General features: G+C 58.4%; 120 protein-coding genes and 2 tRNA genes (1 of these 122 cut by a window edge). 37 read left to right on the forward strand and 85 right to left on the reverse strand.

Translation table 11 applies throughout. From position 1 onward, the window contains the following. Positions 1 to 1,026: the 5' portion of a pyridoxal-phosphate-dependent aminotransferase family protein gene (locus EK369_RS17415; RefSeq protein WP_127115553.1), read on the reverse strand. 168 nt of this gene lie to the left of the window's left edge; only the first 1,026 of its 1,194 coding nucleotides appear in the window; it begins with the start codon at positions 1,024 to 1,026; its stop codon lies beyond the left edge, outside the window. Between the two features lie 201 nt (positions 1,027 to 1,227). Between EK369_RS17415 and EK369_RS17420 the strand changes: the two genes are divergently transcribed. Next, complete coding sequence (locus EK369_RS17420) at positions 1,228 to 3,102, forward strand: ABC transporter ATP-binding protein (RefSeq protein WP_306461220.1); 1,875 nt, start codon at positions 1,228 to 1,230, stop codon at positions 3,100 to 3,102. A gap of 3 nt (positions 3,103 to 3,105) precedes the next feature. On the opposite strand, the gene EK369_RS17425 is transcribed toward EK369_RS17420, so the two are convergent. After that, the gene (locus EK369_RS17425) at positions 3,106 to 3,786 is read right to left on the reverse strand and encodes a TIGR04283 family arsenosugar biosynthesis glycosyltransferase (RefSeq protein WP_127115555.1); all 681 of its coding nucleotides are present in this window, start codon (positions 3,784 to 3,786) and stop codon (positions 3,106 to 3,108) included. Positions 3,787 to 3,857: 71 nt separating this feature from the next. On the opposite strand from EK369_RS17425, the gene ygfZ reads away from it, so the two are divergent. Both ygfZ and EK369_RS17435 read left to right on the forward strand, forming a co-directional pair. Further along, positions 3,858 to 4,598: a CAF17-like 4Fe-4S cluster assembly/insertion protein YgfZ gene (gene ygfZ / locus EK369_RS17430; protein ID WP_127115556.1), complete on the forward strand. Its 741-nt coding sequence runs from the start codon at positions 3,858 to 3,860 to the stop codon at positions 4,596 to 4,598. Then, positions 4,586 to 5,401, forward strand: a complete 816-nt coding sequence (locus EK369_RS17435; protein ID WP_306461221.1) for a fructosamine kinase family protein — start codon at positions 4,586 to 4,588, stop codon at positions 5,399 to 5,401. Before ygfZ ends, EK369_RS17435 begins: the two co-directional genes overlap by 13 nt. Before the next feature lie 80 nt (positions 5,402 to 5,481). Here the strand turns inward: EK369_RS17435 and efp are convergent, their stop codons facing one another. Further along, positions 5,482 to 6,045: an elongation factor P gene (efp, locus tag EK369_RS17440; RefSeq protein ID WP_127115557.1), complete on the reverse strand. Its 564-nt coding sequence runs from the start codon at positions 6,043 to 6,045 to the stop codon at positions 5,482 to 5,484. A 217-nt stretch (positions 6,046 to 6,262) separates the two neighbouring features. On the opposite strand from efp, the gene EK369_RS17445 reads away from it, so the two are divergent. Beyond that, a complete protein-coding gene (locus tag EK369_RS17445) occupies positions 6,263 to 6,583 on the forward strand; it encodes a DUF6280 family protein (protein WP_127115558.1) in 321 nt (106 codons plus the stop codon). Between the two features lie 96 nt (positions 6,584 to 6,679). On the opposite strand, the gene EK369_RS17450 is transcribed toward EK369_RS17445, so the two are convergent. The 3 genes from EK369_RS17450 to EK369_RS17460 form a co-directional block, all read right to left on the reverse strand. Next, positions 6,680 to 7,789, reverse strand: coding sequence for a hypothetical protein (locus EK369_RS17450; RefSeq protein WP_127115559.1), 1,110 nt, complete (start codon positions 7,787 to 7,789; stop codon positions 6,680 to 6,682). Positions 7,790 to 7,862: 73 nt separating this feature from the next. Further along, positions 7,863 to 9,272 carry a TolC family outer membrane protein gene (locus EK369_RS17455; RefSeq protein ID WP_127115560.1) on the reverse strand — a complete coding sequence of 470 codons (1,410 nt, stop codon included), beginning with the start codon at positions 9,270 to 9,272 and terminating at the stop codon, positions 7,863 to 7,865. Positions 9,273 to 9,320: 48 nt separating this feature from the next. Next, positions 9,321 to 9,974 carry a protein-L-isoaspartate O-methyltransferase family protein gene (locus EK369_RS17460; RefSeq protein ID WP_127115561.1) on the reverse strand — a complete coding sequence of 218 codons (654 nt, stop codon included), beginning with the start codon at positions 9,972 to 9,974 and terminating at the stop codon, positions 9,321 to 9,323. 145 nt (positions 9,975 to 10,119) lie between these two features. On the opposite strand from EK369_RS17460, the gene EK369_RS17465 reads away from it, so the two are divergent. Next, a tRNA-Cys gene (locus tag EK369_RS17465) sits at positions 10,120 to 10,193 on the forward strand. A gap of 68 nt (positions 10,194 to 10,261) precedes the next feature. Here EK369_RS17465 and EK369_RS22185 read toward each other — a convergent pair. Genes EK369_RS22185 through EK369_RS17480 form a run of 4 tightly spaced genes read right to left on the reverse strand, consistent with a single transcriptional unit; the run spans position 10,262 to position 11,699 of the window. Continuing rightward, a complete protein-coding gene (locus tag EK369_RS22185; protein WP_268920621.1) occupies positions 10,262 to 10,765 on the reverse strand; it encodes a tyrosine-type recombinase/integrase in 504 nt (167 codons plus the stop codon). 30 nt (positions 10,766 to 10,795) lie between these two features. Beyond that, a complete protein-coding gene (locus EK369_RS22190; RefSeq protein ID WP_235871466.1) occupies positions 10,796 to 11,293 on the reverse strand; it encodes a hypothetical protein in 498 nt (165 codons plus the stop codon). Beyond that, positions 11,290 to 11,481 carry a hypothetical protein gene (locus EK369_RS17475; RefSeq protein ID WP_027259529.1) on the reverse strand — a complete coding sequence of 64 codons (192 nt, stop codon included), beginning with the start codon at positions 11,479 to 11,481 and terminating at the stop codon, positions 11,290 to 11,292. Before EK369_RS17475 ends, EK369_RS22190 begins: the two co-directional genes overlap by 4 nt. 23 nt (positions 11,482 to 11,504) lie before the next feature. Beyond that, positions 11,505 to 11,699 carry an Arc family DNA-binding protein gene (locus EK369_RS17480; protein WP_127115562.1) on the reverse strand — a complete coding sequence of 65 codons (195 nt, stop codon included), beginning with the start codon at positions 11,697 to 11,699 and terminating at the stop codon, positions 11,505 to 11,507. Positions 11,700 to 11,783: 84 nt separating this feature from the next. On the opposite strand from EK369_RS17480, the gene EK369_RS17485 reads away from it, so the two are divergent. After that, positions 11,784 to 12,098, forward strand: a complete 315-nt coding sequence (locus tag EK369_RS17485) for an Arc family DNA-binding protein (protein WP_040103946.1) — start codon at positions 11,784 to 11,786, stop codon at positions 12,096 to 12,098. A gap of 2 nt (positions 12,099 to 12,100) precedes the next feature. On the opposite strand, the gene EK369_RS22355 is transcribed toward EK369_RS17485, so the two are convergent. Continuing rightward, positions 12,101 to 12,517, reverse strand: coding sequence for a hypothetical protein (locus EK369_RS22355; protein ID WP_306461222.1), 417 nt, complete (start codon positions 12,515 to 12,517; stop codon positions 12,101 to 12,103). Positions 12,518 to 12,900: 383 nt separating this feature from the next. Between EK369_RS22355 and EK369_RS17495 the strand changes: the two genes are divergently transcribed. Together EK369_RS17495 and EK369_RS17500 are read left to right on the forward strand one after the other, a co-directional pair. Continuing rightward, entirely contained in the window at positions 12,901 to 13,113 is a 213-nt protein-coding gene (locus EK369_RS17495) for a helix-turn-helix domain-containing protein (protein ID WP_127115564.1), read from the forward strand. Positions 13,114 to 13,115: 2 nt separating this feature from the next. After that, positions 13,116 to 13,316 carry a hypothetical protein gene (locus tag EK369_RS17500; RefSeq protein ID WP_127115565.1) on the forward strand — a complete coding sequence of 67 codons (201 nt, stop codon included), beginning with the start codon at positions 13,116 to 13,118 and terminating at the stop codon, positions 13,314 to 13,316. A 179-nt stretch (positions 13,317 to 13,495) separates the two neighbouring features. Here the strand turns inward: EK369_RS17500 and betI are convergent, their stop codons facing one another. Further along, positions 13,496 to 14,146, reverse strand: coding sequence for a transcriptional regulator BetI (gene betI / locus EK369_RS17505; RefSeq protein WP_127115659.1), 651 nt, complete (start codon positions 14,144 to 14,146; stop codon positions 13,496 to 13,498). A 114-nt stretch (positions 14,147 to 14,260) separates the two neighbouring features. Between betI and choX the strand changes: the two genes are divergently transcribed. The 4 genes from choX to choV are packed head-to-tail and all read left to right on the forward strand — an operon-like array spanning position 14,261 to position 18,018. After that, entirely contained in the window at positions 14,261 to 15,187 is a 927-nt protein-coding gene (gene choX, locus EK369_RS17510; RefSeq protein ID WP_127115566.1) for a choline ABC transporter substrate-binding protein, read from the forward strand. Positions 15,188 to 15,211: 24 nt separating this feature from the next. Continuing rightward, the gene (locus EK369_RS17515) at positions 15,212 to 16,099 is read left to right on the forward strand and encodes an alpha/beta fold hydrolase (protein ID WP_164727035.1); all 888 of its coding nucleotides are present in this window, start codon (positions 15,212 to 15,214) and stop codon (positions 16,097 to 16,099) included. Between the two features lie 37 nt (positions 16,100 to 16,136). After that, on the forward strand, positions 16,137 to 16,970 hold the full coding sequence (gene choW / locus EK369_RS17520; protein WP_127115568.1) for a choline ABC transporter permease subunit: 834 nt from the start codon (positions 16,137 to 16,139) through the stop codon (positions 16,968 to 16,970). Position 16,971: 1 nt separating this feature from the next. Continuing rightward, a complete protein-coding gene (gene choV / locus EK369_RS17525) occupies positions 16,972 to 18,018 on the forward strand; it encodes a choline ABC transporter ATP-binding protein (RefSeq protein ID WP_127115569.1) in 1,047 nt (348 codons plus the stop codon). A 99-nt stretch (positions 18,019 to 18,117) separates the two neighbouring features. Here the strand turns inward: choV and EK369_RS17530 are convergent, their stop codons facing one another. The 3 genes from EK369_RS17530 to EK369_RS17540 form a co-directional block, all read right to left on the reverse strand. Next, positions 18,118 to 19,452 (reverse strand): ferredoxin reductase family protein, encoded by a 1,335-nt coding sequence (locus tag EK369_RS17530; protein ID WP_127115570.1) that lies wholly within the window; start codon positions 19,450 to 19,452, stop codon positions 18,118 to 18,120. Between the two features lie 120 nt (positions 19,453 to 19,572). Beyond that, entirely contained in the window at positions 19,573 to 20,187 is a 615-nt protein-coding gene (locus EK369_RS17535) for an NAD(P)H-dependent oxidoreductase (protein ID WP_127115571.1), read from the reverse strand. Positions 20,188 to 20,257: 70 nt separating this feature from the next. After that, positions 20,258 to 20,803: a Crp/Fnr family transcriptional regulator gene (locus EK369_RS17540; protein WP_127115572.1), complete on the reverse strand. Its 546-nt coding sequence runs from the start codon at positions 20,801 to 20,803 to the stop codon at positions 20,258 to 20,260. A gap of 172 nt (positions 20,804 to 20,975) precedes the next feature. Here EK369_RS17540 and EK369_RS17545 point away from each other — a divergent pair, with 172 nt between their 5' ends. After that, complete coding sequence (locus tag EK369_RS17545; protein ID WP_164727036.1) at positions 20,976 to 22,091, forward strand: efflux RND transporter periplasmic adaptor subunit; 1,116 nt, start codon at positions 20,976 to 20,978, stop codon at positions 22,089 to 22,091. A 1-nt stretch (position 22,092) separates the two neighbouring features. Then, on the forward strand, positions 22,093 to 25,131 hold the full coding sequence (locus EK369_RS17550) for an efflux RND transporter permease subunit (protein ID WP_127115574.1): 3,039 nt from the start codon (positions 22,093 to 22,095) through the stop codon (positions 25,129 to 25,131). 442 nt (positions 25,132 to 25,573) lie between these two features. On the opposite strand, the gene EK369_RS17555 is transcribed toward EK369_RS17550, so the two are convergent. The 7 genes from EK369_RS17555 to EK369_RS17585 form a co-directional block, all read right to left on the reverse strand. After that, the gene (locus EK369_RS17555) at positions 25,574 to 26,614 is read right to left on the reverse strand and encodes an IS110 family RNA-guided transposase (protein WP_127115660.1); all 1,041 of its coding nucleotides are present in this window, start codon (positions 26,612 to 26,614) and stop codon (positions 25,574 to 25,576) included. 228 nt (positions 26,615 to 26,842) lie between these two features. Beyond that, the gene (locus EK369_RS17560) at positions 26,843 to 27,040 is read right to left on the reverse strand and encodes a hypothetical protein (RefSeq protein WP_127115575.1); all 198 of its coding nucleotides are present in this window, start codon (positions 27,038 to 27,040) and stop codon (positions 26,843 to 26,845) included. A 321-nt stretch (positions 27,041 to 27,361) separates the two neighbouring features. Next, positions 27,362 to 28,654, reverse strand: coding sequence for a type II toxin-antitoxin system HipA family toxin (locus EK369_RS17565; protein WP_127115576.1), 1,293 nt, complete (start codon positions 28,652 to 28,654; stop codon positions 27,362 to 27,364). Continuing rightward, a complete protein-coding gene (locus EK369_RS17570; RefSeq protein WP_025059995.1) occupies positions 28,654 to 28,899 on the reverse strand; it encodes a helix-turn-helix domain-containing protein in 246 nt (81 codons plus the stop codon). The genes EK369_RS17565 and EK369_RS17570 overlap by 1 nt, the downstream gene beginning before the upstream one ends. Before the next feature lie 97 nt (positions 28,900 to 28,996). Then, complete coding sequence (locus EK369_RS17575) at positions 28,997 to 29,860, reverse strand: hypothetical protein (protein WP_127115577.1); 864 nt, start codon at positions 29,858 to 29,860, stop codon at positions 28,997 to 28,999. A gap of 518 nt (positions 29,861 to 30,378) precedes the next feature. After that, positions 30,379 to 31,725, reverse strand: coding sequence for a cytochrome-c peroxidase (locus tag EK369_RS17580; protein ID WP_127115578.1), 1,347 nt, complete (start codon positions 31,723 to 31,725; stop codon positions 30,379 to 30,381). A 54-nt stretch (positions 31,726 to 31,779) separates the two neighbouring features. Continuing rightward, entirely contained in the window at positions 31,780 to 32,331 is a 552-nt protein-coding gene (locus tag EK369_RS17585; RefSeq protein ID WP_127115579.1) for a DUF4142 domain-containing protein, read from the reverse strand. A 128-nt stretch (positions 32,332 to 32,459) separates the two neighbouring features. On the opposite strand from EK369_RS17585, the gene EK369_RS17590 reads away from it, so the two are divergent. After that, entirely contained in the window at positions 32,460 to 33,380 is a 921-nt protein-coding gene (locus tag EK369_RS17590; RefSeq protein WP_127115580.1) for a LysR family transcriptional regulator, read from the forward strand. A gap of 43 nt (positions 33,381 to 33,423) precedes the next feature. On the opposite strand, the gene EK369_RS17595 is transcribed toward EK369_RS17590, so the two are convergent. From EK369_RS17595 to EK369_RS17610, 4 genes are read right to left on the reverse strand one after another with little or no spacing between them, the layout of a single operon-like run. Further along, a complete protein-coding gene (locus EK369_RS17595) occupies positions 33,424 to 34,737 on the reverse strand; it encodes an aspartate aminotransferase family protein (protein WP_127115581.1) in 1,314 nt (437 codons plus the stop codon). Then, positions 34,734 to 37,127 carry a GcvT family protein gene (locus tag EK369_RS17600; protein ID WP_127115582.1) on the reverse strand — a complete coding sequence of 798 codons (2,394 nt, stop codon included), beginning with the start codon at positions 37,125 to 37,127 and terminating at the stop codon, positions 34,734 to 34,736. The genes EK369_RS17595 and EK369_RS17600 overlap by 4 nt, the downstream gene beginning before the upstream one ends. Then, entirely contained in the window at positions 37,124 to 39,511 is a 2,388-nt protein-coding gene (locus tag EK369_RS17605; protein ID WP_127115583.1) for a GcvT family protein, read from the reverse strand. Before EK369_RS17605 ends, EK369_RS17600 begins: the two co-directional genes overlap by 4 nt. After that, positions 39,511 to 41,040 (reverse strand): trimethylamine methyltransferase family protein, encoded by a 1,530-nt coding sequence (locus EK369_RS17610; protein WP_127115584.1) that lies wholly within the window; start codon positions 41,038 to 41,040, stop codon positions 39,511 to 39,513. Before EK369_RS17610 ends, EK369_RS17605 begins: the two co-directional genes overlap by 1 nt. An 85-nt stretch (positions 41,041 to 41,125) precedes the next feature. Between EK369_RS17610 and EK369_RS17615 the strand changes: the two genes are divergently transcribed. Continuing rightward, on the forward strand, positions 41,126 to 42,091 hold the full coding sequence (locus EK369_RS17615) for a LysR family transcriptional regulator (RefSeq protein ID WP_127115585.1): 966 nt from the start codon (positions 41,126 to 41,128) through the stop codon (positions 42,089 to 42,091). A gap of 9 nt (positions 42,092 to 42,100) precedes the next feature. Here the strand turns inward: EK369_RS17615 and mhpA are convergent, their stop codons facing one another. From mhpA to EK369_RS17645, 6 genes are all read right to left on the reverse strand, one after another. After that, complete coding sequence (mhpA, locus tag EK369_RS17620; RefSeq protein ID WP_127115586.1) at positions 42,101 to 43,573, reverse strand: bifunctional 3-(3-hydroxy-phenyl)propionate/3-hydroxycinnamic acid hydroxylase MhpA; 1,473 nt, start codon at positions 43,571 to 43,573, stop codon at positions 42,101 to 42,103. Continuing rightward, a complete protein-coding gene (locus tag EK369_RS17625; RefSeq protein ID WP_164727037.1) occupies positions 43,566 to 44,537 on the reverse strand; it encodes a VOC family protein in 972 nt (323 codons plus the stop codon). Before EK369_RS17625 ends, mhpA begins: the two co-directional genes overlap by 8 nt. A gap of 162 nt (positions 44,538 to 44,699) precedes the next feature. Then, a tRNA-Arg gene (locus EK369_RS17630) sits at positions 44,700 to 44,776 on the reverse strand. A gap of 60 nt (positions 44,777 to 44,836) precedes the next feature. Further along, positions 44,837 to 46,225 (reverse strand): sensor histidine kinase, encoded by a 1,389-nt coding sequence (locus tag EK369_RS17635; protein ID WP_127115588.1) that lies wholly within the window; start codon positions 46,223 to 46,225, stop codon positions 44,837 to 44,839. 21 nt (positions 46,226 to 46,246) lie between these two features. After that, a complete protein-coding gene (locus EK369_RS17640) occupies positions 46,247 to 47,665 on the reverse strand; it encodes a dihydrolipoyl dehydrogenase family protein (protein ID WP_127115589.1) in 1,419 nt (472 codons plus the stop codon). Further along, positions 47,665 to 48,396, reverse strand: coding sequence for a TVP38/TMEM64 family protein (locus EK369_RS17645; RefSeq protein WP_127115590.1), 732 nt, complete (start codon positions 48,394 to 48,396; stop codon positions 47,665 to 47,667). Before EK369_RS17645 ends, EK369_RS17640 begins: the two co-directional genes overlap by 1 nt. Before the next feature lie 290 nt (positions 48,397 to 48,686). Here EK369_RS17645 and rpmH point away from each other — a divergent pair, with 290 nt between their 5' ends. From rpmH to yihA, 9 genes are all read left to right on the forward strand, one after another. Next, positions 48,687 to 48,821, forward strand: coding sequence for a 50S ribosomal protein L34 (gene rpmH / locus EK369_RS17650; RefSeq protein ID WP_048599009.1), 135 nt, complete (start codon positions 48,687 to 48,689; stop codon positions 48,819 to 48,821). 25 nt (positions 48,822 to 48,846) lie between these two features. Next, on the forward strand, positions 48,847 to 49,269 hold the full coding sequence (gene rnpA, locus EK369_RS17655) for a ribonuclease P protein component (protein ID WP_127115591.1): 423 nt from the start codon (positions 48,847 to 48,849) through the stop codon (positions 49,267 to 49,269). Between the two features lie 63 nt (positions 49,270 to 49,332). Then, entirely contained in the window at positions 49,333 to 49,587 is a 255-nt protein-coding gene (yidD, locus tag EK369_RS17660; RefSeq protein WP_127115592.1) for a membrane protein insertion efficiency factor YidD, read from the forward strand. A 108-nt stretch (positions 49,588 to 49,695) separates the two neighbouring features. After that, entirely contained in the window at positions 49,696 to 50,205 is a 510-nt protein-coding gene (locus EK369_RS17665) for a hypothetical protein (RefSeq protein ID WP_127115593.1), read from the forward strand. Between the two features lie 90 nt (positions 50,206 to 50,295). Next, entirely contained in the window at positions 50,296 to 51,165 is an 870-nt protein-coding gene (ttcA, locus tag EK369_RS17670) for a tRNA 2-thiocytidine(32) synthetase TtcA (RefSeq protein ID WP_127115594.1), read from the forward strand. 39 nt (positions 51,166 to 51,204) lie between these two features. Then, positions 51,205 to 52,758, forward strand: coding sequence for a putative bifunctional diguanylate cyclase/phosphodiesterase (locus EK369_RS17675; RefSeq protein ID WP_127115595.1), 1,554 nt, complete (start codon positions 51,205 to 51,207; stop codon positions 52,756 to 52,758). 120 nt (positions 52,759 to 52,878) lie between these two features. Next, on the forward strand, positions 52,879 to 54,690 hold the full coding sequence (yidC, locus tag EK369_RS17680; RefSeq protein ID WP_127115596.1) for a membrane protein insertase YidC: 1,812 nt from the start codon (positions 52,879 to 52,881) through the stop codon (positions 54,688 to 54,690). Continuing rightward, the gene (locus EK369_RS17685) at positions 54,690 to 55,433 is read left to right on the forward strand and encodes an MOSC domain-containing protein (protein ID WP_127115597.1); all 744 of its coding nucleotides are present in this window, start codon (positions 54,690 to 54,692) and stop codon (positions 55,431 to 55,433) included. Before yidC ends, EK369_RS17685 begins: the two co-directional genes overlap by 1 nt. Continuing rightward, complete coding sequence (gene yihA, locus EK369_RS17690; protein WP_127115598.1) at positions 55,433 to 56,086, forward strand: ribosome biogenesis GTP-binding protein YihA/YsxC; 654 nt, start codon at positions 55,433 to 55,435, stop codon at positions 56,084 to 56,086. The genes EK369_RS17685 and yihA overlap by 1 nt, the downstream gene beginning before the upstream one ends. A 159-nt stretch (positions 56,087 to 56,245) precedes the next feature. On the opposite strand, the gene EK369_RS17695 is transcribed toward yihA, so the two are convergent. Continuing rightward, positions 56,246 to 56,977, reverse strand: coding sequence for an SDR family NAD(P)-dependent oxidoreductase (locus EK369_RS17695; protein WP_127115599.1), 732 nt, complete (start codon positions 56,975 to 56,977; stop codon positions 56,246 to 56,248). Positions 56,978 to 57,090: 113 nt separating this feature from the next. Between EK369_RS17695 and argB the strand changes: the two genes are divergently transcribed. The 4 genes from argB (at position 57,091) to EK369_RS17715 (ending at position 59,961) form a co-directional block, all read left to right on the forward strand. Further along, positions 57,091 to 57,954, forward strand: a complete 864-nt coding sequence (gene argB / locus EK369_RS17700) for an acetylglutamate kinase (protein WP_127115600.1) — start codon at positions 57,091 to 57,093, stop codon at positions 57,952 to 57,954. Positions 57,955 to 58,023: 69 nt separating this feature from the next. Then, complete coding sequence (locus tag EK369_RS17705) at positions 58,024 to 58,818, forward strand: sterol desaturase family protein (protein ID WP_127115601.1); 795 nt, start codon at positions 58,024 to 58,026, stop codon at positions 58,816 to 58,818. Beyond that, a complete protein-coding gene (locus tag EK369_RS17710; RefSeq protein ID WP_127115602.1) occupies positions 58,818 to 59,474 on the forward strand; it encodes a ferredoxin in 657 nt (218 codons plus the stop codon). The genes EK369_RS17705 and EK369_RS17710 overlap by 1 nt, the downstream gene beginning before the upstream one ends. Continuing rightward, positions 59,464 to 59,961 carry a SixA phosphatase family protein gene (locus tag EK369_RS17715; protein WP_127115603.1) on the forward strand — a complete coding sequence of 166 codons (498 nt, stop codon included), beginning with the start codon at positions 59,464 to 59,466 and terminating at the stop codon, positions 59,959 to 59,961. The genes EK369_RS17710 and EK369_RS17715 overlap by 11 nt, the downstream gene beginning before the upstream one ends. A gap of 49 nt (positions 59,962 to 60,010) precedes the next feature. On the opposite strand, the gene EK369_RS17720 is transcribed toward EK369_RS17715, so the two are convergent. The 19 genes from EK369_RS17720 to rplO all read right to left on the reverse strand — a co-directional run bounded on the left by EK369_RS17720 (position 60,011) and on the right by rplO (position 77,665). Continuing rightward, a complete protein-coding gene (locus EK369_RS17720) occupies positions 60,011 to 60,802 on the reverse strand; it encodes an amino acid ABC transporter ATP-binding protein (protein WP_127115604.1) in 792 nt (263 codons plus the stop codon). A gap of 12 nt (positions 60,803 to 60,814) precedes the next feature. After that, complete coding sequence (locus tag EK369_RS17725) at positions 60,815 to 62,302, reverse strand: amino acid ABC transporter permease (protein WP_127115605.1); 1,488 nt, start codon at positions 62,300 to 62,302, stop codon at positions 60,815 to 60,817. Position 62,303: 1 nt separating this feature from the next. Continuing rightward, positions 62,304 to 63,560: an amino acid ABC transporter permease gene (locus tag EK369_RS17730; RefSeq protein WP_127115606.1), complete on the reverse strand. Its 1,257-nt coding sequence runs from the start codon at positions 63,558 to 63,560 to the stop codon at positions 62,304 to 62,306. Between the two features lie 129 nt (positions 63,561 to 63,689). After that, entirely contained in the window at positions 63,690 to 64,706 is a 1,017-nt protein-coding gene (locus EK369_RS17735; protein ID WP_127115607.1) for an amino acid ABC transporter substrate-binding protein, read from the reverse strand. A 215-nt stretch (positions 64,707 to 64,921) separates the two neighbouring features. Further along, the gene (locus tag EK369_RS17740) at positions 64,922 to 65,632 is read right to left on the reverse strand and encodes an ATP12 family chaperone protein (RefSeq protein WP_127115608.1); all 711 of its coding nucleotides are present in this window, start codon (positions 65,630 to 65,632) and stop codon (positions 64,922 to 64,924) included. A gap of 3 nt (positions 65,633 to 65,635) precedes the next feature. Continuing rightward, positions 65,636 to 66,310, reverse strand: coding sequence for an HAD-IA family hydrolase (locus tag EK369_RS17745; protein WP_127115609.1), 675 nt, complete (start codon positions 66,308 to 66,310; stop codon positions 65,636 to 65,638). Then, entirely contained in the window at positions 66,307 to 67,350 is a 1,044-nt protein-coding gene (locus tag EK369_RS17750; RefSeq protein ID WP_127115610.1) for an RluA family pseudouridine synthase, read from the reverse strand. Before EK369_RS17750 ends, EK369_RS17745 begins: the two co-directional genes overlap by 4 nt. Beyond that, positions 67,347 to 67,724, reverse strand: a complete 378-nt coding sequence (crcB, locus tag EK369_RS17755) for a fluoride efflux transporter CrcB (RefSeq protein WP_127115611.1) — start codon at positions 67,722 to 67,724, stop codon at positions 67,347 to 67,349. Before crcB ends, EK369_RS17750 begins: the two co-directional genes overlap by 4 nt. A gap of 113 nt (positions 67,725 to 67,837) precedes the next feature. Next, a complete protein-coding gene (locus EK369_RS17760; RefSeq protein WP_127115612.1) occupies positions 67,838 to 69,148 on the reverse strand; it encodes a replication-associated recombination protein A in 1,311 nt (436 codons plus the stop codon). Continuing rightward, a complete protein-coding gene (locus EK369_RS17765) occupies positions 69,148 to 70,530 on the reverse strand; it encodes a trypsin-like peptidase domain-containing protein (RefSeq protein WP_127115613.1) in 1,383 nt (460 codons plus the stop codon). Before EK369_RS17765 ends, EK369_RS17760 begins: the two co-directional genes overlap by 1 nt. A gap of 63 nt (positions 70,531 to 70,593) precedes the next feature. Further along, positions 70,594 to 71,649: a TauD/TfdA family dioxygenase gene (locus EK369_RS17770; protein ID WP_206198111.1), complete on the reverse strand. Its 1,056-nt coding sequence runs from the start codon at positions 71,647 to 71,649 to the stop codon at positions 70,594 to 70,596. A gap of 152 nt (positions 71,650 to 71,801) precedes the next feature. Further along, positions 71,802 to 72,227: a 50S ribosomal protein L17 gene (gene rplQ, locus EK369_RS17775; protein ID WP_127115614.1), complete on the reverse strand. Its 426-nt coding sequence runs from the start codon at positions 72,225 to 72,227 to the stop codon at positions 71,802 to 71,804. A 203-nt stretch (positions 72,228 to 72,430) separates the two neighbouring features. Further along, positions 72,431 to 73,447: a DNA-directed RNA polymerase subunit alpha gene (locus tag EK369_RS17780; RefSeq protein ID WP_127115615.1), complete on the reverse strand. Its 1,017-nt coding sequence runs from the start codon at positions 73,445 to 73,447 to the stop codon at positions 72,431 to 72,433. A 115-nt stretch (positions 73,448 to 73,562) separates the two neighbouring features. After that, positions 73,563 to 73,952 carry a 30S ribosomal protein S11 gene (rpsK, locus tag EK369_RS17785; protein ID WP_127115616.1) on the reverse strand — a complete coding sequence of 130 codons (390 nt, stop codon included), beginning with the start codon at positions 73,950 to 73,952 and terminating at the stop codon, positions 73,563 to 73,565. Between the two features lie 17 nt (positions 73,953 to 73,969). Then, positions 73,970 to 74,338, reverse strand: coding sequence for a 30S ribosomal protein S13 (gene rpsM / locus EK369_RS17790; protein WP_127115617.1), 369 nt, complete (start codon positions 74,336 to 74,338; stop codon positions 73,970 to 73,972). 193 nt (positions 74,339 to 74,531) lie between these two features. After that, positions 74,532 to 74,735, reverse strand: a complete 204-nt coding sequence (locus tag EK369_RS17795; RefSeq protein WP_127115618.1) for a hypothetical protein — start codon at positions 74,733 to 74,735, stop codon at positions 74,532 to 74,534. Positions 74,736 to 75,085: 350 nt separating this feature from the next. Next, on the reverse strand, positions 75,086 to 75,727 hold the full coding sequence (locus EK369_RS17800; RefSeq protein ID WP_127115619.1) for an adenylate kinase: 642 nt from the start codon (positions 75,725 to 75,727) through the stop codon (positions 75,086 to 75,088). Then, positions 75,724 to 77,085, reverse strand: a complete 1,362-nt coding sequence (gene secY / locus EK369_RS17805; protein ID WP_127115620.1) for a preprotein translocase subunit SecY — start codon at positions 77,083 to 77,085, stop codon at positions 75,724 to 75,726. Before secY ends, EK369_RS17800 begins: the two co-directional genes overlap by 4 nt. A 106-nt stretch (positions 77,086 to 77,191) precedes the next feature. Further along, complete coding sequence (gene rplO / locus EK369_RS17810; RefSeq protein ID WP_127115621.1) at positions 77,192 to 77,665, reverse strand: 50S ribosomal protein L15; 474 nt, start codon at positions 77,663 to 77,665, stop codon at positions 77,192 to 77,194. 185 nt (positions 77,666 to 77,850) lie between these two features. On the opposite strand from rplO, the gene EK369_RS17815 reads away from it, so the two are divergent. Next, on the forward strand, positions 77,851 to 78,990 hold the full coding sequence (locus tag EK369_RS17815) for an adenylate/guanylate cyclase domain-containing protein (protein ID WP_127115622.1): 1,140 nt from the start codon (positions 77,851 to 77,853) through the stop codon (positions 78,988 to 78,990). Positions 78,991 to 79,060: 70 nt separating this feature from the next. Here the strand turns inward: EK369_RS17815 and EK369_RS22325 are convergent, their stop codons facing one another. From EK369_RS22325 to EK369_RS17900, 18 genes are all read right to left on the reverse strand, one after another. Further along, entirely contained in the window at positions 79,061 to 79,192 is a 132-nt protein-coding gene (locus tag EK369_RS22325; protein WP_268920620.1) for a hypothetical protein, read from the reverse strand. A 188-nt stretch (positions 79,193 to 79,380) separates the two neighbouring features. Continuing rightward, positions 79,381 to 79,590, reverse strand: coding sequence for a DUF1127 domain-containing protein (locus tag EK369_RS17820; RefSeq protein WP_127115623.1), 210 nt, complete (start codon positions 79,588 to 79,590; stop codon positions 79,381 to 79,383). Positions 79,591 to 79,882: 292 nt separating this feature from the next. Then, positions 79,883 to 80,092, reverse strand: coding sequence for a DUF1127 domain-containing protein (locus EK369_RS17825; protein WP_127115624.1), 210 nt, complete (start codon positions 80,090 to 80,092; stop codon positions 79,883 to 79,885). Between the two features lie 227 nt (positions 80,093 to 80,319). Continuing rightward, on the reverse strand, positions 80,320 to 80,508 hold the full coding sequence (rpmD, locus tag EK369_RS17830; protein WP_127115625.1) for a 50S ribosomal protein L30: 189 nt from the start codon (positions 80,506 to 80,508) through the stop codon (positions 80,320 to 80,322). 12 nt (positions 80,509 to 80,520) lie between these two features. Then, on the reverse strand, positions 80,521 to 81,090 hold the full coding sequence (gene rpsE, locus EK369_RS17835) for a 30S ribosomal protein S5 (RefSeq protein ID WP_127115626.1): 570 nt from the start codon (positions 81,088 to 81,090) through the stop codon (positions 80,521 to 80,523). A gap of 109 nt (positions 81,091 to 81,199) precedes the next feature. After that, positions 81,200 to 81,559: a 50S ribosomal protein L18 gene (rplR, locus tag EK369_RS17840; protein ID WP_127115627.1), complete on the reverse strand. Its 360-nt coding sequence runs from the start codon at positions 81,557 to 81,559 to the stop codon at positions 81,200 to 81,202. Between the two features lie 11 nt (positions 81,560 to 81,570). Further along, positions 81,571 to 82,104: a 50S ribosomal protein L6 gene (rplF, locus tag EK369_RS17845; RefSeq protein WP_127115628.1), complete on the reverse strand. Its 534-nt coding sequence runs from the start codon at positions 82,102 to 82,104 to the stop codon at positions 81,571 to 81,573. Between the two features lie 10 nt (positions 82,105 to 82,114). Further along, positions 82,115 to 82,504 (reverse strand): 30S ribosomal protein S8, encoded by a 390-nt coding sequence (rpsH, locus tag EK369_RS17850; protein WP_127115629.1) that lies wholly within the window; start codon positions 82,502 to 82,504, stop codon positions 82,115 to 82,117. A 12-nt stretch (positions 82,505 to 82,516) separates the two neighbouring features. Further along, positions 82,517 to 82,822: a 30S ribosomal protein S14 gene (gene rpsN / locus EK369_RS17855; RefSeq protein WP_127115630.1), complete on the reverse strand. Its 306-nt coding sequence runs from the start codon at positions 82,820 to 82,822 to the stop codon at positions 82,517 to 82,519. Positions 82,823 to 82,839: 17 nt separating this feature from the next. After that, positions 82,840 to 83,400 carry a 50S ribosomal protein L5 gene (rplE, locus tag EK369_RS17860; protein WP_127115631.1) on the reverse strand — a complete coding sequence of 187 codons (561 nt, stop codon included), beginning with the start codon at positions 83,398 to 83,400 and terminating at the stop codon, positions 82,840 to 82,842. Next, complete coding sequence (gene rplX, locus EK369_RS17865) at positions 83,393 to 83,704, reverse strand: 50S ribosomal protein L24 (RefSeq protein ID WP_127115632.1); 312 nt, start codon at positions 83,702 to 83,704, stop codon at positions 83,393 to 83,395. The genes rplE and rplX overlap by 8 nt, the downstream gene beginning before the upstream one ends. A 1-nt stretch (position 83,705) precedes the next feature. Beyond that, the gene (gene rplN / locus EK369_RS17870; protein ID WP_005849814.1) at positions 83,706 to 84,074 is read right to left on the reverse strand and encodes a 50S ribosomal protein L14; all 369 of its coding nucleotides are present in this window, start codon (positions 84,072 to 84,074) and stop codon (positions 83,706 to 83,708) included. A gap of 100 nt (positions 84,075 to 84,174) precedes the next feature. Continuing rightward, positions 84,175 to 84,405: a 30S ribosomal protein S17 gene (gene rpsQ / locus EK369_RS17875; protein WP_058238287.1), complete on the reverse strand. Its 231-nt coding sequence runs from the start codon at positions 84,403 to 84,405 to the stop codon at positions 84,175 to 84,177. Positions 84,406 to 84,419: 14 nt separating this feature from the next. Further along, positions 84,420 to 84,620: a 50S ribosomal protein L29 gene (gene rpmC / locus EK369_RS17880; protein WP_127115633.1), complete on the reverse strand. Its 201-nt coding sequence runs from the start codon at positions 84,618 to 84,620 to the stop codon at positions 84,420 to 84,422. A gap of 418 nt (positions 84,621 to 85,038) precedes the next feature. After that, positions 85,039 to 85,872, reverse strand: coding sequence for a helix-turn-helix transcriptional regulator (locus EK369_RS17885; protein ID WP_127115634.1), 834 nt, complete (start codon positions 85,870 to 85,872; stop codon positions 85,039 to 85,041). A gap of 240 nt (positions 85,873 to 86,112) precedes the next feature. Continuing rightward, positions 86,113 to 86,319 (reverse strand): cold-shock protein, encoded by a 207-nt coding sequence (locus tag EK369_RS17890; RefSeq protein ID WP_127115635.1) that lies wholly within the window; start codon positions 86,317 to 86,319, stop codon positions 86,113 to 86,115. Between the two features lie 449 nt (positions 86,320 to 86,768). Continuing rightward, positions 86,769 to 87,518 (reverse strand): helix-turn-helix transcriptional regulator, encoded by a 750-nt coding sequence (locus EK369_RS17895; protein WP_127115636.1) that lies wholly within the window; start codon positions 87,516 to 87,518, stop codon positions 86,769 to 86,771. Positions 87,519 to 87,859: 341 nt separating this feature from the next. Beyond that, positions 87,860 to 88,480 (reverse strand): 2OG-Fe(II) oxygenase family protein, encoded by a 621-nt coding sequence (locus tag EK369_RS17900; RefSeq protein WP_127115637.1) that lies wholly within the window; start codon positions 88,478 to 88,480, stop codon positions 87,860 to 87,862. 126 nt (positions 88,481 to 88,606) lie between these two features. Between EK369_RS17900 and EK369_RS17905 the strand changes: the two genes are divergently transcribed. Next, the gene (locus tag EK369_RS17905; protein WP_127115638.1) at positions 88,607 to 89,074 is read left to right on the forward strand and encodes a DM13 domain-containing protein; all 468 of its coding nucleotides are present in this window, start codon (positions 88,607 to 88,609) and stop codon (positions 89,072 to 89,074) included. A 93-nt stretch (positions 89,075 to 89,167) separates the two neighbouring features. Then, entirely contained in the window at positions 89,168 to 89,677 is a 510-nt protein-coding gene (locus EK369_RS17910; RefSeq protein ID WP_127115639.1) for a hypothetical protein, read from the forward strand. 6 nt (positions 89,678 to 89,683) lie between these two features. Here EK369_RS17910 and EK369_RS17915 read toward each other — a convergent pair whose 3' ends face one another. From EK369_RS17915 to EK369_RS17945, 7 genes are all read right to left on the reverse strand, one after another. Then, the gene (locus EK369_RS17915; protein ID WP_127115640.1) at positions 89,684 to 90,214 is read right to left on the reverse strand and encodes a hypothetical protein; all 531 of its coding nucleotides are present in this window, start codon (positions 90,212 to 90,214) and stop codon (positions 89,684 to 89,686) included. A gap of 178 nt (positions 90,215 to 90,392) precedes the next feature. Next, positions 90,393 to 90,806 (reverse strand): 50S ribosomal protein L16, encoded by a 414-nt coding sequence (gene rplP / locus EK369_RS17920; RefSeq protein WP_127115641.1) that lies wholly within the window; start codon positions 90,804 to 90,806, stop codon positions 90,393 to 90,395. Positions 90,807 to 90,818: 12 nt separating this feature from the next. After that, positions 90,819 to 91,526 (reverse strand): 30S ribosomal protein S3, encoded by a 708-nt coding sequence (gene rpsC, locus EK369_RS17925; protein WP_127115642.1) that lies wholly within the window; start codon positions 91,524 to 91,526, stop codon positions 90,819 to 90,821. Next, on the reverse strand, positions 91,526 to 91,906 hold the full coding sequence (gene rplV, locus EK369_RS17930) for a 50S ribosomal protein L22 (RefSeq protein ID WP_127115643.1): 381 nt from the start codon (positions 91,904 to 91,906) through the stop codon (positions 91,526 to 91,528). The genes rpsC and rplV overlap by 1 nt, the downstream gene beginning before the upstream one ends. Before the next feature lie 3 nt (positions 91,907 to 91,909). After that, complete coding sequence (rpsS, locus tag EK369_RS17935; RefSeq protein ID WP_005980699.1) at positions 91,910 to 92,188, reverse strand: 30S ribosomal protein S19; 279 nt, start codon at positions 92,186 to 92,188, stop codon at positions 91,910 to 91,912. Between the two features lie 3 nt (positions 92,189 to 92,191). Beyond that, on the reverse strand, positions 92,192 to 93,034 hold the full coding sequence (gene rplB, locus EK369_RS17940; protein WP_127115644.1) for a 50S ribosomal protein L2: 843 nt from the start codon (positions 93,032 to 93,034) through the stop codon (positions 92,192 to 92,194). Between the two features lie 226 nt (positions 93,035 to 93,260). Further along, positions 93,261 to 94,169 carry a LysR family transcriptional regulator gene (locus EK369_RS17945; protein WP_127115645.1) on the reverse strand — a complete coding sequence of 303 codons (909 nt, stop codon included), beginning with the start codon at positions 94,167 to 94,169 and terminating at the stop codon, positions 93,261 to 93,263. Positions 94,170 to 94,287: 118 nt separating this feature from the next. Between EK369_RS17945 and EK369_RS17950 the strand changes: the two genes are divergently transcribed. Beyond that, the gene (locus EK369_RS17950) at positions 94,288 to 95,067 is read left to right on the forward strand and encodes a HalD/BesD family halogenase (protein ID WP_206198112.1); all 780 of its coding nucleotides are present in this window, start codon (positions 94,288 to 94,290) and stop codon (positions 95,065 to 95,067) included. A gap of 4 nt (positions 95,068 to 95,071) precedes the next feature. On the opposite strand, the gene EK369_RS17955 is transcribed toward EK369_RS17950, so the two are convergent. Continuing rightward, positions 95,072 to 95,407, reverse strand: a complete 336-nt coding sequence (locus EK369_RS17955; protein WP_127115646.1) for a zinc ribbon domain-containing protein YjdM — start codon at positions 95,405 to 95,407, stop codon at positions 95,072 to 95,074. Positions 95,408 to 95,560: 153 nt separating this feature from the next. On the opposite strand from EK369_RS17955, the gene EK369_RS17960 reads away from it, so the two are divergent. The 3 genes from EK369_RS17960 (at position 95,561) to EK369_RS17970 (ending at position 97,086) form a co-directional block, all read left to right on the forward strand. Next, a complete protein-coding gene (locus EK369_RS17960) occupies positions 95,561 to 95,878 on the forward strand; it encodes a phasin family protein (RefSeq protein WP_127115647.1) in 318 nt (105 codons plus the stop codon). Between the two features lie 307 nt (positions 95,879 to 96,185). Continuing rightward, on the forward strand, positions 96,186 to 96,641 hold the full coding sequence (locus tag EK369_RS17965) for a hypothetical protein (protein WP_127115648.1): 456 nt from the start codon (positions 96,186 to 96,188) through the stop codon (positions 96,639 to 96,641). A gap of 1 nt (position 96,642) precedes the next feature. Then, positions 96,643 to 97,086: a hypothetical protein gene (locus EK369_RS17970; protein ID WP_127115649.1), complete on the forward strand. Its 444-nt coding sequence runs from the start codon at positions 96,643 to 96,645 to the stop codon at positions 97,084 to 97,086. A 73-nt stretch (positions 97,087 to 97,159) separates the two neighbouring features. On the opposite strand, the gene EK369_RS17975 is transcribed toward EK369_RS17970, so the two are convergent. The 5 genes from EK369_RS17975 to EK369_RS17995 all read right to left on the reverse strand — a co-directional run bounded on the left by EK369_RS17975 (position 97,160) and on the right by EK369_RS17995 (position 99,852). Further along, the gene (locus tag EK369_RS17975; RefSeq protein ID WP_093094486.1) at positions 97,160 to 97,456 is read right to left on the reverse strand and encodes a 50S ribosomal protein L23; all 297 of its coding nucleotides are present in this window, start codon (positions 97,454 to 97,456) and stop codon (positions 97,160 to 97,162) included. Next, complete coding sequence (gene rplD, locus EK369_RS17980) at positions 97,453 to 98,070, reverse strand: 50S ribosomal protein L4 (RefSeq protein WP_127115650.1); 618 nt, start codon at positions 98,068 to 98,070, stop codon at positions 97,453 to 97,455. Before rplD ends, EK369_RS17975 begins: the two co-directional genes overlap by 4 nt. Further along, positions 98,067 to 98,792 (reverse strand): 50S ribosomal protein L3, encoded by a 726-nt coding sequence (rplC, locus tag EK369_RS17985; RefSeq protein WP_127115651.1) that lies wholly within the window; start codon positions 98,790 to 98,792, stop codon positions 98,067 to 98,069. Before rplC ends, rplD begins: the two co-directional genes overlap by 4 nt. A 14-nt stretch (positions 98,793 to 98,806) precedes the next feature. Beyond that, positions 98,807 to 99,115, reverse strand: coding sequence for a 30S ribosomal protein S10 (rpsJ, locus tag EK369_RS17990; protein ID WP_044028221.1), 309 nt, complete (start codon positions 99,113 to 99,115; stop codon positions 98,807 to 98,809). A gap of 167 nt (positions 99,116 to 99,282) precedes the next feature. Further along, positions 99,283 to 99,852 carry a hypothetical protein gene (locus EK369_RS17995; RefSeq protein ID WP_127115652.1) on the reverse strand — a complete coding sequence of 190 codons (570 nt, stop codon included), beginning with the start codon at positions 99,850 to 99,852 and terminating at the stop codon, positions 99,283 to 99,285. Positions 99,853 to 100,044: 192 nt separating this feature from the next. On the opposite strand from EK369_RS17995, the gene EK369_RS18000 reads away from it, so the two are divergent. Further along, complete coding sequence (locus EK369_RS18000) at positions 100,045 to 101,580, forward strand: glutamate synthase-related protein (RefSeq protein WP_127115653.1); 1,536 nt, start codon at positions 100,045 to 100,047, stop codon at positions 101,578 to 101,580. Between the two features lie 24 nt (positions 101,581 to 101,604). On the opposite strand, the gene EK369_RS18005 is transcribed toward EK369_RS18000, so the two are convergent. Continuing rightward, positions 101,605 to 102,654, reverse strand: coding sequence for a hypothetical protein (locus EK369_RS18005; RefSeq protein ID WP_127115654.1), 1,050 nt, complete (start codon positions 102,652 to 102,654; stop codon positions 101,605 to 101,607). Positions 102,655 to 102,902: 248 nt separating this feature from the next. Next, on the reverse strand, positions 102,903 to 103,136 hold a 234-nt coding region (locus tag EK369_RS18010), incomplete at its 5' end, for an EF-Tu C-terminal domain-related protein (protein ID WP_497707112.1).

Consider the following 103,136-nt stretch of genomic DNA (forward strand, 5'->3'; position numbering starts at 1 on the left):
CGTTGCCATGCCAAGCCCGATACCCAGCGTCAGCCCGGCCTGATCCTGTGTCCAACGGCGCAGGTTGGTGCCATGCGGCGCGCCGATACTGAGCGCGGTGACCGCGTGGCTGCGATGCGCCGGATCCGCCATGTTGAGGCGGATCGGACCGCCCTGCCCCCAGGTCTCGACAGCCGCCCAAATGGCGCGGGCCAGCTTTGCGTGGCGGGCCCAGACGTGGTCCAGCCCTTCGTCCAAGATCATGTCGAGCGCAACACGCAGGCCATAAAGGTGATGGGTTGGCGCGGTGCCACAGAAGTGCTGGTAATAAAGGTCAGGATCGGTGCGCGACTGCCAGTCCCAATACCGGCTGACCCGCTCCATTCTGGCCCGTACCGCCTGTGCACGGTCGTTGAAAAAGACAAACGCAAGCCCGGGTGGCACCATCAGCCCCTTTTGCGAGGCGGACACCATGACATCGACACCCCAGGCATCCATCTCAAAGCGGTCACACCCCAGCGAGGCAATGCAATCCACCATCAGAAGAGCCGGGTGGCCAGCTGCGTCCAACGCGGCCCGCACCCCGGCAATATCCGATTTGGCCGAGGTCGATGTGTCCACGTGCACGGCCAGAACGGCTTTGATCTTGTGCTCGGTATCCGCGCGCAGGGCCGCTTCGATCCGCGCGGGGTCCATCGGGCTTTGCCGCCCAAAGTCGAGGGTCTGCACGTCGGCCCCCAGGCCCGAAGCGATTTCCCCCCATCCGATACCAAAAAGACCCGTTGCGGGCACCAGAACCGTGTCGCCCGGCCCGACCACATTGGCGAGAGCAGCCTCCCACCCCGCATGGCCATTGCCGATATAGATTGTGGCCACATGGCTGGTTCCCGCGACCCGTTTCAGATCGGGGAACAGACCCGCTGTCATCTCGATCAGCTCACCTTCGTAGATATTCGGCGCACCGCGGTGCATGGCACGCAGAACCGCGTCGGGCATCACCGACGGACCGGGAATGGCAAGATAAGAGCGGCCTTGGGAAAGGGACATGAAACACCTCGTTCAGAACAGGCAAACACTAGCTGCAATTGGCGGAGCGTCAATTGCCTGCGTGACGTCACAAGAGCACTGCGGTGATATGGACATCTCTGCCCGATCAGGCATAAAGTGCCCGCTACCGGCGGCGACCTGCCTGCCCTTTCAGATCACAACATCCGGCCCTCCGGACCCAGAGGCAAGGTGCCCGTGACAGTGAGCAAGACATCTGCAAAACCCGAGCGGGAAAATCGCTATTTGTTCCTGTGGCTTTGGCGCAATTTTCTGAGCAAGTACAAATGGTATCTGTTTCTCTCGATCATCTTTATGGCGATCGAAGGCTCGATGCTGGGCGCGATCAGCTACATGATGCAGCCGATGTTCGACAACGTCTTTGCCGCTGCGAATCCTGTCGCTTTGTGGGGAGTCGGACTGACCATTCTGGCGATTTTTATCACGCGGGGCGTGACCGGTCTGATCCAGAAGGTGACTTTGACCTATATCCAGCAAAACTCGGCCGCTGATTTGCGCATGCGCATGCTGGACCGGTTGATGGAGCAGGACAGCGCCTATCACCAGACCCACCCGCCCGGATACCTGATCCAGCGGGTGCAGACCGATGTGCAGTCGATCAACGGCATGTGGACGGCGATGATCACCGGGGCGGGGCGAGATACCTTTGCACTGATTGCGTTGTTGGCCGTGGCGATCAACGTGGATTGGAAATGGACGCTGATTGCGTTTGCGGGCATTCCCGTGTTGGTCTTGCCTTCGCTGGTGGCCCAACGCTTTGTACGCCGCCGCGCCCGCGAGGCGCGCGACATCGGCGCGGGCGTATCCACCCAACTGGACGAAGTGTTTCACGGCATCATTCCGGTAAAACTGAACCGTCTTGAGGATTATCAGGCCAGCCGTTTCCGGGACCTGGCACGCCGCCTGGTGCGCACCGAAGTGCGTGTGCGGATTGGCGCCGCGTCGCTGACCGGGCTGGTCGACATCATGGCAGGCCTTGGGTTCCTCGCCGTGCTTGTCTTTGGCGGTGGCGAGATCATCTCGGGCGAGAAGACCGTTGGCGAATTCATGAGCTTCTTCACGGCGCTGTCAATCGCCTTTGAACCGCTGCGCCGCCTGGGCAACCTAAGTGGTGTCTGGCAGGTCGCGGCCTCGGCCATCGAACGCTTGCAGGAAATTGTCGAGGCAGAGCCGACGCTGGTTTCGCCACCGAACCCCAAGGCCGCCCCCACCGGCGTGCCCGAAGTGAGGTTGCAGGACGTGCAATTGGCCTATGGCGAGGCAAAAGTGCTAAGGGGGGCAAGCTTTACCGCCGAGGCAGGCAAGACCACCGCAATTGTGGGCGCTTCGGGTGCAGGCAAATCCACCGTTTTCAACATTCTGACACGGCTGGTCGACCCTCAGAGCGGCAAGGCCAAGGTGCAGGATGTGCCTGTGGATGCGCTGGACCTCGGCGAATTGCGGGACTTGTTCTCGGTTGTCTCACAGGAAGCGTTGCTGTTTGACGAAACCCTGCGTGAGAACATTCTGTTGGGTCGGACCGACGTCTCCAAAGCGCGCCTGAAAGAGGTCCTTGATGCGGCACATGTTTCGGATTTCCTGAAGAAATTGCCAGACGGCCTCGACACCCCGGTGGGTCCGCGCGGCACCAATTTGTCTGGTGGCCAGCGCCAGCGGGTGGTGATCGCCCGCGCGCTGTTGCGGGACAAGCCGATCCTGTTGCTGGACGAAGCCACCAGCGCGTTGGATGCGCAATCTGAAACCGTAGTGCAGAAAGCACTGGAGCGGCTGTCCAAGGGGCGCACGACACTGGTCATCGCGCACCGGCTGAGCACGGTACGTGATGCGGACAAGATCGTGGTGATGGACAAAGGGCGAGTCGTTGACGAAGGCCGCCACGAAGACCTGCTGAAGCGGGGCGGGATTTACGCTGACCTGCACCAGTTGCAGTTCACGACCGATGGCGAAACCGCCGAGTCGCGCGCATTGCAAGCCAATGTGGTCAAACGGACCGGCAAGAAAGAAAAACCCAAGCGCACGGTTATGGGGCGGCTTTTGAAGCTGTTGCCACGTCTATAACGCTCAGCTCTTGCGATAGACCTGCGCCAACTTGTCCGGCGAGGCCCCCAGAAAATACCGCAGCTGCAGGCTAAGGTTCCGCGTCCCGCGCCGGAGCCAGCCCTGCTGGCGGTATTTTTCTGCGCTGGTCGTGAGCACCGACCCAAGCGCCACAGGCTTGCGGTCCAACATGCGCACAAGGGCGACATCCTCCATCAGGGGAATATCGCTGTAACCGCCTGCTGCGTCATAAACCGTCCTGGGAAGCAGCAGCCCCTGATCGCCAAAGGGCATTCCAAAGAGGGCCGCCCGCAGATTGGCCCAGCCCGCCACGATGTGGGCCATAAGGCCGGGCGCATCGAAACGCAGCCGAAAATACCCGGCCCGTCGTGTCGCCAGATGCGCCGTGACAGCGTCGGTCCAGCCGGGCGTCAGCGATGTGTCTGCATGCAGCACCAACAACCAGTCGCCCCGTGCTTTGGCACAGCCGGCACGCAACTGGCCGCCACGCGACGGGGGCGCAGTCAAAACCTCGGCCCCGGCCTCGGTCGCGAGCGGTACAGTGCCATCATCAGAGCCGCCATCCACCACGATCACCTCGCGGATCAGGCTGGCCTGCACCCCTTCGAACAGCGTTGCGAGGCACCCCGCGAGGGCGTCTTCTGCGTTCAGCGTCGGGATCACCACAGAGATCGGAGCACGCATTTCTCACCTTGGACCTGTTGCAGTCATGGTTTCTCTCTATATGAGAGAGAGAGACAGGAACAGGACCCGAGATGACCGAGACACGCGCGCTTTTTGAAATATCCGGCACGGATGCCGACCATTTTCTGCAAGGGCTGGCGACCAATGATGTCGCCCGGTTGGCAGATGGTTTGGTCTATTCGGCCATCCTGACCCCTCAGGGCAAGTACCTCGCGGATTTTTTCCTTGCCCGCCGGGGAGATGGGATCATTCTGGATGTGGCCGAAGAGATCGCACAATCCCTGGCGATGCGGCTGAACATGTACAAGCTGCGCGCGGACGTGAAGATTACCCCGCTGGCCCTGCATGTGCATCGCGGTACGGGAGAAGTACCCGAAGATGGCTTTGCCGATCCGCGCGATCCTTCGCTGGGATGGCGGGCCTATCGGGACACTCCGCAAGAGGATGCGGGTATCGATTGGGACGCCTTGCGCGTGGCGGCCTGCGTGCCGGAAACCGGGATTGAGTTGACCTCGGACAGCTACATCCTTGAGGCTGGGTTCGAACGGTTGCATGGCGTTGATTTCCGCAAAGGCTGCTACGTGGGTCAGGAAGTCACTGCGCGGATGAAGCACAAGACCGAGCTGCGCAAAGGCTTGGCTAAGGTCAAGGTCGAGGGCGCGGCCCCCGTCGGCACCGAGATCACCCGCGATGGTCGCGTGGTGGGCACGCTGTTCACGCAATCGGGCGGTGCAGGCATCGCCTATTTGCGCTTTGACCGGACGGGTGTGGACATGGTTGCGGGCGATGCCAAGGTCTCTTGGGCGCCCTGAGTAGCGCACTGGACAGGGCCACTCGGGCCTGTCTTGGCGCGTCGATCGCGCAGCAAAGACGCCTGCATGGCGGTGATCTCTCGGATGTCTACCATCTGACGCTGCGGGATGGGCGGCAGGTGGTGGCAAAGCATGGCCCGCTCGTCACAATCGAAGCTCAAATGCTCGGGGCAATTCGCACCGCCGGGGCCCCTGCCCCCGAGGTCCTGGGCGTCAGGACACAGGTCATGCTGATAGAGGCCCTGCCCGAAACCCCGGCCACGGCCCAGAGCTGGGAGGCATTGGGGGATGGGCTGCGCCAGTTACACGAGACGGTGGGACCACACTATGGCTGGGACACCGACTATGCCTTTGGTCCTGTGACCATTCCCAATGCGCCAAAGGTAGATTGGTGCGACTTCTGGTTGGAAAACCGGCTGCTTGCGAACCCTGCGGCCCTGCCGAATGACATTGTGCGCCGCCTGGAGACCCTTGGGCGGCGTCTACCAGATCTGATGCCCGTGACCCCTCCGGCAGCCTTGCTGCATGGTGACATCTGGACCGGAAACGCGCTGTTCACGGGCAAGCGCGCCTATCTGATCGATCCGGCCTGCTACCATGGCCACAGCGAAGTCGACCTCGCCATGCTTTGCCTCTTTGGCATGCCGCCCGAGGCCTTTTGGTCGGGCTATGGCGTCACCGATCCGGGGCTTGACGCGCGCCGCCCCCTCTATCAGCTCTGGCCCGCACTCGTGCACCTGCGCCTCTTTGGGGACAGCTACCGGGCAATGGTGGATACCCGCCTTGCAGCCCTTGGAGTATGAGTTCTTCTTACTGGATTCAGAGACCCAAACGAAAAAGGCCCGCCACACGGCAGGCCCCTAGGGATCTTTTGTAGGATCGCTTATGCGCGTTCGGCATATTCCATGGTTTCGGTGTTGACGATGATATCCTCGTCCTGACCTACAAAAGGCGGCACCATCACGCGCACGCCATTGTCCAGAAGCGCGGGCTTGAACGAATTCGCGGCGGTCTGACCTTTGACCACGGGCTCGGTCTCGACGATCTTGCAGGTGACTTTCTGTGGCACGGTCGCGTTCAGCGCCTCTTCTTCGTAGAACTCCACGACGATGGTCATGCCGTCCTGCAGGAAGGGGCGGCGGTCACCCAGGAGATCGGCAGGAAGCTGGATCTGTTCGTAGGTCTCGGTGTCCATGAAAATCAGCATGCCGTCATCTTCGTAGAGGAACTGCTGATCCTTCTGCTCAAGGCGCACACGCTCGACCTTGTCGGCGCTGCGAAAGCGCTCGTTCAGTTTCGAGCCGTTGCGCAGGTTGCGCATTTCGACCTGGGCAAAGGCGCCGCCCTTGCCGGGCTTGACGTGGTCGACTTTGACCGCAGCCCAGAGGCCGTCGTTATGTTCCAGCACGTTGCCGGGGCGAATTTCGTTTCCGTTGATCTTGGGCATGTGACAAAACCATGAATGCAAGGTTGATATGAAGCTGCTCAACCCTATATCTGGCGGACTGGCAGGTGACAAGGTGGCCAATCTCGTGCTGCACGTGCAGAAAGCCATGCGCATTTCGCATAGATGCTATGCATTTACGCCCTATCCGAATCACAAAATAGGCGTCATAAGGGGCGCCACGCCGAAAACGCAAGAGCAATAATACAAGGACGACGAGATGCGAGATTTCGTTGATGGAACGGCTTTTAACAATGAACAGGGCAACCGCGCGCGCAAACTGTTTGCCGCCGTGGTCCTGGCCGCTCTGGATGACGCCATTGCCGACGACAAGAAGTACGGCAACGGTCCTGAACAAATCGCCCGCTGGGCACGGTCGCGCGATGGCCGCGAAGTGCTGAGCTGTGCCGGAATCGACCCCAACGAACGCGTTGTTTCGGGTCTGATGGAATTTGTCGGCAAAGGTGTCCGCACCTCGGTCGCGCTGTCGCGCGAAGAGAGCGAACGTCGCAACGCCGCGCAGCAGGCCGAAGCCGCCTGATTTTCGGCCAACGCCGAACTGCAAAAAACAAAAGCGTGCCGGCTGGCACGCTTTTTCTTTTGCGGTTTCGTTATGACGTTAGGTCAAGTGGTCGGATCACTCCAGGTCGTGCGCGGCAAGTGCTCGGTGAATCTCGCGGCGTACCAGTTTGCGCACGTTGCGCGTGATGCGTTCGCCCAAGGCACCTTGGAGTTCCTGACGCACGATGTCGCTGACAAGTTCGCGCAGCATCGTTTCGTCCAGCATGACCGTATCATCGCTGTCAAAGTCTTCGAGCTCGGGCGCGATGGATTCTTCCACGACCTCTTCGACATAAGCTGACGCCTCGGCCTCGATCTGGCTGGCCATCATCTCGATAGGGTCCAAGGCCTGCTCTTCGAAGTCGGGATCAGCGTCAGGCTCTGTCTCAGAGGCATCCACAATCTCCGCGTCGTCTGCGATATCTTCAGCCTCGGGCATTTCCACGGCCCGGGACCGCAGGAAGGCGGGCATTTCGAACCCGTCCGCTACCGGCGCTTCGACTTCGACGTCTTCCGCAAAGCTGGCCTCGTCCAGATCAGCCACTTCGTTTTGCATGTCCACGGGGGACTCAGCGGTATCAATCCAGCTCAACCCGCGCACGTCCGTGCCAGCGTAGTCGTTGTCACCGGGGCTGTCCGGCTCAAGCACATCTGACGAATCGTCGGGGTTCAGGTTCTCCCAGCGCACGATGCGCGATTCCATCGCTTGGGCATCAGACAGGGCGATACCTTCGTCCGGATCGTACTCGGGCGAAAGGTCAAGGTCCTGTTCCAGAGCGCGAGCACCTTCAACCGCATCCAGCGCAGCGACGTCTTCCTCATCCAGGTATTCGTCATTCCCGGCATTAATGGGGTGCAGCAGCAATTCCGGGCCATCCGCCTCAGAATCTCCCAGTGCAGGAGCCGTGCCTGACATCTCTTCAAAAGCCTCATCCGCGTCCGCAGTGGATGAGGTGTCAGCAGGTTCTGGAATGCGCTGTGCCGGGGTCAATACAAGGCGGTCCAGCGAGGCGTCGCGCCCGGCAAGCTCAGCCTGCTGGGCCGGAGCCACAATCGGAGCCGCCACGTTAGGCAGGTCCGCACGCTGGTTCCGCATCGCACCCGACGGGCGTCCGCCTTCGGACACCAGCCGACGAATCGACGTCAGAACATCTTCGATTTCCACATTTGCTACGGGGTCAGACATACCAAAACACTACTCGAGCCTCCGGCAGAGTCTACCCGTTCAGGCATTTTCGCACAACAGATAGGGAAAATTGTCACTCTTTGCCGAGTGCGCGCAAAACCTTGTCCAGTTGCTTGCCCCGTTCGCTGCGTACGGCAGGCGCGTCCTTGACCAGCTCGTAGTAGGCCTCGGGATCATAGCGCTCGACGTTGAGATTCAGGTGTTCCGTGGTCAAAAGTCCCATCGAAGACAGCAATGCAAATGTCGCCGTAATCTGGTTTGTCTGCGCTGTGATGCGCGACGCTTCGGCGTCCAGCAATTGCTGCTCTGAAATCAGAACATCCAACGTGGTTCGCGCACCGAGCTTGGATTCTTCGCGAATGCCCTCAAACGCGATTCGGGCCGCTTCGACCTGACGTGCGGTGGCAGACAGCTGCGCCTTGGCCGAGATCAGAGACGCCCAGGCATTGCCCGCGTTCTGCCGCGTTGTGTGACGTACCACATGCAGGTTGCCCCGTTCAGCATCGCGCAGAGCCATGGCTTGACGTACCAAAGATGACAGCGCGCCACCCTGATAGATCGGCCCACCAAGGGTCAATCCAACAGTTCCGACGCGGGTGTAGTCGGTGTCCTCAAAGTCTTCTTCGATCGAAATGGAGCTGTCAAAGGTGACACGCGGCCCCATGGCCGCTTCTGCCGCGTCAACCTGGTACTCGGCAGCCGAAATCGACAACTGCGATTGCAACATGCTGGGGTGGCTGCGAATGGCGACCGACTTGGCCTGCTCCATTGTGGCCGGAACCTGTGGCAGGTTGCGTGGCGACACCAGAACGCCGGGGCGATGGCCAATGGCCGCCGAATAGAATTCTTGCGATTGCATCAGGTCGCCCTGTGCCGCAGCAAGCTGCGCGCGCCCACCAGCCAGGCTCGACTCGGCCTGGGCCACGTCCGTACGCGTCACTTCACCAACCTCAAACCGGTCTTGTGCGGCCTGAAGTTCGCGCTGTACCAGTTTCAGGTTGTTTTGGCGCAGCTCCACGATCTGTGTGTCGCGGATCACCGACATATAGGCCGTCACCGCGTCCAACAGCACGCGTTGCTCAACATTGATCAGCGCCTGACGAGTGGCCAGCACTGTTTCCTTTGCCGCCTCGAGCGAGGCACGCGTGGCGCCGTTGTCGTAAATCAGGATTTGCAGCGAAAGACCGATGCTGGGGTGAAAGGCATCCAGCTCTTGACCAATGGAACTGACCTGCGCCGTTCCCGTAGTGTATTCGATCGACCCAAACCAGTTGATGATTGGCTGCAGCCGGGCATAGGTCTGGGCAACGTTTTCATCCGCCGACCGCAAAAGGGCCCGGTTCTGTTGCAGAAGACCGCTGTGGCTGTAGGCGCTGGCCATAGCGTCGGCAAGCGTTTCAGAGACCGCTGCCACGGGTGCAACAACAGCCATCGCCAACGCCACGGACCCGGCCCGTATTGAGTTCAGAAAAGTCCGCCCCATGGTGCCCCCTTCAGGAAACGCGCGCCTCGCAAATCGGGCGCGGGTAATTCACAATGTAAATGCGCTGTGCTTTTCAAAGCCCGGCAGAACCGGTGCGCTTGCATTAAAGGCAAACCGCCAATTCAATTCGCCGTTCAGCAAATAGCCGATCCGAACAGTGCCAAGCGCGCCGTCTTGTTCAAGAGATACGATTCGACCGCCCTCTTTCAACTGTGCCGTCAGGGAATCAGGTAAGATTTCCACCGCCCCTTGCAGAACAATCACATCATAGGGCCCATGATCAGCCGCCCCCTCGGTCAGGGGGCCTTCGTGCATGATCACGTTGTCGACGCCGTGCTCGGCCAGGGTGGTCTGTGCGTCTTCGACGCGAGCAGCGTCATCTTCAACCGCCACAACGGCCTCGGCCATGCGGGCGATTACGGCGGAAGAATAGCCAAGCCCAGCACCGATATCGAGCACCAGCTCGTCGTTTTGGATATCGGCGGCATCCAGCATCTTGGCCAGAACCCTTGGGTCCAGCACCACGCGGCCTGCATCCAGAGACACATGTTCGCCAATATACGCGGCATCACGCTTGTCACGCGGAACAAAGGCTTCGCGCGGGATGGAGAGCATGGCTTCGATCACGGTGAACTTGGTGACATCCGAGGGACGCACCTGGGTGTCGACCATTGTGGTGCGGAGGGCGGTGTAGTCGGTCATAACTAAACTCATTCGTTCAGACTCGGGGTTGTGGACTGTCTTGCCACAGATGTCAGGGATCATCAACGGCCCGTGCATTGATTTCCGTCGCATACCCTCTTGCAGCCCTGCGGCAGATCAGCTAAGCCCGCCTCACACCACGGATGGCGAGTTGGCGGAGTGGTGACGCAGCGGATTGCAAATCCGTGTACACCGGTTCGATTCCGGTACTCGCCTCCAATAAAATCAATGACTTGCGTCATTCCCTCTCTCCTTCACTGCCATTTTTGAAACAACCGTTGAAACTTTCACGTTTCGGTCTTGTTTCGTTCCATTTGATTTCTTGCCTCTTGAGCCCGCTTTGCGAGCTCTCTTTGCCGGATCGGTCCACCGTACTTTTTCAGCATCTCAACGCCTGAGTGACCGGTGACGGCTTTGACCATCTCGTCATCACATCCAGCCAGATACAGCTCAATCGTCGCATTTTTTCTGAGCCCGTGCGTTTTGTAGTAGCTCGCCTTCTCGTGCTTCATCTTCTTTTTGATGGCACGCATTTCCTCCGCAACGATCCGGTAGCTCACCGGTCGACCCTTGGCGTCGGTCACAACGGTGCCGTCCGTTCGTGCGAGCCCGTCGAGATGGGTTTTCAGGCGGTCTGTAAGCGGGATCCACAGCGGCTTGTCGGTCTTACCCTGCGTGAAATCGAAACCTTCATCGGAAAAGTGCGCCCACTTCATCTTCACGACATCGCCGATCCGCTGGCCAGTTCCAACGCAAAGTTCATAGACCAGCCGAGCACGCTTTGAAGCCAGCGCTTCGAACTCGGCACGAACGTCATCGGGTCAAGGTTCCCAGCCATCGCTTTGCTGCTTGAAGAGTGGAATGCCCTTCGCTGGATTGCCGTGCTCTTTCTTGATGAAGCCGATCAACCGGGCGTGATTCATCAGGACGACCATGACCAGGACAAGATAGTTGGCTTGCCGCCAATGATCCGCATTGGCGCGATGCAATTCATAAATGTGATGGGTTTCGATCCTGGCCGGGTCCTTCTCGGCCCAGATCTCACGAATATGGCTGATGTACCGCCGATAGTCGGATCTCGTCCGTGGCTTCAGCTTCTTGTAGGCGTCGCTCTCGTAATAACTCAGGATCAGCGCCCCAAAATTGCGTTTCACCGGCGCAGGCGCTGGTTTTCCTTTCAGCAGGCGATTGTAATGATCCCAAAATTCTGGCGTGCCCGCTTCCTCGTGCAACATGACCGAGATACCGCGCGAACGCCGGATGAACCGGAGATACCCTCGGTCATTGTAGACGTATTTGGGCAAGCTCTTGCGAGTCATTCGCCCATTCTCAGGTCACTGTTGAGAAAGTCGTCTGCCGCCTCTGGCGCGACCATGTTGGCATCGACGATGACACTGCCATCAGGCTTGATCTCAAATTTTGCCCGCTGCCAACCTGCCTCCCGCGCCTCGCGGATGAAGGCGGAGGCTGCCTGTCTCGCCTTTGTTTGCACACTTGCTTTGGTCATCTGATCGACACCTCTCTAGATCGTTAACAACGCACACTATCACCCTGATCCATATTGATATTTCCAACTGATCCGAGTGTGGACCGCCTGTCTTTCGCCGCGCGAATGGCGCGGATCACTTCTGAATTCTGGGAGTTTCCATTGCGATCTGACTCCGCTTTGATCCACTCTTTGAGCTCTTGCGGAAGCCGAAGCTGCATTGGTTTACGACTTTTCATGAAACGCCTCCAGGTTGAAACCACACCCCGTTAGTGGCACTTAGCCACTATTGCGTCAATTGCTTTTTATGGCACAGTGCCACTATGCCAGAACAAAGCTCTCAAAATCAGGATAAATTCATCGTGCGTCTGCCAGACGGCCTGCGCGATCGAATACGCCTCGCGGCTGAGGCCAACCACCGCAGCATGAATGCTGAGGTCGTTGCCCTCCTCGAAGAAAACTACCCAGCTCCTGTGCCAGAAAAACTGGATGACCCCGCCGCGAGGTTGCTCTTCTGGCTCGCCAAACGCATCCGTCGAAGAAACCCAAAGCCTGGGACGCCAAGGGACAAACAAGCCGCCCTGTATGAGCGCATTGCGGGCGATATCGCGGAACGCATGAAGGACATCGGCGAATAGCCCTAATAGGCCACCCACTCATATCCGTGGTTACCTTCGTGATCTTCCCATTCAACGCCAACCCCGCATCGCCAATTTGATGACGAACATCGCCGTGACGGCAGAACCCACTGCGGGGCAGCCGCTGGTGTAGTGCGTTGCCAGCCGAATTCGCCCTGCATGCCGTAGGTTCCCAGGCGCATGTTGTAACTCTCGGAACAATCATCGTCGCGCCCGCCTTTGCGGTGGCTGTAGTGCCGAACATCCCAGACGCGGATCGAGCGCACGAAATCGAATTCCAGACCGCTGATGTCAATATCGGCACCGTCTTCGACCACCTGTGCCAGAATCACTTGGCCAAGAGTCTGACCTGATTGGATATTGGCTGCCCAGATTTCTGGGGCCGTGCTTTGCAATGGCGCGCGCTCAGAAACACCCATAGGACAACGCCAGATTTGCAACGGCGGCTCGATCGGCCAAGGCGTAATCCGCCTAATGAAAACCGCACGAGCATGGGCACATTCTGCTGAAGCTGGCCACCCGCCAGCCAGGCAAAGCAGAATGGCGCAATCAACTTGGTAGGCTTTTGCTGCCTGCGGAGCCAAGCTAGAAACGACACTTATGGCGACCCCGCCAAGCAAATTTCGGATGGATTTGAGCCACATATCAATAAGCGCCTTTCGACTTCATTACTATAATATTGATGGTTGTTGCCCAACTTCGCCCCGCACACCATATGCGAGCAAGTGATTAGATCCACTCGCGCGCATTTTGTGGAATATATTCCGTAGCTCAATTCTTGTGATCTGGCCGAATACAGGCCATGAAATTACGGGAACAAGTAGGGTTAAATATCCGGAATCTAATAAATTCCAGAGGGTCGAGCCAAGAACAATTAGCATTAGCTGCCGACCTGGATCGTAGCTACATCAGCGAGATCGAACTCGCGAAATTCTCAGCATCGATCGATGTTCTGGAGCGGATTGCCCATGCTCTCGACATCGCTCCCAAGGAATTGTTTAACGAGAGGGGCTAGTGTTGCCCGAATTTGAGAGTGGTCGCACAACAGCCGAAGCCATCGGCCGCATTACGTGCATCAAAACAGGCGTCGAAATCGGCCTACTTTATCTGTGGGATAACGGCGACACGCAGGCCGCGTTGCACGATGACGGCCAGCTTCGATCGACAATCTGCCCAGAGCAACAGGCAGGACCGGACCTTGGTGTAAATCGCGGCTAAGAGCCGGAATGAGCCCAATTTACCGAGTGGGCAGTTGCAGCAATTTGCAGCCGCAGTGAAATCGCACAAGAAATATCGGCCTTTCCCGGTCATTCCCAGTCGACAACGTGAATGTCCGTTTTGGGCGCGCGCGAGAAAAGAGGATTTCCAAGCAAGTTGTGTGTCGCTGCAACATCCCGTTACGCAGCATTCAAGGTCAGAGCCTGAGCCAATGCACTCATCTTGGCCTTCGCCGCTTGACGTTCGGCCAGATCCCCAAAAAGCTTGTTGACCACCGCTTCGATATGGGCTGCGGCATCTTCTCGGTTCAGGCCACCAATTTGCAGACCGCACCGTAACCAGATGCCGTCAATCAGCAAGCTGACCGCATTTGCACCATGCTCAGCTTCCGCTTCCGTCATCCCAGTGTCTTTCAACGCTGACACCAGATTGCTGTGAAGCCGGCGATAGATGACAGTTTGGATCCTCTGGAATTGCGGGTTGTGCGGCACCTCTGCGCACATCGAAATCCAACCATGGGCAACTTCAGGCCGAAATGTTGTTGGCGAGAAGTTGGCTTCGAGAATCCCATAGAACCTTTCCCATGGAGTTGAGGCCAGGTTCATCAGGGCAACCGCTTCTTTTCTGAGCGTGGCATTCGCTTGCCGAAGGGCGGTTTCGATCAGGGTTTGTTTGTTCGAGAAGTAATGCAACACGCTGGCTTTCGAGGCCCCGGTGTGATCGGCCACCCGCTGCAATGTGGTGCCTTGCATCCCGTGAACCGAGAGAACTTCGAAGGCGGCGGTGGCAAATTCCTCGCGCCTGATATCCGCAATGCTTTTCCGGCCCATGATCGCCACCTCCTAAGCCAGGAGTATAATTTATTGACTAATGGGTCAATCTATCCTATTGGTCCATTTACTGACCCACGGGTTAATCAATTGACTGACGGGAGGAAAAGTCAAATGAAACGGAAATTCTTCGGCGCAACGGCAACCGCAGCGCTTACACTTTTTGCCCAACACGCGGCCGCGAATTGCGACACGGTCCGAATGGCGGAGCCGGGGTGGTCCGATCTGGCACTGACGACGGGTGTGGCCAGCACAATTCTCGAAGGGCTGGGCTATTCGGCAGAAAGCAACGTTTTGGGGATTCCGGTGATCTACGAATCCATGGTCGCCAAAGACCTGGATGTCTTTCTTGGCTATTGGGATCCGGCGATGGAGACCTACTATCAAGCCTATCGCGACACGGGTGAGATCGAGACAGTTCACCAAAATCTCGAAGGGGCCAAATTCACCTTCGCCGTCCCGAAGTATGTCTATGACGCAGGCGTCACTGATTTTGCCCATTTGGCTGAACATGCCGACAAATTCGACAGCCAGCTTTATGGCATTGAACCCGGCTCCAATGAAATCATGCTGGATGTGGTTGGCAAAAATGCCTTTGGCCTTGGTAATTGGAAGGTTATCGAAAGCTCTGAGCAAGGAATGCTGGCGCAGGTGAAACGGAGTGCTCGGAAAGAAGACTGGATGGTATTTCTGGCCTGGGCACCACATCCCATGAATACAGAGTTCGAGATTGAATACCTTAGCGGCGGCGACGATTTTTATGGTCCGAATTTCGGTGGTGCCACTGTGCATACCCAAGTGCGCAAGGGGTATCTGGATGAATGCCCGAATGTCGGAAAACTCCTGACACAAATGACATTTGACGTGTCGATGGAAAGCGAAGGCATGGATTATATTCTGGCAGACGGCGAGGACCCCAATGATGCTGGCGCACGCCTTTTGAAGGCCCATCCGAAGTATCTTGAGATCTGGCTTCAGGGTGTGACTGCCAAGGGTGGTGGTGATGGTTTGGCGGCCGTTCGGACCCATCTTGGGCTTTGAGGAACAGGGACCGGATCTGTGAGTATGCGTAGAACCATTCCGGGTCCGTGCCCCATTTATGTGGAAGTGCGTGGGCGTGACACTGCGCCCTGCATTGTTCTTTTGCTTGGGCTTGGGATGCAATTGGGCGAATGGCCGAAGGATTTCCTTGACGAACTTGCACGTGACTTTCGGGTGATCTGTATCGAAAATCGCGACATGGGGCGATCTGGTCGATGTGGCTCGGATGAGGAGCCGCTTGACGAACGCTACGATGGAAATGCACCGCGACTGCCATACACATTGTTCGACATGCGCGATGATGTGATGCGGGTTTTGCAGGAACTGGATGTGTGCCGCTTTGCTGTCGTCGGGTTTTCCATGGGAGGGATGATTGCCCAACTTGTCGCAGGACAGGCGGGTGGCAGGCTGACCGCCTTTGTGCAGATTTGCAGCTCGGCTGGAGAAGCAGATGCCCCCATCCCCCCGCCCGCCCTGAAGCGCTTCAAGCGCATCTCGCGTGGGTTTGAAACAGAGGCTGAAATGCTGGAGTGGTTCGAGGAGGACCTGATCTGGTGTGCAGCCCCGTCAAAGATGACCCGGGCCGAGGCCGTGGAGGTGGCTGAGGCGATGCAAATCTCGGGGTTCACGACTGGTGGCTACACCAGACAACTGGCTGCGATCAGGTTTTCTGGCGATCGCACCGATTACCTGAGAAGGATCGCGGCTCCTTCCCTTGTCATCGGAGCAGATCAGGATCGTTGCCTTGCTTCTGAAAGTTCACGCCGAGCCCATGCTCTGATCCCGGGATCAAAGCTCAGGATGTTCGACGGCGTGGGCCACAGCCTTGACGAAAAAATGTTGGGGCATCTGACGAACTGGCTTTTTGCGACCATCCCGGGCGCTCTGCCGACGACGCAGGCAACATACTAACTGGACCGGCACATTCGTGCGAGGGGAGACAAATACAATGGAATGGTTGGAAGATAACAAGATCCCGCTTGGGAAAGCCGTTCAGCGATTCATCGAATGGCTGACCGATGGGTTTTACTGGGTATTTGATGCTATATCGGCTGCACTTGAGGCGGTCATCCTTGCGCTTCTGTGGCTGCTTCAGGCCCCCCACGCTTTTGTTGTGATCACAGTGATTACCGCACTATCCTGGTTCGCGCGCCGTTCCGCCGGCTTTTCACTGTTTACGGCCTTCGGGCTGCTGTTGATCATCAACCAGGGCTATTGGGTTGAAACAACCGAGACGCTGGCATTGGTGCTGGCATCAGCCGTGGTGTGCATGGGGGTTGGCGTTCCGCTGGGAATTGCTGCTGCGCGCAAGCCATGGCTGCATCGGGTGATGGAGCCGATCCTTGATCTGATGCAAACCATTCCAACCTTCGTGTATCTGATCCCGGCGCTCATCCTGTTTGGGCTGGGCATGGTGCCGGGGCTGATTGCGACCGTGATCTTCGCCATTCCGGCCCCGATCCGCCTGACCCATCTTGGGATCACGTCGACGCCGACATCGCTGCTGGAGGCGGGCAAAGCCTTTGGATCCACGCCCCTGCAGATGATGTGGAAGATCGAGTTGCCTTACGCGATGCCGCAAATCATGGCCGGGTTGACCCAGACCATCATGCTGTCGCTTTCGATGGTGGTGATTGCAGCACTTGTTGGGGCCGACGGGTTGGGGGTGCCAACACTGCGGGCGTTGAATTCGGTGAATGTCGCCAAGGGATTTGAAGTTGGGATCGCCATTGTCCTTGTTGCGATCATTTTCGACCGAATGTTCAAGCGGAAAGGAGCCTAAAATGACTGATACGATGGTGAAATTCGACAACGTCAATATCGTCTTCGGGGACCGCCCGGATAGTGCGTTGCCTTTGATGGACAAGGGGCTTTCGCGCGCTGAGGTTCAGGAACAATCTGGCCAGGTGCTGGGGGTGCACAATTGCTCTATCGACGTCAAGAACGGCGAGATTCTGGTTCTGATGGGCCTGTCCGGCTCGGGCAAATCGACTCTTTTGCGGGCGGTGAACGGCCTAAACCCCGTGGTGCGCGGCAAGGTTGAAGTCAATACCGGTCAGGGATTGATTGACGTGGTTGGGGCCCCTGAGCGAGAACTGCGAAAAATCCGAACCGATCGCGTGGCGATGGTGTTTCAGCAGTTTGGTTTACTACCTTGGCGCAGCGTGATCGACAATGTCGCCTATGGTCTGGAAGTCTCTGGTATGCCCCGTGAAGATCGCTATGCCCGCGCCCGTGAGCAACTTGAACTGGTGCATCTGGAAGATTGGGCAGATCGCAGAGTTCAGGAGCTGTCCGGTGGGATGCAACAACGTGTCGGTCTGGCCCGTGCCTTTGCGACAGACGCACCGATCCTGCTGATGGATGAGCCCTTCTCTGCTTTGGACCCGTTGATCCGCAACAAACTGCAGGATGAACTTCTGGAGTTTCAACAAAAGCTTGGCCGCACGATTATCTTTGTCAGTCACGACCTCGATGAAGCGCTTAAGATCGGGTCGCGCATCGCGATTATGGAGGGTGGGCGGATTGTCCAATGTGCCGAGCCGCAGGAAATCGTATTGAACCCCGCGACCCCCTATGTTGCGGAATTCGTGGCTCATATGAACCCGTTGAATGTGCTCAGGGCGGCGGAAATTATGACCGCAGCCAGTACCGCCCCATCGAAAGACATGCGGACCATTTCCACTGCCACGCCTCTGAAACAGGTCATTTCCATGTTGGTTGAAGATCCCAGCGACATCGTTGTGATGGGGGAGGCTGGCCCGCTTGGGGTGATAGACACCCAAACTGCGCTTTCCAGTTTGCTTCGGACACAGGCGCTGGTTCCATAAGCGGGGGTGGATCCGAACTGTTCGGTGCTGGGTTGCAAATGACAAACAGAAAGGTCTGTCACTAAAGTCCCGGACATTTTTTCACCACATCACCCCATCCTACCGCATGTTAAACAGCTCCTGGTGAAAATCACCGGCTGGCAGACCATTCGATACCAAATCAGAGCGGATTGCCTTGCCGAATGGGCCTGGCCCGCAGAACCAGACGCTGGCTGATTTCCAATCGGGAACCTCATGGCGCAAAAGCTGTGGACTGATCCGTTCACCTTGGTCCGCGACGAAAAGGTGAAGGTTGACGTTTGCTGCTTTTGCGTCCTTGATCAGGAGCTCAACCACCTCAGCCTGAATGTTCGGAATGGCATAGAACAGGTCAATTTCTTGATCACTGGGAGTCATCTCCCTTTGTTTCATCCTGGCAATAAAGGGGGTGATCCCGATCCCGCCGGCAACCCAGATCTGGCGCGGTTTGTCATCATCAAAGGTGAAGCAGCCATACGGGCCCTCGACAAGCGCCTGGCCTCCCTCTTTCAGGCTTTCAGGGAGTAGCTCGGTGTAGTCACCAAGCCCACGGGTCACGATCATGATGTTGCGTATGGATGGGTCCCAGGCTGACGCGATGGTGAAGGGATGCTTGCCTTCCTTGCGATCGAAAGTAACGAACGCAAACTGCCCCGCCTTGTGGCCCTTCCAACGCCTATCCAATTTGATATGCGACGAGATCGCCCGAATGTCTGGAAAAGGCCGGACAAAGCCGATTACGCCGCTGGTCCGGTTGCGTCGGCCGATCTGGCGTGTCAGCGCAAGCACTGCGGAAACGACGCCGCCAAGGGAAAGAACAGCGACGGCGATGCCAACGGGGTGTTGCCAGGCCCAGAAATCCATCAGCACAACCGAATGGAATGCCGCCAATAGATAGGTAGCGGCAAGCAGCGTGTGAGTTGAGGCAAAATACTTGTAGGGGACCCATTTGATCAGCGCAGCGGTGACCAGAAAGATCGACGGATAAAACGCGAAATTGGCCATGGTGCCAGCAACGTCATGCAGGCCGCTAAACAGTGTCTCAATCGTGCCTGCGGGTATTTCGGCCGTCGCCAACAGGCTTTCTCCGACCTTTTCCTCGGTCATTCCCATTCTACCTGCAACACGAAGCGTCAGCCAATGGGCCAGCATCAGGATCAGCGCCGAAATGCCAAGCCATTTGTGCAGCCTGTAGGCTTTGTCGAGACCGTTCAGCCGCTGTTCCAGCCACGTCGAACGGGTCGCCAGAATGATCGTCACACTCATGACCACGATCGCAAGCACTCCGGAAAAGCGCAAGAGGAGCTTGAAAGTGACAAGCGTGTCGGACCAGTCCGCCAGGCCAGAGAAGGAAAAGAGCCACAGAAGGGATGGCCCTAACAGAATGCCCCAGAAGGCGATCTTGATGTTTTTCATGTCGAACCTGCGCGCTGAATTCGGGCGAGGCCAAGCCAAGCCCAAAAGCAATGGTGAGTATGTTTTTAGGAATTATGTGCGACGCGGATTTAGGGCGGGGGCCCCCACAAGCGCATACCGTCAGGCAAGCTGGTGCATCTCGGTCTCGACCTGGGCCAGCCATTCCTCGCGCTGCTCAGGTTTGACGAATTTCACTGAGTTGAAGCTGATCCAGCGGCGCTTCTTGATACCAATTTTCCAGAACGTGCCCAAAAGAAGCGCCTTCTTGATCGCGTTGCCAAAAAGGAGGCGATAGATCAGCCCAGGCGTATTCATCGTGGTGATCATCGTCACCCCCTTCAGGCGCTCCATGCGCAGTGTCATACCCTTGTTGCTCGGAGTATAGTCATAGACGAAGCCGGGAAAGATCAGCTTGTCGATGAAACCCTTCATCAGGGCAGGCATGAGCTCCCACCAGATAGGAAAGATGAACAGAATATGGTCGGCCTGCTCGATGCGCGCCATGTAGTCCCTGAGCTGTGGATCCAGTAGTTCGGTTGCCCCTGTGCGGTTGCTTTGCGCGGTGACAAAGGCCTTCAGGTCCTTGGCCCGCATGACGGGGTCGAACCCATCGTTATCCAAGGGGATAAGATCGGTTTCGTGACCTGCCGCATGAAGGCCGGACAGGGTCGATTGCAGCAGGGCATTGCAGAAACTTCCCTCGTAAGGGTGATTGAAAACGACAAGAACGCGCATGGCTGGTATCCTCGATTAACTGGTTGAGGAGACCTTATTGTTGTCGCCGCCACAGGCGCATTATCGTTTGTTAACGAACCTCGATTTTGTTGCGGATCCGGCTGAGCGACACCGGGGTAATACCAAGGAACGAGGCCAGATAATGCTGCGGGACCGTCTCGCACAGAATTGGCTGGTGTTTCAGCAGATCGCGGTAGCGTTGTTCCGGGCTTTCCATGATGCGATTCAGGAACAGGCCCTGATAATCCGCCATTCGCGCGACCAGCATGTCAAACAGCAGGTCCTTGAAGCCCACATCGTGCGCCATATGATCCTGAAACTGTTCCCTGGTGACCGTATGCACCACCGAAGGCAGGATTGCCTCAATGCCAAAGCGGCTTGGCTTGCCATGAAAAAAGCTTTCCAACGACGCCACCGTATCTCCGGGCAGAAAGAACTGCACCGTGATGTCATTGCCGTCATCATTATACCAAAGTCGCAGGCATCCGCTTTCGACGAAATGGGCGTGGGTACTGACGTCGCCCTGATGCAGCAGAGGCTGACGCTTGGCGTACTCCTCGCGCCGCGCCGCGAGGCGAATAGCATCCAGCAACTTCTCACGAGCTTTCATCGACATGCGCACTTTTAGTTTCAGGCGGTCTGCTGCACGTTTCGGCCCGACCCTCACCAAACTTGAATTCTATTAACAAACGATAATGCGCCTATGCTTGTCGGTCCATATCCATCGTGCCGAGCAACGGATTTATGGCGCCCAGTTTGCGGGCGCAAAGGGCTGCAAGGACTGGACCATGGCACGAATTGTGATGACATCTCTTCCCCTCGTGATGCTGCTGGCGGGGTGTTGGGGCGAAGAACTCGAACCGCCAAAAGAGATCATTCGCGGATTGAAAACCCATATTGTGACGGAAACTGAGGTCTCGATGGTCCGTCGGTTTCCAAGCGTGTTGCAGCCTTCCGACTTGACCACCTTGTCCTTCGAGGTGCCCGGGTCGTTGCAGCAGGTCAATCTGTCGATTGGTCAAGTCGTATCCGAAGGGGATGTACTGGCCCAGTTGGATCCAACCAGCCTTGAAATCCAGCTGGAAAATACCCTCGCCGTGGTCAATCAGGCCAAAGCGGAGCATGAAAATGCGACCAATACATTGGAACGCCGACGCACATTGCTTGAACGTGGGGCGGTCACCCAAGTCGCGGTGGACAATGCCAAAACAGAGTTTCTCGCCTCGCAGGCTGCGCTTAATCAGGCGCAACAGATGGCCGAAGCCGCACGAACGGATCTTACCAAAACAACGTTGCACGCGCCGTTTGCAGGGGTGGTGAATTCAGTCAGCGCCAATTCCTATGCAACCGTTGGGGCGGGTGTGCCGATTGCCACCCTTTACGCGCCGGATCAGTTCGAGGCGAGCTTCTCGGTCAATTTCGAAACCGCTGGGCAAATGGTTGTTGGCACGCCGGCAAGGTTGCGCCTCGCAGATGTTCCCACCACTCGTGTCGAAGGGGTGGTGACAGAACTGGGGCAGCGGGCGGATGCGGTGTCGGCCTATCCTGTTGTGGTGTCGTTGACCGATGCAGACCCATTGCTCAAAGCTGGGATGGCGGTTGAAGTTGAACTGGAGTTTCCCCTGCCGCAAACCGAAGGCTTCCTGTTGCCCATGAGCACGATCAGCCCCGACCTCAGCACGGTCGAGGACCCGGCAAAAAATCGCGACGAAGATTTTGTCGTCTATGTATTTGACCCCACCTCTGGCACTGTCAACCAGCGCAAGATCGAGGTCTCGGGGGTGCGGGGCAATTCCCTGATCGTGACGGATGGGTTAAGCGCTGGCGAACATGTCGCCTCTGCGGGCGTGTCCTTCCTACGCCATGGACAGAAGGTTCGTCTGTTGAAAGCGGAGGGCGAATAAGATGAACAGCCTGACCAGCTTTGGCATCCGCAAATCCCGCCTGACCATCATGATCATGGTCGGTCTGATTTTCCTTGGGGTCCAGACCTATCTTGGTCTGCCCAAACGCGAAGACCCCGCGATCACCATCCGTGATGCAATTGTTGTCGCCCAGTTCCCAGGGATGACCCCTGAACGCGCCGAGGAGTTGATTGCCGTGCCGTTGGAACGCACGGCGCGCGAAATTTCCGAAATCGACAAGATTTCAACTTTGGTCACCACCGGTCAGGTCGAACTATCATTGCGGGTGCATGACTCTGTTGGTGCCGACAAGCTGGAACCCACCTTTCAGGACCTGCGCAACCGGATGGCGGATATGCAGGGACAACTGCCCGAAGGCACCATCGGCCCGATCGTAAACACTGATTTCGGCGATGTGACGATCGCCACCATCGCGGTCACCGGCGAAGGGTTTTCGCCTGCCGAACTGTGGGATGCAGCCGAGGATCTTCAGGCACAGCTTTATCGCCTGAGCGGCATCACCAAGGTTACCCTTGAGGGCCGACAAGAAGAACGCATCTGGCTGGAACTTGACGCGCGCAAGCTCGCCGCTGTTGGGCTTCAGCTGGAGCAGGTTCTGCAAGATCTCCGTGCGCAGAACGTGATCCTGCCCGCGGGGCAGATGGATGTCGACGGGGTGACCATCCTGCTTGAAGCCAATGGAGAGCTAGAGACGGTCGAGGAGGTCGAGGGTGTGTTTACCCAGGTGCCGGGACTCAGCGGACTTGTGCGCTTGCGTGACTTGCTTACCGTTCGACGCGGCTATGCCGATCCGCCCGAGGCGCCCATCTTTTTCAACGGGGAACCTGCTCTGATTCTGGGCGTTGAGATGGCCGAGGATCGCGACATTCAAGACATCGGGCGTGACTTGCACCGGCAGTTGCCCCTGTTCGAGCAGGACCAGCCGATCGGTATCAGTTACTCGCTGTCGACGTTTCAGGAAGCCAATGTCACCCAGGCCATTAACGCAGCCCTGGTGAATGTCGGACAGACATTTCTGGTTGTGGCAGGCGCGCTGGCCCTGTTTCTTGGGCTGCGGCCTGCGCTGGTGATCGCCTGTATCGTGCCCTTCACGGTGATGTTTGCGCTGATCGCGATGGCGCAACTGGGGATCGACCTGCAACAGATTTCGATTGCAGCGGTCATTGTCTCGCTTGGCCTGCTTGTCGACAATGGGCTGGTTGTCGTCGAGGAAATCCAAAAGCGGCTCAGCAACGGCGCTACGCCGCACGAGGCCGCTGAAGGGTCAGGCAGACAGTTTTTCCTGCCTCTGGCCGTGGCCTCGGCGACGACTGTATCAGCCTTCATTCCGATGCTGGTGCTGGAAGGAACCGAGGGCGAATACGCCTATTCGCTGGGCGCGGTCGTGGCCGTCATGCTGCTGGGTTCGTGGATCACCGCGCTCTACATCCTTCCCTTCGTGGCAGTGCATGTGCTGAGACGTCCGTGCAAGGACGCCCAGAACGATGGCTGGCTGGTGCGCGGCTATGGCAATGTGCTGCGCCGTGTTATGCGCTGGGGGGTAGGGATCGCAGTTGTCTGCTATGCCATTGTCGTCTGGGCGGCCACGCTATTTGGATCGCTTGATGGCGAGATGTTCCCGCTGTCTGAGCGTGCGGAGTACCTGATCTATCTGGAAATGCCGCGCGGCACGGCTGTCGACGCCACAATGGATGAAGCGCTCGCAGTTGATGCATGGCTGAAGGATAAGGCCATCAATCCGGACGTGACCGATGTCACTCTCTTTGTTGCCAGCGGTGGCCCGCGCTTCTATCTGACGCTGGACCCGGCCGAGGGAGACCCGGCCAATGCCTTCTTTGTGGTCAATACGACCGACCATGAGGCCGCTGCCATTGCCGCCGAACGCGCGCAGAGCTATCTGCTGACCGAACGCGCCGCCGCGCGATATCGTGTGACCCGTTTGGCCATCGGGGCCGAAGAGCCGGGCCGCGTGGACGTCAAGCTGCGCGGGCCGGATGCAGATACGCTCTTGAAACTCGCGCGTCAGGTCGAGGCTGCCTTTGCAGAGACGCCGGGCAATATTCTTGCCCAGAATAACTGGGGCAACAAAAGCCTGAGGGTGACCGTCGATATTGCTCAGGACAAAGCGCGCGAGTTCGGCGTCACTTCAAGCGATATCTCGGATGCGATGGACTTGTTCTTTTCGGGCATTCCCTATTCAACCTTCCGCGAGGGTGATGATCTGATCCCGATGATCGTGCGCGCCCAGACAGCGTTTCGCGACAGTTTCGAAGACCTTGAAAACCTGACGATCCCGGTGGGCAGCGGATTTATCGCTCTGGATCAGGTTGCCAGGTTCCAACCCCATTTCGAGCTGTCACAGATCCGTCGTGAGAACCAGGTCCGACAGGTCACCGTGTCGGGAAAAAGCATCGGTATGACGGCGGGCGCCCTGCAAGCCAACATGGGTAAAGCACTTGCCGATCTGCCGCTGCCGCGGGGGTATAGTCTTTCCCTTGGTGGTGAAACGGAACAAAGCGCCGAGGTGAACGGCAAACTGATGGCTGGTATCCCGATTGCCCTGATCGTCATGCTTGCCGCCCTGATGTATCAGTTCAATTCCGCCCGCCGCGTTTCGCTGACATTTCTGACCATCCCGCTGGTTCTGATTGGCGCGCCTATCGGGTTGCTCCTGACCTCCCAACCCCTGTCGTTCTTCGCCATCCTCGGGCTGATTTCCCTGATGGGTATCATCATCAATAACGCCATCGTGTTGATCGACCAGATCGACATCGAGCGTAGGACACGCGAACTGGACGATGCCATCATCGAGGCCGCCCAAAAACGTATCACACCCGTTATGCTGACCTCACTGACAACGATCCTTGGCTTGACCCCAATGGCCCTGAACGGGGGCGCCCTGTTCGAACCAATGGCAACCCTGATGATCGGCGGGCTGGCGGTAGCCTCACCACTGACACTGTTCCTAGTGCCGACACTCTATCGTGCAATGTTTTTGTGGGAGGAAAGTCGCGCGTGACCGCGACTCCTTGCCTCGCCGCCTCTGTTCTTCAGTCTGGAAGCAACGAACTTGCACGTGCTGTGAGTTCGAACGGATTTTTGCAATTCGGACATTCATGAGAGTTGCAGCGAATGACCGGAAACCGCCCGACTTTCTGATGCCCTCGCAAACGCAGCAATGATTGCGCGATTGCAGCGAAATGGTACTTTGTCCTGTGTGGATGGCTCCTGCAAAGCAAGACTTTTTTGAGGTGATTGGCATTTTGTCAGAAGCGGTCTTGTGTCCGGCCTGTTCGCGCGGAACACATGTCCGCTGGCCCTGATGGTTTCCGCGACGCAAGTCCCCATCCTCGCAAGCGGACAGATGTCGTCCTGGACAAAGCCCGGGGTGTCTTGAGATTGCGGCTGACTCTTTTGCCATCACTTCACTGGCCTTGCTATCTTGGTTCCTTCCTTTGTCTTTAGACGGTTCTAATTCTGTAGGGTTCGTTCCGTGTGAGAACCGCCCAAATGATCCGAGCAGTTTTATTTGCCATTGCTATCGCAGCAAGCTTCGCAGGCTTTCGCTCCAAGATGTCCGAGAACCACGGATCAAATCTTTCTGGCGCTGTCTTGATTTGCTTGATGCGCGATGTCATCCCGACAACCATCAGGTTGCGTATGTACCGATCTCCCATCTTGGATATTCGGCCCAAACGTTCCTTACCACCGGTTGATCTGTTGAGCGGCGTAAGACCCAACCAGGCTGCAAAATCCCTGCCACACCTGAACTGTTCCGCGCCGCCAATCGTAGCAACAATGGCTGATGCGGTGATCGGTCCGATGCCAGGGATCGTTTCAAGCAAGGCAATCCGAGGTTCGGATTTCGATGCTTGCGTCAGCTTGCGCCCATACCAGAGCACCCGTCCATGCAGCGTCAAGAGCTGCTCACCCAGATCCATAATGGTGTCATGCGCAGTTGGCGGAAGATCCAGAGCGTCACCTTGGGACACCCGTTTGGCAAATCGGATGGCATGGCCGACACCTTGCGCAAAAACAATTCCAAACTCAGCCAACAGGCCGCGAAGCGCGTTGATGGTCTGGGTTCTCTGCCGGACAACGAGGCTACGCGCTCGGTGCAGCGAAAGAATGGCCTGTTGTTCGGGCGACTTCACCTCGACAAACCGCATAGTCGGGCGACTGACAGCTTCGCAAATGGCTTCCGCATCAGCCGCATCTGACTTGCCGCGCTTGACGTAGGGTTTCACATAGACGGGTGCGATCAACTTGACTTCATGACCCAGCTTAATCAGTTCTCGCGCCCAGTAGTGGCTTGCGCCACAGGCCTCCATGCCGATCAAACAAGGCTCCAATCTCCCGAAGAATGAAAGAACTTGGTTCCGCCGCAAAGATCGGCTGAAACCCAAATCTCCGTCTTGTGTGATACCGTGAACATGGAAAACGTTCTTGGCCAAATCGACGCCAACTGTTGTATCTGCATTGGGTGGCCCCTCTAATCGCAGTTCATGACAACTGCAGTATGGCGCATTGCGACGCCGATGAAGCAGGAGCCATCCACCCCATCCCGCAAAGCACCAGTTCCCCCAACTGCTGGATTTGCACTTGCAGCGAAAGTCCCGTCTGAGGAGTTGCACTGAAGCGACATCGGATGCTTGTCGAAGTCCAATTGGCAGCGATCCACACCTAACTTCGGGGTTATCCGGGGCGAGCTACCCGCCCCGGCACCGCAGTCATTCGGTGACTGGATCGTCATCGCGGCGCGGGAAGGCGACCATCTCGACGTCTTGGAACATGCTGTGTTTGACGTTGATCGACGTGATGTTGCCGCTGTCGTCGGTGTTGACGAAGAGGACACCGCAGCGGTCCCAGAAGTTCTTGCCGTCTTTTTCGCCGGATTTGACGTTCAGTTTCAGAGTTTGCGTAGCCAATTTTCAATCCTCACTTTGAGTGTTTCGATGAACATGGCCAAAGCGGGCACCAAGGGGATGTCAGAGGGAAAATTGCCTCGCGAGGAATGCGCTGGCGCAGGGGAATTTTCTTGTTGAAGCGGTGCTTGCACCGCGTCTGGCACGGCTGCCCGCTTATGTTCAGCAATCAGAAACACGGCGTTGAGGATCTGAGTTTGGTCATCAATCTCTGGGCTGGCCCGTCAAAGCTGGCCTGGAACGCTGCAACTACTGTACTGGGCCTGCAGATTGCTCACAGCAAATATGATCTACCGACCATAAAACGGAAATATGATCTGCGGATCATACGGCATGTAAGGCAATCGCCCGACGTCGTATGCCAGCAGCAATGGCATCTGCCAAAGGCTGTGGAAACCCATCCGGCAGGTCTGCTAGTGTCTTGTCCAAGGCGGGTTCAAGCTCAGACGCGACGCCCGACAAGACCTCTTCCGCCAGCGCCACACCAAAACCTGCCGCCTTCGCAGCCTGCAGGAAATGCCGCGGCACCACCTCGTTGATCCGGTAGTGTCCGTCGACGGCCATCGCGAGGCGCATCCGGTTCTGGCGGATTTGACCGTCATCCACGGCTTTCTGGGCGCTCAGCACATCGTAGAGCGGGGTCATACAGAAACCACGAGGAAGCAATGCAATGCTGAAATTCTTCGCATGCCCGTCGGTCGCCCCCAAAAGCCAAAAAAGCACCTGCGCACGGAAGAAGGTGCGCTGATCTGCTTCGGGGTCATCACTGCCCTTCAGCAACCCGATCCCTTCGGTGATCCCCGGCCCGCCATCCATTTGGTGTTTCTGGCTGGGTGGAACTGTGAGCGCCTGGCAAAAGTTTTCCTGCGGGAGGCGGATCAACCGGCCATCTTTGGTCCAGCGCCGATCGAACCGGGTCACAACAAGGCTCCGCACGCCCTCGAAGTCGGCAATCTCGACTTCAGCCACATCCATGCCCATGGCCCGACAGAGGTTCATGCAGAAAAATTCGTTCTCAACACTGTCAGACAAATCGATCCCTGCGGGCAGAACGCCAAGCTGCGTCTTGAGGATATGGGTTGTTGGGGTGAGCCCCGTTGGACGGATCCACGCGCCCTCGTGGCGTAGCAGCGCCGTTTTCTCCTGCGCCCCTGCGATAGAAATGCGGAAGTCGTCTTCCTCGTCTAAGCCAAGGGGGGCACTTGCGAGGTTGCGTAACATATCCGCAATCTGTGCCTCGGAAACGGGCTCTCCCTCGAGTGTGCCAACCTCGGGGATCTCACCCGAAACGAAGTGCAAGGCCCCCACACAATCGCGGCCGATCTTCTCCAGCATGTGCCACGCGTCCGTGCCGCCCGCACGCACCCGTGCAGCAACGCGTTCTCGTATCGCCTGATTGTCCGGCAGCAGGTTTTCCAAGTAGGCGATAACAGGGCCGCCCTGGTGTGCCACTTCACGCAAAGGCAGCGAAAGCGAGATGGGCATGGCATGTTCCCATGCCAACCATTCCGGATCATAGATAAAGCTGATCGCGCCTGAACCAGCGAGACGCAAAGCCCCCACCAACCGTCCGTTCAGAAGCACTTGCATCGTGCCGCTACGCCCGTGTTTGGCCATCAGAAGATATCCTCAATCTCAAGCGAGCCACCGCGTTCCACCAATCGGAACTCAAGCCCAAGTGCCGCCATAACAGCGAGCACTGTGGCGAGCTTGGCTCCCGCGTCGCCATTCTCGAGCGACGAAATCGTCGCGACGCGCAAATTCGTACGCGCGCTGATGTCGCTTTGGGTCCAGCCGCGCGCTTTGCGCGTCCGGCGAAGTGCCTCGCCGATCTGCTCGGCCGTTCGTGCTGTGAGGTCCATGATGCGGCTCCTTTTACGGCACAGCGTAAATTAAAACAAATTACGCTGCAACGTAAATATCTACTTTTTACGCCATGGCGTAACAATCGAGCCGCACTTATGCCTGCAGCCCCGCAGCGCGCACCTGCTCGGGCGTCACCAGCTTTGACGAGATCAAGCCCTCAATCTGCCGGTTTGTAATGTGGCGGCAAAGAGGGTGGCGTTCGTGGATCCACTCGGCGAGGCTCGCACGGCCTTTGGCTTCGGCTTCTTGCGCTTTCTCGCGATCCGCCTGTACCTGGGCAAGCCCCTTCTCCCAACGCCGCATCTTGAACCAATTGTCCGAGAAACAGACCTTGCTGCGGGTGTAGCCCTCGCTTTCCTTCGCATAGGCTTTGACCGCCTGCCGCAAGTCATCGGGCTTTACCCCGGCCTTCACGGCGGCTGCGATCAGGCGCAACGTAGTTCGTCGGTCGCGGATCCTGTCTTCGGGATAGACCGCTAAGATCTTCTCAGCTTCAAGATCTTCAACCTCCTCCTCCGCCTCGCGCCTGCGCGTAGGTGGTTTATGGATGGTTTTAGGATGGTTTGGGGTCCACCGTGAACCCCGTAAACCGTTCACCGTGGACCCCGTACCGGGTTCAGGCTGGACGGGGTTCACAGTGACCCCCGTCTCAATGTCGGGCTCAGCCGTGGGCTCGAGCACGGCCACGCGTTCCAGAACGATGCGGTAAATGACGGTGTAGCCGTTCTTGCACTGCCGCTGCCCTGTCTCGATCAAAATGCCTTCCCGCAGGAAGTCGATGATGGTGCGTTTGACGGTGCTCTCGCTAAGCTCTGTGTGGCGCTGGATCGTTCCTTTGGAGCACCAGATGCCCGAGCCGTCATCGCTCGCCTTGTCTGCAAGAAACATGATGATCTGTTTGCGCGCAGCACTGCCAAAGCGACGCACTGCGCATTCGTTTGCGATGCGCCAGCTCATTGGACCACCTCGCCGGTCAGAGGTCGCGAAAAAGCCGACTGAGCGTTTGCGGAGCGGTAGTAGCTCATGCTAACGTACTTCGAAAGCTGACAGGCTTTTTCTATTTGGCCCCGGTTCACAGTTGCCGCTGTGACGGGGTCTTTTTCGTTTTGAACCGGCGAATTTGGCTTTGAAACTTTCGCTTTTTGTTCACTTTTTGTCAGGGGGCATTTTGCACCCCTAAGCTGTTGTTTTTGCTTTATCTCTTTCTGGATTGCAAATCCGTGTACACCGGTTCGATTCCGGTACTCGCCTCCACACAATCTTCGTGAAAGCATTCGAATCATTGCAGTTTTGCGAAGGGTCTCAGGGTGACGCCCGAAAATTACGCGGCTGCATGTGGTGTGTCTGAAGACATCACTCGCAACTTGGTTTTGCGTGTCGCAAATCCTCACCCAGCCACTGGGAAGTCATTTGTCAGCCTGACTTCCGACCCTAATCCAGAGCGGTGTTAGATCAGATTTTTAGCACTGGCGGTCTCATTTCGTCTCGGCAAGCCGGGCAGACTGAGAGACTTGTTGCGGCACCTGTCCGCTCAGGGACGTGAGAAAAGCCGCGATATCGGATACATCGGCCTCGGTCAGAGCGCGGTCCCGCAATAGGGTGATGTTGCGTCCCGATTGTCCGTCTTCGTCGCGCACCGAGGTGATCAGGACCTCTGTCGCCTGCGCTGGATCATTGCTGAGCTGTTTGCCCAACTGCGACACAGCCATGATGCGGATGGCTTCCTCGAGCGTATCGACCGATCCGTTGTGAAAGTAGGGCGCCGTATTGGCGACGTTGCGCAGACTGGGAACGCGCCAGAAGCCGGGCTGCCCCTTGATCAACAGGTCATGGCGCGCGACCAGGGGATTGCCAGCAAACACCGGGAACCGGCGGTAGATGCCCGTGCCACGCAAGGTCCCTGCAGCGGAGAACACAGGATCAGTGTGGCAATTGCGGCATCCCAATTCCGAAAACAGGGCCATGCCGCGAAGCTGCTGTTGCGACAAGGCGCCATCCTCTCCCCGCACAAACCTGTCGTATGGCGTGTCGGGCGTTATCAGCGTACGCTCAAAGGCGGCAATGGCGGCGGCGATGGTTTTTGATGTAATCTTGGCCTGGGGTCCAAAAGCGCGGGCAAAACTGCCCTCATAGCCCGGATTTTCCTTGACGCGGTGCACCACCGCATCAAGCGATGGCATTGCCATTTCCACGGGATTGACGAAAGGCCCCAGCGCCTGTGCTTCGAGAGTGGCGGCCCGCCCGTCCCAAAACAGTCTCTTGAGGAAAGCCGCATTCAGTACGGTTGGCGCGTTGCGGTCACCAATTTGCCCCTCCACACCAACAGAATACCGAAGACCGTCATCGCCGCCTTTTTGCAGATCATGACAGGACGCACAGGAAATCGTGCGGTCGAGGGACAGGTTGCGGTCAAAAAACAGCTTTTCCCCCAGGGCCACCAACGTAGCCGGGGGGGCGCCTGCAGAAGGTCCTGGCGCGCGGTGAGGCAGAGCGCGCCAGGTTTGCCTTCGAAAACCCTGGACAGCCGTTGGGGGGACGTCCTGGGTTTTCCCGGCAAAGGTAAAGAAGTCTTCTGTTTGGTGTCTCAACGCCAGACCGGTTTCAGCGATTTCGCCCATGTTCGTACGCGTCAGGTAGCCGACGATCACCGCCTTGGCGGCGACAGAGAAAACTCCGGTTCCAAGCGCACAAAAGAGCAGAACCTGACCTGCGCGTGACACCCTGGTCCTGCGCCCCAGCTCGCATGAGATCAGCCACAGAGCGGCGGTTCCGAAAATCAGACCAACACCGATGGCAAAGGTGTATTCGTCGATCCCAAACATGATGGCACCTCTTCAAGAGGCCCGGGGTGGCGTCCAACACCCCGGGCAGCGCGGCTATTGTTCGATGGAAATGTTCAGCGTTTCCGCTGCGGCCATGTTCATTTCCAGATGGTGATAGAAGGCGGGCAGCACCGCTTCGAAATGGGCCTTGAGAACGTCGCTTTCGGTCTCGGGGATGAGGAGCTGTTCGACGGCCTCAATCGCCGCCTGGTGAAAGGCCACCTCGTGCCGCAGGTAGGCTGCATCAAAAGCGGCCCCGTCAAGGTCACGCAAGGCAAGAATGGTCGCATCATGATCCCGGGCAGCCCCAATCCTTGCTGGCGGCAACACCGGCTCGACCCCGATCTCTTCTGCGATGTCATGCACGGCGGCGCGAACGCCGGAATGATCCGCCGACACCATTTTGCCAATGGCGCGCACCTCGTCTGAGGCGCCCATCAGCTCCCCCAAAAGTGCGGTCTCGATGTCAAAGCTGTTGACCTGAGAATAGATGCCGATGATTTGCGCGTCGGTCAGTTCATCCGCCAGACTTGCGGTGGCTGCGCCCAGCGACATGAGCGCGGCAACGCCGGCAGTCGCAAGGTATGCGGTGATGGTCTTGGTCATGAGTGGTCTCCTTGGGGATGTGTGTCTGATCGCAACATCGCTGAGGGCTTGTCATTAGTGAAATTGAATGAAAAAATATGATTGATAGGTATTTTCGATATATCCGCCGAAACCGTCCGAGGTTCTGAATGAAAATCAGGCAAATCCAATTCGCAGTTACCGTGGCAGAGACCGAGTCTTTCAGTCTCGCAGCGGAACGCTGCAATGCGACGCAACCGACATTGTCCAACGCCGTGTCCCAGCTCGAAAAAGACCTGGGCGGCAAGCTGTTTTCCCGCACCACCCGCAAGGTCGAGATCACCCCCTTTGGGCGCCATATGTTGCCATACCTGCAGGCGATCCTGAGCGCCGAAAGCGAAGCCTTGGCGGCGGCGGCGGGTTTTCACAATCCCGAACAAAAGCTCTTGAAGATCGGGTTTTCACCGTTGGTGGACATGCACATGGTGGCCTCGTTGACCACCCCTTTCAGTCGTCAACGCGACGATGTTGATCTGTTCTTCAAGGAATGCCTGCTGGATGATCTGGCGGACAGGATCGAAACCGGGGCGATTGATCTGGCGATCTTGCCTGCTGACATTGTGCCGGACCACCTTGACCGATTGCCGTTTTACGCGGACCCGTTGTTTTATCTGCCGCAACACGGGGTCTCGCCGTCCGACGCCTCGGTTGTCAGCCTGTCCGACTTGCCCGATGACCCGGTCATCATGACCGGCGGAGGCTGTGGGCTGAACAAGTCCCTGGAAGTGTTGTTTGCACAAGAGGGCAAGGACCTGACCCCCTATCCCGGCTACGCCATGAGTTACCCGGTCATTGAAGACTGGACCTGGATGGGGCTGGGCGCTGGTGTGCTGCCAAAGGCCAAATTGAGCGGCGGGCACGTTGGTGCCCATCGGCTGGTCCGCAGCAACGGGCAGGCTGCAGAGTTCCAGTTCCTCTGGGTTTGGCGGCGCGAGGCACGCGACGTGTCCCACGTGCATGCGTTTTTAGAGTTCATACGTCAGAACGGCCCCCGGCTGGTTGCGGGACAGGTGCGGCTCGAGGCTGTGTAACCAGCCCTGAGAGAACAGCCCGCAGGCCATGCCCAGTCAGAGCCTACCGCCCAAGTCCCTGAAAGGCACTGTCCAAGCCCTCGGCCACCTGATCCACATCCGCCAGCGACAGACACAGCGGCGGTACCATGCGCAGGACGGACTGAGTCGGGCCGGACTTGGACAGGATCAACCCTTGCGACCGGCACGCTTCGAAAACGTCCGTTGTGGCCTCGCGATCCGGTGTTTTCTTGTCCCGGTCACTGACGATTTCAATCGCCAGCATCAGCCCCTTGCCGCGCACGTCGCCAATTGCCTCATGGCGGCTTTGCAGGTCTTTCAAGCGGGCCAGCAGTGCGCCACCGACAGTTCGCGCATTCTCTTGCAGGGCTTCGTCCTTCATTACGGCCAGAACCGCACGGGCCGCAGCTGCCGAGGTCGGGTTTGCACCATAGGTGTGGAACATAAACTTTTCGGCCATGGGGGCCGCAACCTCTTTGCGGGCGACCACGGCGCCGATGGGGAACCCGTTGCCCAGACCTTTAGCCATGACCACGATGTCGGGCACGACACCATCCGCCTCGAACCCCCAAAAGTGTTCGCCAGTGCGGCCAAAGCCCGACTGCACCTCATCCGCGATGTAAAGCCCACCGGCGGCCCGCACACGTTCCGCGGCCCCGGACATGTAGCCCGGCGGCATCTCGATAATGCCACCGTAGCCTTGCACACTTTCCACGAAAATCCCGGCCACCTGTCCCGAGGTCGCCGTAGCGATGGTGCGGTCAATCTCGTCCAGATAGGGCTGCGTGCCGGAACCAAAGATGCCGCGATACTGATTTGGCTCGGGCACAAAGGCCACGTTGCCCGGCATGCCTGGATGCCGCCAGCCCGCGATGCCGGTGATCGACTGCGCCGCCGCCGTGGGACCGTGATAGGCGGTGCGCAAGGCCAAGAGATCGAGATTGCCGGTATAGGTTCGCGCCATGGTCATGGCGAGGTCCACAGCCTCGGACCCTGAGTTGGTCAGATGCACCACCCACTCATGCCCCTTGGGCATGGTTGCCGCCAGTTCCTCGGCCAGATGTGCTGGCGTCGGGTGATAGAACATCGTCGTGCAATGGGTCAGGTCCTGTGCCTGTTCCATCGCGGCCGCCACCACGCGCGGATGCGAATGCCCCACCGAGATACAGACATTCATCCCCAGCAAATCCGTGAACTTGTTGCCCTGATTGTCCCACAGGTACTGGCCTTGGCCTTTCTGAAAGACAATCGGCTCTCGAAACGGCGTGAACCGTGTCAGGGACGCCGCATAGTACTGATCCCGCCGCGCGGCTGTGCCATCATAACTCCAGTCGGTGTGCAAAGGGTGATCGGTCATGGCATGTCTCCTTGGCCGCGCAGGCGCGTATTGTCAGGGTCAAAAGGGGGACGCTCGAGGATGTTCACCGGGTACCGTTGCCCCAGAACATCCACAGTTAAGTCATTTCTCGCTGTGGCGTCGCGCAGGTATGCCAGGGCCAGTGACTTGCCCGTGCGATGGCCAAAAGCGGCCGAGGTCACGATGCCAACACTCCGATCACCCTGCCAGAGACCATGGGCATAATAGGGGTACACCGCGTCCGAAAGCACTTCGATCAGCACCATTTCCCAGTCATTGGCGCGCGCCTCAACGGCTCTCCAGCCCGCGCCGTCACGGTTCCTGAGAAAGGGTTTCAGCCCAGATTCAATCGGAGAGCGTTCCGTGGTCAACTCGCTGCCCCACCCGCGATAGCCTTTTTCCATCCGCATCGCGTTCGCTGCATAGGTGCCATAGTGGCCGACCCCATGGGCCTGCCCTGCAGCCAAAAGTGCCGCATAGACGGTCTGCATCGCGTCCATGGGCATGTGCAGTTCCCAGCCAAACTCACCCAGATAAGACACCCGCAGCGCCAGCACCTCCTGCCCGGCCACGGTCAACCTCTGGCAGGACAGCCATGGAAACCCCAGATCGTCCGGGCAACAAGCCGCCAGCACAACCCCGGCTTTCGGCCCCATCAGGCCAATGACGCCTTGCTCTTCTGTCACATCCCTGAGCGTCACAGCCTCCGCGCCCGGCACGGCTCGCAAGATGTCCCAGTCCATCTGCCGCCCGGCTGCTGCCGAGGTCAGATAGGCGTGGCTCTCGGCGGTTCTCGTTACGGTGAACTCGGTCTGCACACCACCCGCAGGGGTCACCACATGCGTGAGGCCAATCCGCCCCACGGCAGGTGCCTTATTCAGGCCCAGCGCTTCGAGATAGGGCACCACATCGCCGGTGATCTCGAACTTGGAGAACACCGACAGGTCTGCCAATGCCACCCGGTTGGTTGCGGCATCCACCTCAGCTGCCACCTGATCAAACCAGCCGGGCTTGCCAAAGGTATCCGCAGCCTCGGCCCCACCAAAATGCAAGGGCCGCTCCCAGCCATAGGCGAACCCCATCACCGCGCCCTGACCCAGCATCTGCCTGTGCAAAGGCGATTTCAGGATATTGCGGCCCGCAGGGCGCTCTTCGTGCGGGTAATGAACGCCAAACTGCAGCCCGAAACACTCAATCGCCTTGGCCACGCGATAGTCGCGATCAGCCCATGCGCCAAACCGGCGGCTGTCCACCGCCAGGGCATCCATCGGCGGCGCACCGTGGGTCATCCAATGGGCAAGAAACCACCCGGCCCCACCGCCCTCCATCACTCCCATGGACGAGCCGGTCAGCAACCAGGCATTCTCTAGCCCATGCGCCGGACCGATCAACGGATTGGCATCCGGGGTAAAGGTGATCGGACCGTTCACGACGGTCTTGACGCCGCCGGTTTCCAGCGCCGGAATGCGGGCCATGGCATCCATGATGATATGCTCCACCCGGTCCAGATCGGGCGGCATCAGGTCGGCACCAAATTCGGGCGGCACGCCATCCACGGACCAGACCTGCGCCTCTTTTTCATAAGGCCCAAGGATCAGCCCATCGCGTTCTTGGCGCACGTACCAGCTCTCTTCCGGGTCACGGATCATCGGCAGTTCCGGCAAGCCTGCCGCTTGTCGCTCAGCCACGGCAGGCACGGTATCAGTCACAAGATACTGATGCAGCACCGGCACCGAGGGGATGTTCAACCCCATCATATGGCCGATCTCCCAGCCCCATGTGCCAGCCGCGTTCACCACATGCCGGGTAGTTACGGTGCCCCTTGCGGTCTCAACCAACCAGTGATCGCCCTCGCGTCGGATGGTCGAAACCGGGCATTGCCGCCAGATTTTGGCACCACCCCGCACCGCGACCTGCGCCATGGCATTGGTGGCAAGGCTGGGGTCCACATGGCCGTCATCCGGTTCATAGATGCCCCCCAACAGCCCATCCAGTTGCGCCAGCGGGTGCAATTCGGCAATCCGCTCCGGCGTCAGGATTTCCAGCGGATAGCCGGTGAACGCAGACAATCCCGCCACATGGCGAAACTCGGCCATGCGTTCGGGGTTACGCGTGATGCGCATCGCGCCCGAGCGGTGAAACCCACAATCCTGCCCGGTCTCTTCCGGCAGGATATCACGGTACAGCCGCACCGAGGTGGCGCGCAGCTCCTGAATGGTGGGGTTATGGGCAAAATGCGTACACAGTCCCGCCGCGTGCCAGGTTGACCCGTGCGTGAGGTCGTTCTTTTCGACCAGCAGAACATCCTGCCAGCCCTGTTTGACCAGATGATAGAGCAGCGACACGCCCATCGCGCCGCCACCGATGATGACCACTTGTGCGTCACTCATGCGCGCATCCTCTTTCCCGTTGGGTCAAAAGGCGGCTTGCGCAGCACCTCTGCTCCATAGTCTTTGCCTGCCACACGCACAGAGAAGTCACGCGCGCAAGTTTCCGACATCGTTTCGCCCGGATCCACAGACACCATCGCAAAGGCGAGGTTTAGCCCGGTCCTTGGCCCCAAGGCCCCCGAGGTGGTCAGCCCCACATGCTGCGCGCCCTCGTAAACCGGCTCATCATGCAGCACCAAAGCGTCACCCCGGATATGCAGCAACACCAGCCTCTGGCGTAAACCGTCGCGCCTCTGGGCCTCTAGCGCTGCCTTGCCGATAAAATCCTTGGCCCAGTCGATGGTGAACCCCAGCCCCGCCTCCAACGGCGTCACAAAGGCGCCGATCTCGTGGCTCCAATGCACAAAGCCCTTTTCCATGCGGCAGCCATCCAGCGCGTAGTGCCCCATGGGCTGTGCTCCTGCCCCATAGAGGGCGTCAAACACTGTCGCAGCTTGGCCGCTCTCAACCATGATTTCCCAACCCAGCTCGCCTACATAACTCACGCGGGTCAGGCGGCACGCTACGCCTGCAACGCTCCCAAGGCACGAATGCCCAAAGCACATCGCTGGAAAATCCTCGGACACAGCTTGCAATACGGCCCGGCTGCATGCGCCCATCACGCCGATGACGCAATACGACTCTGTGATATCGAGACAGGCGATGTTCTCTCCCAAATGACGCCGCAGATAGGCCCCGTCGCGCATCCGCGTTGCTGCGCCAGAAACCACCAGAAACCGCTCCGCGCCAATCCGCGTAACGGTCACGTCCATCTCAATCCCGCCACGTGCATTCAAAAGCTGCGTGTAAACCGCCCGCCCTTCGGCCACATCCAATTGCGCCGTCGCGAGCCGGTTCAACCCAGCCAGGGCCTCGGGCCCGGTGACTTCGAACTTGGCAAACGGGCTGAGCTCCAACAGTGCGGCACCCTCGGCCATCACCGCAGCCTCACGCGCAGCAATGCCGTACCAGGGCTGCGGACCCACCGCATAAGGCAAGCTCCGCTCAGCTTCATCACGGGCATACCAAAGTCCGCGTTCCCACCCGGCGGTCAGGCCAAACACGGCCCCCGCCCTGGCCCAGCGGTCATGCAGCGCCGATACGCGCAGCCCCCGCCCCGCCTTGGGCTGTTTATAGGGCCAGTGCATCGCAAACAGGTCCGCCACCGCCTCTTGCATCCGCGCCGCCATATGGTCGGGATCGGCGGTTGCCGGGTCGGCACGGGCGATGTCGACTTCCCACATCTCCGTCGGCGGTTCACCATCAACAACCCAGTCGGCCAGCGCCCGACCGATCCCTGCCGAGGACATCACCCCAACCGAGTTCATTCCCGCGGCCACGAACAACCCGTCGACCTGAGGGGTTTCCCCGACCAGAGGCCGCGTGTCCGCCGTGAAACTCTCCGGCCCGTTCATGAAGTGCTGAATGCCAACGCGCTCTAACGCGGGCACCAGCGCCAGCGCCGCCTCCAGAAACGGCGTGAATTGCTCCCAGTCTTCGGCCATCTCAAGGAATGCACGATCCCCTTCGGGGCCGTAAGGGTCCCAACATTTGGCATCCGGTTCAAAGCCGCCAATCACCAGTTTCCCGGCATCGCCCTTGATATAGATGCCCCGATCAAGATCACGGATCACCGGAAAAGGGTCGGGCAATCCGGCCACGGGTTCGGTCACCACATACATATGCTCTACCGACTGCAACGGCAGCGCCACACCCGCCGTCGCGGCCAACTCGCGCGACCATGCCCCGGTGCACAGGATCACGCGATCCGCATTAATCACCGATCCATCGCGCAAGCAGACACCGGTGATGCGGTGCCCCTCACGACGCAACTCGGACACCGAAACCCCTTCGCGGATCTCCACGCCCAGTTGCCGCGCTGCGCGGGCATAGGCCATGCACAGGTCGACCGGGTTCACGTTGGCGTCTTCCGGCACCTGCAAGGCGCCAACCAAGCCGTCCTTGTTCAAGAGCGGCAGATCAATCTCATCCGCTGTGACCATGCTCGGCGTCAGCCCTTGGGTCGCGCCCAGATCAGCAATCCGGCGCAGTTCATCCAGCCGCGCCTCTTCCCGCGCCAGCCAATAGCCCCCGGTGCGGCGATAGCCTGTCGACATGCCCGTCTCGACCTCCAACGCGGGAAACAGCTCAAGCGCATAAGACGCCAGCTGTGTCATGTTCGGCGTCGCCCGCAGCGGTCCCACGATGCCTGCCGCATGCCACGAGGTGCCCGAGGTCAGCTGATTGCGCTCCAACAGCACAACATCCTCAGCACCGCGCTTGGCCAGATGATAGGCCACGCTCAACCCAATGGCCCCACCGCCAATGATGACATTGCGTCCCATCAGAAATAGTCCCTGTCCGGCAACCCGGCTTTGGTCTCGGCAATGTAATCCTGCAACCGCACGTCGATCTCCGGGTCCAGCCCCGGGTCTTCATACGCCTCCAGCCGATCCTTCCAGATGCGATTGGCCCGTGTTGCGGCATCTTCGCCACCCGCCGCCTGCCATTGCTCGAACGACGCATCATCCGGCGTCAGCGGTCGGAACAGAGCCGACATGAAATTGGTCTGCGTGTGTTCGGACCCTAAGAAATGCTGCCCCGGACCGGTTGCCGCAATCGCCTCCATGGCCTGCGCGTTTTCGCTGAGATCAATGCCGTCAAAAAACCGACCCACTTTGCCGCAGATATCATGGTCGATGATCGTCTTCTCAAACGAAGTCACCAACCCGCCCTCAAGCCAGCCGGTGGCATGGTTGATCAGGTTCGCGCCGGCAAACATCGACATCATCAGACCCCAGGTCGCCTCTTGCTGGCTCTGCGCATCGGGCACCTTGGACGACGACAATGTGCCGACCGTGTGCAAGGGCACCCCAAGCCGCCGCGCCAACTGACCTGCGGCCAGCACCAGCAACCCGGCCTCCGGCGTGCCAAAGGTCGGCGCGCCGGTTTTCATCGACATGGTCGAGGCAAAACTGCCCATCAGACAGGGCGCTCCCGGCGCCACAAGTTGCACCAAGGTCATTGCCGCCATGGTCTCAGCGAGAACCTGCGCCAGTGTGCCCGCGACGGTGGTTGGCGACATCGCCCCGGTCAGCACCCAAGGCGTACAGGCCACCGGCTGCCCTGCCCGTGCATAGGTTTTCAGCGCGCCGGACATATGCGAATCCATCACCAGGGGCGCATTGGTGTTCGACACGCAATAAAGCACGGCGTTTTCCGCCACGAACGCCTCGCCAAACAGAATACGCGCCATCTCGATGGCGTGTCCTGCCCGCTCAGCCCCGATAAAGGCCCCCATAAAGGCCCGGTCCGAGTAGCGGATATGTGCATAAAGCATATCCAGATGCCGTTTGGTGGCGGGCAGGTCCACTGGCTCGCAGACCACGCCGCCAGAGTGATGCAACCATGGCAAGGTCTGGTGCAGCTTCACCAGCGTCTCGAAATCCTCGTGGGTGGCATAGCGCCGCCCCTTGTCTAGGTCATGCACGAAGGGCGGCCCCCAGCTGGGGCACAAAACCGTCGCATCGCCCCCCATCTGCACATTGTTGGCCGGGTTGCGCGCATGTTGAACGAACTTGGCGGGTGCTGTGGCTTGGATGGTCTTGCGACAGTATCCCGGGGCAAACCGCACCCGCGTGCCATCCACATCACAGCCTGCTTCTGCGAAGATCCGCAAAATCTCGAGATCGTCGTGAAACTCCATGCCGACCTCTGCCAGAATGCGATCAGCATTGGCTTCGATGAGTTCCAGCCCTTCGTCGCTCAACACATTGTAGGTGGCCAGCTTGCGCAGGATAAATGGCGAGCGTTGCTCAGCCACTTTCGCAATGCCCTGCCTCTGACGGCGTTTTCTTTGGCGAGTTCGTTCCATAGCCGACAGCGTTGCGGACAGAATTGACTTCTGACAATCAAAAGCAAACAGTATCAGAAATGTTTATACTATGGATTGAATTCCCATGCCCCAGCCCCGTCAGTTCAGCCCCGGCCTGATCCGTTCGCTCGAAGTGCTTGTGGCCGTGGCCGAAACCGGCCAGATGCGCTCGGGCGCGCGGCTGCTGGGCCTCACGCAACCCGCCGCCTCGCAACATATCGCCGCGCTTGAGAAAGAGTTCGGCACAACGCTGCTCGACCGCAGCACACGGCCTGCGCGCCTGACTCATGCAGGGTTGCGCCTACACAGTCAGGCCCAGAAGATTCTTCATGCCCTCACCGATATGGAGACCGAGATGCGCCACACCGGCGGCAGCTCGATCAGCCTGATCCGCATGGGGCTTCAGGCTTCGATTGCCACCACCCTGACCCCGGCGCTGGTGTCGCTGGCCCAAGACCGCTACGGCGTGCGCGACATCACCCTGCACGCGGGCCAAAGCGGCGATCATGAACGGCTCTTGCGCACCAAGCAGGCCGATCTCGCGATCACGTCGAACCCGTTTCTCGATCTCGACGGTCTCGACCGCCACCCGATCCTGACCGAGGCCTTCCTCTTGGTCCTGCCAGCCTCATATTCAGGCCCCACCGACAGCCTGGAAGCCGTGCAGGAACGCCTGCCACTGGTGCGTTTCGCCGACAGCACCAACGCGGGCCGTCAGATCATGCAACACCTGCGCCGCCTGCGGTTTGAACCCCGCCGCGTGATCCAGGCCGACCGCTCCAGCATGGTGACCTCCTGCGTGGCAGAGGGCATGGGGTTCAGCCTGCTGACACCAACGCTGCTCATCGACGGCCTGGTCGAAAACATGCCGCTTCGCTTGTTACCACTGCCGGTTGTCGGTCTCTCGCGGACACTGACGGTGGTTGCCCGCACCGGTGAGCTAAAGGGCCTGCCCAAAGATGTGGCGGCCCTGTCTCACAAGGTGCTTCGAGAGAAAATCGACGAATTTGTCGGCCCGCAAGGCACAAAGGCTATTCTGGACGAAAGCTGACCCCGGGCCCTACAAAGGCGTGGAAATCTCCACCGCCACAAGCCCCTCCAGATCCCCCTCGCCCTTGGCCGTCCCCGCGATGTAGCGATCGGGCCGGAGCAGCACCGCATCCACGTCCAACCCATCCAGCGCTGCGCCCAGTTCAACGTGGTCCACCGCGCTCAGGACCATTGCAGAAGGCGTCACGCCCTCTGGCAACCCGTTCCGCACAATCAACACGGGCGCATAACCCACCACATCGTCCATCTTACGTCCGTCTGCCAGCACGGGCTGCCCAAACAACGTGCCGCGATGGGGCGTCAACGAGGTCAACATCCCGCCCAGATCACTTTCGCCCAAGGATGGCGCGATGGTCTCCATGCGTTTCGATCCCGAGGCCGTCTGCTCGCCGAGGTCCAGCGCCCCCTGCGCATCCAGCGCATTGATCAAGCCGCCCAGTCGCACCGCGGTTTCAATAAAGGCCTGCGCATTGGGTGCGCGTTCCGCCTGATAGCTTTCCAGCAAGCTTTCAGGCGCCAACCCTTTGACACATAACGCCAGTTTCCACGCCAGGTTCGCCGCATCGCGAATACCGGCGCACATTCCCTGCCCCATGAAGGGCGGCGTCAGATGTGCGGCGTCGCCAGCAATCATCACCCGCCCCTTGCGCCACCTTTGCGCCACTGCCGAGCGAAACGTGTATACCGCGCTGCGCTCCAGATCTGCGTCTTCTGGTGTGATCCAGCGCGACAGAAAATCCCAAAGACGCTCAGGCGAGGTAACTTGTGCGTCGCTCTCTCCGGGTTTCACCGTGATCTCCCAGCGCCGCCGGTTGCCCGGGCTGCGACAATAGGTGATCGGGCGATCGGGATCACAGAATTGCAGCGTGTGATCGCCCAGATCGGGGCGGTCGCGCTTTAACAGCACGTCCACCACCAGCCAGCGTTCCTCGAACCCCAGATCGTCCATGCCCGACCCGATGACATCGCGCGTGAACGACCGCGCCCCATCGCAGCCCACCACATAGCTGGCCGACAGCGTGCGGGTTTCTCCCGTCGCCCCTTGGACGGTCAAAGTCACCGTCTCGCCACTGTCTTCGAGACCGACGACCCTGCACTGCGCGAACACGGTCACATTGGCTTTCTTGTCCAGGCGGGCGCGCAAGAGCTGCTCCAGGTCCGGCTGATGCAGGCGATAACTGGCATGCCACCCTTGGGGTCCCGCCCCTTGCGGCCTTGGCCAATCAAGCAATAAATCCCCTTCAGGGCTCATGAAGCGCATGCCGGGATTGACCCGCACCCGGTCCTCCAGTGCGTCGGCCACGCCTGCGGCCTGAAACACCCGCATCGTCTCGCCATCAAAATGCACCGCGCGCGGTAAATGATACATCGCCGCCTCGCGTTCGATCACGGCCACTCGCAGCCCGCAGTTCGCCAGCAGATTGGCCAGTGTCGCCCCGGTCGGCCCATAACCAATGATGGCAACGTCAAACTGTTCAGCCATTGCGCAGCGTCTCGTATAGCCAGGGGCATTCCACCAAGGGCGGCGCGCGCAGGCCCTCTTCGCCCGCCTTCAGGCGCATCTCCAGAAACGGTTTGCGTGCCGCTTCGGGCAGATGCAGCCGGTCATGGCCCCAAAAACTTGGCCCACAGGTTGTCTCGTGTGGCTCCCATGTGGCCGGATCAATCACCCGCCCGCCCCAGCCGTTCTCAACAAAAAACCCTGAGGGTGAGTTGGCATAAAAGCTGGTCATATAATCGTTGGTGTGCCGCCCCAGCGTGTAGGCAATGCCATCCTCGCGCTGACAGGCAATGTCATAGCCCTGCCCCATGTCATCAAGGTTCTGATACTCGACCATAAAGTGATGAAAGCCCGAGTTCCCCGAGCCGACAATGGCAAAGCTGTGGTGCCGCCCGTTGACATGGAAAAAGTACAAGGGGATCGGCTTCAAACCATAATCGCTGACATGGAAACCCAAAACATCCCGGTAGAACGGCAGCAAGGCCTCGGCATCCGGCACATGCAACACCGCATGCCCCATGCCCAAAGGACCGGTCTTGAACCCGTCAATCGGGCGTCCCGGCACAAAGGGTGTGTCCGCCACCTGCGGCTTCCAGACCAACTCGACCCGGTTGCCTGCCGGATCATGGGTCACGATGAGGTCTTCGACACAGCGCCGGTCCGCAAGGTCCCGGCTGCCAAACGACACGTTGTGCCCTGCGTCGTCCAGGCGCCCTGCGAAGGTCTGCAAATCGTCCTTGTCGTCAACTTCCCAGCCCACAAAGGCCAGGGTTTCACCGGGTTCATCCGACACCACCAGCCGCTGCACCAGATCATCCATGCGAAACGACAGCTGCCGCCCGCCCTGATCTGCCACCTGCATGGCCAGAACCTTGCCCGCAAAGGTGCGCCAGTCCTCCAACCGGTCCGAGCGGACCCCAAGATACCCCAGCGATGTTATCGGCAATTTTCGTCCTCCCCGGATGCTCGTGGGCAGCATAGGCTCATGGTGCGGTTGGGACAATCGCTGTTGGTCGGACCGTCGGTGGCCAATGTGAAGCGCTGAATCCCAAGGCCCAAAGCAAAAGAAAAAGGCTCAGGTATCGCTACCTAAGCCTTTGAAATCTTTTGGCGCTCTGGGGAGGATTCGAACCCCCGACCCCTTGATTCGTAGTCAAGTACTCTATCCAGCTGAGCTACCAGAGCGCGGTGGAGTGGGATTTAGAGCGAACGACCGGGGTATGCAAGAGCAAAATCCGACAAAAATCAGGAATCTGCCACATCGCCTTTGGGCAGGCATATTTCAAAGGTGGTTCCGCTCTCGCCCGTGGCCAGCAGCTCCAGCATCCCGCCATGGCCGCGCACCAATTCCGCCGAGATTGCCAGCCCCAGACCCGAGCCGCCCTTGCGCGTGCCGCCCTGAAATGGTGTGAACAAATGCTCCTTTGCCTTGGGCGGCAGGCCGGGCCCGGTATCTGCCACGGTGATGAACCACGCGTCATCCGCTTCTCGGGCCGACACCGAGATCTCGCCGGGCTTCGTGCTGGCAACAATGGCCTGGCGCGCATTGCGCACAAGGTTCGCAATCACACGATAAAGCTGCTCGGGATCAGCCCGCACCGTCAGTCCTGTCGGGATATCCTCGGCAAAGCTGATGTCAAACTCGCCCACTGCCAGGCGCTCGCTTTCGATCACATCACTGACGATGTCGCTCAGGGTCAGATGACACAGGCGCGGCGGCGGTTCTTCTGCTTTGCCAAAGGCCAGCGTGCTTTCACACAGGTTCACCGCGCGGGTGATCGAGTTCACCAACTTAGGCGCCATGCGTTTGACCGCGGGGTCCTCGCTCATCTCGATACGGTCCGTGAACAGCTGAGCCGAGGTCAGAATGTTGCGCAGATCATGGCTCACCTTGGCCACGGCACCGCCCAGCTGTGCCAAATGCTCTTTCTGTTTTAACGAGGCCGTCAGCTCGACCTGCAGCGACTGCAACGCCTCTTCGGCCTCGCGCAACTCGGTCACACTGGCCGTCGGCTGGATGATGCGCCGGGCATCCTCGGGGGCGGCGGCATAGGATTTCATATAGCTGACAACGCCCTTGATCGGTCGCACGAGAAGCCCCCGCACCGAAACGAACAACAGCGACGCCGTGATCGCGGAAATGACCGCTGACAGCCACAGAATCGTCAGCCCATAATCCAGCATGGCCGCCCGCAGGCCCGCCGTCTGCATGGTGATCTCGATCAGCAACCCGGCTTCCAGCACCGGCGCCCCGATCACGCGGATCACCCGGTCTTCGCCGTCAAACAGCCGCCGCATGGCGTCCCCGATCAGATCAAACGGCCCTGCATTGCGCAGATCAAACGTCGCATCAATCGGCTGGGGCATGGGAGAGGACAGAACCAGCTGCCGCATTTCATCGCGACGCAGCACGACGTTGAACACCTCGGCGTTGCGCAACAGTTCCGCCTCAAGTTCGTCGTCGATCATGTCATCGGCCAGCAAAGCCAAAGAGGCAATCTGAGCCCGCTCAAGTCGCGACAGCAGATAGTCTTCGCGGAACCGCGCTACCGAAGGCACAAAGATCAGCACCTCTGCCAGCATCACGAAGATGATGGTCAGGATCAGAAACCGGCCTGATAGCGACTTCAACATGCCTGTGTTACCGCGCTCCGTTCATGGCAGCCACCGTTGCACGAACCCGACCACCTTCTTGACCCTAGGACTATCAAACAGTCTGGGTGAGAAATAGGCCCCTGCGGCACGTTTGCCAATTTCCGCCACCGTGGGATAGGGCGCAACCATGCCTGCGATCTGGCCCATCTTCAACTTGTTGGCAATCGCCAGCGACCACAGCGTGATGTGCTCACCGGCCTGATGACCAACAATCGAGGCTCCTACAGGGCGCCCCTTGACCACCATCACCTTGATCAGCCCTTTGGCCTTGCGTTCGGCAATCAGCCGGTCGTTGTGATCCAGATCGAACCGAACGACCTCTAGCCTGTCGCCATGCGCCGCGCGCGCCTCGGCTTCAGTCAGGCCCACCTGCGCCAGCTCTGGGTCGGTATAAGTGGCCCAGGGGATGTGCGAGGTTTTCTGTTTCGAGGGCAACCCAAACAGAGCTGAGCGGATAATGACGCCGGCATGATACCCGGCCACATGCGTGAACTGCAGCCCACCGGCCACATCGCCAATGGCATAGACCTTGCGGTTGGTTGTCTTCAGGCTGTCGTCGACCTTGATTGCCCCCCGCTCAGCGGCGATACCTGCCTTGTCCAGATCCAGACGTTCGATATTGGGCTTGCGTCCCACCGCCATCAACAGATGCGTGCCCTTGAACACGCGCCCGTCGGTGGTCTCGATCTCAATCGCGCCTGCTTGACCGCGAATTTCGGCGGCAATGGCGTCTTCTTCAATCGCAATCCCTTCGGCCTCCAGCGCCTCCAGCACAAAGCCTGCCAGTTCCGGGTCATCCTTGCCCAGCGCCTTGGCGCCTTCGATGACCGTGACCTCGGACCCCAAACGTCGATGCGCCTGCGCCATCTCCATACCAATTGGCCCACCGCCAATGATCATCAAGTGCTCGGGTTGCTCACGGTTCTCAAACAGCGTCTCGTTGGTGTCATAGGGGACCGTCTCCAGCCCCTTGATCGGCGGCACCAAAGGCGACGACCCGGTGGCAATCACAATCCGCCGCGCCTGGATCACGTGATCCCCCGCCTGCACCTCATTGGGTCCCAGAAACTGGCCGTATTCTGAGATCACCCGAACCCCCAAGCCTTCAAACCGCTCGACCGAGTCATTCGGCTCAATCTCGGCAATGACCTCGGCGACGTGATCCTTGACCTTGGCAAAGTCGATCTGCGGCACCTGATCCGCCACGCCGAACGCTGCGGCATGGGCCTGACCGTGGGCAACCCTGGCGCTGGCCAACAGCGCTTTGGAGGGCACACAGCCAAAGTTCAGGCAGTCACCGCCCATCTTGTGCCCTTCCAACAGGACAACATCGGCGCCCATCTGCACGGCCCCGGCCGCAACCGACAACCCGCCCGAGCCTGCGCCAATGACCAACAGGTCCGTCTTGATCTTTTCCATCAGAGGTCTTTCCCGCCCCGCAGGGCCTTCAACAACATCGGCAGCGCAGCCAGTGCGCAGAGCCCCAGAATTGGCAACAGGATATGCGGCTCAAAAATAATGCCCAGGTTGGGTGTCTCGCCTTGTTCAAAGACCTCCCCCAGGCCCGCTCCAACCGACGTATAAACAACGCCTCCGGGAATGATGCCGAAAAACGTCGAGATCACAAAGCGCGACAACGATACGCCGACAAAGGCGGGCAACAGGTTGGCCACAAAAAACGGCACCACCGGCACCAGCCGCATCAGGAACAGCATCGACCACTGATTCTCGTCAATCCCGTCCTTCAGCCGTTTGATCCGTCCTTGCGAGGTGTCCATGCCCGCCGCCAGACGTTCACCGAATCCCCAGCGCGCCGCCTGAAAGATCAGGGTCGCGCCGATTGTGGCGGCAATCACGTTAAACGCGGACCCGGCCACGGTTCCAAACAAGAAGCCACCGGTGAGCGAGGCGATCAATGCTCCCGGCAGCGAAAAGGCCACGATCACAACATAGATCGCCATGAACACAAACGCGGCCCAGACATAGTGATTGTCCCGATAGGCCAACAGCGCCTCGCGATTCTCGCGCAAGGTCTCAAAGCTGAGGTAGTCACCCAGCGTCACCGCACCGATCACCGCCGCCAGTAAGATCAGCGCAAAAGGCAACGCCCTGCCCCAGCCCGGCTTACGGGTATCCGTGATATCGCTCATTCGCTTGCCCATCATTCTCTCTCCAATGCAACATGCGCGACGTGGCGGTGAAACAACAGGGACTTCACGGGTGGTTGATCCAAAGCCCTCAATCCGTGATAAGCAGGGGGTCAAATCATGTGTTTTGAAACAAACCCGGTGACGGTGGGTGGAAATTATTGCAAAACCCGCTGAAAAGCCCTTCGCGGCGTTTGACTTATCTGAAGCAGCCCCCTATAGACCGGGCTTCGAATAGCACCTGGGCCCGCGATTCCGTTCGCGAGGCGCCCTGATCAGACGGAGACGGAGCGATGAAACGCACCTACCAACCCTCGAACCTGGTTCGCAAACGCCGCCACGGTTTTCGTTCGCGCATGGCCACCAAAGCCGGTCGCAAGATCCTGAACGCACGCCGCGCACGCGGTCGCAAGTCGCTGAGCGCTTAAAGCTCACCGACCCCGTTTAGACGGAATGACACCGCCGGAGGCCCCCAAGGATGGCATTGCCGCCCAAGGGGAAACGCCCCCGGCGGTTTCCGTTTGTCTTGAGGTTTTAAAAAAACGCAGCGACTTCCTCGCCGCGGCCCGCGCCCGCCGTCTGGGTACGGGGGCGATGATGGTGCAGGCGCGTAAACGCCGCGATGACGAAGACGTCGCCGCGAACGTGATCCGCATCGGCTTTACCTGCTCCAAGAAAGTTGGCAATGCCGTTGCCCGCAACCGTGCCAAGCGCCGGATGCGCGAAGTGGCGCGCCTGATCCTGCCCGCACAAGGCCAACCCGGATGGGACTATGTGCTGATCGGTCGCAAAGATGCCACTTCGACTCGCGAATTCGCCGCCCTGCAAGGCGATTTGCGCTACGCGCTGCGCAAACTGCACTCTGCCGGGGGTTAGGATGCAAAGGCCGGGCATCATATGCGTCTTTCCCTTGATGCAGCATGGGCCTAACATCGCACCATGACCCCGCTCGCCCATATCGTTGCTTTGCCCGTCCGGTTCTACCGGCTGGTGTTTTCGCCCTGGGTCGGGTTCAACTGCCGCTATCAACCGACCTGCTCGGCCTATGCCATGGAAGCGCTGGAGAAACACGGCGCAATCAAAGGCAGCTGGCTTGCCGCCAAACGCATCGGACGCTGTCACCCTCTTGGCGGCGACGGATACGACCCGGTGCCTGATCCTGCCGCCAAAGCAGACCCAAAAACCGGCAAGTAACCGCCACATCCGCGTCAAGAACGGCCGCCCTCTCCTTTTGCGTCTGGACCCCAAAGCAGGACAGCTTAAGTTGCAGGTGACAGCATTCCACACCCAAGAGGATTTCCAATGACCTTTGCTAAATTCACCACCGCAGCAGCCCTGACCGCAGCCCTCGCAACCTCGGCCGCGGCCTCGGATCGCTATACCCACTACGGCTCGGTCGAAGGCTGGAACGTCTTCACCGACGCCGAGAAAAACACCTGCTTTATCGAGGCCAAGGACGACGCCGGTAATGTCGTGCAAATGGGCCTGACCGCCGAAGACCGCTCGGTCGCCTATATCGGCGTCTTCACCACCGCCGAGACCGATATCAAGAAGGGCCAGAAAGAGGCCGTTGCCGTGGTTCTGGGCGATAACCTCTATGTGGGCGAAGCCACCGGCATGCGCGGCAACATCACCAAGGGCTATTCCGGTGGATATGTTCTGACCAACGACCCTGAAATCGTGATGCAGATCCAGAAGCAGCGCGAAATGGTTGTCTTCCCGGAAAAGGCCTATGGCTTCATCGTCGACCTGACCGGCACCTTCAAGGCCATCGAGATGGGCAAGGAATGCAACGCCAAGGCGATGCAATAACCCACCCTCTCCTTTTGCCATGATCCAGCGCCGCCCCACCCCGGGCGGCGTTCTCTTGTCTGATCGAGCCAATTGGCCTAAAGGCAGCCCATGCTTGATGATCTCGACGATATCCACCCGCTGTTCCATGGCGCCCCCTCTTCCGCCAGCTTCAAGAAGCTGCGCAAACGCATCGTGCGCCAGACGCGCGAAGCGATTGAACAGTATGGCATGATCGAACGCGGCAGTCGTTGGCTGGTGTGCCTGAGTGGGGGCAAGGACAGCTACACCCTCTTGGCCGTCCTGCACGAGTTGCAGTGGCGCGGCCTTTTGCCCGTCGAAATCCTTGCCTGCAACCTCGATCAGGGTCAGCCGAACTTTCCGGCCACCGTTCTGCCCGAGTTTCTGGAACGCATGAAAGTGCCCCACAGGATCGAATATCAGGACACTTATAGTGTCGTGAAAGACAAGGTGCCCGCAGGCCGCACCTATTGCGCGCTCTGTTCGCGCCTGCGCCGCGGCAACCTCTATCGCATTGCGCGCGAAGAGGGCTGCTCGGCGGTTGTGCTGGGCCATCACCGCGACGACATCCTCGAAACCTTTTTCATGAACCTTTTCCATGGCGGGCGGCTGGCCACCATGCCGCCAAAACTCGTCAACGAAGAGGGTGATCTTTTTGTCTATCGCCCGCTGGCCCATGTGGCCGAGGCCGACTGCGAAAAATTTGCCAATGCAATGAACTACCCGATCATTCCCTGCGACCTCTGCGGCTCGCAGGACGGGTTGCAGCGCCAGCAGGTCAAGCAGATCCTCGACCAGTGGGAGGTCAATTCGCCCGGTCGCCGTCAGGTCATGTTCCGCGCCCTGATGAACATCCGTCCGTCGCATATGCTGGACCCCAAATTGTTCGATTTTGCCGGGCTGATGCTCGGATCGAAAGAATTTGAACAAATTGAAACGCAAATACCGAAGCTGCGTTAACCGACCTCTTGGGCACATCTTTTAACTTGGCCGGGAATCATGTCCCGATGGAGCATCCTGGCCGTGCAACTGCCCAACCTGGCAAAATCTCTCGCGCTTTCCGGCCTTGGCCGTCGGCTTTTGGTGCTGTTGGTGCCCCTTTTTACCTTGGGCGCCTACCTGCTTGGGGGGGAGAAATGGCTCTTGCTCACGGCACTTTTCCTGCCGCTGCCCTTTTTGCTGCGTAAATCGGCGCCTCAGCGAACCGTCGGGCGCAATGATCGCGATGGGTTGACGGGGTTGCTGGTGTCGGGCGCCTTTGAAGAGGAATCCAACGCCGTTCTCCAGGATCTGGACGGCTCTGGCATGTTATCCGCAACACTGTGTCTGGAACTCGACCGGTTTTCCGAAGTCCGCAACCGCTATGGCGACAATGCAGCTGAGGATGTCCTGAAGTACGCGGCGCGGCGCATCACCGCGGCACTGCGCAGCAACGATGTGATCGCGCGCACCGGCGACGCCCGCTTTGCAATTTGCCTTGATCCCGTGCGGGTTCTGGATCTTGAGATCTGCTTGCAGCTGGCCAGCCGCCTGCAAACCGCATTGGAAGAACCTGTGCCACTGCAATCCGTTTCGATCTATCCGACCTGTTCTGTGGGTTTCTGCCTTTCCTCGCGTCTCGGGCACCCCAATGGGGCGACCCTGTTTGAGGCCGCAGACATGGCACTGTCCGAGGCGCGCCGCACCGGGGTCTCGTCGATCCGGGCGTATCAGCCAGGATTTCGTCGCCGTGTGGCATCGCGGCGCAAGAATGATCTCGAGGCCAGCAAGGCATTGGACCGCGGCCAGATCCAAGCCTGGTTCCAGCCACAGCTTTGCACCAACACAGGGCGCGTGTCGGGGTTCGAAACACTGGCCCGCTGGAATCACCCCAAACGCGGCATCATCCCCCCGGTTGAGTTTCTGGGACCCATGCAGCAAAGCGGTCAGCTAGAGCGTCTGGCCAGCCGCATGCTGGCCGAGGCTCTTGGCGCGCTCAAGGCCTGGCACAAAGCCGGATGGGATGTTCCGACTATCGGGGTTAACTTTGCCGGAGAAGAACTGCAAAATCCCGCCCTGCTGGACAAGATACGCTGGGAGCTGGACCGCTTTTCGCTTGAACCGCAGAATCTCTCGGTCGAAGTGCTTGAAACCGTGATTGCCGGGACGCCGGACGACGTGGTCGTGCGCAATGTGAACGGGCTGGCCGAATTGGGGTGTGGTATCGATCTCGACGATTTTGGCACCGGTCATGCCTCGATATCGTCGATCCGCCGCCTGCGCGCCTCGCGGCTCAAGATCGACCGTTCTTTTGTCACCCGGATTGATCAGGATATCGAACAACAGCGAATGGTAGCCGCCATCGTCACCATGGCAGAGAGGCTGGGCCTTGAAACCCTGGCCGAAGGTGTAGAGACCCCCGGCGAACACGCCATGTTGGCGCAACTTGGCTGTGACCATGTGCAGGGCTTTGGTCTGGGACGGCCCATGCCGTTTGAAAAAACCTTCGAATGGTTGCGCGCCTATCATGCACACACACCGGACATGCCGGAAATTCCCCAACGCGGCCTCTGAAACGGTGTGAGGGGGTCGCAATCGGGCAGAACGGCGCTGCCGGGGCCGGAATCCGCTTGACCTTTTGGCCGCACCTCTGTTGAACCACCCCAACGTTTCAAGACACAGGTGGCCCAGGCAATGGACGATCAGAACAAGAACCTCATCCTCGCGACGGCGCTCAGCTTTGCCGTGATTCTGGTTTGGTTTCTCCTGTTCCCCCCACCCGATCAACCGCTCGAAGACCCCAATGCGCCCGCGGTCACAGCCGACAACGCGCAGCCTGCCGCGATCACGTCGTCTACCGCTGCGCCGGTCGGAACAACACCGTCCACCGCGGACACCGCCGAACAGGCCAACGCGCCGCGTATCGACATCGAAACCGACCGTCTCAGCGGCTCGATCTCGCTCTTGGGCGGGCGTCTCGACGATCTGAAACTGAAAGACTACCGCGAAGAGCTGGCCGAAGACTCGCCCATCGTGACCTTCCTGTCGCCCAAGGGCCAGCCCCACGCCTATTACGCGCTCTATGGCTGGGCCCCCGGCGCAGGCCTTGACCTCGACACCGTGCCCGGCGCCAACACCGTCTGGTCGGTCGAGGGCAACGACACGCTCAGCGAAACCGCCCCGGTGACGCTGAAATGGGACAATGGCACCGGTCTGACCTTCCGCCGCACCATCGCCGTCGACGAGGATTATCTGTTCACCGTCACGCAAAGCGTTGAAAACACTGGCGCAGGCACGGTTTCGATGGCCCCTTACGGCACGCTGACCCGCCATGGCGAACCCGAAGACCTGAAGAACTTTTTCATCCTGCACGAGGGCCCGATGCGCCAACTCGCCGAAGAGCGCGAAGACCTCGACTATGACGACATGCAGGACTTTGGCGCCGACCCGGTCTGGGGCGCAGGTGCCAGCGTCGAACAGGTCCCCGCCAACGGCTGGACCGGCTTTACCGATCACTTCTGGATGGCCATGCTGATCCCGCAAAACGATCAGCCCTTTACGTCGGTCCTGCGCTATTCAGCCCAGGCTGACACCTACGAGGCCATTGCCCGCTTCCCGACCATGACATTGGCTCCCGGTGAGACACAGGAAATCACCTCGCGCCTCTTTGCCGGGGCCAAGGAATGGGAAACCATCCGCAACTACCAGAACGAAGACGGCATCCACCGCTTCCTCGACACCATCGACTGGGGTTGGTTCTTTTTTCTGACCAAGCCGATTTTCTGGCTCTTGCACAACCTCAACGTTGTCATCGGCAACATGGGGTGGTCGATCATCGGCCTGACCATCATCATCAAGATCGTGGTCTTCCCGCTGGCCTATAAATCTTATGCCTCGATGGCGAAGATGAAGGAACTGCAGCCACAGATGGAAAAGCTGAAAGAGGCCGCCGGAGACGACCGCCAGAAGATGCAGCAATCCATGATGGAGCTTTACAAGAAGGAAAAGGTAAACCCCGCCTCTGGCTGTTTGCCGATCCTGATCCAGATCCCGATCTTCTTCTCGCTCTACAAGGTGATCTTCGTCACGCTGGAACTGCGCCATGCCCCCTGGGCGCTCTGGATCAATGACCTTTCGGCGCCGGACCCCTCGTCGATCCTGAACCTCTTTGGTCTTCTGCCCTTCCTGCCACCCGAACCCGGCTCGATGCTCGCGATCATCAGCCTCGGCGTGCTGCCGATCCTTCTGGGTATCTCGATGTGGCTGCAACAGAAACTGAACCCGGCACCCACCGATCCGACGCAACAGATGATCTTTGCGTGGATGCCCTGGGTCTTCATGTTCATGCTCGGCAGCTTTGCGTCCGGCCTCGTGCTCTACTGGATCACCAACAACGTGATCACCTTTACGCAGCAGTACCTGATCATGCGCAGCCACGGCTATAAACCAGACGTGTTCGGCAACATCAAAGGGTCGTTCAAGCGTAAAGAAAAGGCCAAGGACTGATGGCGCCCCGCGTCGCAGCCCTCTGGCGGCACCCAATCAAAAGCCACGGGCGGGAAGCGCTGCAAAGCATAGCCCTGACTGCTGGCCAGACGATGCCCTGGGACCGCCGCTGGGCCGTGACGCACGAAGCTTCCAAGGCGGACGGCAGCCGTTGGGTGCCCTGCGCCAACTTTTCGCGCGGGGCCAAGGCTCCGGGACTGATGGCGATTTCCGCAACCTCGGACGAAGCCCTGAACACGGTGACCCTGAACCACCCGAAGTTGGGTGAGTTCACCTTTGACCCCGACAAGCAGCTTTTGGGCTTTCTCGACTGGATTCGCCCAATCATGCCCGCCGAGCGCGCGCAGTCGGCCAAGATCATCCGTGTTGATGGCATTGGCATGACCGACACCGACTTTCCGTCGATCAGCCTTTTGAACATCGCGTCGAATGACGCATTGGCCGGCCAGATGCAGACCGATCTCGCGATGGAACGCTGGCGCGGCAATATCATCATGGACGGATTTGACCCTTGGGCCGAAAAAGGCTGGGTGGGCAAGACTGTGAAACTCGGCAGTGCCGAACTTGAGGTCCGCGAGGAAATCACCCGCTGCCTTGCCACCACGGCCAATCCCGCGACCGGCCTCCGGGACGAGGACACGCTTGGCGCGCTGAACGCCCTTGGCCATCAGGAATTCGGCGTCTACGGCGTTGTTACCAAGACCGGCAAGGTCTCGGTTGGCGACGCGATTGAGGTCATCTGATGCAGCTCCCTTTCCCCATTGTCGAAGAGCCCGACGCACACGCCCGCGAGACTGGCCGCAAGCTTTTTGCCGGCAACAACAGCGAATTCCTCAAGGGTGTCGTGGCCATGTCCGGACTGCCCGTCGCGGACCGGGTCGAAGTGTGTTTTGCGGGGCGGTCGAACGTTGGCAAATCCACCCTGATCAACGCGCTCACCGGGCGCACGCGGCTGGCCCGCGCCTCGAACACGCCGGGCCGTACGCAAGAGATCAACTATTTCACGCTGGCTGACAGCCACTATCTCGTCGACCTGCCGGGCTATGGCTATGCCAACGCGCCGCTGCCGGTGATCGAGAAATGGCAGAAGCTCCTGAAGCAATACCTTTCGGGCCGTGCCACCCTGCGTCGCGCCTTTGTGCTGATTGACGCGCGCCATGGTGTCAAATCCGTCGACGAAGAGATCATGAGCCTCCTCGACAGTGCGGCCGTCACCTTTCAGGTGGTCATGACCAAGGCCGACAAGGTCAAGGAAAAGGACCGCGCCAAGGTTCTGGATCAAGTGCGCGCCAGGCTCTCGAAGCACCCCGCCGCGTTTCCCGAACTGGTGCTGACCTCCAGCGAAAAGGGCGACGGTATCGCCACCCTGCGCGCCATCATCGCAGGCCTCGCCTGATCCTCACGTTAACCCTTTCGGTGGTTTTACCGCCACCGTGCGGGACGTTAATGCGGGGGCATACCGGCCCCAACACCGACGCAATACCGACGTTATACCGACGCGATACAGATCGCGGTTTTGCCATAAAACACAGGCCTTAACCCCTGATTCGCGCGACTACACGTGCTGCGCGCCGTTAACCTCGATTTCAGCGCCGGAAATGTATGAACTTTCTCCTGAGCACAGAAAGTAGATCGCCGCCGCGACTTCTTCGGGTTGTCCCAGTCGTTGCAGGGGCAGCTTTTCGACGATCTTGTCAGTGCCGGGGCTGAGGATCGCAGTCTCCACCTCGCCCGGCGCAATGGCATTGACCCGCACCCCCAAGGGTCCGAAATCATGCGCCATTTCCCGCGTCAGCGCGGCCAGCGCCGCCTTGGACGTGGCATAGGCCGCCCCGGCAAAGGGATGCACCCGACTTCCGGCAATCGAGGTGACGTTGACCACCGATCCCTTGGCCGCAGCCAACTCTTCCCGCAACCCCCGCGCCAACACGACCGACGCGAAAAAGTTGACGTGAAACACCTGTCCCCATGTGGTCAGATCCGTGGTGAGCGTGTTCAACCGCTGACCCTCTGGCCCCTTCGGAGACACCCCGGCATTGTTCACCAACGCATCCAGCCGCCCCCCCAGCATCTCTTGCAGCACACCAACCGCGTTGATCGTGTCGGCGGGGTCGGACAGGTCCAGCTGCAAGTGGTTGGAAGGCTTGGCAAAAGGGCACTCCGGCGCGCAGGGCGTCCGTGACACGGTGACCACCCGCCACCCCTCGCGATTGAACCGGCGCACCGTGGCGTGGCCGATGCCGCGACTTGCGCCTGTAATCAAAAGGGTTTTTTGGGAATCACCCATGATCTTGCTCCTGACCTCTTCGGCGCTACTCTATGCCCTTCCTCTGCGGCTGCAATGCCTCTTGGCAGGTGCGGCCCAACCGTCTAACAACGTCGCCCAAGAGGACACTGACCATGAAGAAGCAGAACATGAACCGCGATTGGATCGCCACCGCCCGCACCCTGTCCCAGGCCCTGCCCTATCTGCAGCGCTACACAGGGGCGATTGTTGTCATCAAGCTCGGCGGTCACGCTATGGGCAGCGACGAAGCGATGGATGATTTCGCCCGTGACGTGGTGCTGATGCGCCAGGTCGGCGTCAACCCGGTGATCGTGCATGGTGGTGGCCCGATGATCAACGCGATGCTGGAGCGCCTTGAAATCCAATCGGAATTCGTCGACGGCAAACGGGTTACCGATGCCGCCACCGTCGAAGTTGTGGAAATGGTGCTGTCGGGCGTCGTCAACAAGCGCATCGTTCAGGCCATCAACGGTCAGGGTGGCAAGGCCGTCGGCCTTTCGGGCAAGGACACCAACCTCATGGTCTGCGATCAGACCAACCCGGACCTTGGATTTGTCGGCACCCCTGCGGAAATGAACCCTGACTTCCTGCACGAATTGTTCGCCACCGACACCATCCCCGTGATCGCCCCCCTGGGCGCGGGCCGCAATGGCGAAACCTTCAACGTCAACGGCGACACCGCCGCCGGTGCCATCGCTGCTGCCCTCAAGGCTGATCGCCTGCTTCTGCTCACCGATGTGGCTGGGGTCAAAGGCGCCGATGGCGATGTCATGACCGAGTTGAAGGCCCAGCAAATTCGCGACCTGACTGCGGATGGCACCATCGCAGGCGGTATGATCCCCAAGACCGAAACCGCGCTCAACGCCATCGACGGTGGAGTACGCGCTGTGGTCATCCTCGATGGTCGCGCGCCCAATGCCTGCCTGCTCGAACTGTTTACAGAACACGGTGCAGGCTCTTTGATCCGAGGAGACTGAACTCAGGGCTTACAATATTCCGCAGACGGAATATATCTATCGAACCCCCTTTTGTGAAAAGGAACCGCGATGGAAAACGAAGCCCTGATCCGCCTGTCCGTCTTTGCCGGCCTCTTTACGCTATTCGCGGTGATCGAGGCCCTCGCCCCGCGCCGTGCCCGCAGCCAGCCGCGCAGCACCCGCTGGGTCACCAACTGGGGCATGACCATCCTCAACACCATCACCATGCGCCTGATGGCGTTTGGCCTGCCGCTACTGGCCGTTGGCGCGGCCATGGATGCGGGGCAACAGGGCTGGGGCCTCTTCAACCAGGTCAATCTTGGTGTCTTGCCCGAGACTCTGCTCGCGATACTGATCTTTGATTTTGCCATCTGGACGCAGCATCTCATCACCCACAAGGTGCCGATCCTCTGGCGCCTGCACCGTGTCCACCATGCGGACCGCGACATTGACGTGACCACCGCGATCCGTTTCCATCCCGTGGAAATCGCCTTGTCGATGCTGCTCAAGATCGGTCTGGTCTACCTGCTTGGTCCTTCGGCACTGGCCATCATCCTGTTCGAAATCCTGCTCAATGGCACCGCCATGTTCAACCATGCCAACATGCGCCTGCCCTTGGGGCTGGACGCTGCCCTGCGCACAATTCTGGTCACGCCCGACATGCACCGGGTGCATCATTCCGTAAAACGTCGCGAACATGACAGTAACTATGGGTTTGCCCTGTCAATCTGGGATCGAATGTTCGGCACCTACATCGCCCAACCCGAAGCCGGGCATGAGAATATGGCCATCGGCCTGCAATGGCAGGACGAGCGCCCCTCAAAGCTTGGCTGGAGCCTCTGGCTCCCGTTTCGGAGAAAGTGATGTATGACCTGATTGCCAAAACGGCGGCAACCTATCAGCTGGACATTTTCGGCGGCTTTCATCCCGACCCAGATGACGACATCCTGAACGGCGCTCAGACCCTGCTGTTACTGGGGCCAAAGGAACCCGGGTTCTGGCCCTACTTCACGACAAGCCCCGAGTATCTGGATGGCACGCCCAATCCGGTGGATCGCTGGTCATCGCGCACGGTGACCGCGCTCGCCACCGCCTTCAATGCTCAGCCCTATTTTCCCTTTACCGGCCCGCCATATCAGCCGTTCTTCAAATGGGCCGAGCGCAGCGGACGGTGCCATCAATCTCCGATAAACCTTTTGGTGCATGATACCGCAGGATTGTTCACGTCTTTCCGCGGTGCCCTTGGCTTTGGCAATCGATTCGATCTGCCGCCCGCGCCGCCCAATCCCTGCGACAGCTGCGCTGAGCGACCCTGTCTGACAACTTGTCCGGTCGGTGCGCTCTCGGAAGGGGTCTATGACGTTAACACCTGCCGCGAGGCAATTGGCACAAATGACCCCGGCAATTGCCTGGCGCGCGGATGCGTCGCGCGGCGTGCTTGCCCCCCCTCGCGAGCCTATGGCAGACTCGAGGCGCAATCTGCCTATCACATGCGAATGTTTCTGGAAAATGGCGCTTAGACTCATCCTCACCCGCCACGCCAAATCAAGCTGGAAACAGCTGGATTTGCCTGACCATGCCCGCCCCCTGAACAAACGCGGCCGCGCGTCGACAGAAGCCATCGGAGACTGGCTTCGGAGCGAGAATTGGGTGCCGGATGAGATGCTGAGTTCCGACGCCGCGCGGACGCGAGAAACGGCGGAACTCATGGGGTTTGACGTTGATCCGGTCTTTCTGGCTGCGCTCTATCACGCCGGTTCCACGATGATGCTGAAACACCTGCAGAGCGCGACCGGCGCAACCGTGGTGATGATCGGCCATAACCCCGGAATAGCCGAATTTGCCGAACGGCTGGCACGGGATCTACCCGCGCACCGGCGCTTTCTGGACTATCCGACCTGCGCCACAACGTTGTTCGAATTTGATGCGGACACCTGGGCCGACGTGTCCTTTGGCACGGGCAAGGTGAGGGATTTCGTAATCCCACGGGAGTTGGTGGCCGCATAAGAAAAGGCGGGGAAAACCCCGCCTTTCCAGTAGCCTATACCTAAGAGACTTAATGACCCAGGATCTGGCTGAGGAACAGTTTGGTCCGCTCGCTCTTGGGGTTGTTGAAGAACTCTTCCGGTTCGTTCTGTTCCACGATCTGACCGGCATCCATAAAGATCACTCGGTTCGCGACCTGACGGGCGAAGCCCATCTCGTGCGTCACGCAAAGCATCGTCATGCCCTCTTCGGCCAGTTCGATCATGGTGTCGAGCACCTCTTTGATCATCTCCGGGTCAAGCGCCGAGGTCGGTTCGTCAAACAGCATGATGCGCGGGCGCATGCAAAGCGAACGGGCAATCGCCACACGCTGCTGTTGTCCACCCGAAAGCTGACCGGGGTACTTGTCGGCCTGCTCGGGGATCTTGACCTTTTCAAGGAAGTGCATCGCTGTTTCTTCGGCTTCTTTCCGGGGCGTCTTGCGCACCCAGATCGGGGCCAGCGTGCAGTTCTCCAGAATGGACAGGTGCGGGAACAGGTTGAAGTGCTGGAAGCACATGCCAACCTCGGACCGGATCTTGTCGATGTTTTTCAGGTCCGAGGTCAGCTCGATCCCATCCACGACAATCTTGCCCTGCTGGTGTTCCTCCAGCGCATTGAGACAGCGGATCAGGGTGGATTTGCCCGAGCCCGAAGGCCCGGCAATCACGATCCGCTCGCCCTGATTGACGGTCAAGTTGATGTCGCGCAACACGTGGAACGATCCGTACCACTTGTTCATGCCAGAGATTTCGATGGCGACCTCGTCAGAGACCTGCATCTTGGAGCGATCGATTTCGCGATCTGTTGTAAGTTCAGACATTTGCAGAACTCCTTATTTGTGGCCAGTCTGAAGCTTGCGCTCCAGGTACATGGAATAACGGGACATCGAGAAACAGAAGACAAAGAACAACACGGCGATAAAGCCATAGAGCTCCCAGACAACCCCGTTCCAGTTCGCATCAGCGCGGATCGCATTGGTCAGACCCAGCGGGTCAAGCAGGCCAATGATCGACACCAGCGTGGTGTCTTTGAAAACGCCGATAAAGGTACTCACGATGCCAGGGATCGAGATCTTCAGAGCCTGAGGCATAATGACAAGGCGTTGCGCCTGCCAATAGTTCAGTCCCAGAGAATCCGCGCCCTCGTACTGTCCCGTCGGCAAAGCCGCCAGACCGCCCCGCACCACCTCGGCCATATAGGCCGCGGCAAACAGGGTCACCATGATCAGCACCCGCAGGATGATGTCAAAGTTGGTACCCGGAGGCATGAACACGTTCAGCAACGTCGATGCGACGAACAACAAGGTGATCAGCGGCACACCGCGGATGAACTCGATAAAGCCCACGCACAGCGCCTTGACGATCAACAGGTCCGACTGACGCCCCAATGCCAGAACGATGCCCAGGGGCAGTGATCCGACGATGGCCACAACGCCGATTGTGATCGACAACATAAAGCCACCAAACTTGCGGCTTTCGACCGCCTCAATCGACAATGGGATGATGCTTTCCATCACACCGGCAAATGTGCCGACAAGGAACAGCCACCAGATGATTGCGGCCAACGGACCAGCAATCAATCCAGCAAGTCCGCCCACCGTCTTGGCCAATGCGGCATAGACGTAGTATCCAATCACAAACCCGAGAATGGCCCCGATTGGCACCCAAAGGGACCCACCCCAGAGCAACCAGGGGAAAATGAACGGGAACAGCGCCGAAAAAATCAGCGGATTGGGCAGGCGTTTGGCACCTTGGGCAATCTGCTCGGCCCGGTCCGCCTTGTCTGTCGCGAACAAAGTATAGGCGAGATACGCCGCACCTGCAGCCGACAGGATACGCAGCACCCATGCGATGATGCCACCAAAGGCAAATGTGGCCAGCAGGATCACAACCGCCAACAGGAACCAGTTCATCCGACGCGAGATCATGTTGAACAAGATCGGAATGACGGCCACGAACATCAGACCAAACGTCACAATGGGACGCCAGTAGAGGTCGGACGGATAAAAGCCGAACATCAGCTGGATCCAGCGTTCACGGATCACGCCCCAACAGGCGCCAGCAAAATGCCCTTCTTTACCCTGCGCATGCAGAATTTCACGGCACTCGTTCAACGAGCCAGCATTCCAGGTCGGAGAAAAGACCCATGGCAGCAAAGCCGCCAAAGTGTAGAAAATCGCCGCCAGGGACAAAATCGTCATCACCGAGTTTCCAATACCCGAGAACAGGTTCTCGCGCACCCAGCCGATGATCCCAACCTCGGACGCCGGTGGCGCCTGCTCGGGGAGCATGTCTTTGCGGACAAATCCAATATCAGACATATCAGCGCTCCTTCAGTTTGACGGATTCGTTGTACCAGTTCATCACTGCTGAAATGCTCAGCGAAATGATCAGGTAACACAGCATGAGCAGCAACAGCGTCTCAAGCTCGCGTCCGGTTTGGTTGAGGGTGATCCCGCCCAGTGTGCCGGTGATGTCCATGTAGCCCACGGCAATCGCCAGCGACGAGTTCTTGGTCAGGTTCAGATAGTTCGAGATCAGCGGCGGAATGATGACCCGCAGCGCCTGAGGCAGAACCACAAGGCTCATGATCCGGTTTGACCGTAACCCCAGCGCCGCTGCCGCCTCGGTCTGACCATGGCTGATCGCCATGATGCCCGCCCGAACGATCTCGGCAATAAAGGCCGCCGTATAGAGCGACAAAGCCAGCCACAACGCAATCAAGGAGTTCCGCATATGCGTGCCACCCTTGAAGTTGAAGCCCTTCAGCTCGGGATAACCAAGGTGAAAGCCCAGCGCGACCAGAACGATCAGCGTCGGAACGGCGATCAGACCCAGGTTGATATGCCATGTTGTCGGACGTTCACCCGTAGCTTCCTGAATACGGTTGGCACGTGCAGTCACTTTGCGTGCCGCATAGATACCACCAAACAGAGCCGCGAGAATGACCAACAGGTCAATGCTGATCCCAAAGGCGCCAAACACTGAGATGTCACCCAATCCCCGCGAGAACAAAGGCTCCGGGATATAGATGCCGCGGTTTGTAAAGGCGACAGTGTCAAACAGCTTCATCGTGGCTTCGGGGTTGTCCCCCCTAAAGGCGCGTGGTGCCGGCAGCGTCTCGATCAGGATCGCCATGGTGAACACGATCCACAACAGCACAGGCACGTTACGGAAGAATTCAACATAAACCGTCATGATCTTGGAGATCAGCCAGTTTTTAGACAGGCGCAGGACACCGATGATCACACCCAGAACCGTTGCGGTCGCACAGCCCATCACTGCCACAAGCAGCGTGTTGAGCAATCCGACAAATGCAGCGCGCAAATGGGTGCTTTGCGAGTTGTAGTCGATAAGGCGTTGGTTGATGTCATAACCTGCAGGCTCGCCCAGGAACCCAAAGTTGGGTTCTTTGCCCAGGGTCGCAAGGTTCTGTGCAGTGTTTGAAATCAGCCAGCCGATCAAAAGCATGAACCCGATCAGCGCGACGATCTGAATTGTCATCGAACGATACCGGGTGTCGTATATCAGCATACCCAGCTGAAACGACTCCTTCGGAGGGTCGGTCAAAGTTGTCATATGGGAAGTTCCCCGTTGCGCGGCCTTGTTTTTTTGTGGCTTTTTGCCGGTGGCCGTTTTTTTTGAACTTTATGTATGCGCTAGATGCGCAAAGGGCGCGGAAATATTCCGCGCCCTTTGTCGTTGTATTTAGCGGAAGGGCGGCGAGTAGATCAGGCCGCCATCGGTCCACTGAGCGTTCAGGCCACGGGCCAGAGCGATCGGGGTGTTTTCACCGATGTTCTTCTCAAACAGTTCACCGTAGTTGCCACCAGCCATGATGGCCGATTTGGCCCAGTCAGCCGACAGGCCGAGCATCTCGCCCAGGTTACCTTCGGTACCCAACAGACGGTTCACTTCGGGGTTGTCGGTGCCAGCGGCCAGTTCACCAATGTTGGCCGAGGTCACGCCCAGCTCTTCAGCAGTGATCAGCGCGTTCAGGGTCCAGCGAACCACGTCGCCCCAGTTGTTGTCGCCATGGCGAACAAGCGGACCAAGCGGCTCTTTCGAGATGATTTCAGGCAGCAGCACGTGTGCGCCCGGATCTTCGAAAGTGGCACGTGTCGCGGCAAGGCCCGACGCGTCGGTGGTGTAAACGTCGCAGGCACCAGCCAGATACTGTTGCTGCGCTTCAGCGTTGGTTTCAATCGGAACCGGCTCGTAGCTGATGCCATTGGCGCGGAAGAAGTCCGCGAGGTTCAGCTCGGTTGTGGTGCCGGTCTGGATACAAACGGTTGCGCCGTCCAGATCCTTGGCCGAGGACACGCCCAGCTCAGAAGGAACCATAAAGCCCTGGCCGTCATAGTAGTTGACGCCCACGAAGGTGAACTTGAGGTCCACATCGCGCGAGAAGGTCCAGGTGGTATTACGGGCCAGCATGTCGATCTCGCCTGAGGCAAGAGCGGTGAAGCGGGTTTTACCAGTGGTCGGTACGAATTCGACGGCAGCCGGATCGCCCAGAACCGCGGCAGCAACCGCACGGCAGACGCCAACGTCAAAGCCATCCCAGTTGCCGTTCGCGTCGGGCGCAGCAAAGCCGACGAGGCCGGTGGTGACGCCGCAGTTCAGCTTGCCGCGCGCTTTGACATCGTCCAGCGTACCAGCAGCAGCAGCGCCGGCCGCCAAGCCAGCAACAGTCAGCGCACCAAAAATTACGGATTTTTTCATTTTTACCTCTTCCTGATGGTTCACCCATTTAGGGTGTTATTTTCCGGCCGAGTGAGACCGGGTTGGATAAAGCAAAGGGTGCTCCCCCCCTTACAGGCACTCAGTTTGGGCGGAATCATCGCAAAACGTCAAGAGCCGCATCAAGGATTTCAATCATTACGCGCACAAATAATCGTAATCCCGCCCCCCTGACAGCAAGCATATGAAAATGCACATTATTTTTGCGAAAGTCGGAAAAAGCGATCCGCATGCAAAAACGCTTGGCGCTTTATCTCGGCATGTTCGGTAGCTTCTTCGTCCGAACCCCACTGTTGTTCCTGCCAGTCTTCGTCCACCCGGGAAAGGGCCCAAAGCTCTTCAATGGGGCGCGCTTGATGCACTGCGGCAAAGCCAAGGATCAAAGATCCCGACAGGCTGACAAGGTCGTGAAACGCTGCCATTTCAAAGTTCGTGAGGGCGTGAACCTGCTGCCGCAACCGGGCCAAAGCTTCGGGCGGCTGAGCCACGTGAATAACCCCACTCACCGGAGCCAGTTCCGCGCCCAGCGTTGACGCGGCCCAAGCCAACATCGGGTCCCACTTTTCCGCCTGTCGCGCGATCAGCTCGGCTGGCTGCGTGGCTCGGTAACACAACAGGTCGGATCCACCATATTCAGCCAGCATTTCGGCAACCTCGCCATGCTGCTGGCCCACCTTGTCGATCGCCGCATTGGCTGAACGTGTCACCGGCATAGTCCGGGGATCGATTTCGTCTTCCTGAGCTTGCCATTCAGCTGCAATAGCGTCAGCCATCGCTCGAGTCGGTACTGTGAGTGAGACCTTGGCGGGAGTCTTTACCCGACGCCCGTCCAGTTCTATCGCGAACCCTCCGTCATCGCTGGCAACTCGCGCCGCTTTCCAGAACCGTTTCTTTGCCCAACCGCTCATGTTTCAGTTCCCCAAAATCTGTTCCAACGCCTGCGGCAGCGCGGAAAAAGCATCGATCACCACATCCGCTGCTGCCAAGGCCGCACGGTCGTGATACCCCCAACTGACACCAATCGCAGCAATGCCTGCCGCGCGCGCCATCTCCATGTCATAGCTGGTGTCACCTACCATCACGGCCCTTGCCCCCTCTACACCACTTTCTTGCAGAGCAGCGTGCAGCATCGACGGATGTGGTTTCGAAGGGTGGAAATCCGCGACCTGCTCGGTCACGAACATGTCTTGCAGACCATGGCCCTCCAAGAGTTTGTCGAGGCCCCGGCGCGATTTGCCTGTGGCAACGCCCAACAGTGTATGGTCCTGAGATGACAGCGTGTCCAAGACCTCTCGCGCGCCCGGGTAAAGAGGCGAGGATTGGACCGTTCCACGCGTTGCGCGCAACTGCATGTAGGCCGCTTTGTAAGCCTCTTCCAGAGTGTGATGCACCTCGCGCGCCGCGGTGGGCGCCAGGCGCGGCATCGCCACATTCAGCGACAACCCCACAATGCCGAGGATGTCCTCTTGTGATGGCACGGGTATCGCAACCGCGTCAAAGGCCCCCTGCATGGCAGACAGGATATCGGCCTGACTGTCGACAAGTGTACCGTCCACGTCGAACACCACAAGACGCAGGTCGCTCATCTAAGCGCCTCAAAAGGGTCATCAGCAGCAAGGTCGGGCGTCCAACCAAAGGTCTCAAACGTATGCGCGATATGGTCGGGTAACTCTGCGGTCACCGTCACCGCCTTGCGCGTGGTGGGATGTTCAAACGTCATCGAGCGCGCATGCAGGTGCAGCTTGTTCGAGATGATGCCACCCAACTTGGCGCCCCATCCGTCACCCATGTTCTCCTGCGCCGAGCCGCCGTATTTGCCGTCACCCGCAATCGGATGGCCGATCTCGGCCATATGCGCGCGCAGCTGGTGGGTACGACCGGTGATCGGCTCCATCGCCACCCAGGCAGCACGGCTCGCCACGCGATACAGCGTGGCGTATTGCGTAATCGCCCGTTTGGCGCCCGGGGTACTGTCAACATCACGCGGGTGCAGGCAGATCATCTTTTCACCCTCGCCCTGGCGCCCGTGCCCTGCGGCCTTGACCAGGCCATATTTGATTTCGCCCAGATAAGGTGTCGGCACCCCGGCCACCACGGCCCAATAAATCTTGCGCGTCTCTTTGTGGCGCATCGCAGCCGTCAACCCCTGTGCCGCGGCCCGCGTCCGGGCCAGCAGCAAAACGCCCGAAGTATCCTTGTCCAGCCGGTGCACCAGGCGTGGTTTTTCATCGAGGTCAAACTTCAGTGCCTCAGCCAAACCGTCAACATGCCGTGTCTGCTTGCTGCCTCCTTGGGTCGGCAAGCCGGCCGGCTTGTTTATCGCGATGACATCATCATCCATGTAGATCACGCAGTCGCGGATCAGCTTGGCATCCTTGTCAGACACCCGCGTCTCGGTCCTTTCAGGCCGCGCGCCTGGTTGTGGCAATGGTGGAATACGTACCTTTTGCCCCACTTCCAGCCGCGTCGCAGGCTTCACACGCCCGCCTTCGACGCGCAGCTCTCCCTTGCGGCACATCTTCTCGATGCGGCCCTGGTTCACATGCGGGAACATGCGACGCAGCCAGCGGTCGAGCCGCTGATCTCCATCCTCTTCGCCCACAATCAGAATCTGAACACCACTCATGTCACCATCCCCCGTGCCACCAAAAGACCCAGCATCAGCCCGCCAATCGAACCAACAACCGAGATCGCCACATAGGCCGCCGCCGCGCCCACCTGCCCACGTTCGAACAGTGTCACCGCCTCAAGTGAAAAGGCGGAAAACGTTGTGAAACCGCCCAGAAACCCAGTCATCACAAGAGGCGAAAGATGGGTCAGCCCGCGGTGCGCCGCCAGCACGACAAAGGCCCCCATCAGAAACGAACCAATGATGTTCACCGTGATGATCGCCATCGGAAACCCATGCCCCACAAGGCGCACAACTCCAATACCGGTCAAATAGCGCAAAGCAGCACCCACAGCCCCGCCAAAGGCCACATATATCAGGTTCATGAACATCCCGCGTCTGTCACCCGCGCCGCCCTGTTTGTCAAGCGACACCGCCCTCGCTTCATCTTGCTAAAAATACTTCGGGGTGAATTGGCCGCATGCGGCCAAGAGGGGCTGGCCCCTCACCCGTTCCGCTTCAAACGCAGCTTGGTGAAATAGTCGAGACGCCGCTTCAGTTCGCGCTCGAACCCGCGTTCGACCGGCTGATACATGACCGGCCGCTTCATGCCTTCAGGAAAATAATCCTGCCCCGAAAAGCCATCTTCGGCGTCATGGTCATATTGATACCCGTCGCCATAACCCTGATCCGCCATCAAGGACGTTGGCGCATTCAGGATATGCTTGGGTGGCGGCTCCGACCCGGTTTTCCGGGCTGCTTTGCGCGCCGCCTTGTATCCAACGTAAACCCCGTTCGATTTCGGAGCCAACGCGAGATAGACCAAGGCCTGGGCCAGCGCCAACTCGCCCTCGGGACTGCCCAACCGTTCATAGGTCTCCCAGGACTGCAAGCACACCGACTGCGCTTGCGGATCGGCCAGACCGATATCTTCCACTGACATCCGCGTAATGCGCCGGGCCAGAAAACGCGGATCTTCCCCACCTTCCAACATGCGCGCAAACCAATAGAGTGCTGCATCGGGGTCGGACCCGCGCACGGATTTGTGCAGGGCGGAAATCAGGTTGTAGTGCTCGTCTCCCGATTTGTCATACTTGGCCGCCCGCTTCATCAGCCGCTTGGCCAACGCCTCCGAGTCCAGCTTCCCGTCCACCTTCCAGGCTGCGACCTGCTCGATCAGGTTCAACAAGGCGCGCCCGTCGCCGTCAGCCATTTCCAACAGCGCCTCGCGAGCATGGCCATTCAATGGCAAAGCGCGATCCATCTCTTTCTCAGCCCGCTGCGCCAAGCGCTCAAGATCCGCCAACGACAAACGCTCCAGCACCAGCACCTGCGACCGACTGAGCACCGCGGCGTTCAACTCAAACGATGGGTTCTCGGTTGTGGCCCCGACCAAGAGGATGGTGCCATCCTCCATATGCGGCAGGAACCCATCCTGCTGGGCTTTGTTGAAACGGTGGATCTCATCCACAAACAACAGCGTGCCCTGCCCGTTCTGTCGCCGTATCCTGGCCGCCTCAAAGACCTTGCGCAGCTCGGGCACGCCCGTAAAAATCGCACTGATCTGCACGAAATGAAGGTTTGTTTCATCCGCCAAAAGCCGCGCGATGGTGGTCTTGCCCACCCCGGGCGGCCCCCAGAAAATCAAGGACGACAAGCTGCCCGAGGCCAGCATCACGCCCAACGGCGCGTCCGGGCCCAGAACCTGTTCCTGGCCGATCACCTCGCCCAATGTTTTGGGTCGCAATCGGTCCGCCAAGGGACGCGGTGCGGTGTCAGGCGCCTTGCCGTCCGGAGTGTCGAACAGGTCCGCCATCAGAGACGAAACTTTGAAACCATGCGCTGATTGCCGCGCTGAATCTCAATCGTCACCTTGCGCTGAGCCTTCAACAAGGCCTCGCGGGCATCACTGGTGGTGGCAATCTCGGTATCATCCACGGACAGCAGAACATCGCCGGGGCGCAGGCCGATACGGCCACCGGTCGGACCGGGCTCTTCTATCACCACGCCACGCAACGACAGTGGTAGACCATATTGTCCCAATACCGCCGGATTGATGTTGGACAATACCATCTCTGGAACCGCAGACTTACGCCCCGTGGTCACCGTGTCCCGGCCGGGCGTCTCAGGCGCCTTGATCAACCCAACACGCACGGTGGCAGGCTCGCCATCTTTGATCGCCATAACCTCGACATCCTGCCCGATGCCGGCCACGGACATACGATAGATCATCTCAGCTGGCGTGTTGACCGGCTGACCTCCGACATCCAGGATCACGTCCCCTGCACGAAAGCCAGCTTTCAGAAACGGGCTGTCGTCATGCAGTTCCGAAATCACGATGCCACCCGGTTGCTCCAGCCCCAAACCTTCGGCCATATCGGCGTCCACGGGTTGACCAAACATGCCTGCCCAGGGGCGTTGGAAATCATCCTGCCCGCCGCGTGCCTGATCGACGAACTGCTTTACCAGCGACGCAGGGATAGCAAAACCAATCCCGTTTGACCCGCCTGAGCGGGTCAGGATCGACGTGTTCACACCAATCAGATCGCCGTTGATGTCAATCAGCGCACCGCCTGAGTTTCCGGGGTTGATCGGCGCGTCGGTCTGCAGGAAATAGCCGCGCGCATTGCCCGTCGCCATGCCCGAGCGCGCAAGGCCCGAGACAATCCCGCTGCTCACGGTCTGCCCCACACCAAAGGGGTTGCCGATGGCCAATACCAGCTCGCCCACTTCGACCGTATCACTGTTGCGCAGGCTCAGGTGCGGCATGTCACTGGCGCCCTCGAGTTGCAGGATCGCCAGGTCGCTTTCCTCGTCGGCCAGAAGCACGCGTGCGTTAAACTCGCGCCGGTCATTCAGGTGCACCCGGATATCGGTGGACAGGCCCACCACGTGATAGTTTGACACCACAATACCATCCTCGGACAGGATCACACCGGACCCCAGCGAGTTTTGCACCCGCGGTCGCGTCTTGCCGAAATCACGAAACAGGTTCTGGAAAAAGGGGTCGCCTCCAAAGGGGCTGTCACGTACCTCGACCACGCGCTTGGCGTAGATGTTGACCACCGCAGGAGCCGCCTCTTTTACCAAGGGCGCAAATCCGAGCGAGATTTCTGCCTGACTATGCGGGACTTTGGTCTCGGCAGAGGCAATGGAAGCCAGGGCAATGGTCAGGGCCGTAAGCGTTGCGCGAAACATGGGCTTTCCTCGTCAAGTTGCCTCATGGATATGCGAGGGCTAGCCATGATTTGCAAGGCCATGTCAATCGAGCGGCGCGTGCAGCCTCGTGCCTTTGGTGAGGATACCGCCCCGATCGCCTATCTCGATACTGCCATAACGCTGCTTGAAGCATTCGGGCAATGGACGGTCCCCTTCGGGCGAGAGCCAAAGCCGCAGGAGGTGTCGCGGTTTTTCCGGCGGTCGACGGTCGATGAAACCAGTGCGGTCATGTAGCTGAGCATGGTTATAGACAAACTGCATGTCGCCGGGTTCCAGCCGCATGGTCAGGTGCATGTCCGGATCGTTGGCCACTGCGTCGAACATGTCGAGTGCTTGGACATGGGCATCGCTCAGACGCATTGCCTCGGGAAAGCGTTGCGCGCTGTCGATGTACTGACGCTGGTAGAACACTATCAGTTTTCCTGCGTGCCAGTTGAGCGGTGGAATGGTCATAAAGGGCTGCATTCCCTCGGGCACCTCCCCCCGCCGGTCAGTGGCGATGGGATCGAACAGGCGTTCCAGCAGATCAGGGTGTTCAGCGCGCATGCGGTTATAGAGTGCCTCGGCGCTGACAAGCAGCGAGTCGCCGCCTTGCTGCGCATCCTGCAGGCACAAAAGTGCAACAATATCAGCGCTGTCGGTGTGAAATGTCTGGCGTTCGTGTGTTTGATAGATCCGCGTGGTGGGATCCTTGGCATCAGCTCCCACATCACGCACATGACCAAGGATATGACCCGCTGCGTTCTGCGACCGTGCAGAGCCCAGATGCGCCCCGATCCCGCAGAAAATCGTCGCCGCCATTTCCTGTGTGTAAGAGGCAATTGGCAAGCCTCGGAGCACTTCAAAGCCGATCCCGTGGATCAGTTTCTCGCGCATCTTGGCCACGTGACCCGCAAAGTGCGTCAGGGGAAATGTGCCCTTGGTGATGTCACCGATGTCCTGACCCAGAGACAGATACTGGCGCGCGGCGCTCTCAAGGTCGGCGATGTCCATGTCAGAGAGCTGGATCAACCAGTCCTTCTGGCGGGCCTGCATCTCGCGCCCGGTCCAGACGGAGGGCCCTGAAAGGGTCTCGGGGATGTGCCGCAATATACTCATGATCGTTTCCCTTCCATCCGCGGTAGTGGCTGGTTTTCCGAAGATTTCCACCCTTTTACAAAGACTTACATCATCGTGGCGGAAATCTGAAAACAAAAAACCCCCGCCTGTTGCCAGGCGGGGGCTGAACTGTCGGGCGATCCCGAGCGTTCTTATTCTTCGTCAGCGGCCATTTCTTCGGCTGCGACGCGGGCCTTGTCAGCGGCGCCTTTCGCATCGACGTCGCGGTCGACGAATTCGATGATTGCCATCGGGGCCATGTCACCATAGCGGAAGCCCGCTTTCATGATGCGCACATAGCCGCCCTGACGGTCGGCATAACGCGGGCCGAGAACGTCAAACAGCTTGGTAACGTACTGATCTTCTTTGAGTTTCGATGCTGCCTGACGACGAGCGTGCAGGTCGCCGCGTTTGGCCAGCGTGATCATCTTTTCGATGATCGGGCGCAGTTCTTTGGCCTTGGGCAGGGTTGTTTTGATTTGCTCATGTTCGATGAGCGAGCCGGCCATGTTGGCAAACAGAGCTTTACGGTGCTCATGTGTCCGGTTCAGGCGGCGGTATCCACGTGCGTGACGCATTTTCTAATCTCCTAATGTGCCTTCTACAGGCGATTTTACTTTGTCTGGCCTCTGATGCGTGTCAGCGGCTCTCCTTGGGGCAAAAAGGCCCGAACTCTCCATTTTGTACATCTCCCTTTGGGGGAAATGACCATTTTGTACAATTTGTACAAAACGGGTTTTGAGGTGTAGGTCGGACAATTTTGTCCGACCTACGAGAGGTCTTAGAACGAGTCCTCGAACTTCTTGGCGAGGTCCTCGATGTTGTCCGGCGGCCAGTCCTCGACATCCATGCCAAGGTGCAGACCCATGCCCGACAGAACTTCTTTGATCTCGTTCAGCGACTTGCGACCAAAGTTCGGGGTGCGCAGCATCTCGGCTTCGGTTTTCTGGATCAGATCGCCGATATAAACGATGTTGTCGTTCTTGAGGCAGTTGGCAGACCGTACCGACAGTTCCAGCTCGTCCACTTTCTTCAGGAGAAGCGGGTTGAACTCGAGACCATCGTCTTCTTCCTGACGGCCAGCGGATTCGGGCTCTTCGAAGTTCACGAAGATCGACAGTTGGTCCTGCAGGATACGCGCGGCAAAAGCCACGGCGTCTTCCGGCGTGATCGAGCCGTCGGTGTCCACTTTCATGGTCAGCTTGTCATAGTCCAGAACCTGACCTTCGCGGGTCGGCTGAACGTCGTAGCTGACGCGTTTGACCGGCGAATAGATCGCGTCGATCGGAATCAGACCGATGGGTGCATCTTCAGGCTTGTTCTTGTCAGCCGACACGTACCCCTTGCCGGTGTTGACGGTCAGTTCCATGAACAGGTCCGCGCCATCGTCGAGGTGACAGATCACGTGATCCTTGTTCAGGATTTCGATGCCAGCGCTGTCCGAAATGTCACCGGCGGTGACTTCGCCCGGACCCTTGGCATTGATCGACAGGCGCTTGGGCCCTTCGACTTCCATGCGCAGGGAGACGCCCTTGAGGTTCAGGATGATGTCGGTGACGTCTTCGCGCACACCGGCAACCGAGCTGAACTCGTGCAGAACGTTATCAATCTGAACCGATGTGATGGCCGCGCCTTGCAGGCTCGACATCAGAACGCGACGCAGGGCGTTGCCCAGGGTCAGACCAAAGCCGCGTTCCAGCGGTTCGGCGACCACGGTGGCCTGGCGCGCGGGATCATTACCCGGCTTTACGTCAAGCTGGGTCGGCTTGATCAGTTCTGCCCAATTCTTGTGGATCATGCGTGTCTCCTCAATTCCTGTCCGGCGGCCATGTCCGAGAGCGCCAGACTCCCGAGGTTTCAAAATGACGAACTGAGGCCGTGAAAGTCACGCGGCCCCAGCGGGAAAACAGTGCTTAGACGCGGCGGCGTTTCGGCGGGCGGCAACCATTGTGCGCGATCGGGGTCACATCACGGATCGAGGTGATGTTGAAACCGATTGCAGCCAGGGCGCGCAGAGCCGATTCACGACCCGAACCGGGGCCCTGAACTTCGACTTCCAGCGTCTTGACGCCGTGGTCCTGTGCCTTTTTGCCTGCGTCTTCAGCAGCCATCTGAGCAGCATAAGGAGTCGATTTACGCGACCCTTTGAAACCCATGGTACCGGCCGAAGACCATGCGATTGCATTGCCTTGAACGTCCGAGATCAGGATCTTGGTGTTGTTGAACGACGAGTTAACGTGCGCAACACCGGATGCGATGTTCTTACGCTCTTTTTTCTTCGTACGAGTCTTATCACGTGCCATTGATCAAACCCTCCCTATTACTTCTTCTTACCAGCAATGGCCTTAGCAGGGCCTTTGCGAGTACGAGCGTTGGTGTGGGTACGCTGACCGCGTACGGGGAGGTTACGACGGTGGCGCAGGCCACGGTAGCAGCCCAGGTCCATCAGACGTTTGATGTTCATCTGAGTCTCGCGGCGCAGGTCACCTTCGACGGTGTAGTTGGCGTCAATGTGCTCGCGGATGGCCAGAACTTCTGCGTCGCTCAGTTCGTTCACACGACGGGCGGCGTCGATTTTGACGCTTTCGCAGATTTCCTTGGCCGAGGTATGGCCAATACCAGTGATATAAGTCAGGGCGATCGGGACCCGTTTGTGGGTCGGGATGTTTACGCCGGCAATACGTGCCACGTGTCACTTTCCTTTTCGTTGCGGTTCCGTAGCGCCGGAACCTTTTTTCACAACGTAAGCCCGACGCGTGACGCGGCCGGGCCTCAGCTGATTCAGGTGATCTCGCTTACGGGGTGCGACCCCTTGGGCAATATGATTCTCCGGGTGGAGATGGTGCGGTTTATGGGGAATTTGGAGGGCAGTCAACCCCCTGTCAGACAAGCGTCTTGCGCCACCACTTTTGCCCCTTTGATCGCGCCCGCAAGAGAGTGGCCGCGACCCAAATGCCGACTATTGCCACAGCCAAGGCGATCAGGCGGGCAAAGGCCGCAGATTGAGAGAAGACCAGGACACCGCAAACTGCGGCAACAGCCACACTCAGCGACTGGCCCCAGGTGATCCACTGGGCTGATCGCACCTCTTTTCCGACGAGATACCCGTACCTGGCACCACATTTTCTACACTTGCGCTCACCGACCCCAGTCTCGGCTTCGCAAAAAGAACACTTTTGCAAACTTCTTTCCCAACAGAATTATCTAAAAAAACAAGTTAACTAAATAAATGACTCACAAGAATATGTTAAGCATCTTTGTGCCTGCAACCAAAGCCCTTTTTTAGTGATCTCGACGAATTCACGACCATGTGTGAGTTGGGGAGAATCTGGTCAGGATTTTACGCCCTGTTCTGCATCAGATTTCATCAAAAAGGGCGCTGAGAGTGTCAGCGCCCTGCCCCCTGTATCCCGGGGAAATCCTTTTGCGATCAATCTTAGCCGAGCGCCTGATCAATCGCGACCTTGACCTCGTCGATCTCGCCCAGCCCGTTCACGCTGCGCAGATCGCCCTTGGCGTAGTAGTAGCCGATCAGCGGAGAGGTCTTTTTGTAGTATTCCATCAGGCGCTGCTTGAGGCTTTCGGCGTTGTCGTCAGCCCGGCGCTTGAAGTTTGACGCTCCGCAGTTTGAGCATTTGCCGTCCGCCGGTTGCGGCTTGGTCAGGTCATTGTACACCTCACCACAGTCGCCACAGGTGGACCGTGCGGTGATGCGGGCGACAAGCGCTTCGTCATCAACCTGCATTTCAACGACAGCATCCAGTGTCTCGCCCTTTTCGGCGAGCAGCTTACCCAGGGCGTCGGCCTGGGCCAGCGTGCGGGGGAAGCCGTCAAAGATGAAACCGCCCTGCTTGTCGCCTTCGAGCTTTTCGCGGATCAGGCCGATCACGATCTCGTCGGTGACCAGATCGCCGCGCGCCATGACGTCGGCAACGATTTTACCCATCTCGGACCCGGACTCCTTGGCATCGCGCAGCATGTCGCCGGTCGAGAGCTGGATCATGTTACGCGCGTCCATCAGGATGCGCGCCTGGGTTCCTTTGCCCGCGCCGGGCGGTCCAAGCAGGATAATGTTCATCGGCGTGCAGGTCCTTTACGCTTGCGCTTGCGGCCCTTGCCGGACAGCTGCGACTTTTCGATCAGACCCTCGTACTGATGGGCCAGGAGATGGCTCTGAACCTGTTGGATGGTGTCCATTGTCACCGATACAACAATCAGAACCGAGGTCCCGCCAAAATAGAAGGGGATCGCCAGCTGGCCACGCAGAACTTCCGGAAGGAGACAAACTGCCGCAAGGTAGGCCGCGCCAACCGCCAGAACGCGGTTCACCACATACTCAAGATACTCGGCGGTCTTCTTGCCGGGGCGGATGCCGGGCACAAAGCCGTTCTGGTTCTTGAGGTTGTCGGCCACTTCGTCCGGTTTGAACGACACGTTGAAGGTGTAGAAATAGGCGAAGAACACGATCATCAGCGTGAAGAACGCCAGGTACAGCGGCTGACCCGGGCCAAAGTAGGCGAGGATCGTCGACATGATCGGGCCGGTTGAGGCACCTGAGAAGGTAGAGATCGTGGTCGGCAGCAGCAGCAGCGACGAGGCAAAGATCGCCGGGATCACGCCCGCGGGGTTCACCTTGACCGGCAGGTGCGACGAGCCACCGTCATAAACCTTCATGCCAACCTGACGGCGCGGGTACTGAATGTGGATCTTGCGCAGGGCGCGCTCCATGAAGACCACGAAAGCGATCAGCACCACCATCATCACCATCACGCCGATGATCACACCGGGGCTGATGGCGCCCGAGCGACCGGACACAAAGAACTGGGCCAGCGCGGCGGGAACTTCGGCGATGATGCCGACAAAGATGATCAGCGAAATACCGTTACCGATGCCGCGTGCGGTGATCTGTTCACCCAGCCACATCAGGAACATGGTGCCACCCACAAGGGTGATCATGCAGGAAATCCGGAAGAACATACCGGGATCGGTCACCAGTTCGCCGGCCTCGAGCGATACCGCCAGACCGTAGGATTGCAGTGTCGCCAGCGCCACGGTGCCGTAGCGGGTGTATTGGTTGATTTTTTTACGCCCCGAGTCGCCCTCTTTCTTGAGCTGCTCAAGTGACGGCACCATCGAAGTCAGAAGCTGCACGATGATCGAGGCCGAGATATAGGGCATGATCCCCAGAGCAAAAATGCCCATGCGTCCCAGCGCACCGCCGGTAAACATGGTTAGCATACCGCCAATACCGGCCGCCGCATCGTCCATGAATTCGCGCAGGGCCACGCCGTCAATCCCGGGCACCGGAATAAAGGTGCCAAGACGATAAACGATCAGAAGACCCAGAGTGAACAGGATACGATTGCGAAGATCGGTGGCTTTGGTCAGAGCGGCCCAGCTTGTGTTGGCCGCCATTTGCTCTGCTGCAGATACCATTCGGATCTCTCTTAAACTGGAAACGCCGCCAAAACCGTTCTCCGGTTCGGCGGCGTCTGGAAAACTAGAAGTGTATGTAAGGGGCTGCGCGCCCGCTCACAACCTCTTATTCTGCCGCAGCCGCGGCAGCCACTTTCAACGAACCGCCTGCTTTCTCGACAGCTTCAACGGCCGATTTGGACGCACCGGTGACTTCGATGTTCAGCTTGGCGGACACTTCGCCTTTGGCCAGAACACGGATACCGTCCAGTTTGCGGCGCACAACACCGGTTTCGACCAGCAGGTCTTCGGTGATGATGGCTTTGGCGTCGAGCGTGCCAGCGTCGACGAATTTCTGGATCAGGCCCAGGTTGATAACGGCAAATTTCTTGCGGTTCGGCTTGTTAAAGCCACGCTTGGGCAGACGTTGGTAGAGGGGCATCTGGCCGCCTTCATACCCTTTGATCGCAACACCCGAACGCGATTTCTGGCCTTTGATACCACGGCCACCGGTTTTACCCTTGCCCGAACCCGGACCACGGCCAACACGTGTGCGTTTCTTGGTTGCGCCGTCGTTATCGCGCAGTTCATGAAGTTTCATTTCGCTTCTCCTTTGCCGGATGTGACCCCCGAAGCGTTAACGGGCCAACCACGGCGTTTCTTGGTTTTGATTCTCGTGGCGCAAAACGCCACCGGGGGCGTATAGACGACGCGCAGGACTGATGCAAGTACTGTGGTTTCCCGCTTTCCTCTGGGAACGCGACGCAAACTCTCTACATTCAAGGCATGACATGGAATCACGATGAAGTGACAGGCTGGCTGCTGCATGAAGGTCCCGCGATGCCGCATCTGGAGGCGCTGACCTATGCGCTGGCCGACAGGTTGTGCGAAGCCGGTGTGCCGCTGTGGCGGTTGCGTATTGCCATGCGGACCACGCATCCGCTGGTCACGGCGATCAGCACCATCTGGGAGCGCGAGACCGGGCCGCAGCAGGTGTTTGTCAGCCCGCACGGGCTGGAGCAACGCAGCTCATTTGCCGGCAGCCCGATGGCGCAGATTTCACAGACCCGGGCGCCGGTGCGTCAGGATCTGAGCAAGCTGACCCCCGAACACCACCTGGCCTATCATGAGCTGCGCGAACGGGGGGCAACGGATTACCTGGGCCTTCCGTTGCCCTATGGCGACCATGTGAGCGGCATCCTGATTGCGGTGACCGATGCGCCCGATGGGTTTACGCAGCACGACGTTGACGGGATGCTGAAGGTCGCGCCGGTTGTCGCGCCGCTGGTCGAGGTGCGGCGGCTGACGGTGCTTTCAAAGGCGGTGGCGACAACCTATCTGGGTCCCTTGACGGGCCAGAGGGTTTTGGGGGGCGAGATCACCCGCGGGCATGTTGATCGGCTGGAGGCCGCCATTCTGGTGAGCGATCTGCGGGGTTGGACGCGGCTCAACACCGAACTGCCCGTGGAAGAGACCGTGTCGATTGCCAATGACTATTTCGACATCGTGGACAGCGCAGTCCGCGCCCATGACGGTGAAATCCTGAAGTTCATGGGCGATGGTGTGCTGGCGGTGTTTCCTGTGGCCAGCACAGATCGGGCCGAGGCCGCCCGGAATGCGGCAGCAGCGGCGCAGGCGGCGCTGGCCCGGCAAACACCGGACATTCAGTTCGGCATCGGCCTGCACATCGGCAACGTGCTGTATGGCAACACAGGGTCAGAGCGGCGGCTGGACTTCACGGTGCTGGGGTCGGCGGTCAATCTGGCGGCGCGGATCGAAGCGCTATGTGGCGAGACGGGTCAGGCGCTGTTGATGTCAGGTGAGATGGCAGGCCTGCTGCAGGAACGCCCCCAAAGCATCGGCTCTTTCGATTTGAAGGGGCTGCCGGGGCCGACCGAGATTTTTGCGCCCACCCGGCCCCGGTAAACGCAAAACACGCCCTGCTGGTCTGGCAGAGCGTGTTTTGAAACCTTTGGGCCGGCGGCCCAGGGCGGGATTACTTGCGCACGTCGTCGCGCAGGTATTCGGTCCAGTGGGGAACGTGCTCTTTGGCAAACAGCGATTTCAGGGACTGGCCCAGATCGAAGAGTTTGGCAAAGCGCGGCGCGTGCAAAATAGCCAGTGCCATGAGTATTTACCTTTTTTGTTGCTTTGTGATCGGTCTGTCATAGGTCCGCAGCTAAGCCCCGAGAACCTATGAATTTCTCATCCCCGGTTTGCGCAATTTGCATGGGTCGCGATGGTAAAATGAAAAACGCCCCGCCAGAGTCTGGCAGGGCGTTTCAATCACCTGGTCAATCACTGGGGAGTGACGGATTACTGACGTGCAGCCTGTGCACAAACCTCGGCAATGTCCGACCGGCGCAGGCCAATGTCAGCCAGCTCGCGGTCTGTGAGGTTCGAAAGTTCGTTGTAGGTGCGGTGGAAAGCCGTGCGCTCGGCCCATGTCACGCGCAGGTCTGCGAAAAAGTCACGGAAAGCGTTGAAGAAGCCGAATTCTGCGATAGCGATAGTAGCGTTGGTCATGTGTCTGGTCCTTTGGGTGTGCGGTCCGGGGACGAGGTCAACCCGGGCGATGAGATGAGCCGTTTTGGCTATGACGCCCATTTAGGGTCTGATCTGCACCACAACAACTGATGTTCCGGCAAGCCCGTCATGCACGGATTGCATAACATTTAGGCGTTTTGCTAAGTGCCTCGCGCGTTTCAGGATCAGCTTCGTGTCTCAAGGGGGCTTGAGACGCTTCCGGCAAAAGAAAACGCCCCGTGGCCAAGCCATCGGGGCGTTTTCCGTCGCTTGTGCGTGAGTGGGTGACGGATCAGTGCGCGGTGCAGGCGGCGCAGGCGCTTTCGATATCGATGCGGCGCAGGCCGATATCGTCGAGTTCGCGATCCGACAGGCGCGACAGCTCGCGATAGGTGCGCTTGTAGGCACTGCTTTTCAGCGCGCCACCCAGAAGTGTGTCGAGAATCGAGTAAATGCGGTACAGCAGACCGGTGCCTGCGGGGGTCGTGGTGATATAAGCCATGTGCGTTTCCTTCGGGCGTCTTCCGGGATCTGGGGAATCTCGGGTGTCATACTTTTGTCATGTTAAGTGGCAGATATGCCTGCCCCTGCCCGGCTACAAGCCAAACTGGCGCAGGGCAGCTATGCACTGAGCGCACATCACAAACCCTTGAAAGGCGATCTTCGAGACCCAATGAAAAACGCCCCGCAGTTTCCTGCGAGGCGTTGTAATTCCAAGTCCGTTGGGACTTAGCCCTTCTCTTCGATGATCTCGACGAGGTGGGGGATCTTGTTGACCATGCCGCGGACCGAAGGGGTGTCTTCCAGTTCACGGGTGCGGTTCATCTTGTTCAGGCCCAGACCGATCAGCGTGGCACGCTGTTCTGCGGGGCGACGGATCGGCGAGCCGACCTGTTTGACAACGATGGTTTTAGCCATGTCTCGCTCTCCTTACGCTTCAGCGGCTTCAGGTGCCGGTGCGTCATCCTTTTTCAGGATGTCGGCAACTTTTTTGCCACGACGTGCGGCAACCTGACGGGGGCTGCTTTCTTTCTGCAGACCGTCGATGGTGGCGCGGATCATGTTGTAGGGGTTCTGCGAACCGATCGATTTCGACACAACATCTTTGATGCCGAGCATTTCGAAAACGGCACGCATCGGACCACCTGCGATGATCCCGGTACCTTCTGGTGCGGTACGCATGACCACTTTACCGGCGCCGTGACGGCCTTCGATGTCGTGGTGCAGAGTACGACCTTCGCGCAGCGGCACGCGGATCATCTGACGCTTGGCTTGCTCGGTGGCTTTGCGAATGGCCTCGGGGACCTCTTTCGCTTTACCTTTGCCGAAGCCTACGCGGCCTTTTTGATCGCCTACGACAACCAGAGCAGCAAAGCCGAAGCGCTTACCACCTTTTACGGTTTTCGAAACACGGTTGATCGCAACGAGACGATCGGCGAATTCCGGAGTTTCTTCTTCGCGGTTGCGACCACGACCCCGGCGGTTTTCACGTTCTGCCATATCGGCATTCCTTTCTGACTGGCGCTTGGCGCCGTTAATTCAATCCTGGTGGACCCCGTTGCCGGAGCCCCCGGATCATCGGGGGGACGGTGCCGTCCCCCTCAGGTTCTTAGATCTTCAGGCCACCTTCACGCGCAGCGTCGGCGACAGCCTTCACTTTGCCGTGGAAGAGGAAACCACCGCGATCGAAGTATGCTTCGGTCACGCCGGCTTTGGCGGCACGTTCGGCGATAGCTGCGCCAACTTTGGCTGCCGCTTCTACGCTGTTCTTGCCAACAAAGCCGAGGTCTTTTTCCAGGGTGGATGCTGCTGCAAGGGTCACGCCGTTCACATCGTCGATCAGCTGAGCGCTGATGTTCTTGTTCGAACGGTGTACCGAAAGACGCGGACGTCCTGCGTTGACCTTGCGAAGCTTGTTCCGGACGCGCAGACGGCGCTTCAGAAACAGGGTTCTTTTGCTGTTTGCCATTTGTCTGGTCCTTACTTCTTCTTGCCTTCCTTGCGGAAGATATACTCGTCTTTGTACTTGATGCCTTTGCCTTTATAGGGCTCGGGCTTGCGCCATTCGCGGATGTTGGCCGCAACCTGGCCGACGAGTTGTGCGTCGGTGCCTTCAACGATGATCTGAGTGGGCTTTGGTGCGGTCACGGTGATACCGGCCGGCACTTCAAAGTTCACTTCGTGGCTGAGACCGAGCGACAGTTTCAGGACAGTGCCCTGCATCTGCGCACGATAACCAACACCGTTGATCTCAAGCTCTTTCTTGAAGCCCTCGGTGCACCCCTGGACCATGTTGGCCACAACGGTGCGTGACATGCCCCACTGTTGACGTGCGCGCTTGGACGAACCACGCGGAGTCACGGTCACAGCGTTGTCTTCCACAGCAATCGTGACATCGTCAGTTGCGGTGAAGGACTGGGTGTCTTTCGGACCTTTGATTTCGATCGTCTGACCGGAGACAGAAGCAGTTACGCCGCTGGGCAGATCGACTGGACGTTTACCAATACGAGACATCTGCTTCTCCTTAGAAGACGGTGCAGAGCACTTCGCCACCAACATTGTTGGCACGTGCGCTTGCATCCGACATCACACCCTTGGGGGTGGAGACAATCGACACACCGAGGCCCTGACGGACAACGGGGATGTCATTGACGCCCATGTACACGCGACGACCGGGTTTCGAGACCCGTTTCACTTCGCGAATGACAGGAGTGCCTTCGTAGTATTTCAGGCTGATTTCAAACGCCGGATGGCCGTTTTCTTCAGACTTTTCGTAGCCGCGGATGTAGCCTTCGTCGGCCAGTACATCCAGAACCCAGCCGCGCAGTTTCGACGCAGGCGTCGACACGGTCGACTTGCCACGCATCTGGCCGTTGCGGATACGGGTCAGCATGTCAGCGATAGGATCGTTCATTTCTGTCTCTCCTTACCAGCTCGATTTGACCATGCCGGGGATCTGGCCATTCGAGCCCAGTTCCCGCAGTGCAATCCGGGAGACCTTCAGCTTACGATAGTAAGCGTGGGGACGACCGGTCAGCTGGCAGCGGTTGTGAAGACGGGTTGCCGACGAGTTGCGCGGCAGTTTCGCCAGTTTCAGACGCGCTTTGAAACGCTCTTCCATCGGGCGGGCTTCGTCAGTTGCGATTTCTTTCAGCTCGGCGCGTTTGGCAGCGTATTTCTCCACCAGGCGCTGACGCTTTTTCTCGCGTTCGATCATTGCTTTTTTAGCCATGTCTTTTTCCTTCCCGATTACGCGTTGAAGGGCATGTTGAAAGCTTTCAACAGGCTCTTGGCTTCGGCATCGGTTTCAGCGGTGGTGGCAATTACGATGTCCATGCCCCAGTTCTCATCAACTTTATCAAAGTCGATTTCCGGGAACACGATGTGCTCTTTCAGACCGGTGGCAAAGTTGCCGCGGCCATCAAAGCTCGGCTTCACACCACGGAAGTCGCGGATGCGGGGCATCGCGATGGTGATCAGACGATCAAGGAATTCGTACATGCGGTCACCGCGCAGGGTCACCTTGGCACCCATCGGCATGCCTTCGCGAACGCGGAAGCCTGCAATGGAGTTCTTTGCCGTGGTGGTCAGCGCCTTTTGACCCGCGATCAGGGTCAGGTCGGCCTGAGCGGACTTGGCTTTCTTGCTGTCACGAACAGCCGCACGACCACAACCGATGTTCAGAACGATTTTCTCCAGCTTGGGGATCATCATGTCGTTCTTGTAGCCAAACTCTTCTTTCAGAGCGGCACGGATGGTGTCTTTGTACGCGGCCTTGAGACGCGGGGTGTAGTCAGTGTTATCAAGCATCGATCACATCTCCCGTGGTCTTGGCGAAACGAACCTTTTTGTCACCTTCAATTTTGAAGCCAACGCGGGTGGGTTTGCCGTTTGCATCAACAAATGCCAGGTTCGACAGGGCGATCGGCATCGCTTTGGGGATGCGGCCACCTTGGTCGGTTTGCGACTGGCGGGTGTGGCGGATGGCGATGTTCAGACCGTCAACAACGGCTTTGCCAGCTTTGGGATCAACTGAAGAGATTGTACCCTCTTTACCTTTGTCCTTGCCGGCCAGAACGACAACCTTGTCGCCTTTTTTTAGTTTGGCAGCCATCTTACAGCACCTCCGGGGCGAGCGAGATGATTTTCATGAAGTTCTTGGCGCGCAGCTCGCGAACAACCGGCCCGAAGATACGGGTGCCGACAGGCTCGTTTGAGTTATTCAGAATAACGGCTGCGTTGCGATCAAAGCGGATCGCGGTGCCATCTTCACGACGGACTTCTTTTGCGGTGCGTACGACGACGGCCTTGCGGACATCCCCTTTTTTAACGCGACCACGCGGAATGGCTTCCTTGACCGAGACGACGATGATGTCGCCCACGGATGCGTATTTACGCTTGGAACCACCCAGCACCTTGATGCACTGAACACGGCGAGCGCCGCTGTTGTCAGCAACATCCAGGTTGGTTTGCATCTGGATCATGTGGTTTCTCCCGACCTTTGGGGCGCCGATGCGTGGCGTAGCCCCCAGGGTTTCGACTAACTGTTAAGTCAAGTCGCTATGGGAGCCTCTTGCGAGACTCTTAAGCTTCCAGAACTTCCCAGCGTTTGGTTTTCGAACGCGGTGCGCATTCGATAATGCGAACAGAATCGCCAACTTTGTAGGCGTTGTTCTCATCGTGAGCCCGGTACTTCTTGGACTTACGAATGGTTTTCTTCAGAACCGGGTGGGTGAAGCGGCGTTCGACCGACACGGTGACTGTTTGGGCGTTGGCATCCGAGGTTACGGTGCCAGTCAGAATACGTTTGGGCATCTATTCGGCTCCTCTTACTCAGCTGCGCTTTTGGCTTTTTCGTTCAGGATCGTCTTGACACGCGCGGCGGCACGACGTGCCTCGCGAATGCGCGACGCGTTTTCCAGTTGGCCGGTGGCCTGTTGGAAACGCAGGTTGAACGATTCTTTCTTCAGATTGGCCAGCTCTTCACGAAGCTGATCCGGCGTTTTTTCACGCAGTTCATTGGCGTTCATGCGCCTTTTCCTTTCTCATACATCAGAAGGCCCCCTGGGTATGTGAGGGGTGACCTTTGACCTGATGGACAAATTGCAAACACACGAATCCCGTCCGTAGACAGGAATCCGCGAGATGGCGGCTTATACGGCTGGCATAGGGGGATGGCAAGGGAAAGTTTGGCGTAGACAAAAGCGCGGTGTTCCAGTGCAATTTTGGCTGCGCACCCTACGGATTTGATGGCCTCATTATCGATATCGATAGGTAGTCGCAAAGAATAACGCTGGATAATCTGTCACTGACGCTGGGGTTCCCCAACTCCCGCTCAACTTCCGGCAGCCCAATGCCATCCCGCAAGTCTGCTCGGACTATATTTTTAGTACCAAACTATTTTTTCGATCTGTCGTGGCTTCCGTTTCGGAGCCACGACAATTTCGCTCACAGGTCCAGCTCTCCTGAAATCAGAGCAATTGCCAAGGCCTCTTCCCGGGTGCGTGCATCAAGCTTCAGCCGAGCGGATTGCAAGTGCTTGCGCACCGTGACTTCGGCAATTCCAAGCGCGAAAGCAATCTGCGTGTTAAGATGTCCGCGCGCCAAAAGCCGCAAAATTTCCTTTTCCCGATCGCTGAGTGTTCCCGGGGTGCGCCCGAAAACGAAAGAGTCTTCGTGATTGGTCTCCAAGGAATCCTGAAACGCCGCAACCAATACCGAGGCAACACGCAATTTATCTTCGAACTCCTTTCCCGACAACGAGGTCAGGCTTTCGTCAGAGCAAAACGTCAACAGTTTCCGCGTGCCAGAAAACTCGCCGTTAAATCCAATCCCTCTTAGGTAGCCATATCCGGCATCTTGCAACTCCCAGTTCAGGCCCAAAATCTGTGAATCCGTAGTTGATTTACGGTTTTCCAATCCGCACTTGGCTTCGTAAATCAGGTTTCCTGACTTTAAATTGTCGATAAACGGGTCCCATTCAAAATAAGCATTATCAATGTAGTGATGAAGCCAATCTTCACGCATAGAGCTCTGAAACCAATAAATCCCACGTGTATCACAGTTTGCTACGGCCAAATTGACGGCAGAGGCACCAAGTTCAGCCAACATACTTTGAGTGACTTTCCAACGATCCTCGGCCGATTTGGTTTCTGAATAACGATCAATATAGTCTATGGCGAATTGTTCCTCGGACACACAGGCACCTTTTTCATAACGACGTTCCTCCCGGCCCGTTGCTGAAGACAATTCCTGTTCTTTATCCAAAATGCCATATGGCAAGGGCCGTGTAATGCCAAAATTCTAGGCCCGCTGCCACATAATTCAAAGTTTTTTTTGGCCGTAACTCAAGCAAGCGTGCGCTTACCAGCAGTAAAAAGACTGGCTCTCACGGGCGTGCAAATGTGTGGGAATTCACAAAAAACGCAAACCTCGACTACTGTCTTCAGAAAACCGCGACCACTAACAAAAAAAACGGCCCCGCAAATGCGAGGCCGTCTTTGGAATTCAGATCGAAAGGGCTTAGGCCAGTTCGATGTTCACAGCAGATTCGCGACCGTCACGGCCGGCTTCTACGTCGAAAGTCACTTTCTGGTTGTCGGCGAGGCCGGTCAGACCGGAACGCTCAACAGCCGAGATGTGTACAAACACGTCTTTGCTGCCACCATCGGGTGCGATGAAGCCGAAGCCTTTAGTAGTGTTGAACCATTTTACGGTGCCAGTGGCCATATCCGTAGTCTCCATTAATTTTCGTTGCCCGCGGTAGTGCGGCAACCCGGCGTGGTCGGTCTGGATCGAAAGACTGAAGCCGGATTAGCAGAGACAGTGGTCGAAATAGAATAACGTAAGCTAGGTGCATATGGGGTGTTGTCGGCCAGATAGCAAGGAAAGAATTCCCGCGACCGCAAAACAAGGCGCGAGTTCGCCTACGACGTCAGGTCATCAAAGCCGCCCTGCCCGGAATGGCAGCCTTCCTCATACCGGCATTATCGATATCGATAGGTATTCGGACCCACGCGCACAAAATATTCTGTAATCGGCGCAAGGGTTCCCCAACCTCTGTGCCAGGTTCCAGGTAGCCTTTCAGACATCCCGCTGGCCTGCCCGGATCAGTTTTTTAGTACCAATCTATAGTATCGATCTGTCGTGGTTTCCGTCCCGGAGCCACGACAATTCGCTCAAAGCGTCAGCTCACCGGAGGCAAGCGCAATGGCCAGGGCTTCCTCACGGGTTCGCGCCCCGAGCTTTTGACGGGCAGATTGCAGATGCTTGCGCACCGTCACCTCGGCAACTCCAAGATCATAGGCAATCTGAGCATTGAGCCGCCCCTTTGCCAGAAGCCGCAATATTTGCTGCTCGCGCTCACTCAGCCTGTCCGGCGCTTGTCCAAAGAGATAGGCGTCCGTGTGCTCCGGATCGAGAGGGTCTTGAAACGCGGTGATCAGAACCGAAGCGATGCGCCATCGATCCTCAAACTCCTTGTTACTCAGGGCGGAAACATTCTCGTCCGAACAAAACGTCAGATACTTCCGGGTCCCGGCAATTTCTCCCTGCACGCTTACCCCACGCAAATAACCATAGCCTGCGTCCTGGAGTTTCCAATTCAGATCGAGGACGCGCTGATCCCCGGTCGTTTCCAAGGTCTCCATGCCACATTTGGCTTCATATATGCCATAGCCGGACCTGAGATTGTCGATAAACGGATCCCATTCGTAGTAAGTGTTTTCGATATAGTGATCCAGCCAGCTCTGACGCATGGAACTCTGGAACCAGACGAAATCACGATTGGCGCAGTCAACAACGGTGACATTTGCCGCCGAAGCCCCGAGGTCTGCGAGTATTCCCTGCGAAACCTCCCATCGCTCCGCCGACGAACCCGACGAAACAAATCGGTCAATACAATCAATCGTATAACTGTCTTCCGTCACGTCATATTCCCTTACGAACAACCCCTCTTAAAAGCCTTTTCCGGCACCTGAATTCAGCACAGGATTGTTCTAAAACTCAATTCAATCCACTTAAAGATTATCAAAACTGGCGCAAAATCAAAATGTTTTTGTCACCTGAAATTTTCCATCAGCATTGGGAGCCGTCACAATCAATGACAGAGAAACCCTGCGACAGGGTTGGAGGCGGCATGCCCGCGGCACGTCCAGCCCTTCAAATCCAGATGACTGCAAATGTCGTGTGGTGTACCTGTGGCGTCAGGTTCCGCCCGTGCGACCTTCAATCCCTCAAACGGAACGATTGGCGGCTTACGGACCAGACCTCACTCCCACTTATAGTTAAAACTCACCGAAATCCGTTCGTCCTCGGCCATGTTCATCGGCACCTCGTGGCGCAGCCAGCTTTCCCAGAGGAACACCTCGCCCACCTCGGGTTTCATGTAGATGAACGGCTGCATGTCCCGCCGGGCATCGGGCTGGCGTGCAGGCGCGGCCATCATGCGGCCTGAGCGGGGGTCTTCCAGCTTCAGGGCCCCTGCCCCGTCGGGCAACGAGACATAGGTGGTGCCGGAGATCACCGAATGCGGGTGCAGGTGCGAGGTATGCAGGCCGCCCTCGGGCAGGATGTTGATCCAGATGTCTTCCAGCACCAGTTTCTTGCCCTCGAGTACGAATTCCAGATCCTTGGCGAACTCGGCGACATGCTTGTCGAGCGCCGTGACAATGTCGGCAAAGATCGGAAAGCGCCATGGCAGGTCCGTCAGCGATGCATAGGACGTATAGCCTGGGTAGCCCTGGGTCTCGCACCACTCCTGCCCGGCCTCGTCATCCTCGGCGATGGAGTAGCAGGAGGCCACCAGTTCGTCACTGTCGATTTGCGCCCCATGTTCAGACAACGGGGCACGGTAAAAGCGGGTCACAAAGAGAGATTCGATCTGGGCCATACCAGCGGTTTAGCGCAAGCTTGCCCCAAGCGCGAGAGGCCGCGTTGTCACAATCTTCACCACCAATTCAACTCAATTTCAGCCCGCCCACCCTATATGAGAATTAACCCAAACAGAGTACAGAACATGCGGAAACTCATTTTGCTTGGAACCCACGGTGCGGCGCTGGCCATCGGCTTTGCCTTAGGCATTTACTTCCTGCCTATCCTGACCGCCCCCGAAGGCCCCGATCAGGCGATGCTTGAGGCAGAGGCCCAGGGCGCCACCTATTCCGCCGAATTCACCCGCGACCTCAAGGGCAGCGACCTGTTCCACTGGGGTGAAGGCACCATCAGCGTCTCACCCGAACGTATCGTGCACATGGGTGATCTTGCACCGGGTCCCGACTACAAACTCTATCTTGTGCCGGAGTTCGTCGACGACGAAGCCTCTTTCGAGGCGGTCAAGGATCAATCCGTGCGCATCGGCGACGTAAAAACCTTCAACGGCGTGATCCTCGATGTACCCGCAGACGTGGACATCGACGTCTACACCACCGTGGTGATCTGGTGCGAAGCCTTTGGCGAATTCATCACGGCTGCGAAGTTTCGATGATCGACACCCTCACCCAAATGGGTTTGGCTCAGAGGCACTTATGGTTTAAAAGGATTGGATGCCCCAACAAAGCCCCGGATACGCAATATGAGAATGTTGAGTTGGCTTGGCATTTTTTTGGTACTCGCACTCAGCTTGCTTGTTCTGGCAGGAAGCGTAGCTAGCTTGCTTGTGGCATGGGACGCTCCTCGCATTGAATTTCTTGTAGAAACCGAAGGAGAGGGGATTGCAGCAACCAAGCTCAGCAGTTTTGAAAAAGAACTGAGTGACATAATCCAGGCTTTTGGTCTCACGCTGACTAGAACGCGTGAATTTCGCCATAAAAACGCAAGGGTCCTCGAATTCGAAGGTGAAACTGATAAAGGTAAGCCCTTTCTGGCTTACTATTCCGCGCAAAAACAGCAGATTAGATTTCAGTTGAAAGAAATCAATTTCCCCCGAATTCCATTCTTGAACGCGGTTTTTGGAAAAACAAACCTACCGAAGTCTCTTTGCCAAAAGGGTGTCACGTCTAATGAGCTGTTTGAACAATCGTTTGATACATTCACAGTGTCCTCTAGGCTCTTTACCGGCCAAGAGGTTGATGGAATGATCTGCAAGTGAACAACCTTAGTAGTGGCGACCACTAGACACTGTGAGCGTCACAGCACCGTCCTTCCGGTACAGGTCAAAAAGTTCGAAAGCGGCCGACGGAGGTGCCGAACCGAAATCCACAGTGAGGGCATTACCTTCTTGAACAACCGAGTGAATAATCCCGGTCATGAGCTGACCGCTCTCGGGGACCTTGTCCACATCAAGCCACGCATTGAACCAACGGTCAAACCCCTCAGGAAGCGCCATGGTTGGCTGCGCTTCTATTCTGACCGAGTCCCAAGCTAAAGCGGAGAACACGACTTGCATTGATCCAATGGAAGTCTCCGCAGGCCCCCGGAGTGCCTCCGGGTTTGGAACTATTTCGATAGCACCACTCCCGTCATGGTCTCCACCGATAAAGTCGACGACAAACAGTTTGCGGTATGTTGTGCCAGAAATCTCGAAAGCGATCTCCGGGTGGAGACTCTGAAACTTTGGCAAATTCTCTTCGTAGGCAGCCTCAAATTGCGTGGCGTAGGCCGATTGCAATTCAATGAGAAGCTCCATGAGTTCCATAGTTTTTAAACGATCCGATGCAATGAACCTGAAAGGCTTTTCACGACAACCTCCCGCACTACAAAGCGACCCGCAACCTGAAACTGCATACCTCAAGCTAAAGGTTACCCAAAAATCGAAAAAGGCGGGGACATGCCCCGCCTTTTCAATCTTTCAAAGTCCTTGGACCTTACCAGTCTTCGCGAACCACGACGCGGGTTTTCACCGGCAGTTTCATCGCGGCGAGGCGCAGAGCTTCGCGGGCGATGTCGTCGTTGACGCCATCGATCTCGAACATCACGCGGCCAGGCTTAACTTTGCAGACCCAACGGTCGACCGAGCCTTTACCTTTACCCATACGAACTTCGATCGGCTTTGCAGTGACCGGTACGTCGGGGAAGATACGAATCCAAACACGGCCTTGACGTTTCATGTGACGCGTCATGGCACGACGTGCTGCTTCGATCTGGCGGGCAGTCACACGCTCGGGTGTGGTTGCCTTGAGACCGTAGGAGCCGAAGTTCAGGTCGGAACCGCCTTTAGCGAGGCCCTTGATCCGGCCTTTGTGCTGCTTGCGGAATTTAGTACGCTTTGGTTGAAGCATCTCTCTATCTCCTTAGCGACGACCGCCGGCACCGCGAGGTGCTGGGCCATCCTGGAGTTCCTGTGCTTTACGATCGCGTGCCGAAGGATCGTGCTCCATGATCTCACCTTTGAAGATCCAGACCTTGATCCCGATGATCCCATAAGGGGTCATCGATTCGACTGCGGCGTAATCGATGTCGGCGCGCAGAGTGTGCAAAGGCACGCGGCCTTCACGGTACCATTCCGTCCGTGCGATTTCAGCACCACCCAGACGGCCAGCAACGTTCACCCGGATACCCAGGGCGCCCATGCGCATGGCGTTCTGAACGGCACGCTTCATCGCGCGACGGAAAGACACACGGCGTTCCAGCTGCTGAGCGATCGACTCGCCAACCAGCTGAGCGTCGAGCTCGGGCTTGCGCACTTCAACGATGTTGAGGTGCAGCTCGCTGTCGGTCATCGCGGCGATTTTCTTGCGCAGGGTTTCGATGTCCGCGCCTTTCTTGCCGATGATGACGCCGGGACGAGCCGTGTGGATCGTGACGCGGCACTTTTTGTGCGGACGTTCGATGATCACACGCGCAACACCGGCTTGCTTGCACTCTTTGTTGATGAACTCACGGATTTTCAGGTCTTCCAGAAGAAGATCACCGTAGTCCTTGGTATCTGCGTACCAACGGCTGTCCCAGGTGCGGTTCACCTGAAGACGCATGCCGACCGGATTTACTTTGTTACCCATTAGGCTTGCTCCTCAACTTGACGCACCTTGATGGTGAGTTCCGAGAACGGTTTCATGATCTTGCCGAAACGACCACGGGCGCGCGGACGACCGCGTTTCATGGTCAGGTTCTTACCCACATAGGCTTCGGCGACGATCAGCTCGTCCACGTCCAGGTTGTGGTTGTTTTCGGCGTTGGCAATGGCGGACTGAAGGCATTTCTTCACGTCTGCTGCGATGCGCTTGTTCGAGAAAGTCAGATCGGTCAGAGCCTTTTCAACTTTCTTGCCACGGATCATGCCTGCGACCAGGTTCAGTTTTTGCGGGCTGGTGCGAAGCATGCGCAGTTTTGCCATTGCTTCGTTGTCTGCCACGCGGCGGGGATTTTTATCCTTGCTCATGGCTTACTTCCGTTTCGCTTTTTTGTCTGCGGCGTGACCGTAATAGGTGCGGGTCGGCGAATACTCACCAAACTTCTGACCGATCATGTCTTCCGAGACGTTGACTGGGATGTGTTTCTGACCGTTGTACACACCAAAGGTCAGACCCACGAACTGGGGCAGAATGGTGGAACGACGCGACCAGATCTTGATAACTTCGTTGCGGCCCGACTCGCGCGCTGCTTCGGCTTTTTTCAGCACGTAAGCATCGACAAAGGGACCTTTCCATACAGAGCGAGACATGTATTAACGCCCCTTCTTCTTGGCGTGACGCGAGCGAATGATAAGCTTTTGCGACGCTTTGTTCTTGTTGCGGGTACGAGCCCCTTTGGTCGGCTTACCCCAAGGCGATACCGGGTGACGACCACCCGAGGTACGGCCCTCACCACCACCATGTGGGTGATCGATCGGGTTCATAACCACACCACGAACCGACGGACGCTTGCCCTTGTGGCGCATACGACCGGCTTTACCGTAGTTCTGGTTCGAGTTGTCAGGGTTCGACACGGCACCAACGGTGGCCATGCATTCCTGACGGACCATGCGCAGTTCGCCCGACGACAGGCGGATCTGAGCGTAGCCACCGTCACGACCAACGAACTGAGCATATGTGCCGGCTGCGCGTGCGATCTGGCCGCCCTTGCCCGGTTTCAGTTCGATGTTGTGGATGATGGTACCAATGGGCATGCCCGAGAAGGGCATTGCGTTACCCGGCTTGATGTCGGCCTTGGCCGAAGCAACAACCTGGTCGCCAACTGCGAGACGCTGAGGTGCGAGGATATAGGCCTGCTCTCCGTCTTCGTATTTGACGAGTGCGATGAAGGCGGTCCGGTTCGGGTCATACTCGATCCGTTCGACGGTTGCCGCAACATCAAATTTGTTCCGTTTGAAATCAACGATCCGGTAGAGGCGTTTTGCCCCACCACCGCGGCGACGCGATGTGATCCGTCCGGTGTTATTCCGGCCGCCCGACTTTGTCAGACCCTCGGTGAGGGCTTTGACTGGACGTCCTTTATACAGCTCGGAACGGTCAATCAGCACCAACCCACGTTGGCCCGGCGTCGTCGGCTTATACGACTTAAGTGCCATGCTTTCTGTCTTCCGTTTAGCATCGGCGGGTTACCCCGCCTATATGTTTGAGGCCCCCGTAGGTGCCAATGGTATAGGCCCCCGTAGGTGCCCGACTAAATAACAACCGGCCCCAGAACGAATCTGAGGCCAGCCGACTGGCGGGATATAGCGGGGTTGGGGGTGGGTGGCAATAGGAAGAGTCCTATTTCTTTGGGCGCAACAGATGCGGCGCACCAAGCCGGTTTCACACCAAACTGTCGAACACTGAGGCGCAATAGTCGGTCAACGGTTTGGTCAATCCGTTCAGGGGGTGCTCTGCGCGATGAGCAATGACGATCGGGGTTGGATTGAGGTCCTCTTTCAGCGCAACACAGACAACCCGGTTTCCGTCATAAGTCACATCCGTCGCCGGGCGCATAGAGAGGATCGACACGCCCAGCCCATTCGCCACGCTGCACCGAACAGACTCGATCGAGGCCGAGCGAAAGGCAATTCTGGGGCCGATATCGAATTCAGCAAAGATCGCGTAAAAATACTCGCGGCTTTGCGGGGCGTCGAACAGAATGAAATCTTCTGCGTCCAGCTCGCGAATGGACACCGTTTGCAGTCCGGCCAAGCGATGATCCTCAGGCACAATGAGATAGGGCTGCGCTGCCGACATTCTACGCCACGTCAGGCGGTTAGGGTTGAGGCCGAGGTCGTACATAACCGCCAGATCAAGATCATTCTGGTAGAGCGCGCTGGTCAGGTCCGCTTGCAGCATCTCTCTGACGTTCAGCGTCACACCCGGCGCCCGTTCTTTATAGCCGCGCACAATTGGCGCCAGGCAAAACGGGGCTAGAGACTGAAAGCAACCAAGCCTGACAGTGCCGCTGCGGTTTTCAGCGATTTCCACGATGGCCTGATCCACCTGATCGGCATAGCCCAACAGTTTCTCGGCGTATTTCAGAAACTCCGCCCCCTGTGCGGTCAGCTCCATTCCCCGCGCATGCAGCCGATGAAACAGGACAAGCCCGGTCAAGTCTTCGAGCTTGCGAATGGCTTGCGCGATGGCTGGCTGGGAAATGCCCACCTTTTGAGCGGCAGAGGCGATGCCACCGGTTTCCGCCACGGCGCGGAAATACAGACATTGGCGGATTGTGATCTTGGACATTGAACCTTGCAGTGATTTTTCTTTTCTAAAACCACCGATAAAACAATTTTTCCCGATGTTAAAGATTGCCTAACATCCAGGGGACCACAGCATCACCGCGAACACAGAGGAGTCCCCGATGGACCTGAACACCATAGTAGACCTTGAAACCTATCCCATCGGCGACGCCGCCTTTCGTGCGGCCAGTAAAGAGACCTTTGACCAGACAGGCACCTTCATGATGCCCGGCTTCGTGCGTGACGCTGCGATCACGGCCATCTGCGATGAGGGCCGTGCCAATCAGGACAAGGTCTATGCCAAGACCGAACAGCACACTGTTTACCTCAGCAAACCCGACCCGGCCTATGGCGCTGATCACCCGCGCAACCGCATGGTGACCTCGTCCAAGGGCTGCATTACCGATGATCTGATCCCGACCGAATCCGCCCTGCGCGCGCTTTACGACTCTGAGCTGTTCCAGGGCTTCCTGTGTCACGTTCTGGGGGAAGAGGCGCTCTACCCCTACGCTGACCCGCTGTCGTCCATAAACCTGCACTTTGCCCGCACCGGTCAGGAGCTGGGCTGGCACTTTGACAACTCGTCTTTCTCGATCACGTTGATGGTCCAGCCGCCGGAAAAGGGCGGCCAGTTCGAATATGTCGAAAACGTCCGCGACGCCGATGCGGGTGACATGAGCTTTGAGGCTGTTGCCGATATCCTCGACGGCAAAACGCCGGCCAAAACCCAAACCGCCGAGGCTGGCACCCTGATCTTTTTCCGAGGCCGCAACTCGATGCACCGCGTTGCGCCCAACGAAGGCGACCGCACCCGCATGCTGGCGGTGCTGGCCTATAACTCGGAACCCGGCGTGTCATTGTCAGAAGAGGCGCGGATGACGTTTTACGGGCGCACAGGCTAGGGTCTCAGACCTTTTTCACGAATTCCGATTTCAGGCCCATCTTGCCGATGCCGGGGACCTTGCAGTCAATGTCATGGTCCCCGCCCACCAGACGGATGCCGCGCACCTTGGTGCCCACCTTGACTGTCGAGGATGATCCCTTGACCTTGAGGTCCTTGATCACCGTGACATCATCGCCATCCGCAAGCAGATTGCCGACACTGTCGCGCACCTGTGGCGCATCGGTGTCGCTGTCCTCACCCGACCATTCATGGCCGCATTCGGGGCACACCAAGAGGGCGTCCATTTCGTAAGTGAAGGTCGAGGCACAGCTGGGGCATGGGGGCAATGTATCTGTCATGACCCGGCCTTAGCGGGATTGGACGGCAAAAGCCAGCGATGAGGGCGGTCATGGCACCGAATTGCGCAGACTCGATCCATGTCAAATCCCGCCCGGCCCTTTGATGCTAGACTCTTGGTGTCACCGCGCATCGCCCCATAAGGAGACCCCACGATGGCCGCATCCAAACCCAAAGACACCAAAACACCCGAGACAACCCAAGCCGCCGCCATGGCCGCCCTTAACCCAATGGCCGCCAAGGTCTGGCAGGACATCATGGCCGAAAGCGTCCGCTTCATGACCGAACGTCTGGACAAGGACAAGGAAACCCAAAAAGCCCTGCTCAGCTGCAAATCGCCAACGGAACTGATGCAGGTGCAGGCGGAATTCTACCAAGAGGCCCTGTCGGACTATACCCAACAGACCACGCGCATGCTGCAACTCATGTCGCAGACGGGTGCAAAGCGCTCATATGACGACGTGCCGCTTTAAAGGGGCCTGGTGGGTTTGTAACCCACCCCGTGTCAGCACCGACCCGAGGGGTGGCGCCGCAACGGCAATGGCTGCCCGTTTATGCCAGCCAAGTGCATCGGAACCTCAATAGGTAACGCAAACCCTCATCAGCGCCGCCCCATGGGGGCGGGTCGGCGCTGGCACGAGCGGCCTATGGGCCGCTGTTTTCGTGCAAATAAATCAATCTCCTCATAAGTGCTTCAATATTTAAAAATACAATCTATAATTGCTTCCGTGAATTGCCGCTCAATCTAGATAGCGGTTCAGTAATTGAAAGTCAGAAATTATGAAGTTTGTGAGCGCACTTTTTCGGACCCTTATTGGTTTGGTCTTTGGGGCGGCTTCTGCCATGGCTTTATCCCCCGCCTTCGCCGCCTTTCACATTGAGGGGAGCGACACAGCCCCTCTGATTGCTGTCACGTTGGTAATTCTATGCGGTGCCCTGTGCCTTTTTGCTCCTTCAAGCCGGAGAGCATTTGGACGAGGGTTTCTTTTGCTTGGGGTATCAGTTTTTGCCTTGCCGGTCTCAACCTTCCTTCTATCAGGACGCGCCGCGACAGATGTGATCGCATCTTCTGAGTCTGGTTCCGAAGCCGCGACAGCCATTGGTGCTGGTATGGCTGGAGTTGCCATCACAGGATTGGCTACGTTCTTTGGCCTAATCGTTGGGGCAATACTCTTGCTAATCGGTCTTGTTTTATCTCTTGGTGGTAGGCGGGAAGTAATTGTTGTGGAGAAGTAGAATGTTGTTTCGTTCCACTGTGATTATTGCATCCCTACTGTCTGCAGTGTCGTCCAACGCTCATGAACCACCGGCTTCCCCCGAGGAAATTGGTGCATACATTCAAGAGCACCTTCAAGTATTTGATATCCAGGCGGACTACATAAAAACATACTCAGACGATCGCGTTCCTGCCTTCAGATATGCCCTTAAAAACACTGGCCCCGAAACTCTAACCAAAGTCCGAGTGATGGTTTATTTTCTTGACGACAGTGGGCTGCCGTTCTTTGAAGAAGATTATTTGCCCGTTCTCGTGACGGCTTCTGGGTTCAATGACGACTCTCCACTCAGACCCAACTATACATTTCGAATGGAGCAAGGGCAGTGGATGACGGAAAAACGTCTCGGCGATGAATGGAGCGGAGAAATTCGAATAGAAATAGTAGAAGTCGAATTTGCCGAATAACAAAACCCCCCCGGCTGACACCGAGGGGGTTTTTCTTTTCTCTCAGGCCGGGGTCGCCCCCGCCACGCGATCTTTAGAGACCGGTGGTCACGTCGATCGTGTTGCCTTCTTCCAGGGTGACATAAGCCTTTTTCACGTCTTTACGCTTGCCCAGCTGGCCGCGGAAACGTTTGACTTTACCCTTGGTGATGGTGGTGTTGACCGCTTTGACCTTGACGCCAAACAGGGCCTCAACGGCCTCTTTGATCTGAGGTTTGTTCGAGTCGATGGCCACTTCGAAAACAACCGCACCGTTTTCGGATGCCATGGTCGATTTCTCGGTGATGATCGGCTTGCGGATCACATCGTAATGTTCTGCCTTCGCGCTCATTTCAGACGAGCCTCCAGTGCTTCGATCCCCGCCTTGGTGATCACCAGGGTGTCACGCTTGAGGATGTCATAAACGTTTGCACCCATCGTCGGCAGGATATCCAGACCTTCGATGTTGCGCGATGCTTTCAGGAAGCCTTCGTTGACCGATGCGCCGTCGATGATCAGAGCGCGTTTCCAGCCCAGGTTTTTCACCTGTTTGGCCAGAGCGGCGGTCTTGCCTTCTGCGGCTGCGTCTTCGATCACAACCAGCTCGCCAGCTTTCGCCTTGGCGGACAGGGCGTGCTTCAGACCCAGTTTGCGGAACTTCTTGGGCAGGTCGTGGCCGTGCGAACGCGGCGTCGGACCCTTGTAGATACCACCTTTGCGGAAGATCGGCGCGTTGCGGTCACCGTGACGTGCGCCACCGGTGCCTTTTTGGCGATAGATCTTCTTGGTCGAGTACGAGGTTTCCGAGCGGGTCTTGACCTTGTGAGTACCGGCCTGGGCGTTGTTACGCTGCCAGCGGACCACACGGTGCAGGATGTCGGCACGCGGCTCGAGACCGAACAGTGCTTCGTCCAGATCGACCGACCCGGCTTTGCCGCCGTCGAGATTGATTACGTCAAGTTTCATGCTTCACCACCTTCCGCGGGAGCTTCTTCCGCAGGTGCTTCGGTTGCAGCCGATTTCAGACCCGCCGGGAAGGGCAGACCTTCGGGGGCTTTCTTCTTCACGGCATCCTTGACGGTGACCCAGCCACCTTTGGAACCGGGAACGGCACCTTTGATGAACACCAGACCACGGTCGGCGTCAGTTTTCACAACTTCAAGGTTCTGAGTGGTGACACGGACGGCGCCCATGTGACCAGCCATTTTCTTGCCTTTGAAAACGCGGCCAGGATCCTGACACTGACCCGTCGAGCCGTGCGAACGGTGCGAGATCGAGACACCGTGCGTGGCACGCAGACCGCCAAAGTTGTGGCGTTTCATGGCACCGGCAAAGCCTTTACCAATCGATGTACCCGCAACGTCAACTTTCTGACCTTCGAGGAAGTGCTCGGCCGAGATTTCGGCGCCCACTTCGATCAGGGCGTCTTCGGAAACGCGGAACTCGGCAACCTTGCGCTTGGGTTCTACGTTACCCTTTGCAAAGTGACCGCGCATCGCTTTCGAAGTGCGTTTGGCTTTGGCCGAACCAGCGCCCAGCTGAACGGCGGTGTACCCGTCGGTCTCAGCGGTGCGTTGAGCAACAACCTGCAGGCCATCGAGGTGAAGAACGGTCACAGGAATCTGCTTGCCGTCTTCCATGAACAAGCGGGTCATGCCCACTTTTTTTGCGATAATACCAGAGCGCATATTTCTATACCCCCTTAGACCGAGATCTGGACGTCAACACCAGCCGCCAGGTCGAGCTTCATCAGCGCGTCAACGGTCTGGGGAGTCGGATCAACGATGTCGAGAAGACGCTTGTGCGTACGGATCTCGAACTGATCGCGGGATTTCTTGTCAACGTGGGGACCACGCAGAACGGTGAACTTCTCAATCTTGTTGGGAAGCGGGATCGGGCCACGAACCTGCGCGCCTGTGCGCTTTGCAGTGTTCACGATTTCCTGAGTGCTGGCATCCAGTACACGGTAATCGAAAGCCTTCAGCCGAATGCGAATGTTTTGACTTTGCATTTCGTCAGCCTTTTATCGGCGTTGGAGTTGAGAGGAGGATCTGCGACCACCGCAAAACCCTCATCGAACCCAAAAGGCGGGAATCATCCCGCCCATAAGTTCCACTAGGAACCCGCGCGATATATCGGCGTAGGTTGGGGCTGGCAAGCGGTTTCTTTTGGTGACGACTATTGCGCCTTCCGGGCTTCTTTCTCTGCCTGCTTGGCCAAAAGCTCTTCGCGAACCTCCATCCGGGGGCGCCAGTTGTAGCGGGTGTCTTCTGCGACCGTGGCCCAGGTCAGGTGCCCCGACTTGCGCCAGCCGTCCAATACGATGGCCTCCATCGGCCCGGCGCCCTTGCGGCTGATTGCGGCGGTGTGGTGGATGATGCGGAACTCGGTCGGTGGGGACGTGACCCAATGCAGATCCAGCGTCTGGTAGTTCTCTTTATAGAGCCGCCGCAGCATGTCTTCGGCATAGTGGTTACACAGGCCGCGCTCGCGCTTGCCGGAATGCACCTTGGCGTTATGGATGATCGGTGGATCGGTCACGTTGTACCCGTTCGCCAGCTCACGCGCATAGGCATAGGACAGAGCGGCAGCACGGTCTGCTTCCGCCGGGTCGACATTCGGCCCCAGCGCCTGAATGGCCTGCGAAAGTCGCGCAACATCCGACGGCGCGTAGTCTTCATGCTTTACGCATCCGGCCAACACCGCAGCCACGGTCATTACCAGAATGGCTCGAATCAAGTTGGTCATGTGTTCCCTCGCGCTCATGCCACCATTCATTCCCAATTTGGCCGCGCAGGTAAAGGCGGGAAAGTGTGGCACCGCCTGCGCGGTCGATTTGCGTGCGCCCTGCACAGGTGGTGTGCAACGCCTGGGCTTACATTGTCGCGCAATCGCCGTAGTCTGTCTCATTGCCAACGTGACACATCACAGGACAGCCCCATGAGCCAGCAAGTTCCGATCATCGCCGCCAAGGCCCCCGCCAAAGTCGACATGGAAGAGGGCAAAGCCTATTTCTGGTGTCGATGCGGCCTGTCCAAATCGCAACCTTTCTGTGACGGATCGCATGCCGGAACGGATGTGACACCTCTCAGGTACACAGCCGAGAAAACCGGCACCGTGGCACTCTGCCAGTGCAAGGCCACGGCAAACGGCCCGTTCTGTGACGGCACACACGCCAGCCTTGGGGACCTCGCCGCAGGAGACCCTGCGCCCGCCCCCAAATCGGATGTGCCCACAGCCAAACCCACGCCCGAAGAACCCACTGTCGCCCGCATCCACGAACTGGCCCGCGACGGGTTGTCCAAGCTTGGCCATCACGGTGAGATGGGATCAATGGGTGTGCCACGCAAGGACCTGCCCCATTGGGACGACATTCAGATCCTGCCTGCTCAGATGGCGCGCAAACCGTTGCTGGATGAGGCTTTGGTCGCAACCTCGGTCACCATCGGGCCCCGCGCGTCCAGACCTCTGGAGTTGTCGATCCCCCTGTTCGTGTCTGACATGAGTTACGGCGCCCTGTCGGAAGAGGCCAAAACCGCCTTGGCGCGGGGCGCAGAACTGGCCGGGACGGGCATCTGTTCAGGCGAAGGCGGCATGTTGCCCGAAGAGCAGGCCGAAAACTCGCGTTATCTCTATGAGCTTGCCTCGGCGCAATTCGGCTGGAGGCCGGAGCTGGTGGAACAGGTGCAGGCCTTTCACTTCAAGGGCGGCCAGGGCGCCAAAACCGGCACCGGTGGCCACCTGCCTGGCGAAAAGGTGCAAGGGAAAATCGCTGAGGTGCGCGGGCTGGAGCCGGGACAGGCGGCGATTTCGCCATCCACCTTTCCAGAGCTTCACAGTCCGACGGATTTCAAGAAGATCGCAGACGAGGTGCGCGAGCGGTCTGGCGGCATCCCCATTGGTTTCAAGCTCTCCGCCAACCACATCGAAGACGATATCGACTTTGCGCTTGAGGCCAGCGCCGATTACATCATCCTGGATGGGCGCGGTGGCGGTACCGGTGCGGCACCGCTGATCTTTCGCGACCACATCTCGGTCCCCACCATTCCCGCGCTCGCCCGAGCCCGCAAACACCTGGACGCGAAAGCCGGTTGCGAGGTCAGCCTTGTGATTACAGGGGGCCTGCGCGTGGCCGAGGATTTTGCCAAGGCGATGGCCATGGGGGCCGACGCCATTGCCGTCAGCAACTCTGCCATGCAGGCCGTCGGCTGCATCGCGGCGCGCATGTGCAATTCGAACAACTGCCCGGTGGGTGTGGCAACGCAGAAACCCGAGCTGCGGCGGAGATTGGATGTGCAGGTCAGCGCGGAAAAGCTGGCGCGGTACTTTGGCGCCAGTGTCGAGCTGATGCAGGTTCTCGCGCGGGCCTGCGGACATTCCAGCCTGTCGCAGTTCCGGCACGAAGATGTCACCACGTGGAAACGGGATATGGCGGCGCTGAGTGGCGTCCGGTTTGCCGGCGTTGGACAGCCTTGATCAAAGGCGGCATCCGGGTGGGGGCTAGTGATCTCTGATCACGCCACCCTCGCCTGCCGAGACCAGAACATAGTGTTCGACCATGGCGCGGTCTTCGTCGGTTCCAACTGACGTCAACGGGACAAGGGCCTGGGAGATCGCGTGATGTTGTGACCAGTCATAGCGCGCCATGAATTGGCGCGCGACCGGGATGGCAAGCTGCGGATTGTTGGCAATCGCATCGGCAAGCGCCTGTTCAATGGCAGCCACAACCTCTGGCGCGCCATAGCTGCTGTGAATGGCCAGAGCTTCAATGAGCAATTCCCGCGCCGCGCCCGAATGGTCCGCGTTCACAAGGTAGTGCGTGGCAATCATCTGGACGGCGTCCACGCCCTGCAATTCGATCAGGGCCGTGGCATAGGCGCCGAGGAGCGGACCGGAGCTGATGCGGTTGTTGTCGATGCCCTGAACCAGCGCCTGCGCCACGCCCTGATCGCGGCTGAGACCCAGAAGAAGCACGCGAATCGGGGCCAGCGTGCGTTGCCATGGATCATTCACCTCGGTCAGGACAGACTGGGTGTCCATGAACAAAAGCAGGCCACGCAGAATGCTATAGTCAAGGCGGTCCAATTCGCGCAGCGCAAGATGCCGTATCTCGGGTTTGGGGTGATCCAACAGTTGCGCAAACATCTGGGCGCGATGCGCGTCGCCCCCCAGACGCCACTCTGGCAAGTGGGTTAAAATCTCATCGACCAGCGGGCGCATCTCATCGTCAATGAGCGCAAGCCGCTGCCATGACTGCGTGACGTCGTCATATGTGAACAAAACCGATCCGCTGTGCGTCTTGAGTTTGAGACGCGTGGCGGTATCGACCAGAAAGGGGATTCTCTCGTCCGGTAAAGGGCCACGCAGGACTTCCACGACTTCGAAGTTGAATGCCGACGCCGCGCTTGGGCGGGCCAGTGCGATGCTGCTGCTGGAGAGCATATGCTCGACCATCGTGGGTTGCGGCACATAATTGTGAAACCCGCAGGGCCAGGTCGGCACGGCGGATAGGAAAAAAACCAAGGCGGAAACAAACGGCATTCTGGTCATGCAAGCATCTTTCCGCGAAATGCCGGGGAAACGGAAATCACTTTTGGCAAAGATGCCCCCCATGCGCAGGTTGCCGCGCGTGACCGGTCCAATTGAGAACAGGGGTCACGCCAGAACAACCGGAAATTCCAAAGCCGCGGCTCATGGCATTCTGCCTGCCGCATCTGGTGGGCACACCTCCCCCGTAGCAACCAAAAAAGGCCGCCCTGTTTGGGGCGGCCTTTGATTTGTTTCGGAGATGATCCGACTTATTCGACGATCTTCGACACAACGCCCGACCCAACGGTGCGGCCGCCTTCGCGGATCGCAAAGCGCAGGCCCTGCTCCATGGCGATCGGGGCGATCAGTTCAACGTTGAACTTCAGGTTGTCGCCCGGCATCACCATCTCGGTGCCAGCAGGCAGTTCAACCGTGCCGGTCACGTCGGTGGTGCGGAAGTAGAACTGCGGACGGTAGTTCGCGAAGAACGGCGTGTGACGGCC

The sequence above is a fragment of the Shimia sediminis genome, from assembly GCF_003990645.1.
Lineage (GTDB): Bacteria > Pseudomonadota > Alphaproteobacteria > Rhodobacterales > Rhodobacteraceae > Shimia > Shimia sediminis.

Excerpts from the sequence above, each read along its gene's own strand:
- EK369_RS17425 (WP_127115555.1), bottom strand. The coding sequence starts at position 3,786 with ATGCGTGCTCCGATCTCTGTGGTGATCCCGACGCTGAACGCAGAAGAC.
- ygfZ (WP_127115556.1), top strand. The coding sequence starts at position 3,858 with ATGACCGAGACACGCGCGCTTTTTGAAATATCCGGCACGGATGCCGAC.
- efp (WP_127115557.1), bottom strand. The coding sequence starts at position 6,045 with ATGCCCAAGATCAACGGAAACGAAATTCGCCCCGGCAACGTGCTGGAA.
- EK369_RS17445 (WP_127115558.1), top strand. The coding sequence starts at position 6,263 with ATGCGAGATTTCGTTGATGGAACGGCTTTTAACAATGAACAGGGCAAC.
- EK369_RS17450 (WP_127115559.1), bottom strand. The coding sequence starts at position 7,789 with ATGTCTGACCCCGTAGCAAATGTGGAAATCGAAGATGTTCTGACGTCG.
- EK369_RS17455 (WP_127115560.1), bottom strand. The coding sequence starts at position 9,272 with ATGGGGCGGACTTTTCTGAACTCAATACGGGCCGGGTCCGTGGCGTTG.
- EK369_RS17460 (WP_127115561.1), bottom strand. The coding sequence starts at position 9,974 with ATGACCGACTACACCGCCCTCCGCACCACAATGGTCGACACCCAGGTG.
- EK369_RS22190 (WP_235871466.1), bottom strand. The coding sequence starts at position 11,293 with ATGACTCGCAAGAGCTTGCCCAAATACGTCTACAATGACCGAGGGTAT.
- EK369_RS17475 (WP_027259529.1), bottom strand. The coding sequence starts at position 11,481 with ATGACCAAAGCAAGTGTGCAAACAAAGGCGAGACAGGCAGCCTCCGCC.
- EK369_RS17480 (WP_127115562.1), bottom strand. The coding sequence starts at position 11,699 with ATGAAAAGTCGTAAACCAATGCAGCTTCGGCTTCCGCAAGAGCTCAAA.
- EK369_RS17485 (WP_040103946.1), top strand. The coding sequence starts at position 11,784 with ATGCCAGAACAAAGCTCTCAAAATCAGGATAAATTCATCGTGCGTCTG.
- EK369_RS22355 (WP_306461222.1), bottom strand. The coding sequence starts at position 12,517 with ATGGGTGTTTCTGAGCGCGCGCCATTGCAAAGCACGGCCCCAGAAATC.
- EK369_RS17495 (WP_127115564.1), top strand. The coding sequence starts at position 12,901 with ATGAAATTACGGGAACAAGTAGGGTTAAATATCCGGAATCTAATAAAT.
- betI (WP_127115659.1), bottom strand. The coding sequence starts at position 14,146 with ATGGGCCGGAAAAGCATTGCGGATATCAGGCGCGAGGAATTTGCCACC.
- choX (WP_127115566.1), top strand. The coding sequence starts at position 14,261 with ATGAAACGGAAATTCTTCGGCGCAACGGCAACCGCAGCGCTTACACTT.
- EK369_RS17515 (WP_164727035.1), top strand. The coding sequence starts at position 15,212 with ATGCGTAGAACCATTCCGGGTCCGTGCCCCATTTATGTGGAAGTGCGT.
- choW (WP_127115568.1), top strand. The coding sequence starts at position 16,137 with ATGGAATGGTTGGAAGATAACAAGATCCCGCTTGGGAAAGCCGTTCAG.
- choV (WP_127115569.1), top strand. The coding sequence starts at position 16,972 with ATGACTGATACGATGGTGAAATTCGACAACGTCAATATCGTCTTCGGG.
- EK369_RS17530 (WP_127115570.1), bottom strand. The coding sequence starts at position 19,452 with ATGAAAAACATCAAGATCGCCTTCTGGGGCATTCTGTTAGGGCCATCC.
- EK369_RS17535 (WP_127115571.1), bottom strand. The coding sequence starts at position 20,187 with ATGCGCGTTCTTGTCGTTTTCAATCACCCTTACGAGGGAAGTTTCTGC.
- EK369_RS17540 (WP_127115572.1), bottom strand. The coding sequence starts at position 20,803 with ATGTCGATGAAAGCTCGTGAGAAGTTGCTGGATGCTATTCGCCTCGCG.
- EK369_RS17545 (WP_164727036.1), top strand. The coding sequence starts at position 20,976 with ATGGCACGAATTGTGATGACATCTCTTCCCCTCGTGATGCTGCTGGCG.
- EK369_RS17550 (WP_127115574.1), top strand. The coding sequence starts at position 22,093 with ATGAACAGCCTGACCAGCTTTGGCATCCGCAAATCCCGCCTGACCATC.
- EK369_RS17565 (WP_127115576.1), bottom strand. The coding sequence starts at position 28,654 with ATGGCCAAACACGGGCGTAGCGGCACGATGCAAGTGCTTCTGAACGGA.
- EK369_RS17570 (WP_025059995.1), bottom strand. The coding sequence starts at position 28,899 with ATGGACCTCACAGCACGAACGGCCGAGCAGATCGGCGAGGCACTTCGC.
- EK369_RS17575 (WP_127115577.1), bottom strand. The coding sequence starts at position 29,860 with ATGAGCTGGCGCATCGCAAACGAATGCGCAGTGCGTCGCTTTGGCAGT.
- EK369_RS17580 (WP_127115578.1), bottom strand. The coding sequence starts at position 31,725 with ATGTTTGGGATCGACGAATACACCTTTGCCATCGGTGTTGGTCTGATT.
- EK369_RS17585 (WP_127115579.1), bottom strand. The coding sequence starts at position 32,331 with ATGACCAAGACCATCACCGCATACCTTGCGACTGCCGGCGTTGCCGCG.
- EK369_RS17590 (WP_127115580.1), top strand. The coding sequence starts at position 32,460 with ATGAAAATCAGGCAAATCCAATTCGCAGTTACCGTGGCAGAGACCGAG.
- EK369_RS17595 (WP_127115581.1), bottom strand. The coding sequence starts at position 34,737 with ATGACCGATCACCCTTTGCACACCGACTGGAGTTATGATGGCACAGCC.
- EK369_RS17600 (WP_127115582.1), bottom strand. The coding sequence starts at position 37,127 with ATGAGTGACGCACAAGTGGTCATCATCGGTGGCGGCGCGATGGGCGTG.
- EK369_RS17605 (WP_127115583.1), bottom strand. The coding sequence starts at position 39,511 with ATGGGACGCAATGTCATCATTGGCGGTGGGGCCATTGGGTTGAGCGTG.
- EK369_RS17610 (WP_127115584.1), bottom strand. The coding sequence starts at position 41,040 with ATGGAACGAACTCGCCAAAGAAAACGCCGTCAGAGGCAGGGCATTGCG.
- EK369_RS17615 (WP_127115585.1), top strand. The coding sequence starts at position 41,126 with ATGCCCCAGCCCCGTCAGTTCAGCCCCGGCCTGATCCGTTCGCTCGAA.
- mhpA (WP_127115586.1), bottom strand. The coding sequence starts at position 43,573 with ATGGCTGAACAGTTTGACGTTGCCATCATTGGTTATGGGCCGACCGGG.
- EK369_RS17635 (WP_127115588.1), bottom strand. The coding sequence starts at position 46,225 with ATGTTGAAGTCGCTATCAGGCCGGTTTCTGATCCTGACCATCATCTTC.
- EK369_RS17640 (WP_127115589.1), bottom strand. The coding sequence starts at position 47,665 with ATGGAAAAGATCAAGACGGACCTGTTGGTCATTGGCGCAGGCTCGGGC.
- EK369_RS17645 (WP_127115590.1), bottom strand. The coding sequence starts at position 48,396 with ATGAGCGATATCACGGATACCCGTAAGCCGGGCTGGGGCAGGGCGTTG.
- rpmH (WP_048599009.1), top strand. The coding sequence starts at position 48,687 with ATGAAACGCACCTACCAACCCTCGAACCTGGTTCGCAAACGCCGCCAC.
- rnpA (WP_127115591.1), top strand. The coding sequence starts at position 48,847 with ATGACACCGCCGGAGGCCCCCAAGGATGGCATTGCCGCCCAAGGGGAA.
- yidD (WP_127115592.1), top strand. The coding sequence starts at position 49,333 with ATGACCCCGCTCGCCCATATCGTTGCTTTGCCCGTCCGGTTCTACCGG.
- EK369_RS17665 (WP_127115593.1), top strand. The coding sequence starts at position 49,696 with ATGACCTTTGCTAAATTCACCACCGCAGCAGCCCTGACCGCAGCCCTC.
- ttcA (WP_127115594.1), top strand. The coding sequence starts at position 50,296 with ATGCTTGATGATCTCGACGATATCCACCCGCTGTTCCATGGCGCCCCC.
- EK369_RS17675 (WP_127115595.1), top strand. The coding sequence starts at position 51,205 with ATGTCCCGATGGAGCATCCTGGCCGTGCAACTGCCCAACCTGGCAAAA.
- yidC (WP_127115596.1), top strand. The coding sequence starts at position 52,879 with ATGGACGATCAGAACAAGAACCTCATCCTCGCGACGGCGCTCAGCTTT.
- EK369_RS17685 (WP_127115597.1), top strand. The coding sequence starts at position 54,690 with ATGGCGCCCCGCGTCGCAGCCCTCTGGCGGCACCCAATCAAAAGCCAC.
- yihA (WP_127115598.1), top strand. The coding sequence starts at position 55,433 with ATGCAGCTCCCTTTCCCCATTGTCGAAGAGCCCGACGCACACGCCCGC.
- EK369_RS17695 (WP_127115599.1), bottom strand. The coding sequence starts at position 56,977 with ATGGGTGATTCCCAAAAAACCCTTTTGATTACAGGCGCAAGTCGCGGC.
- argB (WP_127115600.1), top strand. The coding sequence starts at position 57,091 with ATGAAGAAGCAGAACATGAACCGCGATTGGATCGCCACCGCCCGCACC.
- EK369_RS17705 (WP_127115601.1), top strand. The coding sequence starts at position 58,024 with ATGGAAAACGAAGCCCTGATCCGCCTGTCCGTCTTTGCCGGCCTCTTT.
- EK369_RS17710 (WP_127115602.1), top strand. The coding sequence starts at position 58,818 with ATGTATGACCTGATTGCCAAAACGGCGGCAACCTATCAGCTGGACATT.
- EK369_RS17715 (WP_127115603.1), top strand. The coding sequence starts at position 59,464 with ATGGCGCTTAGACTCATCCTCACCCGCCACGCCAAATCAAGCTGGAAA.
- EK369_RS17720 (WP_127115604.1), bottom strand. The coding sequence starts at position 60,802 with ATGTCTGAACTTACAACAGATCGCGAAATCGATCGCTCCAAGATGCAG.
- EK369_RS17725 (WP_127115605.1), bottom strand. The coding sequence starts at position 62,302 with ATGTCTGATATTGGATTTGTCCGCAAAGACATGCTCCCCGAGCAGGCG.
- EK369_RS17730 (WP_127115606.1), bottom strand. The coding sequence starts at position 63,560 with ATGACAACTTTGACCGACCCTCCGAAGGAGTCGTTTCAGCTGGGTATG.
- EK369_RS17735 (WP_127115607.1), bottom strand. The coding sequence starts at position 64,706 with ATGAAAAAATCCGTAATTTTTGGTGCGCTGACTGTTGCTGGCTTGGCG.
- EK369_RS17740 (WP_127115608.1), bottom strand. The coding sequence starts at position 65,632 with ATGAGCGGTTGGGCAAAGAAACGGTTCTGGAAAGCGGCGCGAGTTGCC.
- EK369_RS17745 (WP_127115609.1), bottom strand. The coding sequence starts at position 66,310 with ATGAGCGACCTGCGTCTTGTGGTGTTCGACGTGGACGGTACACTTGTC.
- EK369_RS17750 (WP_127115610.1), bottom strand. The coding sequence starts at position 67,350 with ATGAGTGGTGTTCAGATTCTGATTGTGGGCGAAGAGGATGGAGATCAG.
- crcB (WP_127115611.1), bottom strand. The coding sequence starts at position 67,724 with ATGTTCATGAACCTGATATATGTGGCCTTTGGCGGGGCTGTGGGTGCT.
- EK369_RS17760 (WP_127115612.1), bottom strand. The coding sequence starts at position 69,148 with ATGGCGGACCTGTTCGACACTCCGGACGGCAAGGCGCCTGACACCGCA.
- EK369_RS17765 (WP_127115613.1), bottom strand. The coding sequence starts at position 70,530 with ATGTTTCGCGCAACGCTTACGGCCCTGACCATTGCCCTGGCTTCCATT.
- EK369_RS17770 (WP_206198111.1), bottom strand. The coding sequence starts at position 71,649 with ATGAGTATATTGCGGCACATCCCCGAGACCCTTTCAGGGCCCTCCGTC.
- rplQ (WP_127115614.1), bottom strand. The coding sequence starts at position 72,227 with ATGCGTCACGCACGTGGATACCGCCGCCTGAACCGGACACATGAGCAC.
- EK369_RS17780 (WP_127115615.1), bottom strand. The coding sequence starts at position 73,447 with ATGATCCACAAGAATTGGGCAGAACTGATCAAGCCGACCCAGCTTGAC.
- rpsK (WP_127115616.1), bottom strand. The coding sequence starts at position 73,952 with ATGGCACGTGATAAGACTCGTACGAAGAAAAAAGAGCGTAAGAACATC.
- EK369_RS17800 (WP_127115619.1), bottom strand. The coding sequence starts at position 75,727 with ATGAACATTATCCTGCTTGGACCGCCCGGCGCGGGCAAAGGAACCCAG.
- secY (WP_127115620.1), bottom strand. The coding sequence starts at position 77,085 with ATGGTATCTGCAGCAGAGCAAATGGCGGCCAACACAAGCTGGGCCGCT.
- rplO (WP_127115621.1), bottom strand. The coding sequence starts at position 77,665 with ATGAAACTTCATGAACTGCGCGATAACGACGGCGCAACCAAGAAACGC.
- EK369_RS17815 (WP_127115622.1), top strand. The coding sequence starts at position 77,851 with ATGACATGGAATCACGATGAAGTGACAGGCTGGCTGCTGCATGAAGGT.
- EK369_RS22325 (WP_268920620.1), bottom strand. The coding sequence starts at position 79,192 with ATGGCACTGGCTATTTTGCACGCGCCGCGCTTTGCCAAACTCTTCGAT.
- EK369_RS17820 (WP_127115623.1), bottom strand. The coding sequence starts at position 79,590 with ATGACCAACGCTACTATCGCTATCGCAGAATTCGGCTTCTTCAACGCT.
- EK369_RS17825 (WP_127115624.1), bottom strand. The coding sequence starts at position 80,092 with ATGGCTTATATCACCACGACCCCCGCAGGCACCGGTCTGCTGTACCGC.
- rpmD (WP_127115625.1), bottom strand. The coding sequence starts at position 80,508 with ATGGCTAAAACCATCGTTGTCAAACAGGTCGGCTCGCCGATCCGTCGC.
- rpsE (WP_127115626.1), bottom strand. The coding sequence starts at position 81,090 with ATGGCAGAACGTGAAAACCGCCGGGGTCGTGGTCGCAACCGCGAAGAA.
- rplR (WP_127115627.1), bottom strand. The coding sequence starts at position 81,559 with ATGGCAAACAGCAAAAGAACCCTGTTTCTGAAGCGCCGTCTGCGCGTC.
- rplF (WP_127115628.1), bottom strand. The coding sequence starts at position 82,104 with ATGTCTCGTATTGGTAAACGTCCAGTCGATCTGCCCAGCGGCGTAACT.
- rpsH (WP_127115629.1), bottom strand. The coding sequence starts at position 82,504 with ATGAACGATCCTATCGCTGACATGCTGACCCGTATCCGCAACGGCCAG.
- rpsN (WP_127115630.1), bottom strand. The coding sequence starts at position 82,822 with ATGGCTAAAAAAGCAATGATCGAACGCGAGAAAAAGCGTCAGCGCCTG.
- rplE (WP_127115631.1), bottom strand. The coding sequence starts at position 83,400 with ATGCTTGATAACACTGACTACACCCCGCGTCTCAAGGCCGCGTACAAA.
- rplX (WP_127115632.1), bottom strand. The coding sequence starts at position 83,704 with ATGGCTGCCAAACTAAAAAAAGGCGACAAGGTTGTCGTTCTGGCCGGC.
- rplN (WP_005849814.1), bottom strand. The coding sequence starts at position 84,074 with ATGATCCAGATGCAAACCAACCTGGATGTTGCTGACAACAGCGGCGCT.
- rpsQ (WP_058238287.1), bottom strand. The coding sequence starts at position 84,405 with ATGCCCAAACGTATTCTGACTGGCACCGTAACCTCGGATGCCAACGCC.
- rpmC (WP_127115633.1), bottom strand. The coding sequence starts at position 84,620 with ATGAACGCCAATGAACTGCGTGAAAAAACGCCGGATCAGCTTCGTGAA.
- EK369_RS17890 (WP_127115635.1), bottom strand. The coding sequence starts at position 86,319 with ATGGCCACTGGCACCGTAAAATGGTTCAACACTACTAAAGGCTTCGGC.
- EK369_RS17900 (WP_127115637.1), bottom strand. The coding sequence starts at position 88,480 with ATGGCCCAGATCGAATCTCTCTTTGTGACCCGCTTTTACCGTGCCCCG.
- EK369_RS17905 (WP_127115638.1), top strand. The coding sequence starts at position 88,607 with ATGCGGAAACTCATTTTGCTTGGAACCCACGGTGCGGCGCTGGCCATC.
- EK369_RS17910 (WP_127115639.1), top strand. The coding sequence starts at position 89,168 with ATGTTGAGTTGGCTTGGCATTTTTTTGGTACTCGCACTCAGCTTGCTT.
- EK369_RS17915 (WP_127115640.1), bottom strand. The coding sequence starts at position 90,214 with ATGGAGCTTCTCATTGAATTGCAATCGGCCTACGCCACGCAATTTGAG.
- rplP (WP_127115641.1), bottom strand. The coding sequence starts at position 90,806 with ATGCTTCAACCAAAGCGTACTAAATTCCGCAAGCAGCACAAAGGCCGG.
- rpsC (WP_127115642.1), bottom strand. The coding sequence starts at position 91,526 with ATGGGTAACAAAGTAAATCCGGTCGGCATGCGTCTTCAGGTGAACCGC.
- rplV (WP_127115643.1), bottom strand. The coding sequence starts at position 91,906 with ATGAGCAAGGATAAAAATCCCCGCCGCGTGGCAGACAACGAAGCAATG.
- rpsS (WP_005980699.1), bottom strand. The coding sequence starts at position 92,188 with ATGTCTCGCTCTGTATGGAAAGGTCCCTTTGTCGATGCTTACGTGCTG.
- rplB (WP_127115644.1), bottom strand. The coding sequence starts at position 93,034 with ATGGCACTTAAGTCGTATAAGCCGACGACGCCGGGCCAACGTGGGTTG.
- EK369_RS17945 (WP_127115645.1), bottom strand. The coding sequence starts at position 94,169 with ATGTCCAAGATCACAATCCGCCAATGTCTGTATTTCCGCGCCGTGGCG.
- EK369_RS17950 (WP_206198112.1), top strand. The coding sequence starts at position 94,288 with ATGGACCTGAACACCATAGTAGACCTTGAAACCTATCCCATCGGCGAC.
- EK369_RS17955 (WP_127115646.1), bottom strand. The coding sequence starts at position 95,407 with ATGACAGATACATTGCCCCCATGCCCCAGCTGTGCCTCGACCTTCACT.
- EK369_RS17960 (WP_127115647.1), top strand. The coding sequence starts at position 95,561 with ATGGCCGCATCCAAACCCAAAGACACCAAAACACCCGAGACAACCCAA.
- EK369_RS17965 (WP_127115648.1), top strand. The coding sequence starts at position 96,186 with ATGAAGTTTGTGAGCGCACTTTTTCGGACCCTTATTGGTTTGGTCTTT.
- EK369_RS17970 (WP_127115649.1), top strand. The coding sequence starts at position 96,643 with ATGTTGTTTCGTTCCACTGTGATTATTGCATCCCTACTGTCTGCAGTG.
- EK369_RS17975 (WP_093094486.1), bottom strand. The coding sequence starts at position 97,456 with ATGAGCGCGAAGGCAGAACATTACGATGTGATCCGCAAGCCGATCATC.
- rplD (WP_127115650.1), bottom strand. The coding sequence starts at position 98,070 with ATGAAACTTGACGTAATCAATCTCGACGGCGGCAAAGCCGGGTCGGTC.
- rplC (WP_127115651.1), bottom strand. The coding sequence starts at position 98,792 with ATGCGCTCTGGTATTATCGCAAAAAAAGTGGGCATGACCCGCTTGTTC.
- rpsJ (WP_044028221.1), bottom strand. The coding sequence starts at position 99,115 with ATGCAAAGTCAAAACATTCGCATTCGGCTGAAGGCTTTCGATTACCGT.
- EK369_RS17995 (WP_127115652.1), bottom strand. The coding sequence starts at position 99,852 with ATGACCAACTTGATTCGAGCCATTCTGGTAATGACCGTGGCTGCGGTG.
- EK369_RS18000 (WP_127115653.1), top strand. The coding sequence starts at position 100,045 with ATGAGCCAGCAAGTTCCGATCATCGCCGCCAAGGCCCCCGCCAAAGTC.
- EK369_RS18005 (WP_127115654.1), bottom strand. The coding sequence starts at position 102,654 with ATGACCAGAATGCCGTTTGTTTCCGCCTTGGTTTTTTTCCTATCCGCC.